Origin of the sequence: Paraburkholderia caffeinilytica (assembly GCF_046030355.1) — a bacterium.
Taxonomy (GTDB): Bacteria; Pseudomonadota; Gammaproteobacteria; order Burkholderiales; family Burkholderiaceae; genus Paraburkholderia; species Paraburkholderia caffeinilytica_B.
The window spans coordinates 1-115,343 of record NZ_JAQQCQ010000013.1 but is presented as its reverse complement, the minus strand read 5'-3'; the positions used below and the strand labels follow the sequence as shown (position 1 = coordinate 115,343).

General features: G+C 61.9%; 92 protein-coding genes and 1 pseudogene (1 of these 93 running past the window's edge). 45 read left to right on the top strand and 48 right to left on the bottom strand.

Annotated features, from left to right (window positions below):
- The 6 genes from mmsB to PQQ95_RS20275 all read left to right on the top strand — a co-directional run.
- Nucleotides 1-463, top strand: the 3' portion of a protein-coding gene (gene mmsB / locus PQQ95_RS20300) for a 3-hydroxyisobutyrate dehydrogenase (protein WP_408439805.1). Its footprint begins 452 nt before the window's first position; only the last 463 of its 915 coding nucleotides appear in the window; the start codon falls outside the window, past its left edge; it ends in the stop codon at nt 461-463.
- The gene (locus PQQ95_RS20295; RefSeq protein WP_408439802.1) at nt 460-1,278 is read left to right on the top strand and encodes an enoyl-CoA hydratase; all 819 of its coding nucleotides are present in this window, start codon (nt 460-462) and stop codon (nt 1,276-1,278) included. Before mmsB ends, PQQ95_RS20295 begins: the two co-directional genes overlap by 4 nt.
- Nucleotides 1,275-2,423, top strand: a complete 1,149-nt coding sequence (locus PQQ95_RS20290; protein ID WP_408439799.1) for an enoyl-CoA hydratase/isomerase family protein — start codon at nt 1,275-1,277, stop codon at nt 2,421-2,423. The genes PQQ95_RS20295 and PQQ95_RS20290 overlap by 4 nt, the downstream gene beginning before the upstream one ends.
- Nucleotides 2,424-2,722: 299 nt before the next feature.
- The gene (locus PQQ95_RS20285) at nt 2,723-4,291 is read left to right on the top strand and encodes a PAS domain S-box protein (protein WP_408439796.1); all 1,569 of its coding nucleotides are present in this window, start codon (nt 2,723-2,725) and stop codon (nt 4,289-4,291) included.
- Between the two features lie 295 nt (nt 4,292-4,586).
- A complete protein-coding gene (locus PQQ95_RS20280; protein WP_408439794.1) occupies nt 4,587-4,769 on the top strand; it encodes a CsbD family protein in 183 nt (60 codons plus the stop codon).
- A gap of 71 nt (nt 4,770-4,840) precedes the next feature.
- On the top strand, nt 4,841-5,926 hold the full coding sequence (locus PQQ95_RS20275; protein WP_408439792.1) for an AI-2E family transporter: 1,086 nt from the start codon (nt 4,841-4,843) through the stop codon (nt 5,924-5,926).
- 64 nt (nt 5,927-5,990) lie between these two features.
- On the opposite strand, the gene PQQ95_RS20270 is transcribed toward PQQ95_RS20275, so the two are convergent.
- From PQQ95_RS20270 to PQQ95_RS20245, 6 genes are all read right to left on the bottom strand, one after another.
- Nucleotides 5,991-7,247, bottom strand: coding sequence for an MFS transporter (locus tag PQQ95_RS20270; RefSeq protein ID WP_408439791.1), 1,257 nt, complete (start codon nt 7,245-7,247; stop codon nt 5,991-5,993).
- Nucleotides 7,248-7,422: 175 nt separating this feature from the next.
- Nucleotides 7,423-8,250, bottom strand: a complete 828-nt coding sequence (locus PQQ95_RS20265; RefSeq protein WP_408439789.1) for a siderophore-interacting protein — start codon at nt 8,248-8,250, stop codon at nt 7,423-7,425.
- An 81-nt stretch (nt 8,251-8,331) separates the two neighbouring features.
- Nucleotides 8,332-9,360 (bottom strand): PadR family transcriptional regulator, encoded by a 1,029-nt coding sequence (locus PQQ95_RS20260; protein ID WP_408439787.1) that lies wholly within the window; start codon nt 9,358-9,360, stop codon nt 8,332-8,334.
- A 769-nt stretch (nt 9,361-10,129) separates the two neighbouring features.
- Complete coding sequence (locus tag PQQ95_RS20255) at nt 10,130-10,774, bottom strand: Dabb family protein (RefSeq protein WP_408439785.1); 645 nt, start codon at nt 10,772-10,774, stop codon at nt 10,130-10,132.
- Nucleotides 10,764-11,108 (bottom strand): hypothetical protein, encoded by a 345-nt coding sequence (locus PQQ95_RS20250; protein WP_408439782.1) that lies wholly within the window; start codon nt 11,106-11,108, stop codon nt 10,764-10,766. Before PQQ95_RS20250 ends, PQQ95_RS20255 begins: the two co-directional genes overlap by 11 nt.
- Nucleotides 11,109-11,466: 358 nt before the next feature.
- Nucleotides 11,467-12,426 carry a helix-turn-helix domain-containing protein gene (locus tag PQQ95_RS20245; RefSeq protein ID WP_408439780.1) on the bottom strand — a complete coding sequence of 320 codons (960 nt, stop codon included), beginning with the start codon at nt 12,424-12,426 and terminating at the stop codon, nt 11,467-11,469.
- A 351-nt stretch (nt 12,427-12,777) separates the two neighbouring features.
- Here PQQ95_RS20245 and PQQ95_RS20240 point away from each other — a divergent pair, with 351 nt between their 5' ends.
- Complete coding sequence (locus PQQ95_RS20240; RefSeq protein ID WP_408440067.1) at nt 12,778-13,761, top strand: NADP-dependent oxidoreductase; 984 nt, start codon at nt 12,778-12,780, stop codon at nt 13,759-13,761.
- Nucleotides 13,762-13,885: 124 nt separating this feature from the next.
- Nucleotides 13,886-15,217, top strand: a complete 1,332-nt coding sequence (locus PQQ95_RS20235; protein WP_408440065.1) for a DUF1329 domain-containing protein — start codon at nt 13,886-13,888, stop codon at nt 15,215-15,217.
- 152 nt (nt 15,218-15,369) lie between these two features.
- Here PQQ95_RS20235 and PQQ95_RS20230 read toward each other — a convergent pair whose 3' ends face one another.
- Nucleotides 15,370-16,830, bottom strand: coding sequence for a DUF1254 domain-containing protein (locus PQQ95_RS20230; protein ID WP_408439777.1), 1,461 nt, complete (start codon nt 16,828-16,830; stop codon nt 15,370-15,372).
- Between the two features lie 318 nt (nt 16,831-17,148).
- The gene (locus PQQ95_RS20225) at nt 17,149-18,063 is read right to left on the bottom strand and encodes a DUF1254 domain-containing protein (RefSeq protein ID WP_408439774.1); all 915 of its coding nucleotides are present in this window, start codon (nt 18,061-18,063) and stop codon (nt 17,149-17,151) included.
- 455 nt (nt 18,064-18,518) lie between these two features.
- Between PQQ95_RS20225 and PQQ95_RS20220 the strand changes: the two genes are divergently transcribed.
- Together PQQ95_RS20220 and dmeF are read left to right on the top strand one after the other, a co-directional pair.
- The gene (locus PQQ95_RS20220; RefSeq protein ID WP_408439772.1) at nt 18,519-18,794 is read left to right on the top strand and encodes a metal/formaldehyde-sensitive transcriptional repressor; all 276 of its coding nucleotides are present in this window, start codon (nt 18,519-18,521) and stop codon (nt 18,792-18,794) included.
- A gap of 8 nt (nt 18,795-18,802) precedes the next feature.
- Nucleotides 18,803-20,086: a CDF family Co(II)/Ni(II) efflux transporter DmeF gene (gene dmeF / locus PQQ95_RS20215; protein WP_408439769.1), complete on the top strand. Its 1,284-nt coding sequence runs from the start codon at nt 18,803-18,805 to the stop codon at nt 20,084-20,086.
- Here the strand turns inward: dmeF and PQQ95_RS20210 are convergent.
- The 4 genes from PQQ95_RS20210 to PQQ95_RS20195 form a co-directional block, all read right to left on the bottom strand.
- On the bottom strand, nt 20,067-21,512 hold the full coding sequence (locus PQQ95_RS20210; RefSeq protein ID WP_408440062.1) for an MFS transporter: 1,446 nt from the start codon (nt 21,510-21,512) through the stop codon (nt 20,067-20,069). The genes dmeF and PQQ95_RS20210 overlap by 20 nt on opposite strands.
- Nucleotides 21,513-21,526: 14 nt before the next feature.
- A complete protein-coding gene (psrA, locus tag PQQ95_RS20205; protein WP_408439767.1) occupies nt 21,527-22,654 on the bottom strand; it encodes an iron-containing alcohol dehydrogenase PsrA in 1,128 nt (375 codons plus the stop codon).
- Nucleotides 22,651-23,526 (bottom strand): phosphonoacetaldehyde hydrolase, encoded by an 876-nt coding sequence (phnX, locus tag PQQ95_RS20200; protein ID WP_408439765.1) that lies wholly within the window; start codon nt 23,524-23,526, stop codon nt 22,651-22,653. The genes psrA and phnX overlap by 4 nt, the downstream gene beginning before the upstream one ends.
- A gap of 170 nt (nt 23,527-23,696) precedes the next feature.
- Nucleotides 23,697-24,572, bottom strand: coding sequence for a LysR substrate-binding domain-containing protein (locus tag PQQ95_RS20195; protein ID WP_408439763.1), 876 nt, complete (start codon nt 24,570-24,572; stop codon nt 23,697-23,699).
- A 328-nt stretch (nt 24,573-24,900) separates the two neighbouring features.
- Between PQQ95_RS20195 and PQQ95_RS20190 the strand changes: the two genes are divergently transcribed.
- The 3 genes from PQQ95_RS20190 to PQQ95_RS20180 are packed head-to-tail and all read left to right on the top strand — an operon-like array spanning nt 24,901 to nt 29,577.
- On the top strand, nt 24,901-27,030 hold the full coding sequence (locus PQQ95_RS20190; protein WP_408439762.1) for an alkaline phosphatase family protein: 2,130 nt from the start codon (nt 24,901-24,903) through the stop codon (nt 27,028-27,030).
- Between the two features lie 11 nt (nt 27,031-27,041).
- Complete coding sequence (locus PQQ95_RS20185; RefSeq protein WP_408439760.1) at nt 27,042-27,353, top strand: hypothetical protein; 312 nt, start codon at nt 27,042-27,044, stop codon at nt 27,351-27,353.
- A 52-nt stretch (nt 27,354-27,405) separates the two neighbouring features.
- The gene (locus tag PQQ95_RS20180; RefSeq protein ID WP_408439758.1) at nt 27,406-29,577 is read left to right on the top strand and encodes a phosphocholine-specific phospholipase C; all 2,172 of its coding nucleotides are present in this window, start codon (nt 27,406-27,408) and stop codon (nt 29,575-29,577) included.
- Between the two features lie 129 nt (nt 29,578-29,706).
- Here the strand turns inward: PQQ95_RS20180 and PQQ95_RS20175 are convergent, their stop codons facing one another.
- The 4 genes and pseudogenes from PQQ95_RS20175 to PQQ95_RS20160 all read right to left on the bottom strand — a co-directional run bounded on the left by PQQ95_RS20175 (nt 29,707) and on the right by PQQ95_RS20160 (nt 36,170).
- Nucleotides 29,707-31,053, bottom strand: a complete 1,347-nt coding sequence (locus PQQ95_RS20175; RefSeq protein WP_408439756.1) for an ABC transporter ATP-binding protein — start codon at nt 31,051-31,053, stop codon at nt 29,707-29,709.
- A gap of 19 nt (nt 31,054-31,072) precedes the next feature.
- Nucleotides 31,073-32,824, bottom strand: a complete 1,752-nt coding sequence (locus PQQ95_RS20170) for an ABC transporter permease (protein ID WP_408439753.1) — start codon at nt 32,822-32,824, stop codon at nt 31,073-31,075.
- A gap of 455 nt (nt 32,825-33,279) precedes the next feature.
- Entirely contained in the window at nt 33,280-34,866 is a 1,587-nt protein-coding gene (locus PQQ95_RS20165) for an inorganic phosphate transporter (RefSeq protein WP_408439751.1), read from the bottom strand.
- A gap of 397 nt (nt 34,867-35,263) precedes the next feature.
- Nucleotides 35,264-36,170: pseudogene (locus tag PQQ95_RS20160) on the bottom strand (LysR family transcriptional regulator).
- A 105-nt stretch (nt 36,171-36,275) separates the two neighbouring features.
- On the opposite strand from PQQ95_RS20160, the gene PQQ95_RS20155 reads away from it, so the two are divergent.
- Together PQQ95_RS20155 and PQQ95_RS20150 are read left to right on the top strand one after the other, a co-directional pair.
- The gene (locus PQQ95_RS20155; RefSeq protein WP_408439749.1) at nt 36,276-36,608 is read left to right on the top strand and encodes a carboxymuconolactone decarboxylase family protein; all 333 of its coding nucleotides are present in this window, start codon (nt 36,276-36,278) and stop codon (nt 36,606-36,608) included.
- Between the two features lie 9 nt (nt 36,609-36,617).
- A complete protein-coding gene (locus tag PQQ95_RS20150) occupies nt 36,618-37,031 on the top strand; it encodes a (R)-mandelonitrile lyase (protein ID WP_408439747.1) in 414 nt (137 codons plus the stop codon).
- Nucleotides 37,032-37,080: 49 nt separating this feature from the next.
- Here the strand turns inward: PQQ95_RS20150 and PQQ95_RS20145 are convergent, their stop codons facing one another.
- Nucleotides 37,081-38,088, bottom strand: a complete 1,008-nt coding sequence (locus PQQ95_RS20145) for an AraC family transcriptional regulator (RefSeq protein ID WP_408439744.1) — start codon at nt 38,086-38,088, stop codon at nt 37,081-37,083.
- Here PQQ95_RS20145 and PQQ95_RS20140 point away from each other — a divergent pair.
- Nucleotides 38,072-38,770, top strand: a complete 699-nt coding sequence (locus PQQ95_RS20140) for an O-methyltransferase (protein ID WP_408439741.1) — start codon at nt 38,072-38,074, stop codon at nt 38,768-38,770. The genes PQQ95_RS20145 and PQQ95_RS20140 overlap by 17 nt on opposite strands.
- 74 nt (nt 38,771-38,844) lie before the next feature.
- Here the strand turns inward: PQQ95_RS20140 and PQQ95_RS20135 are convergent, their stop codons facing one another.
- Nucleotides 38,845-39,318: an Lrp/AsnC family transcriptional regulator gene (locus PQQ95_RS20135; RefSeq protein ID WP_408439739.1), complete on the bottom strand. Its 474-nt coding sequence runs from the start codon at nt 39,316-39,318 to the stop codon at nt 38,845-38,847.
- 143 nt (nt 39,319-39,461) lie between these two features.
- Here PQQ95_RS20135 and PQQ95_RS20130 point away from each other — a divergent pair, with 143 nt between their 5' ends.
- Nucleotides 39,462-42,995: an indolepyruvate ferredoxin oxidoreductase family protein gene (locus PQQ95_RS20130; protein WP_408439736.1), complete on the top strand. Its 3,534-nt coding sequence runs from the start codon at nt 39,462-39,464 to the stop codon at nt 42,993-42,995.
- A gap of 162 nt (nt 42,996-43,157) precedes the next feature.
- Here PQQ95_RS20130 and mdeB read toward each other — a convergent pair whose 3' ends face one another.
- Genes mdeB through PQQ95_RS20115 form a run of 3 tightly spaced genes read right to left on the bottom strand, consistent with a single transcriptional unit; the run spans nt 43,158 to nt 49,920 of the window.
- Nucleotides 43,158-45,845 carry an alpha-ketoglutarate dehydrogenase gene (gene mdeB, locus PQQ95_RS20125; RefSeq protein ID WP_408439734.1) on the bottom strand — a complete coding sequence of 896 codons (2,688 nt, stop codon included), beginning with the start codon at nt 45,843-45,845 and terminating at the stop codon, nt 43,158-43,160.
- Nucleotides 45,846-45,888: 43 nt separating this feature from the next.
- Nucleotides 45,889-47,538: a serine hydrolase domain-containing protein gene (locus PQQ95_RS20120; protein ID WP_408439732.1), complete on the bottom strand. Its 1,650-nt coding sequence runs from the start codon at nt 47,536-47,538 to the stop codon at nt 45,889-45,891.
- Nucleotides 47,539-47,556: 18 nt separating this feature from the next.
- Nucleotides 47,557-49,920 carry a TonB-dependent receptor gene (locus PQQ95_RS20115; RefSeq protein WP_408439730.1) on the bottom strand — a complete coding sequence of 788 codons (2,364 nt, stop codon included), beginning with the start codon at nt 49,918-49,920 and terminating at the stop codon, nt 47,557-47,559.
- A gap of 272 nt (nt 49,921-50,192) precedes the next feature.
- Here PQQ95_RS20115 and PQQ95_RS20110 point away from each other — a divergent pair, with 272 nt between their 5' ends.
- Both PQQ95_RS20110 and PQQ95_RS20105 read left to right on the top strand, forming a co-directional pair.
- Nucleotides 50,193-51,185: an ATP-binding protein gene (locus PQQ95_RS20110; protein ID WP_408439727.1), complete on the top strand. Its 993-nt coding sequence runs from the start codon at nt 50,193-50,195 to the stop codon at nt 51,183-51,185.
- 126 nt (nt 51,186-51,311) lie between these two features.
- The gene (locus PQQ95_RS20105) at nt 51,312-52,778 is read left to right on the top strand and encodes a M81 family metallopeptidase (RefSeq protein ID WP_408439726.1); all 1,467 of its coding nucleotides are present in this window, start codon (nt 51,312-51,314) and stop codon (nt 52,776-52,778) included.
- Between the two features lie 34 nt (nt 52,779-52,812).
- Here PQQ95_RS20105 and PQQ95_RS20100 read toward each other — a convergent pair whose 3' ends face one another.
- The 7 genes from PQQ95_RS20100 to PQQ95_RS20070 are packed head-to-tail and all read right to left on the bottom strand — an operon-like array spanning nt 52,813 to nt 59,286.
- Entirely contained in the window at nt 52,813-54,474 is a 1,662-nt protein-coding gene (locus PQQ95_RS20100; RefSeq protein WP_408439723.1) for a serine hydrolase domain-containing protein, read from the bottom strand.
- 9 nt (nt 54,475-54,483) lie between these two features.
- Complete coding sequence (locus PQQ95_RS20095; protein WP_408439721.1) at nt 54,484-55,503, bottom strand: dipeptide epimerase; 1,020 nt, start codon at nt 55,501-55,503, stop codon at nt 54,484-54,486.
- A 22-nt stretch (nt 55,504-55,525) separates the two neighbouring features.
- Nucleotides 55,526-56,887: an MFS transporter gene (locus PQQ95_RS20090; protein WP_408439719.1), complete on the bottom strand. Its 1,362-nt coding sequence runs from the start codon at nt 56,885-56,887 to the stop codon at nt 55,526-55,528.
- A gap of 24 nt (nt 56,888-56,911) precedes the next feature.
- Nucleotides 56,912-57,340 carry an ExbD/TolR family protein gene (locus tag PQQ95_RS20085; RefSeq protein ID WP_408439716.1) on the bottom strand — a complete coding sequence of 143 codons (429 nt, stop codon included), beginning with the start codon at nt 57,338-57,340 and terminating at the stop codon, nt 56,912-56,914.
- Nucleotides 57,341-57,368: 28 nt separating this feature from the next.
- Entirely contained in the window at nt 57,369-57,800 is a 432-nt protein-coding gene (locus PQQ95_RS20080) for an ExbD/TolR family protein (RefSeq protein ID WP_408439714.1), read from the bottom strand.
- A 3-nt stretch (nt 57,801-57,803) separates the two neighbouring features.
- Complete coding sequence (locus PQQ95_RS20075; protein ID WP_408439711.1) at nt 57,804-58,592, bottom strand: MotA/TolQ/ExbB proton channel family protein; 789 nt, start codon at nt 58,590-58,592, stop codon at nt 57,804-57,806.
- 55 nt (nt 58,593-58,647) lie between these two features.
- On the bottom strand, nt 58,648-59,286 hold the full coding sequence (locus PQQ95_RS20070) for an energy transducer TonB (RefSeq protein ID WP_408439708.1): 639 nt from the start codon (nt 59,284-59,286) through the stop codon (nt 58,648-58,650).
- Between the two features lie 375 nt (nt 59,287-59,661).
- Between PQQ95_RS20070 and PQQ95_RS20065 the strand changes: the two genes are divergently transcribed.
- The gene (locus PQQ95_RS20065; protein WP_074289684.1) at nt 59,662-60,372 is read left to right on the top strand and encodes a response regulator; all 711 of its coding nucleotides are present in this window, start codon (nt 59,662-59,664) and stop codon (nt 60,370-60,372) included.
- Nucleotides 60,373-60,477: 105 nt separating this feature from the next.
- Here PQQ95_RS20065 and PQQ95_RS20060 read toward each other — a convergent pair whose 3' ends face one another.
- Both PQQ95_RS20060 and PQQ95_RS20055 read right to left on the bottom strand, forming a co-directional pair.
- The gene (locus PQQ95_RS20060; protein ID WP_408439706.1) at nt 60,478-61,719 is read right to left on the bottom strand and encodes an NAD(P)/FAD-dependent oxidoreductase; all 1,242 of its coding nucleotides are present in this window, start codon (nt 61,717-61,719) and stop codon (nt 60,478-60,480) included.
- Nucleotides 61,720-61,737: 18 nt separating this feature from the next.
- Nucleotides 61,738-62,094, bottom strand: coding sequence for a RidA family protein (locus PQQ95_RS20055; RefSeq protein WP_408440059.1), 357 nt, complete (start codon nt 62,092-62,094; stop codon nt 61,738-61,740).
- Nucleotides 62,095-62,232: 138 nt separating this feature from the next.
- On the opposite strand from PQQ95_RS20055, the gene PQQ95_RS20050 reads away from it, so the two are divergent.
- On the top strand, nt 62,233-62,880 hold the full coding sequence (locus PQQ95_RS20050; protein ID WP_408439703.1) for a helix-turn-helix domain-containing protein: 648 nt from the start codon (nt 62,233-62,235) through the stop codon (nt 62,878-62,880).
- A gap of 196 nt (nt 62,881-63,076) precedes the next feature.
- Nucleotides 63,077-63,319 carry a DUF6434 domain-containing protein gene (locus tag PQQ95_RS20045; protein WP_408439701.1) on the top strand — a complete coding sequence of 81 codons (243 nt, stop codon included), beginning with the start codon at nt 63,077-63,079 and terminating at the stop codon, nt 63,317-63,319.
- Between the two features lie 73 nt (nt 63,320-63,392).
- On the opposite strand, the gene PQQ95_RS20040 is transcribed toward PQQ95_RS20045, so the two are convergent.
- Nucleotides 63,393-64,391, bottom strand: coding sequence for a quinone oxidoreductase family protein (locus tag PQQ95_RS20040; RefSeq protein ID WP_408439699.1), 999 nt, complete (start codon nt 64,389-64,391; stop codon nt 63,393-63,395).
- A gap of 215 nt (nt 64,392-64,606) precedes the next feature.
- On the opposite strand from PQQ95_RS20040, the gene PQQ95_RS20035 reads away from it, so the two are divergent.
- A complete protein-coding gene (locus PQQ95_RS20035; RefSeq protein WP_408439696.1) occupies nt 64,607-65,194 on the top strand; it encodes a TetR family transcriptional regulator in 588 nt (195 codons plus the stop codon).
- A 286-nt stretch (nt 65,195-65,480) separates the two neighbouring features.
- Nucleotides 65,481-66,584 carry a DUF1571 domain-containing protein gene (locus PQQ95_RS20030; protein WP_408439693.1) on the top strand — a complete coding sequence of 368 codons (1,104 nt, stop codon included), beginning with the start codon at nt 65,481-65,483 and terminating at the stop codon, nt 66,582-66,584.
- Between the two features lie 79 nt (nt 66,585-66,663).
- Here PQQ95_RS20030 and PQQ95_RS20025 read toward each other — a convergent pair whose 3' ends face one another.
- Nucleotides 66,664-67,578 (bottom strand): glutaminase, encoded by a 915-nt coding sequence (locus PQQ95_RS20025; RefSeq protein WP_408439690.1) that lies wholly within the window; start codon nt 67,576-67,578, stop codon nt 66,664-66,666.
- Nucleotides 67,579-67,695: 117 nt separating this feature from the next.
- Nucleotides 67,696-69,276: a DHA2 family efflux MFS transporter permease subunit gene (locus PQQ95_RS20020; RefSeq protein WP_408439688.1), complete on the bottom strand. Its 1,581-nt coding sequence runs from the start codon at nt 69,274-69,276 to the stop codon at nt 67,696-67,698.
- A gap of 322 nt (nt 69,277-69,598) precedes the next feature.
- On the opposite strand from PQQ95_RS20020, the gene PQQ95_RS20015 reads away from it, so the two are divergent.
- Together PQQ95_RS20015 and PQQ95_RS20010 are read left to right on the top strand one after the other, a co-directional pair.
- Nucleotides 69,599-70,258: an alpha/beta hydrolase gene (locus PQQ95_RS20015; RefSeq protein WP_408439685.1), complete on the top strand. Its 660-nt coding sequence runs from the start codon at nt 69,599-69,601 to the stop codon at nt 70,256-70,258.
- Nucleotides 70,259-70,449: 191 nt separating this feature from the next.
- A complete protein-coding gene (locus PQQ95_RS20010) occupies nt 70,450-71,502 on the top strand; it encodes a rod shape-determining protein (protein WP_408439682.1) in 1,053 nt (350 codons plus the stop codon).
- A gap of 113 nt (nt 71,503-71,615) precedes the next feature.
- Here PQQ95_RS20010 and PQQ95_RS20005 read toward each other — a convergent pair whose 3' ends face one another.
- Nucleotides 71,616-72,017 carry a hypothetical protein gene (locus tag PQQ95_RS20005; RefSeq protein ID WP_408439681.1) on the bottom strand — a complete coding sequence of 134 codons (402 nt, stop codon included), beginning with the start codon at nt 72,015-72,017 and terminating at the stop codon, nt 71,616-71,618.
- A 431-nt stretch (nt 72,018-72,448) separates the two neighbouring features.
- Between PQQ95_RS20005 and gltA the strand changes: the two genes are divergently transcribed.
- From gltA to PQQ95_RS19965, 8 genes are all read left to right on the top strand, one after another.
- Nucleotides 72,449-73,747 carry a citrate synthase gene (gene gltA, locus PQQ95_RS20000; protein ID WP_408439678.1) on the top strand — a complete coding sequence of 433 codons (1,299 nt, stop codon included), beginning with the start codon at nt 72,449-72,451 and terminating at the stop codon, nt 73,745-73,747.
- Nucleotides 73,748-74,776: 1,029 nt separating this feature from the next.
- The gene (locus tag PQQ95_RS19995; protein WP_408439676.1) at nt 74,777-77,059 is read left to right on the top strand and encodes an amylo-alpha-1,6-glucosidase; all 2,283 of its coding nucleotides are present in this window, start codon (nt 74,777-74,779) and stop codon (nt 77,057-77,059) included.
- Between the two features lie 110 nt (nt 77,060-77,169).
- Nucleotides 77,170-78,024 (top strand): MurR/RpiR family transcriptional regulator, encoded by an 855-nt coding sequence (locus PQQ95_RS19990; protein ID WP_408439674.1) that lies wholly within the window; start codon nt 77,170-77,172, stop codon nt 78,022-78,024.
- Between the two features lie 150 nt (nt 78,025-78,174).
- A complete protein-coding gene (locus PQQ95_RS19985; protein WP_408439671.1) occupies nt 78,175-79,215 on the top strand; it encodes a C45 family autoproteolytic acyltransferase/hydrolase in 1,041 nt (346 codons plus the stop codon).
- Nucleotides 79,216-79,248: 33 nt separating this feature from the next.
- Nucleotides 79,249-80,577: an aspartate aminotransferase family protein gene (locus PQQ95_RS19980; RefSeq protein ID WP_408439668.1), complete on the top strand. Its 1,329-nt coding sequence runs from the start codon at nt 79,249-79,251 to the stop codon at nt 80,575-80,577.
- A gap of 28 nt (nt 80,578-80,605) precedes the next feature.
- Nucleotides 80,606-81,160 (top strand): carboxymuconolactone decarboxylase family protein, encoded by a 555-nt coding sequence (locus PQQ95_RS19975; RefSeq protein WP_408439665.1) that lies wholly within the window; start codon nt 80,606-80,608, stop codon nt 81,158-81,160.
- A gap of 377 nt (nt 81,161-81,537) precedes the next feature.
- Nucleotides 81,538-81,963, top strand: coding sequence for an OsmC family protein (locus PQQ95_RS19970; RefSeq protein ID WP_408439662.1), 426 nt, complete (start codon nt 81,538-81,540; stop codon nt 81,961-81,963).
- A gap of 177 nt (nt 81,964-82,140) precedes the next feature.
- Nucleotides 82,141-82,983: an isocitrate lyase/PEP mutase family protein gene (locus PQQ95_RS19965; RefSeq protein ID WP_408439659.1), complete on the top strand. Its 843-nt coding sequence runs from the start codon at nt 82,141-82,143 to the stop codon at nt 82,981-82,983.
- Nucleotides 82,984-83,026: 43 nt separating this feature from the next.
- Here the strand turns inward: PQQ95_RS19965 and arcC are convergent, their stop codons facing one another.
- From arcC to arcD, 4 genes are read right to left on the bottom strand one after another with little or no spacing between them, the layout of a single operon-like run.
- The gene (gene arcC / locus PQQ95_RS19960; RefSeq protein WP_408439656.1) at nt 83,027-83,938 is read right to left on the bottom strand and encodes a carbamate kinase; all 912 of its coding nucleotides are present in this window, start codon (nt 83,936-83,938) and stop codon (nt 83,027-83,029) included.
- Between the two features lie 9 nt (nt 83,939-83,947).
- The gene (gene argF / locus PQQ95_RS19955) at nt 83,948-84,946 is read right to left on the bottom strand and encodes an ornithine carbamoyltransferase (RefSeq protein ID WP_408439653.1); all 999 of its coding nucleotides are present in this window, start codon (nt 84,944-84,946) and stop codon (nt 83,948-83,950) included.
- A 39-nt stretch (nt 84,947-84,985) separates the two neighbouring features.
- A complete protein-coding gene (locus tag PQQ95_RS19950; protein ID WP_408439650.1) occupies nt 84,986-86,203 on the bottom strand; it encodes an arginine deiminase in 1,218 nt (405 codons plus the stop codon).
- A gap of 24 nt (nt 86,204-86,227) precedes the next feature.
- Entirely contained in the window at nt 86,228-87,709 is a 1,482-nt protein-coding gene (gene arcD / locus PQQ95_RS19945) for an arginine-ornithine antiporter (protein ID WP_408439647.1), read from the bottom strand.
- A gap of 310 nt (nt 87,710-88,019) precedes the next feature.
- Between arcD and PQQ95_RS19940 the strand changes: the two genes are divergently transcribed.
- The 5 genes from PQQ95_RS19940 (at nt 88,020) to PQQ95_RS19920 (ending at nt 93,090) form a co-directional block, all read left to right on the top strand.
- On the top strand, nt 88,020-88,853 hold the full coding sequence (locus PQQ95_RS19940) for a potassium channel family protein (RefSeq protein WP_408439644.1): 834 nt from the start codon (nt 88,020-88,022) through the stop codon (nt 88,851-88,853).
- A gap of 222 nt (nt 88,854-89,075) precedes the next feature.
- Nucleotides 89,076-89,726 (top strand): BON domain-containing protein, encoded by a 651-nt coding sequence (locus tag PQQ95_RS19935; protein WP_408439641.1) that lies wholly within the window; start codon nt 89,076-89,078, stop codon nt 89,724-89,726.
- Between the two features lie 384 nt (nt 89,727-90,110).
- Complete coding sequence (locus PQQ95_RS19930; protein WP_408439639.1) at nt 90,111-90,749, top strand: TetR/AcrR family transcriptional regulator; 639 nt, start codon at nt 90,111-90,113, stop codon at nt 90,747-90,749.
- Nucleotides 90,750-90,779: 30 nt separating this feature from the next.
- The gene (locus tag PQQ95_RS19925) at nt 90,780-92,330 is read left to right on the top strand and encodes an MFS transporter (protein ID WP_408439636.1); all 1,551 of its coding nucleotides are present in this window, start codon (nt 90,780-90,782) and stop codon (nt 92,328-92,330) included.
- A 487-nt stretch (nt 92,331-92,817) separates the two neighbouring features.
- Nucleotides 92,818-93,090, top strand: a complete 273-nt coding sequence (locus PQQ95_RS19920; protein ID WP_408439633.1) for a YodC family protein — start codon at nt 92,818-92,820, stop codon at nt 93,088-93,090.
- An 83-nt stretch (nt 93,091-93,173) separates the two neighbouring features.
- Here the strand turns inward: PQQ95_RS19920 and PQQ95_RS19915 are convergent, their stop codons facing one another.
- Nucleotides 93,174-93,485 (bottom strand): superinfection immunity protein, encoded by a 312-nt coding sequence (locus PQQ95_RS19915; protein ID WP_408439630.1) that lies wholly within the window; start codon nt 93,483-93,485, stop codon nt 93,174-93,176.
- Nucleotides 93,486-93,647: 162 nt separating this feature from the next.
- Here PQQ95_RS19915 and PQQ95_RS19910 point away from each other — a divergent pair, with 162 nt between their 5' ends.
- Nucleotides 93,648-95,111, top strand: coding sequence for a M20 family metallopeptidase (locus PQQ95_RS19910; RefSeq protein WP_408439627.1), 1,464 nt, complete (start codon nt 93,648-93,650; stop codon nt 95,109-95,111).
- A gap of 453 nt (nt 95,112-95,564) precedes the next feature.
- Entirely contained in the window at nt 95,565-96,452 is an 888-nt protein-coding gene (locus PQQ95_RS19905; RefSeq protein ID WP_408439624.1) for a crotonase/enoyl-CoA hydratase family protein, read from the top strand.
- Between the two features lie 137 nt (nt 96,453-96,589).
- On the opposite strand, the gene pdeR is transcribed toward PQQ95_RS19905, so the two are convergent.
- From pdeR to PQQ95_RS19885, 4 genes are all read right to left on the bottom strand, one after another.
- A complete protein-coding gene (gene pdeR / locus PQQ95_RS19900) occupies nt 96,590-98,593 on the bottom strand; it encodes a cyclic di-GMP phosphodiesterase (RefSeq protein WP_408439622.1) in 2,004 nt (667 codons plus the stop codon).
- 366 nt (nt 98,594-98,959) lie between these two features.
- Nucleotides 98,960-100,567: a hypothetical protein gene (locus PQQ95_RS19895; RefSeq protein ID WP_408439619.1), complete on the bottom strand. Its 1,608-nt coding sequence runs from the start codon at nt 100,565-100,567 to the stop codon at nt 98,960-98,962.
- Complete coding sequence (locus PQQ95_RS19890) at nt 100,564-105,141, bottom strand: DEAD/DEAH box helicase (RefSeq protein WP_408439617.1); 4,578 nt, start codon at nt 105,139-105,141, stop codon at nt 100,564-100,566. Before PQQ95_RS19890 ends, PQQ95_RS19895 begins: the two co-directional genes overlap by 4 nt.
- Before the next feature lie 171 nt (nt 105,142-105,312).
- Complete coding sequence (locus PQQ95_RS19885) at nt 105,313-108,327, bottom strand: autotransporter family protein (RefSeq protein WP_408439615.1); 3,015 nt, start codon at nt 108,325-108,327, stop codon at nt 105,313-105,315.
- Nucleotides 108,328-108,679: 352 nt separating this feature from the next.
- On the opposite strand from PQQ95_RS19885, the gene PQQ95_RS19880 reads away from it, so the two are divergent.
- Nucleotides 108,680-109,729: an aldo/keto reductase gene (locus PQQ95_RS19880; RefSeq protein ID WP_408439612.1), complete on the top strand. Its 1,050-nt coding sequence runs from the start codon at nt 108,680-108,682 to the stop codon at nt 109,727-109,729.
- A 101-nt stretch (nt 109,730-109,830) separates the two neighbouring features.
- Here the strand turns inward: PQQ95_RS19880 and PQQ95_RS19875 are convergent, their stop codons facing one another.
- On the bottom strand, nt 109,831-110,187 hold the full coding sequence (locus PQQ95_RS19875; protein ID WP_201072666.1) for a carboxymuconolactone decarboxylase family protein: 357 nt from the start codon (nt 110,185-110,187) through the stop codon (nt 109,831-109,833).
- Between the two features lie 117 nt (nt 110,188-110,304).
- On the opposite strand from PQQ95_RS19875, the gene PQQ95_RS19870 reads away from it, so the two are divergent.
- Entirely contained in the window at nt 110,305-111,246 is a 942-nt protein-coding gene (locus PQQ95_RS19870) for a cupin domain-containing protein (protein ID WP_408439609.1), read from the top strand.
- Here the strand turns inward: PQQ95_RS19870 and PQQ95_RS19865 are convergent.
- From PQQ95_RS19865 to PQQ95_RS19850, 4 genes are all read right to left on the bottom strand, one after another.
- A complete protein-coding gene (locus PQQ95_RS19865; protein WP_408439607.1) occupies nt 111,243-111,812 on the bottom strand; it encodes an FUSC family protein in 570 nt (189 codons plus the stop codon). The two genes, PQQ95_RS19870 and PQQ95_RS19865, sit on opposite strands and share 4 nt — an antisense overlap.
- A gap of 109 nt (nt 111,813-111,921) precedes the next feature.
- Entirely contained in the window at nt 111,922-113,241 is a 1,320-nt protein-coding gene (locus PQQ95_RS19860) for a cation:proton antiporter (protein WP_408439604.1), read from the bottom strand.
- A gap of 90 nt (nt 113,242-113,331) precedes the next feature.
- On the bottom strand, nt 113,332-113,754 hold the full coding sequence (locus PQQ95_RS19855) for a DUF3175 domain-containing protein (RefSeq protein ID WP_408439601.1): 423 nt from the start codon (nt 113,752-113,754) through the stop codon (nt 113,332-113,334).
- A 53-nt stretch (nt 113,755-113,807) separates the two neighbouring features.
- Nucleotides 113,808-114,335, bottom strand: coding sequence for a PRC-barrel domain-containing protein (locus PQQ95_RS19850; RefSeq protein WP_408439598.1), 528 nt, complete (start codon nt 114,333-114,335; stop codon nt 113,808-113,810).
- Between the two features lie 405 nt (nt 114,336-114,740).
- On the opposite strand from PQQ95_RS19850, the gene PQQ95_RS19845 reads away from it, so the two are divergent.
- Entirely contained in the window at nt 114,741-115,034 is a 294-nt protein-coding gene (locus PQQ95_RS19845) for a hypothetical protein (protein WP_408439596.1), read from the top strand.
- Nucleotides 115,035-115,122: 88 nt separating this feature from the next.
- Nucleotides 115,123-115,343 (top strand): hypothetical protein (locus tag PQQ95_RS19840; RefSeq protein ID WP_408439594.1); only part of this gene is annotated, 221 nt, incomplete at its 3' end.

The following is a 115,343-nucleotide window of genomic DNA, read 5'->3' as shown; positions in this document are numbered from 1 at the left end:
GGCGATGGGCAAGAACATCGTGCATTGCGGCGAGACCGGCACCGGCCAAGTCGCGAAGATCTGCAACAACCTCGTACTCGGCATCACAATGGCGGGCGTGGCCGAGGCGATGTCGTTGGGCGAGGCGCTCGGCATCGACTCGAAGGTGCTGGGCGGCATCATCAATACCTCGACGGGCCGCTGCTGGAGTTCGGATACGTATAACCCGATGCCCGGCGTGATCGAAACCGCGCCGTCCACGCGTGGCTATACCGGCGGCTTCGGCACCGATCTGATGTTGAAGGATCTGGGTCTTGCCACCGACGCCGCGAAATTCGCGCGTCAACCGGTCTATCTCGGCGCATTGGCTCAACAGCTTTATCAGACCATGAGCACGAAGGGCGCGGGACGTCTGGACTTTTCGGCGGTGATCAAGCTTTATCGTAAAGAAGGTAAGGAAGGCAAGGACGGAGACGCGTCATGATCGAACTCGACTATGCACATGACGGCGCCGTCGCGCTGTTGACGCTCAAGCGGCCGCCCGCGAACGCGTTTACGCCGGACGGCTTGCTGCAGTTGCAGCAGACTGTCGAGCGTCTGAACGGCGAAGCGCGCGTGCGGGCCATCGTCATCACGGGCGACGGCCCCAAGTTCTTCAGCGCGGGCGCCGACCTGAACACCTTCGCCGACGGCAATCGCGAAGTCGCGCGCACGGCGGCGACGCGTTTCGGCGCGGCGTTCGAAACGTTGCAGAACGCGCGGCCGGTGGTGATCGCCGCGATCAACGGCTACGCGATGGGCGGCGGGCTCGAATGCGCGCTGGCCTGCGACATCCGCATCGCCGAGCAACACGCGTCGATGGCGTTGCCCGAAACGGCCGTGGGCCTGCTGCCATGCGGCTGCGGCACGCAGACGCTGCCGTGGCTGGTCGGCGAAGGCTGGGCCAAACGGATGATCCTGACCGGCGAACGTGTCGACGCGGCGACCGCATTGCGCATCGGTCTCGTCGAAGAAGTGGTGGAAAAGGGCGCCGCGCGCGAGGCCGCGCTGACGATGGCGGCGCGTGTCGCGACCTTGAGCCCGCAAGCGGTCGGCTTCAGCAAGACGCTGATTCATCAGGGCCGTAATGGCGTGCCGCGTGCGGCGGCTTTGGCGGTGGAGCGGGAGCGCTTTGTCGATCTGTTCGATGGCGCAGACCAGCGCGAAGGCGTCAATGCATTCCTCGAGAAACGCGCGCCACGCTGGCAGGTGACGCAGACAGAGCAGGGCGCAAACGCCGGAGAGGAGAACCATCGATGAGCGCGGTGCAGAGCGCCGCGCTCGATACGAGCGTCGAAGCGGAGCGCGAGATCCTGTTTCGCGTCGTCAACCGGGTGGCGATCATCACGCTGAACCGGCCGGCCGCGCTTAATGCGCTATCGCACGCGATGGTGCGCGAGCTTGCCGTGCTGGTCGAACACTGCCGCACCGATGACGGCATCGTTGCCCTCGTGCTGAAAGGCGCGGGCGCCAGGGGCTTTTGCGCCGGCGGCGACGTGCGCGAGGTGCACCGGCTCGCAAAGAATGGCGACAGCCGGTGGCTGGCGTTCTTCGTCGACGAATACCGGCTGGACTATGCGCTGCACAAGTTTCCAAAGCCGGTGGTCGCCTTGCTCGACGGTATCTCGATGGGCGGCGGCATGGGGCTCGGCCAGGCGGCGCGGCTGCGCATCGTCACGGAGCGCAGCAAGATCGCGATGCCGGAGACGCGTATCGGCTTCCTGCCCGACGTCGGCGCGACGCGTTTTCTGAGCGTGATGCCGGCGGAGGTCGCGTTATATGTCGGGCTCACCGGCGTGACATTGTCCGGCGCCGACGCCTTGCGCCTGCAACTGGCGGATCTGTGCGTGCCCGCCGAGTGGCTTGGCACATTCGAAGAGCGCCTGCAGCGCATGTCGCACGCGGGGGACTTGATGGCGGCATTGCGCGGGGTGTTCGAGCCGCCTTGCAACATCGTGCCGCATGCCGCGTTGGGGCCGTTTACCCAGCTGATCCTGCGGCACTTCGACCGGCGTTCGAGCATCGAGCGGATCGTCGCGACGTTGCGCCATGATCTTGCGCGCGAGCCCGCGCGTGAGGTGAAGCAGTGGCTGCAGTCTGCTTATGACGCGATGGTCGGACATTCGCCCACCATGCTTTATGTCACGCGCGAGGCGCTGCTGCGCGGGCGGCAGATGACCTTGGCGGAGTGTTTCCGGATGGAACTGGGCATCGTCAAGCGGGTGATCGAGGAAGGCGATTTCTGCGAAGGCGTGAGGGCGCAGTTGATCGATAAGGATCGCAAAAGCCGGTGGGCGCCCGCGACGCTTGCGGAAGTGCGGCCGGAACGCGTCCGGCATTTTCTGGCGTCGCCGTGGAAGCGGGAAGCGCATCCGCTGGTTGCGTTGGGCGTTGAGGAAGGCTGATACTGCCAGCGCCAGCAGCGCCAGCAGCGCCAGCAGCGCCAGCAGCGCCAGCAGCGCCAGCAGCGCCAGCAGCGCCAGCAGCGCCAGCAGCGCCAGCAGCGCCAGCAGCGCCAGCAGCGCCAGCAGCGCCCGCAGCGTTGCCTGAAGCGGCGGCGGTCGCGCGTGACCGGCTGCTCGGCGGCACCTGGTGCAAGTGCACCAGACCGCCTGGTGCATAGGCTATTGGCACAGCGGCGCGATTTGGGCCATCCTGCGGTCTGGACAGGCTCTCTCGCGCGCTCCCCGCGCGCCAACAACAAATGACCGCAACACCCTCGCAGCCGGTTCAAAACAAGGATTCGGACGACACCCTGCCGCCAGCCGACGACAAAGTGCTGCGCACGCAGACCGACCGCCGCCAGTTGCAGCAGATCATCACGGGGCTGACCGAGGGCGTGATCCTCGTCGAGCCGGACCAGACCATCGTCTGGGCGAATCAGGCCGCGCTGGAAATGCACGGCATCGCCGACGTCGCGGAACTTGGCGCGGACGTCACCGAATATCGCGAGCGCTTCCGGCTGCGTTACCGCAATAACCATCCGTTGCCCGAGGGCAGCTATCCGATCGAACGCGTGGTGGCGGGCGAGTGCTTCAGCGACGTGGTGGTCGAGGTCTTTCCGGCCCACGACGACGAAGTGAACTGGGTGCATCGCGTGCGCAGCCTCGTGTTGACCAATGCCCGCGGCGAACCCGACTGTCTGGCGCTGATCCTGCACGACGCAAGCGAATGGGCGAGCGCCGAGCAGCGCTTCGAAAAGACCTTCAATGCCAACCCCGCGCCGGCGGTGATCTGCCGCCTCAGCGATCAACGCTACATCAAGGTCAATCAGGGCTTTCTGGAGATGACCGGTTATGTGCGCGAGGACGTGATCGGCCGCTCGGTGTACGAGCTCGACGTCTTCGAAGGCGCGGAGAAGCGCGAGCTCGCTATTGAACGGCTCAGCGAAGGATCGACCATTCCGCAGATGGAGGCGCTGCTGCGCTTGCCTGAAGGCGGCAACAAGTTCGTGGTGGTGGCCGGCCAGCCGATCGACATCGGCGACGAAGCGTGCATGCTGTTCACCTTCATGGACCTCGAGCCGCGCAAACGCGCCGAGAGCGCGCTGCGGCAGAGCGAGGAGCGCTTTGCCAAGTCGTTCCGGATGACGCCGGTGCCCACCGCACTGTTCGTCGCCGATGATTACATGACGCTCGATATCAACGACGCATTCACCGAAACCACCGGTTTTTCCTCCGAGGCGCTGCTGGGCAAGCCGCTCGACCAGAGCGGCCTATGGAACGGCGACGCCTGCGCGCGGATCAGCGAGGCGCTCGGCGGGTCGGGCAGCCTGCGCAACGTCGAATTCCAGGTGAACAACCACGCGGGCGACCTGCTGAACTGCCTCGTGTCGGCCGAAGCGGTCAGCATTCACGGCAAGGATTGCGTGCTGATGACCTTGCTCGACATCACCGAGCGCAAGCGCTCCGAAATGGAACTGGTGACGGCGATCGAGACCGTCATGCAGGACGCCTCCTGGTTCAGCCAGACGCTGATCGAGAAGCTCGTCAACGTGCGGCGCGCGAACGCGCCCGATGCAGGCGGCCATCTTGCCGATCTGACCGCGCGTGAGCGGGAAGTGTTCTCGTGTCTATGCGCCGGTCTCGCGGACAAGGAGATCGCCAGAGAACTGGGGCTCGCGCCCAACACGGTGCGCAACCATGTCGCCACGATCTACGCGAAGCTCGATGTCCATAGCCGGGGCGAGGCGATTGTGTGGGCGCAGAACCGCGGCCACTTTGGCCTTACGCCTGCCAAAGCGCCACGCCGTAAGGGCTCGAAGACCGCCTAGACGCATTTTTCCCTGCATTTCCTGTAGAAATGCGCGGTTGGGAACGAACCGTGCTACCGAGGTTCGCTTGAGCCGAGGCGGTGCGAGTGGGTTCGAGTCGAAACGAATGCCTCAGACGCGGTGACGCGCGGTTCAAATGCACCAGACGATCCAGTGCATTCGCGCCTGTCGGCGGATGCCTTGAATCTCGACAATGAGATCCTGCGTCGAGTGTAGGTGTGGATGCGCTCAGGCCATTCCGGCATGACGCGCTCGGTGCCGTTTGTGTGCAACTCAACCTTTCAAGGAAATCGTCATGGATAAGAATCGAGTCGAAGGTGCGGCGAAACAGGTCAAGGGCTCCGTGAAGGAAGCGATCGGCAAAGTCACCGGCAACCGCACCACCCAGGTTGAAGGCGAGGCTGAAAAGCTGGCCGGCAAGGTGCAGTCGAAAGTCGGAGAAGCGGCGGATGCGGTCCGCGATCGCGTGAAGAAGTAACCAGGCTGCAAGCGTCAGGCCATCGCCGGCTGCGGCCGGCGATGGCTTGCCACTCCGTTCAAGGAAAGTTCATGCTGGGATTCGACATCTGCACGGCCCGGAAAGTCTGGACCGCGTTTCTGATCGCGCTGCTGCTGTTCATTATCTATACCGCGTCGTCCACGTTGCTGGTGGTCGTATTCGCGGTGTTCTTCAGCTATCTGATCTATCCGATGGTCGATTTCGTCGACCGCTTCCGGCCGCGCCGCGTGCCGCGGGTTGCATCGATCGCATTGGTGTTCGTGGTGGCCGTCGCGGTGATCGCGGTGGCGAGTTCTTTATTCGGCGTGCAACTGCAGGATCAGGCCACGCGTCTGTTCGCGCAGTTGCCTGAATTGATGAAGTCCGACGTGCCCAATCGTTTTCCGTTGCCCCATTTTCTGGAGCCGTTGCGGGAAAGGATCGTGGAGTTCGTGCGCAGCCAGATCGAGACCGGTTCCGACAAGGCCGTGCCGATGGCGCGCAGTGTCGGCCTCGGCGTGGTGCATGCCGCCAGCAATCTGATTTATCTCGTGCTGGTGCCGATTTTGAGCTTCCTGCTGATCAAGGAAGGTCCGCAGATGCGCGATGCGTTTCTCGATTTACTGACGGATCGGCATCGCGTGTTGTGGTCCGGAATCGTCACGGATCTGAATGTGCTCTTGTCGAAGTATGTACGGGCGTTACTGTTTTTGTCGCTCGCGACGTTGATCTGTTACGGCGCGGTTTTCTCGTTGCTTGGCGTGCCGTATGCGTTTTTGCTGGCCGTGAGCGCGGGCTTGCTGGAGTTTGTGCCGTTCGCCGGGCCGCTAGGTGCGGTTGCCATTACGCTTGTGGTGGCCGTCTTTAGCGGTTATGCGCATTTGCTTTGGCTGGTGATTTTTATCGCGTTGTACCGGTTGTTTCAGGACTATGTGCTGAATCCGTATTTGATGAGCGAAGGGGTCGAAGTGAGTCCGTTTCTCGTCATTGTCGGCTTGCTGGCCGGCGATCAGCTCGGCGGCGTGGCGGGGATTTTTCTGGCGGTACCGGTGATTGCGATGTTGAAGATTGTGATTGGCCGAGCCCGGCGTTTTTATGCTTCTTCGCGCAATGAAGGGGCTGCCGCGCGGCGGGCTTTGATTGGGGACGTTGAGTAGGTGCAGGCCGTCGGCGCTGCGCGCGCCGACGTGGTGCTTCAAGTTGCGCCGGCGTGCTTGAACGTCAACCTTCTCCGACTGTGCTGCCGCTCAATACGCCTGTTGGCGGCAAGGCGCTCTGCGCGCCCTGAACGCGGGAAACCCAGAACACCCCGACTAGCGCGACGGCGACCGCCACCCATCCAACGGTTCCGTATCCTACGATCTGGCCCGTCGGTGAACTGCTCAGCATCAAGCCGCCGATCCACGCGCCACAGCCCGTACCCAATGCCTGCAGCGCGCTGTTGGCGCTGAGAAAGGCGCCCCGGCGGGCCGGCTCGGGCACGGTAGTCAGGAGTGCCTGCATCGGCACCATCCGCCCTGATAACAGCACCATGAAAAACGGGAAAAACATCACCAGTGCGTAGAACGGCAGATCCGGCAGATGCGTCACAAACAGGACGGGCAGAAACGATAGCACTGCTGCAATCCGGAATACGCGCCGCGTGCCAAACCGATCGGCGAGCCGGCCCACCCGGCGCGATGTGAAGAAGGTTGCCGCGCCACCCGCCATATACAGCCACGACAACTGCGCCGGGGCCACGCCATGATTGGCGACCAATACCGGAGAGATAAAGGGGATCACCAGCATATGCGCGACCATCATCATGAAAGTCAGCGCGAATGCATTCATATGCCGCGGGTTGGTCAAGAGCCGCCACAATTCGGGTAGCACCTCGCCAAGCGCAGGCTGCCGCCGGCTCAAATGTTCGGCAAGCGAAGGGACCAGTTGCCAACCGGCCATCCAGACGAGCAGCGACAGCGCCACCAGCAAATAGAACGGCGCGGCCCAGTTGAAGTGCGCCCCTAGCATGACGCCGGCCGGCACGCCGGCAATCGCTGCCAACGAAAAGGCCGTCATGATGGTGCCGGTCGCGGCGCCGCGGCGTTGCACCGGGATCACGTCGCCGACGATCGCCATGATCACCGAGCCCAATACGCCGCCCGTAATGCCCGCAAACGCGCGCGCGACAAGCAGAAGGGGAAAGCTGCTCGCCAGCGCGCACGCCAGGTTCGATAGCGCGAACAGCGCATAGACGGTCAGCAGCAGACGACGCCGGTCGAAGCGGTCGATATAGGTCGCCGCGAATAGCCCCGACAGACCTGAACACCACGAATACGCCGATACGGCTGTCGCGAACGCGGCCGGGGTGATACCGAACGAGTGCATGATCTGCGGGCCGAGCGGCATCATCACCATGAAGTCCATGATGATCGTGAACTGCGTTAGCGCAAGCAGCCACAGCAAACGGCGCTCGTGCTTTGTACTGATTGAATACATCGGTCAATTCCCTGGTTGTTGCTCAAAGCACGCCGCTCGTAGGGCGCGTGCATCTTGCAGGGCTCGTTGGTGGATGCGGTTCACGCCTCCTCGTAGCCTCTGCATTCCGCGCATCTCGCGCGGCTCAGACGCCCTACGCAACTCACGCAGTTCCTTGCGCGCTAGCAGCGGGCAGTCAATCGTCGAGCGATTCATGGACTGCTTCGGCGCCCTGTTTCCAGTAGCTCGCCGCGCGGATGCGCGACTTGTCGACGCCACGTTCCGTGCACAGGTGGTAGCGCACCGCGCGCATCGTCGCGGATTCGCCGGCGGCCCATACGTAGCCTTCACCGTCTTCGGGCAAGTAGATTTCGCGTACCGCTTGCAGCAAGGCCTCGCCGCGATAGCCCGATTCGCTGCGATGGCGCCACACCATGTGCAATTCGGCCTGCGTCGCGAATTCGATCTGTGCCGATGCATCGGCCACTTCGATCACTGCCGCGACGCGTGTGCCGGTGGGCAGTTCTTCGAGGCGGCGAGCAATGGCCGGCAGCGCCGTATCGTCGCCAATCAGCAGATGCCAGTCGAAGCCGGTCGGGATCACCAGCGAGCCGCGCGGGCCGCCTATGCCGAGATACTGGCCCACTTTGGCTTGCGCCGCCCACGTTGCAGCCGGGCCGGCCTCGTGCATGGCGAACTCGATGTCCAGTTCACGCGCCTCAGCGTCAAAGCGGCGCGGCGTGAAATCGCGGGCAATCGGCCGCGGCTGGCCGGCGGGAAACACGGGACCGTCGGGGCCGGCTTCGGGCAGGACGGGTTTGTCGGCGCCGGGTTCGGGGAAGAACACTTTGATGTGGTCGTCGAACGAAGCGGAGACGAAGTCATGCAGATCGTCGCCCGTGAAAGTCACGCGAATGAGATGCGGATTCAGCGCATGGACTTCTTTGACCTGCAACAGACGGAACTTCAGCGGATGCCGCACGCGATGGACTGCCAGATCGGCCCGGTTGTCATTTGTCAGCATAAGGTGCCACTCCTGTCGGTTTGATGAGTGCGCGAAGGCGCGCAAGGGCGCCTTCGAACGCGAGTGTCGGGTAGCGCGATCTCAAACGGCCGGTTCGCCGTCTTGATTGCCGCCGGGATTGCCTTCGCCTTCGATTTCATGGGCCGCGCGCATGAGGATCGCGGCAATGCGGCGCTGTTCTGCGGCCGGTGCGTTGTCACGGCGCAGGAGCGCATGCTTCAGCGCGCGGCGCGCCTCGGTCAGTTCCGGCAGCCAGCCGCCTTCGCTGATGTCGGCCGGCTCCTCGCCGGCAAACGCGCGGCGCACGGAATCCATCTTGCGGGCGATATGCGTCAGCCTGGCGAGCATCAATTCGACGCGGTCGCGGTTGGTGGCCAGGTACTCGCGGCCCGCTTCCGATAGTTCATAACGCTTGCGATTGCCTTCGAGTTGCACGGTCACGTAGCCGAGTTCCTCCAGATACGTGAGCGCCGGATAGACCATCCCCGGGCTCGGGCTATAGAAACCGTTCGAGCGCGTTTCGAGCGCCTTGATCAGCTCGTAGCCGTGGCTGGGTTGCGCATCGATCATCGAGAGCAGCAGCAATTGCAGATCGTCGGAGCTGAATTTGCGGCCGCGCGGAAAACCGTCGCCGTCGCCGCCGAATCCGCCCGGGCCACCGCCGCCGAAGCGTCCGCCACGACCGCCGCCGCGATGCTCAGGATGGCGGCCGATTGCGTGCCACAGGGCGTGCAGGGCGAAGCGGTCGTGCCCGCGTCGGTTTAAGCCGTGGCCGTGGCCGTGGCCGAAGTCGCCGCGGTCGCCGCGGTCGTTGCGATCGCCGCGTTCACCACCGCGTTCACCGCGGCCACCATGGTCGCGTTCGTCACGGTGGAATTCGTGTCGGCCGCCGTGGCGGCCTCGCTCGTCACCGTGAAACTCGCGCCAGCCGTCTCGCCAGCCGTGACGGCGTTCGAAGCCTTCACCGCGCGCCTCACCGCCATGCTCGTCGCGGAGGGCGTAGTGACGGGCGAACGCATGCCAAAGCGCATGCAAAGACGGGCGGTCATGCCCTGCGAAGAAACCTTCGTCCGCGCCACGCGAACGGGAAAAACGATGTTGATGACGCATCTTGGGTACTCCATTTGTGTCTTAAGATGTGTCGTAAGATATATATCTAAAGATAGTTTGTCAAACTCATTTTTTGCATCGGCGGAATTTTTGTTTGTCGTGGATGGGCTTTTTCGACTTGCAGGTTTGCGAAAAGATGGTTTTTTTGCAGCAGTCGACCTTCGCTCAATCTTCGATCTGATCGGCCTGTGAGCAAGATGCGTCCCCCGGCGATGGCCGCCGGCAAGCACGTCGAAGAGATCTGGTCAGATCTGCGCGGGCCGAGGGCGATCGAACAGTCGTGTACGGCACGCCGGACGCTCCTTGCTGAATTGCAAAGCAAGGGCGCCAGTGACGAAGGGTGAGGACTTGCCGTTGAGCCGCTCGCGAGCGTGATCGCCGGAGCGGATGACTGAGTGACTGGCGAGGAGGGGGCCGGAGACAACTGTGTTGGTCTCAATTCGACCATGAAGCGATATCTGCATGCCGCCACAAAATGGCCGCTCAACAGCCTATTGGGGACGGTTGTCACGGACCTGCGTCATTGGCGAGTATCGGCGGATGCAACAGCCCGCGTCCCTCCAGCGAGTTGCGTGCCCTCCGGCCTACGCAATTGACGCCACCGTCTCAGCCAATGTGCCTGGGAGGATGGCGGATTGCTCAAGGCTCCGCCCGCTGACGATTATCGTGGCGCCTTCCGCGGCGAAGCGTTAGGCGATGGCTTGGCCGATCCCGCGGTTTGCGCAGGTGATGGGCGCGATTTAGCCGATCAATTGCCGCGGCTTGCTGGTCATATCGATCCGTGCGTGATGGCGGGAAGGGTCAGGAGGCTCGATTCCAACGGACAAAAGGCATGGGAAATTGCCTCCACTGTCCATTCCGGAAACTCAGGGTCGAACCAGCGGTCTACCCAGCCCCAATGAAAAGGGTGTGTCAGATATTCGCCCTGAAGGTCCTCGACACAAACGAACTCCTGCTGCCAGACGTGAGTCCACTCGCTGCCCGACGTGACGCGGCTCAATTGCCAGTTGCGAATGGTCGGCATGTACGCGGGCATGCGCAACAGATCGCGCTCCAAGGCGGCGACGTGTTCGCTGCATGCCTCTGGCCTGACGCGAAACAACAGGGTGCGCCACACGCCATTTTGCAAACCGGCCGCCCGCTGACCACCGTTTATCGGCCGATACACGAGATGATCCGCTCGCGACACGCCCGGCAATTGCGTCAGATATGCAGTCGCTGCCCCATCGCGAGCATTGCCTTCGATGTGCAGATCAACCGTGTAGTCACCGGCCCCCCAGCAGCCTTCCATGTTTCGGCCGAAGACGATCCGGCGCAGACCTGGTAGCGAGTGAGCGCGTGCATCCAGTTCGCGCTCCAGCGTGTCCTGGGAAGCACCATCCTCGAGATAGAGCTGGGCTGTTTCAAACTGCATCGAGCGCCTCCATGGGTTCGGGGAGCGGCTGATCGGCGCCGGTCAGAACATGGCGGCGGCGACGATGAGCGAGTTGATCCACTGCAGACCAGAATTCGATCACCTCAGGACCGGTGGCAGCGCGCATGCCGTAATAAGCGAGCACGCCAGGCAACTGCCACAGCAACCACAATGTATTGGGCTCGCCGGGGATGGCAATCGGCGGCGACACCCAGCGATTGAGCAGGGTGAGCGCCCGTGCCGAACTGGTACCGAGATAGCGTTCCTGCAAAAGATCAAGCACGGCTGGAAGGTCCTTGGCGCTCACTACGATTTCGTCCAGTACATGGATCATGTGCCGTCTCCTGAGAGTACGGTGGTGCGCCGGCGAACGTTGAGACGCCGCAGCGGTGGTGCGCCAATCGTCATGGTCTATATGTTCCCTTTATGTAGGAGTGTTCACCTGGAAATCGGGGGCCAGCAGCGGAAAGCTGGGTCTGGCTGGGCCGGGCTAACTCAGGCTGCAATGGCAAAGACTCGATCGTTCGGTTTTGCGTGCAAGCGTGAGCAAGCGAATCCATTATGTGATGACGCGCCACGGGTGGCCCTTACCACGTCGGTCAGCAAACGCTACCGTGGCGATCAAAACGGGATCTGCGTGAAGACTATGCCGGAAGCCGTGTTCAACAAAGCGTCCAGAGTGTTCAGGCCTGCTATTGGCGACGGCGAAAATGGCTGGGCGCCACCCCGGTCCAGCGAACAAAAGCGCGACGAAACGAGGCTTCGTCGCTGAAGCCCAGGTGGCCTGCGATGCGGCTCATCGACCAGTTGGTGGCGCGCAGACAGCGCTCGGCGAATTCCCGCAGGCATTGTTCACGCAACGCCTGGTAGCCGGTATTCTGGGCTGCCAGGCGGCGCCGTAAAGTGGGTTCGCTAATGCCGAGGGCCGTGGCGATTTCGCTCAAGGTCGGAAGAGGAACTTCGCGCGCCAGCGCGGCTTCGAGAAAGCCGTATACCTGTTGGGCAAATGACAGCGCATCTGGAAACGTTCCGGTCAGTCGAAACGGCACGTCCACCAGAAACGGGGCAAGCTCTGCGGGCTGCCGCAACACGGGCTGCGTCAGCAACGCGGCGTCGAATGTGAGTCCATAGGTCGGCTCGCCCACTGCGACCGGGGCGCCGAACAGACCGAGGAAGGGCGAGGCGTCTTCGCGCACCGGATGGGCGAGAAAGACCCTGCCAGGTTTCAGCGGTTGCCGGATCAGCCAGCTGAAGAGCTGGAGATAGAACAGCAAGCCCGTCAGATCAACCAGGCACGCCGCAGAACTTTGCCGTTGGCGCAACGAGTCCATATAGAACGTTGCAGCAAGGTCGCTCGACTTCAGGCTCAACGCCCCAGCCCTGGGATGCAGCATTGCGCAGAAGTCGATCGCGCAGTGAATGGCTTCATCCAGAGAACGGCAACTGAGCAGGCACCGGCACATGAGGTCGACCTCGTTCTTGCGCATGGGGGGATGGCCGTCACCTTGAGCGACTTGTGCCTCCAGTTGCTCGATCGCCGCGCGATACATCGAAACGAAATGATCCGCCGAAAGAGAGTCGGTGGCATCCGGTAAAGCCGGCTGAGCACTTGGGGCGTTCGTGCCGTTATGGCGGTTCAGTTCGTCCAGCAAACGCGCGCCAAAACCTTGCGGCACGCGCGCAGTGTGCCGCTTGCGCGAAGTTGCCACGTAAATCTCCTTTTGAGCGAGGTCGTAACGGTTGATGATCGAAACGGTAAGCGTTGCTCGTCCGTCCCCATCGGATAATGACCTTACGCTGAAAGCCCGTCTGCCAGGTCATGCCCCCTGTTAGCAATCTTTACAGGCTGGCGGGAACGGCGATGATATTCCTCAGGCGTCGGCCTGTCACTTTTGAAACAGAATATGAGCATCCTCGCGAAGGGCATGCATGGGAAACCCTCCCATGCATGATTGCGAGCGATGGTCCACGGAGACGAAATGAAACCTGCAGAAGGCGCTGCAATGCGCGCGGTCGTGCTGGATCGAGTTGGCGGACCGGAGGTCATGAGGATAGCCAGCGTTCGGCGACCAGAAGCCGGTCCCGGAGAAATTCTGATCAAGGTCGCGTACGCGGGCGTGAATCCGGCGGACTGGAAGTGCCGGGAAGGGTATCTGAAGCCGTTCATCAACTATACGTTTCCCTTTGTCATCGGGTTTGACCTTTCCGGGACCGTGGTCGATATCGGGGCGGACGTGGTCGGCTTCGAGAAGGGTATGCGGGTTTTTGCACAGAGTGACGTTGGGGCTGGCAAATGGGGTGCCTACGCTGAATTCGCCGCGGTTTCGCAGGCGTCAGTGGTGCGTATGCCCGAGAATCTCAGTTTTGCGCAGGCCGCCGCGGTGCCGACTCCCGCTTTGGCCGCATGGACCGGCCTCTTTGAAGATGGAGAACTCCAGCCGGGCCAACGCGTGCTGATCCATGGCGGGGCGGGGGCGGTTGGTGCCTTCGCGACCCAGCTCGCGAGGCACGCCGGTGCGCATGTCGCGGTCACTTGCGGCGCCTGCAACTTCGACTATGTCACGGCTCTTGGGGCTGAATACAACATCGACTATCGAACGCAGGACATTCTGACTGCCGTTCATGACTGGTCGCCGGCAGGAGTCGATCTGATTCTGGACACGGTCGGCTGCGCGACGCTGCCGGCTGCGTTGGACATGCTACGGCCGGGTGGCACCCTGGTCAGCATCCTGACGTTGATGCAATCTGACACCGGACCGGATCATGAGGACGCAACGCGGCGCGGCCTTCGGACCCGGGTGGCTTTCAGCAAGATGCCAAGCGGCCGGCAACTGGGCCAGGTTGCAGATCTGCTTGCGCGCGGCCAGGTTCGTCCCCCGCGCATTGAATCGTTGCCCATCGAGCAAGTGGCGCACGCTCATGACATGGTTCAGAACGGCACGCACCGTGCGAAGCTTGTCTTACAGGTTTCAGACGACCTGACCTGAATGCGCGGAAGTTGATTTTCCGTTGCACCGGAAATCGGCAAAAAACTATTTAACAACACGGAGTGAGACAAAATTGAAACTTTCATCTGCAAGAATATTCGGATTACTTATCATCAATGCGGCGATGGTATTCTCGAGTACTTCCGCTGTGGCTGCAATGAGCGTGGAGGAACTCAACCAGCTGGGTAGCTCGCTCACGCCGATGGGAGCAGAGCGCGCGGGCAACAAGGACGGCACCATTCCCGCATGGAGCGGAAAGTGGTTGGGCACGCCGCCGGGCGTCGTATACAAGGAGGGAGATCGATATCCTGATCCGTACCCGGGCGAACAGCCGCGTTTCGTCATCACCGCGCAAAACATGTCCGAATACCAGTCCAATCTGACCGATGGGCAGAAGGCGCTTTTCAGACAATACCCGTCGACATTCAAGATGATCGTCTACCCGAGTCATCGTGATTTTCGCTACGACGAGGCAGCGTACAAAAATATCAAAAAGTATGCGCAGAATGTGCAGATGACTGCGGACGGTAACGGTCTTAAAGACTATCCGCCGCAGGCGCCTTTTCCGGTTCCGCAAAGCGGACAGGAGCTGATGTGGAACCTGCGTTTCTCATCAGCCGTTGCTACCGAGGCCGCCGTATACGATCAGGCGGTTGTCTATCCGACCGGCAGTATTGCCTGGGGGAAGTGGAAATATGACATCTGGTCGCCGATGAACGGCCCGAAGTTCGATCCTGGCCAACCGTTTATCGACAGGACGTTCGCTCGTGTGGGCACAGAGTTGCCACTCAGCGACCGCGGCAGTCTCATTGTTTCGCAAACCTATTGGGACCACGAAGGATCCGATCTCACCAAAACATGGGTTTATAACCCGGGTACCCGGCGAGTGCGCCAGTCTCCCGAATATGGCTTTGATCAGCCTCAGGGACCGGGCGGGTTCAGAACAGTAGATGACGATCGGCTATTCAACGGTTCCGGTGAGCGTTACAACTGGAAAATTCTCGGGAAGAAAGAGATCTATGTCCCATACGACAATTACAAACTCAACGATTCTTCGATCAAATACGCGTCGTTGTTGACGAAAGGACATCCCAATCCGGACTTTGTCCGCTACGAGTTGCACCGCGTCTGGATCCTGGAGGCGACCCTGAAATCAGGTTTCCGCCATCAATACGCCAAGCGGGTGATCTATCTTGACGAGGACACATGGATGGCATTGCTGGCCGACAATTATGATGCTCACGGCCAGTTGTGGCGCACCAACATGCAGACGACGTTCTATGCGTATGACGCCCAGCGGTTTTATGCGGCAACCGTCTTTTATCAGGATCTAATTTCTTCAGCATACATGGCTGATCGAATGACTAATGAGGGGAAAGTGGTGCGGCTCAATAGCGCCCCGGAATTCAACGAGGGATATTTCTCGCCGGATTCGATTCGGGCCTCGGGTCTCTGAGGCGCGTTTTCTACCGCTGAGGTGGCCTGACTCCATGCGGCGCGGGTGCCGGGCGACTGGTAACTACTGGTAATTGCTGGTCGGGGGCGGGCTAATGTTGGCGCTACTGCCCATAACCCCCGCCGCTCAACCTCGCAATTCGTCAAGATCGCCTATTCCACTCGCTTAACCGGTGGTGGTGACCACGAGCCGTCGAGAATCGCCCGTTTAGGCCAGTATGCGCGAATGTAAAGCGAGAATGCGTCCTTTGGTGCCGGCACCCAGTTCGTCTCCTTATCCGCGCCTGGTGACTCGTTCTGAAAGTAGAGCGTGAGCGATCCGTCCGGGTTGTATTGGAGAGTTTTGTTCTTGGTACCGAGCGAAAAACGATTCAACCGGTTGGGTTCGAAAAGATGCGCGCTGTTGTAGAGCGTCAGAGACCAGAACCCGTCCACGGGAGGGATCTGCCCTTTGGGGAAAGTCACGGTGTAGCGGTTCGCGCCGCTCAGACGCTGGCCGGCGGAATCGAAATCCGTATAGATGTATCGCGTTTCCTCGGGCGCGTTATCGTACATGTTCGACTTGGCGGTGGCCGTCCGCGAAAGATAATCCATTCCCCAGCGTGCGCCATTTGGAGGTGAAGTCCAGCCTTGGCCGACTGGCCGGCCGTTGTTGTGGAATTCGAAAAGCGGCGCGATGACGTCCGCCTCTGTCGCGACGGCAACTTGTACGAGCGATGCCTTCAACTGAGGGTCTTTCGACGCCGCGGTCAGTACCGAATCGATCATGTTGTAGAGGGCTTCTTCACCTGGCAGAGGCGGGATCATCTTCATCACCCCCGGCAACTCGTCGAAGAACTTATCGGGGACCACCCATTTGACTTCGCCTTTGCCGCCCGTATCGGGTCCGGGGAACGACGGTGTGTCCTTCCAGTTCGTGGTCTGCATTTTCCCTGTGAACTGATTCAACGGGTACACCATGATTTGCCTGAGCAAGGGCTGGATCGCAGCCTTGTCCTCGGGCGTATCGTCCTGGAAGACTCGCGGGAAGACAGTGATGAGATCGGTTGGCGACCGATAGACGGCATTGATGCCAGCGGGCTTCGTACCTTTCCAATGCGGTCCTACGAGCAGATAGAAGCCCGGTTTGGTGTGATGCTGTTTTCCGATACTCGCGAATGAATCGGTGCGCGCATCCGTCATCTGATAGGTATAGAAGCGGCTGCCAAAATCCGGTACCTGAACGACGACTGGCGTGACGTCTAGCCGCATAAAACCGGCGCCGTAGACCGTGTCCTGATTGGGACAGGTTACAAAGTTTTCGGCTGCGTCGATATAGTCCGTCAGCATCGAGATGTGATTGGGTGGCGAGGCTGGCACGACTCCGCCGACTCGCCCCGGCTCCGGCAAATCCTTCATCCCCAGCGACCGGTTGAAATTATTGACGAGCGGCCAACCCCAGATATACGCGATGCGCCCGACGGCGGCCGCGTATTCCTTCGTCATGACTGTTCCGGGCGGTGTACCCGGTACTTCCGACGCCGTCCGCGGTGCCGGAACCTGTTGCGCATGGACTATCGGATTGCCCGTGATTGCGAGGACAATCGACACAGTGATGCGGGCACGTTTCAGCATCGAATCCACTCCTTATTGCTGGCAATTTGCGGAAATGAATTACTTGAGCGTATCAATCTCCAACAGCTTCTATATTTCATCGAAAAATAGTTTTTCGATGCCGTAGCGATGATTAATACCAGATTTTTTGGAGTATGGCACCAAAGCGATTCTCAGCCCTTGAAATGAAATGGGCGCGAGGCAATTCGATTTGATGTGTCGCCGGTTCAATGAAGGCATGAATGACCGTTACTTCTTCGAAGCCGTCGTCGCGTTCGCGCGAACGCGAACGGCGGCAGTGGGTCGCGGCCCTGGCGATCACAAAAGCGGGGAGTTTCTTTACTGCGCTGCTTGAACAACTTCATGCGCTTCGGGGAACCTCCAGCGACCGTTCAGTACCTCTGCGTTCGGTCGGTACAGGCGAACCATGTAGTTCCAGTTGGGAGGCGTGACCAGACAGTTGGGCACGCTCCCGTCGCAACCGCCAAATTGCACCGTCACTGCGCCGTCAGCATCCCGTTTCGCTAAAAGGCTGCTGACCGTGTACGCACCCTGTGCGTTCGGCTCAAAAAAGCCCTTCTCGTTATAGACGCTGATCGACCAGAAACCCTTCACCGGCACATTCGCAACTTTCAGCCGATAAACCGTGTTGCCGTCGTTGCGCAGAGGCACGACGTTGAGGTAGACCGCGTCCTTTTCCGGGTTACCACCCCAAGCCATGGCCGCGCCTATCAGATGCCGTACGGGCGAGACCGTGCCAGGCATGCCGAACGCGCCATTCAGATCGCCGAGTGAGGCTCCCAGCTTGAGGAGCGCGTCATGCATGCTCTGCTGCGAGGCCCTGTCCCAGTCCGGAATCTCAAAGCTGCCCTTTGCCGTCTGCCGCCACGTGATACCGTCCTGCAACGCATGGGCAGCCTGCATATCAGCGGGGTCACGGACGTCGGCGAGCGTTCGTACGCCAATCAGCAGGTAGCGCGTGCCGACCGCCTTGCGCGTGAACGTGTAAGGCCCGTTCCCGTACGCCACCAGCGGAACATTCTCATCCTCGTTAATGGCGACAATCGAGCGAAGGCGCTTGCCTGCGTCCGGCAAGGTGATGGTTACAGCGCCAGCGTCGAGATCGAACACACCGGCGGAATACAGCGTATCGCGGTTCGGCCGTATAACGGCCTGCCGCTCGACGGGCATCAAGTCGCGATAGTGAAGGAGCGTACCGAAGCCGCCGTGTTTCGCGAGCGCCGAAAAGTACATGTCGGTTTCGGCACGCGCGAAGTTGTCTGCTGTTACCGGTACGCCGCCTGATCCAGCGGCTGTCTGCGCCACGGTCGGCAGCCCAGTCATTGCAACGGCTACCGCGAGCGAAAGCCTGAAATGGCCCAGCAAGCGAACCTTCGACTTCATGCCTCCTCCTATATTTTCTTCAATATCCGAGCCCAGATGGTCCGGTTGACGACTCTATAGGTGGGAATGTGGCGATGTCCCTCTCTTTTTGGGGTGGGTACCGGCGCAACTGCTGGAAGTCCGCTGGGACGAACGTTTAACCACCCGTTCATTCGCAGGTCGACAGCTATGAACACTAATCCTGTTTGGGAAGTGTTTGATAAGTCCACTGGCATCAAAAAACTGCGCCATCAACAAATACCCCCACCCCCTATGCTACCCTTGCGGGCACTATATACCCCATGGGGGTATTGGGAGAGCGCATAGTGAGTCACACGATCCAGGAAAAACAGAAGCTCCTCAATAGGGTTCGTCGCATCAAAGGACAGGTCGAAGCCATCGAGCGGGCGCTCGAGGAAGAGCACGGCTGTTCGGACGTGCTGCAACGAATCACGAGTTGTCGGGGAGCGATGAACGGTCTGCTTGCGGTTGTGCTGGAAGACCACATCAGGAACCACCTCGTCGACGCGGAAAACGGCGAGGAGGGCGGTGCCAGCGCGACAGAACAACTCATCGAAGTTGTTCACAGCTACTTCAAGTAGAGTTAAAAATGAGCGATTTCAAAGACGCTGCATTCGGTGCAGGACATCACCACATCTTTCTGGGTGTGGGGCACGAAAAGAACGAGCGCAAGACGTGGGCCGTGATTGCACTGTGCAGCGCAATGATGCTTGTTGAAATCGTCGGCGGCAGTATGTTCGGTTCGTTGGCGCTCGTCGCCGACGGTCTGCATATGTCGACGCATGCCGGCGCGATGCTGATAGCAGCGCTCGCGTATACCTACGCGCGCAAGCACGCTAGCGACTCCCGCTTCGTATTTGGTACCGGCAAACTGGGTGACCTCGCGGGGTTCACAAGCGCCATCGTGCTCGCGATGATCGCCGTGCTAATTGGCTACGAGGCGGTGTCGCGCTTTCTATCGCCGGTACCCATTCATTTCGGTGAAGCAATTCCCATCGCGGTGGTCGGCTTGCTTGTTAACCTGGCGAGCGTGTGGTTACTGAGCGGCGGCGATCATGGACACAGTCACGGTCATAGCCACGGGCACGGCCATGGCCATGATGATCACGCTCACGAAGAGGAAGTGCAGAAGATTTTCGCCCCGTCCGGCGTGTTTGCCGTTTCCATCTTCGAGGACGGCGTGCCACCCGTTTTCCGCATTACGCCGGCAACTGTAACTTCACGACTGGATGCTTCTGCGGTTTCCGTTACGACGGTGCGGCCCGATGGGACAGAACAGGTATTCGCACTGGCAGACCGTGGTGGCTATCTGGAATCGATAGAAGACATTCCTGAACCGCACGCCTTCAAGGCCATCGTGCGGATGCCGGACGGCGAGTATGAAGTCGAATTCGAAGAACATGAACACCACGACGACGCGCATGAGGCGGCGAGCCGCGACCATAACATCCGGTCCGCCTATATCCACGTCATGGCGGACGCGGCCGTCTCCGTGCTGGCTATCATCGGCCTCGTCCTGGCACGCGCGTTTGGCTGGCTATGGATGGACCCGCTCGCCGGAGTCATCGGCGCGCTGGTGATTGCAAACTGGTCGTACGGTTTGATGCGCGACACGGGCGCGATCCTGCTCGATATGAACTCTGACCGGCGCATGGCGGAGAACGTGCGTCACGCTATCGAGGACCACGGCGACAAAGTTGTCGACCTCCATGTATGGCGGGTCGGGCCCGGTCACATGAGCGCGGTCGTGTCCGTGGCAACAGATGAAACCCAGCGAGACTCGCGCTTCTATCATGCGGTGCTCGGGCGCTTCAAGGGACTGTCTCATGTCACCGTTGAGATCCAGCCGTCACTCACGCAGTCAGCGCGTTAGGCTCGACTGCGGAGTCCACACCTGTATCCGCGCTGCCTTCTTCAAGCGACACGTTACGCGTTTCGCGGCCTCGCAGACACCACAATCCTGCCGCAAGCGGCCCGGGCAGCGCCAGCACCAGCAAGCCGATTAAAGCGGACGAGGGCGTGCCGACCGCCGCATAGAGACTGGTGAGCATCATCGGCGCGATGACGGCGCCGAGACGGCCGACGGCGACCGAAACGCCCAGACCCGTTGCGCGGATTCGCGTCGGCAGAATTTCTGACGAAACCACATACCCGGAAATGTAAGCCCACGTCACACCAAACTGGATCAGGCAATAGCCCATCACCATGCCCGGCAACGTATGCATGGCATAGAGGAAGACGATCGCCATGACCGTGAACGTGTAGCTGACGAACAGCGAAGCCCTGCGTCCCCATGCTTCGACGAGCACGGAAGCGGTGAGCCCGCCGACCAGCGCGGCGGCATTGCCGTACATGTAGTAGAGCGGCATATCCGCTGACGGCACCTTCATATAAGGAAGAATGACGAGCGCCATCAACGAGAGCACGCCATACACAACCGCCGCCTGTGAGAAGTTCAGCGCGCCGGCCAACGCGGTACGCGAGCGGTAAGTCCCGAACAGCTCGCGCACGTTGTGCCAGAACGCCGGTACGGCATGGGTAAAGCGCGTCTTCGCATAACGGCGTTGCAGCGTCGCCTGATCGTGTTGGGACAGGTTCTCGTGCAGCGCGCTTGCCGCAATCCGCTCGACGATTGCTTCCGCTTCCGCGACGCGGCCTTGTTGCAGCAGCCAGCGCGGCGATTCCGGAATCACGCGTCGAATCCAGAAAAAGATCAGCGCCATCGTGGTGCCGAAGCCAAATCCCACACGCCATGAAATCTCCGCCGGCAGATGATTCAGCACAAGATATGAAATCGCTGCGGAGAGCAGTGCGCCAACCGGAAATCCGGAAAGGATCAGTGAGTCGGTCCGGCCGCGATGTCGCTTCGGAATGAACTCGCCCATCGTCGCGGTCACCGCGGAATATTCTCCGCCGACCGCCAATGCGGTCATCGCGCGAAAGAACAGGAACGATTCAAAGTTCCACGAGAACACCGTCGCGACGCTGAAGAACGCGTACCAGAGCAGCGTCGCGAGAAACAGGCGCTTGCGGCCGAAGCGGTCGGCCAGATAGCCGAATGCGATCGCGCCCACCAGCATGCCGAACACCCAGATGCTGATCGCCAGCGAGCCTTGCGCGCCGCTGAGATGCCACTGCGACTTGAGTACGCCGAAGACGCTGCCGATGATGTTCGTTTCGAACGAGTCCAATGCCCAGCCGACGCCGAGTGCGAACACCATCAACGAGTGAAAGCGTGTCCAGGGCAGGTTGTCGAGCCGGCTGAGCGCATCGGTTTCGACGATATGCGAGGTTTTCATCATGGATGTCTCCTTCATTGCAGTGCGGCTTCAGGTTGCCGCGGAGCGAAATCGAAATGCGGAAAGCGCGTGCGCTCGCCGATGAAATTACGGCCGCGCGCACCGGCGAACGCGTCGTCGACGATCCGTTGCCACTCGTCCGCGTCGATGCCATACGAAGCCGGATGGCTGCCGACACCGAGCAACTCGAGCAATGCGGCCAGTTGATCCGGCGCCGTGCCCGTGTCGCCGAAGATTTCGGCGAGTGCGGCGTCGCAGGCGGCGTCGACACCGAGTGCCGCTTGCATCACGGCGGGTAAGCAGAACGAGCAGGCGATACCGTGCGCTACACCACGCGACAATGTGATCGCGTAGGAGATGTTGTGCGCCAGCGCCGTGCGTGTGTTGGAGAACGCGAGTCCCGCTCGCAGTGCGCCTAGCGCCATGCCGCTGCGTGCATCGAGATCGGTGGGATTCGCGCTTACCTTGCGCAAGCCGGCAATCAACTCGCGGGCCGCATGAATCGCGAGACCTCGCGTGACCGGGTTCGCGTGCACGTTCCAGATGCTTTCGAGCGCGTGCGACAGCGCATCGAGCCCGCTGGCGATCGTCGGCTGCATGGGCAAACCGACCATCAGACGCGGATCGACGATGACGGCTTCCGGATACAGGTCGTCGCGCGACAGCGACAGCTTGCGATCGTTGGCGGGATCCCAAAGCGTGGCCCAGCTCGTGACCTCGCTGCCGGTGCCGGCGGTCGTCGGCACGGCGATGATCGGCAGTGCGCGCCGCGTGGCTACGCCGTCGTCGTCGAGATAGGCCAGCACACGGTCGAAGTCGCCGTGTTCGGCGGCCAGTACTTTGGTCGAGTCCATCACCGACCCGCCGCCCAGCGCGACCAGCACCTCCGGCTTGCGCGGCATCGCGGCAAGCTGCTCGCAAACACGGCGGAGCATGGACATTGAAGGGTTCGCTTCGATCGTATCGATGCACAACAATGCCGGGCCGGCGAGACTTTCGATACGCGCGGCGATCTCGCCGAACAGCGCGTCGGGGTATGTCACGAGTACGTAACTGCGACCCGCCAGTGCCTCGCCGATTTCGTTCAGCGAGTCGACACCGAAGCAGACGCGTACCGGGTTATGGAAATGCCAGTCGCTCACGCTGCCTCTCCCGCTGCAAGCAAGGCCTCGCTCCTGTCGATCACGGGTTCGAGATCGGCGATGCTATCGATGACAAAGTGAGCCCCTGTCTCCAGCAATCTGCCGCGGATCAGGCGCAGACGCGCGTCGCGCTCTGCCGGAGCCAGCGCCTGCCACTCGGCGAGCGAGAGACCCATTTCGTTGCCGGTCGCGACAATGCCCACGGTCCACATGCCGGCGGCGAGACCGGCTTCGAGACCCGTAGGACTATCGTCGACGACAACGCAACTTTGCACATGCGCCGCGCCGAGCGCGAGTGCGTTGGCAAGGCACATGTCCGGCCACGGACGGCCGCGCGCCACGTCGCTGACCGTGCAGCAGAAGTCCGGCTCATAGCCGTGACCGGCGGCGATCGGCAACAGGTTCTGCATCACCTCGCGCGGGTAGCCCGTGGTGCTGCCGATCGCAATGCCGCGAGCACGCAGCGCAGCCATCGTCTCGAATGCGCCGGGAATCAGCGCGCTGTGACGGGCCACGTTTTTTTCGTCGACGCGCAGAAATGCCGCGTACAACGTGTCGATGTCCTGCTGCGACGACGGCCGGCCGTGCTGGGTCGTCCAACGCGTCTGGACGGTCGGCATGGCGAGAATCATCTCGATGTGCTCGCGCTTTGCCGCGCCCATCGGGAGACGGGCCTCTGCGATCGAGATCGGCACCTGGGCGTCGGCGAAAACCTGGCGGAACGCCTCGACGGGCGCAATACAGCCGAAGTCGAGAACCGTGCCGGCCCAGTCGAAGATCGCGGTGGTGATCGGGCCGCGCCAGGCTCGGCGCGGTGCGATGTGGCGGGGGAACGCGGAGGCGTCGTGGGAAATATCGTCTGTGAAGTTCATGCTCGCACCTGAAGTCGGATAGTGTGAGCAGCAGGTTAGGTGCGGCGCGTGACACAGCAATGATCGAAATACCCGTTGTTAATCCATGGATTGAACGGAAAATTCGTTAGATAGGGAGGCTTGAATGGCCGGCGCGTGATGGGCGGCACGGGCCGAAACGCGCTTTCAGATCACTTCCTGAACGGCCGGCACCGCTCGACGGCCGTGAAAAACGACGACACCAGCCGGCTGTCGCGCCGTTCGCTCAGACAGCACACGTGAATGTGAGTCTCGACCGGTTCGCCTTCGATACGAAGCGGGCGCAGTCTCTCGTCGGGGATGTACTCCGCTTGCGATACCGTGCCGACACCCAAGCCCCGCGCCACCGCTTCGCGTAGCGCCTCGCGACTCCCGATGTCCATCGCCACGCGCGGTTTCAGCCCTGCCGCATCCATCGCGTCTTCGAGCGCGCGGCGGGTGGTCGAGCCCGGCTCGCGCATCAGCAGCGGTTGTGCGGCCAGATCTTCCAGTGTGACGCTCGTGCGCCGGGCAAACGCATGCGATGCCGCGACGAAGGCGATGACCGGAAACGTCGCATACGGCTGGGTGAAGTAGCGCGCATCTTCGAATGCACGCGCGACGACGCCGACATCGCAGGCGTATTGATCGAGATTACGCAACACCTCTTCCGAATTGCCGAGCGTGACGGATAGATGCATGCGCGGATGAATCGCGTGATAAGCCTCGATCATTTCGGTGACATGAAAAGGGCCGACCGCGCCGATCTTCAGCGTGCCGCGTTGCAGCGCGCCGCTGTCGTGCAACAGCGAGATGGCATCCGTCTCGCAGCCGCTGATGCGCCGCGCGATCGGCAAAAAGTCGATCCCTAGCGCAGTGAGTTCGACGCGACGTCCACGCCGGTGAAACAACTCCACGCCGTGGTCCTGTTCGAGCGTCTGGATTTGCGACGTGAGCGTGGTCTGGCTCATCGAAAGCGCTCGTGCCGCTGCGGTGAAACCACCGTGTTGCGCCACGGCGATAAAGCTTCGAATCTGGGTAAGTGTCATAGCATTCAGCGAAAAATCCGTGTCGAAAACCGGGAACGAGCGAATTTTTCAATGTACGTCAGTAATGTGACAAACCTGCTTCGCGCGACTTTTATGACGTCAGGTTTGCAATTCGCGCAAGTTGCTTGCCGCCAGAAATCCATGCGGCAGGCTGCAGGATTCGCACGAAAATTTCGGGGACTCGCGCGAATTCGACTGGTAAATCCGTCACTTCGACGTCGTGCGTCTTCCTTATTCTTTGCTCGCGTTTCCCCACTTCAGAAAAAAAGGCGCGAGCATGCGAGTAGATCAATCTGGTTTCACTCCCTCAAAAAGCTTGACCCGGCTGATGGGTTCCGCGGCGCTGGCGATCGCGACGGCGGCCACACTGGCTGCCTGCAGCGGCGGTCAGACGACGAGTTCCGCAGCCGGCAACACGCAAGTGAACGGTGCGCCGCCCTCGAGCAGCGATCAGAGCGCGGGAGCCGTCGTCAATCGCGCGCTCGTCATCGATCTCGATGGCGCGACGTACAACGCGTTGAAGGCCGGCATCGCGGCCGGCACATTGCCGAACCTCGCCAAACTGCAGATCCAGCTTGCGTACAGCGGCGGTGTGACGGGAACGCTCAGTCAGCAACCGACGTTCGATACGCCAGGCTGGGCCACGCTGCTGACCGGCACGTGGGCGGCGCGTCATCAGGTCTTGTCGGACGCCCCGCAGCAAACGCCGCATAGCGAAAGCATCTTTCAGTTGACCCGGGCATCGAGCACCGGCCTGAACGGCGTGGCGGCTGCCTCCAGCGGATTGGCCCAGTTGCTTTCGGTGGACCATAGCGCCGGATATCTGGACACACTCGCCGACTGCTCCGGAAGCGCGACGGCTTCTGATTGCGTGACAAGCCAGACAGTTCAGATGATCGATAAGGGCTACACCACGATATTCGCGCAGTATCACGCGGCGCAGGACGCTGCAGTCGATTACGGGCTCGCAGCCGCGCAATACGCAAACACATTGACGCAATTGGACCAGTCCGTCGGCACGCTGGTGGCCGAGACCGCGAAAGTTTCGAATAGTCAGTGGCTGATCGTGGTCACCGGAAATCACGGGCTGAGTGCGAACAGTCAGGACGACGGCTTGCCGCTGGTGCCGGAGTCGACCACCTTCATCGGTCTGAATCAGAGCGCCAACAATGGAGCGGGCTTCAATGGCGCGACAGCGCCCACGACCTTCAGCCAGCTCTATGCGTCGCCGAGCATTGCGGACGTGACGCCGACCTTGCTCGCTTACCTGAGCCAGGTGCCGGCATCCGCCGCTTACACGATGGATGGCGGGGAACTGCTCGGCGCACAGCCGGTGTCCCAACTGGTCGCCACGGTCAATAACAACAACTCGCCCACTGCGAACGTGGTCCTGCAATGGAGCGCTCCCGCAAGCGGCACGGTCGCCGTGTTGCGTGACGGCAAGGTGATCGCGTCGAATCTGCCCGCGGGAACGAGCACTTACACGGATACCCAGCTCGCGCAGGAATTGACGGCGCAGGGGAGCTACTTGCTGAATTACACGGTACAGGTGGGCGCGACGGCAAGTCCGGCTCTGCGCTCGACACTCGCGCAGGTGTCGTTCGTGCCGCCGATTCCGCTTGCAAGTACGCTGACCAACGGCCTGACCGTCTACTACCCGTTCGGCAGCGCATTGCCGCCGGTCGACAAGCTCGGCCACAGCACGCTGGGGCCGTACGCCGCCGATTTGCCCGCGGCAGCCGCTTCGATCGTATCCGGACCGCCGGGCAGCGACCATGGACTGCTGGTGGACACCAACTTTGTCGATAGCAACGGTTTTGAAGGCTACAAACTGACCCCGGCATCCGGCTTCGACGTTTCGCAAGGATCGGCGCCGCAATTCACTGTCGGTTTCTGGTTCAAGGTGCAGTCGTGTATCGCGACCAACGACGTACCGGTCTTCTCCAACAAGAACTATGTCAGCGGCGGCAATGCGGGTGTTGCGATTGGTCTGTTCGCCAGCAGCACCGCCAATCAATGCGGCATTGCGTTCAACATCGGTTCGGGTGCGGGCGTGCGCACCGACGGTCCGACAAGCCCGTACACGCAGGTCAGCGTGGGGCAGTGGATCTACATCGCCCTTTCGGTGGACGGCGTGGCGAAGACGATGAGCATGTATGCGCTGGACCCGTTGCTCGGTAAAGCCGAAATCCTCAACAAGCCGACCGGCTCGGTGGATCTGAGCAAGCTGTCGCCGTTCGGCCAATGGGGTGTCGGCGAAGACGGCACCGGCACCTATCTGATGAACAAATGCAACGGCAGTGTGACGTCGCCGTACACGGCCGGCAAATGTGCAACCGCGCCGACCTATCAGCAGATGTTCGGCGACCTGGCCATGTGGAATCGCGCACTGAGTCAGTCGGAAGTGGAGTCGATATTCCTGTCGCAAAAGCCGCTGTCGACATTGCTGCCCAATTGAAGGGAGTTGAAATGAACATGTTCATCCTGCTTGAACGGCACTGCGCGAGGGCGGCGCGCGGTGCGTTTGCAACCACTGCGGCGATTGCCAGTATTGCCGCGTGTCTGCTGGTATCCGGATGTGGCGATGGTGGCTCGTCCACGACTGCGAGCGGTCAGCCCGCGAGACAGGCGATGGATGGCAGCACGGCGCCATTGGGCGCCGGCGGCGCCGCCAGCGCGGTGCCTATCGTGCTGATGCCGGCATCCGGTCCGTGTGCGGCGTCGGGTACGACCGCGCTGCAATCGCCGCAACTGAATTCGCAGATCGACTGCGCGCCTTGAGGCAGGGCCGGAAGGCCTTCCCCTCGACGACTCACTTCACCTCGGATTCCTTATGATCAGAATGAATCGCCGCAATTTTCTGCATGCCGCCGCAGCGGGCGCCGCGCTCAGCGCATTTCCTCCGGCGATCCAGCGCGCGCTTGCCATTCCCGCAAACAATGCGACCGGCACGATCAACGACGTCGAACATGTGGTGATCTTCATGCAGGAAAACCGCTCGTTCGACCACTACTTCGGCACCTTGCCGGGCGTGCGTGGCTATAGCGACCGCTTCACGATTCCGATGGCTTCGGGCAATTCCGTCTGGATCCAGCAGGGCGCGTCGGGCAACGTTCAGCCCTATCACCTCGACCCCGCGTTAGGCAACGGTCTCTATGTGGGCGGCGTGCATTCGTGGAGCGATCAGCAGGCCGCATGGGACGGCGGGCGCATGTCCGCGTGGCCGAAAGCGAAGAGCATTGCCGCTTCGATGGGTTATCTGGAGCAAGCGGATCTATCGTTTCACTCGGCTCTCGCCAATGCCTTCACGATTTGCGACGGCTACCACACATCGACGCATACCGGCACTTTCCCGAACCGCATTTTTCTGTGGAGCGGGACGAACGGCGCCAATGTCGTCGGCCATGCGGTGACGAGCAATAACAGCTGGGGCTACACCGTGTCGGGCAATACGATCGGCTCGTCGAGCACGGGCCTGCCGTGGACCACCTATCCGGAGCGACTGCAGGCCGCGGGCGTGAGCTGGAAGGTCTATCAAAATCCGACCAACAACAGCAACAATAATCAGCTCGGCGCATTCGCGAGCTACCGTGCGGCCGTCGAGACGATGGTGACGAAGGGCTATACGGTCAACACGCCGTATTCGTCGTCGGTGATGGAGCCGATTTCGCCGCTGCTCAAGGGCGTCGGCAATACGATGCCGGATGGCGGCTATTTGCAGGCTTTCGCCGACGACATCGCCGCCGGCACACTGCCGCAGGTCAGCTGGATCGTCGCACCGGCGGCCTACAGCGAACATCCGATCTCATCGATTCCGAATCAGGGCGCGTGGTACATCCAGACGCTGCTCGATATGCTGACGGCCAATCCGGAAATCTGGAGCCGGACGGTCCTGCTGATTCCCTATGACGAGAACGATTGTTTCTTCGACCATGCGCCGCCGCCCGATCCGCCCTGGCGCAACAGCGACGGCAGCTATGCCGGCAAGTCGACCGTCGACATTTCGACCGAGCACTTCACGATGCCGCATCTGCCGTTCGACGCCGACTCGACTCTGCCGGACGGCCGCCCGTTCGGTGCGGCGGTTCGCGTGCCCATGCTGGTGGTTTCACCATGGAGCACCGGCGGCTGGGTCAATTCGCAGGTGTTCGACCATACGTCGACGTTGCGCTTTCTCGAACAGCGCTTCGGCGTGGTCGAACAAAACATTAGCCCGTGGCGCCGCGCGGTATTCGGCGATCTCACTTCATGCTTCAATTTCAGCAGCCCCAACAGCGCGACGCCGACGCTCGTCACCGCGCCGACCAAAGCGCAGGCCGACGCGACCTATTCGCAGCAGCAGGCGGCCGGGGGCGTACCTGTTCCCACGGTCGGATCGGTGCCGCTGCCCACGCAGCAATTGATGGCGCGACCGTCGCGCGCGCTGCCGTACCGTTTGCATACCAGCGCCAACGTCGACACGACGGACGGACTGGTGTGGTTGACGTTCAGCAACACCGGCACGCAGGGCGCGGTATTTCACGTCTACGACCGCTTGAATCTCGCGGCCTATCCGCGTCGCTATACCGTGGAAGCCGGTAAGGAGATATCCGATTCGTGGAGCGTCGCAGCCAACGCGCCGACGGGCCAGTACAGTCTCTGGGTACTGGGCCCCAATGGCTATCACCGGTTATTTGAAGGCAACGCCGCGACGGTCGCAAACGGGCCGAACCCGGAAGTTCGCGTTTGCTATGACCATGACAATAACGCCGTCTATCTGACGATCATGAATGCCGGCAACGCAACGGCGCAAGTGACGGTCACGTCGAACGCTTATCGCAGCGACGGTCCGTGGACGTACACCGTCGCCAGCGGCATGCAAGTGGAACCGTACTGGACCTTGTCGCAATCCGGCGGCTGGTACGACTTCACGGTCAGTGCTGCAAGTCAATTCGTGCGGCGATTTGCCGGGCGTCTTGAGACAGGACGGGATGGCACGAGCGATCCGGCGATGGGTGTCGGCTGATATAAAACGCAGGACGTTTGCCCCGTCGATGAAGACGGGGCCACCCTGATCCGCGTGCGCCTCGGAATTTCCAGCGCACGTGTAGCGCACTTTGCGCTCACACCTCAGCCGGGAGCCGAGGCTACGGGATCAGGATTCGACGTCTGCGAGACTGAAGATTTCAGTCTTATCGTTATACGAGAAGATCTCGCCATAACGGCCCCAGTTGATGACTGCGTCGAGCGTCTCTTCCGCGGCGCTGTCCGACAGAAAATCCTCCAGCTCCTGCTCGAAGCGCACGCGCGGTGCACGATGCCCCGGCCGTTCGTTCAACACCTTCTTGATCCGCGCAGCGAGCGGTACATGGCGCAGCAGATGTTCCGCGAACATCATCTTGCGTTCCTGCGTGCCGAATTCGGAGAATACGCGTGCCGGCGGCGTGAGGAAAATATCCCCTTCGCGCACATCGGCGAAACCGAGGTGCTGCAGCACTTCGGCGACCGGGAACAGTTCGTCGATCTCCAGGTGCAGTGAGCGGGCGATTTCCGGCATGTCCGCACGGCCGTGGTACGGCGCGGCGGCCAGCATTTCGATCAGACCCGCCATCAGGTTGGTCGACACATGCGGCAACCGACTGCCGAGTTCGAGTCCCTTCTTTGCTGCTTCGTCGGTCTGACGCGCGGTCATCTTCGCGTAGATTTCGTCGACCAGCGCGCGGAATGTGGGGTCCAGCCGGTTACGCGGGTGGCTGAACGGCACCTTGGTTTCAGCGATCACGCGCCCAGGATTGGACGACAGCACCAGGATCCGGTCGCACATGAACACCGCTTCCTCGATGTTGTGCGTGACGATCAGCACCGACTTGATCGGCATGCGGCCTTGCGTCCACAGGTCGAGCAGATCGGTACGCAGCGTTTCGGCGGTCAGCACGTCGAGCGCGGAGAAGGGCTCGTCCATCAGCAGCAGCGTGGGGTCGACCACCAGCGCGCGTGCAAAGCCGACGCGCTGACGCATGCCGCCCGACAACTCGCGTGGATACGCGTTTTCGAACCCGTCGAGACCGATCAGGTCGATTGCCGCCAGAGCGCGCGTACGGCGATCACTCGCACCGACGCCTTGTGCTTCGAGACCCGCTTCCACGTTTTGCAGCACAGTCAGCCACGGGAACAGCGCGAAGGTCTGGAACACCATCGCCACGCCCTTGGCCGGGCCGTCGAGCGGCTTGCCCATATAGGTGACTTCGCCGTCGGTCGGCTCGATCAGACCGGCGATGATGCGCAACAGCGTCGACTTGCCCGAGCCCGAACGGCCCAGCAACCCGACGATCTCGCCTTCGCGCAGCGACAGATTCGCGTCGTCGAGGACGAGCAGCTCGCCCTGCGACTTGTTGAACCCGCGGCACACGTCCTTGACGCACAGAATCTCTTCGCCGAGGCGCGGTGGCATCGGCGGGGTCTGGATCGGCGCGGCGGTCATAGCAGCTTTAGGATTTTGCATCGCGTTTAGCCTTTAATTCTCAATCTAGCCGGAGCTTCGCTTCAGCGTAGGCGAACATCGGACGCCACAACAGGCGGTTGAACAGGGTCACGAACAGGGACATCACGGCGATGCCCACAATGATCTTCGGATAGTCGCCTGCTGCGGTGGTCTGCGCGATGTAAGCGCCCAGGCCATGCGCGGCAACCTTGGTGTCGCCCCACTGGACGAATTCAGCAACGATGCTCGCGTTCCACGCGCCGCCCGACGCGGTGATTGCGCCCGTCACGTAATAAGGGAAAATGCCCGGCAGCATCGCCTGACGCCACCATTGCCAGCCGCGAATGTGGAAGTTCTTGGCCGCTTCCCGATAGTCGTTCGGATACGAACTTGCACCGGCAATCACGTTGAACAGGATGTACCACTGCGTGCCCAGCACGATCAGCGGCGAGAGCCAGATATCCGGGTTCAGATGAAAGCGCACGATGACGATAACGAACACCGGGAACAGCAGGTTCGCGGGGAACGCGGCGAGGAACTGCGCGAGCGGCTGGATCTTCTCGGCCAGCGCCGGGCGTAGCCCGATCAGCACACCGATCGGCACCCAGATCACCGAAGCGATCGCGATCAGTACTATCACCCGCAGCAGGGTGATAAGCCCCAGTACGAGCACGTGGCCAACTTCGTCGAGCGACACGCCGGTGCGCACGTAGGCAATCACGCGCCATACGACGTAGACCGTGGCGAGAATCACGAGGATGGCCCACACGATGTCACCGACGCGCGACGACTTCTGGCTCTGCGGCTTCTGGAAACGCACGCGATCGAACGACGGCAAGCGCATCGGTACCCGCGCGGCGTTCGCGAAGACCCAGCCCAGCGGCACCAGCAGACGGTGAATCAGGCGCGTGCGGCGAATCAGATCGAGCAGCCACGATTCAGGCGCGTCGCCCGAACTGGTGTTTTCCATACGGAATTTGTCGGCCCACGCGACGAGCGGGCGGAACAGGAACTGGTCATACGCAAGAATCACGACCGTCATGGCAAGAATCACCCAGCCGACCGCGTGCAGGTTCTTGTCCGAGATCGCCTGCGCCAGATACGCACCGACGCCCGGCAGCGTAATCGTGTTATTGCCGACCGTAATCGCTTCAGAAGCCACCACGAAGAACCAGCCGCCCGACATCGACATCATCATGTTCCAGATGAGGCCCGGCATCGAGAACGGCACTTCCAGTTTCCAGAAGCGCTGCCATGAAGTCAGATGAAAGCCGCGCGACACTTCATCGAGATCGCGCGGCACCGTGCGCAGCGACTGATAGAAGCTGAACGTCATGTTCCACGCCTGGCTCGTGAAGATCGCGAAGATCGCCGCGAGTTCCGCGCCGAGCACACGGCCCGGAAACAGCGCGAGAAAGAACGTGACCGTAAACGAAATGTAGCCCAGCACCGGCACCGACTGCAGGATGTCGAGAATCGGCACCAGCACCATGCCGGCGCGGCGGCTCTTGGCCGCCAGCGTGCCGTACACCAGCGTAAAGATCAGCGAAGCGACCATCGCCGCCAGCATGCGCAGCGTGGTGCGCATCGCGTATTCAGGCAGATTCGACGGGTCGAGCGAAATGATCTGGGTCTTCAACGTCGACATCGGCGCCAGCGTCTGGTGAAAGCCGATGGCCGCCATCGCGATTGCACAGATGATCAACGGAAAGGCGACGAAGTCCCAGCCGTTGGGTAGTATCCGCCATGCCGACGCATTGGCGGTTCGCTTCAGATCAAAGCTGAAATCCATCAGGCCTCTCCACGACGGCGGATTGTTAAAACAGGCAGGGTGACGTTCACGCGATATGCGACCGCGTGGTCAACCGCTCGCGGCGAAAAGCCGAATTGGCGCATGAGAAAAACCGGGGCAATTGAAGAACGGACATATCGCTGCTTCCGGCATCCAAAAGGATCCGCAGTGTCGCAGGTCATCGTGACATTTTTATGTGACAGAACGTTGATCGGTCACATTAATGAAATCAGGGTCTCAAGGCTGTACTCAGTGCGATGAAAGACGGCGCCGCTGGCAGATTTACACGCAAGCAGAAGAGGTGATGCTGCAACGCTCCCACATCGGAGCGGAGTACATTCGGCGCCCCGTGCTCGCTGAAATGATCGTGCCGGAAATCTATGGACGTGTTGGATGCAAACCGGCCGCTGGTGAAGCTGCGGCCGGCTGCTCACGCCGGGATTCCCGGGACCGGGTCAAAACATTTTGGAGAAAACCCAGTAGAGGCCGGCAGCCAGTGCGATCGAAGCGGGCAACGTGAGAACCCAGGCGAGTATCAGGTTGCGCACGGTTTCCCATTGCAGGCCGGAGCCGTTGGCCGCCATCGTGCCTGCCACGCCAGAAGCCAGCACGTGGGTTGTCGAAACCGGCAAGCCCCAGACGTCCGCCGCGCCGATCGTCAACATGGCGACCGCCTCAGCCGAGGCACCCTGGCCGTAGGTCAGATGCTGCTTGCCAATCTTCTCGCCGACCGTCACGACGATCCGTTTCCATCCGACCATCGTGCCGAGTCCCAGTGCCATGGCGACCGCCACTTTCACCCAGGTCGGGATGAACTTGGTCGCATGGTCCATCTGCTTTCTGAAGTTGTCGATGACACGCGCATCGTCCGCCGAGAAGGGGACGGCTTTCGTCTTTTCCATCTGTTGAATCGCGTCCGACGCCACATACATGTTATTGCGGACGTTATCGACAAGATCTTGCGGCACGCTGGAGATCGACCCCGACTGGTTGATCTCGTCAGCGATCCTGTCGGTGAGCTGCTTGAGGGCCGGCACGGTTGCCGGCGTCAGACGATGCGTCCGGATATACGCTTCGACATCCCCGCGAGAATCTGCGGACGACGCCACGCCGCCCGTGTACTTCGCAAGTACGGCAGATGCCTCATGTGCCACGGCGACGAAGGTCTGTGTTTCGGCGGGCGTGACCGCCTTGTTGAGCGCATAGGCAGTGGGCACCGTGCCGATCAGAATCAGCATGATGAGCCCCATACCCTTCTGGCCGTCGTTCGAGCCGTGCGCGAACGAAACGCCGGTACAGGTCAGGATCAGCAGCGCGCGAATCCAGAAAGGCGGCGGCGCGTTGCCCTTGGGCGCCTCATACAGGCTGGGTGCGCGTACGAGCACTTTCAACAGGAGGAGCACCAGTGCCGAGAGCACAAAGCCCACGAGCGGCGAGAACAACAGCGCCTTGCCAACGCCGAGCGCCTGATTCCAGTCGACGCCACTTGTGCCCGAAGGTCCCTGCATCAATTCGTTCGCCAGACCCACGCCGATGATCGAACCGATGAGCGTATGCGAACTCGACGACGGCAGACCGAAATACCATGTGCCCAGATTCCAGACAATGGCCGCGATGAGCAGGGCGAATACCATCGCAAAGCCGGCGCTCTTGCCGACCTGCAGGATCAGTTCGACGGGCAGCAGTTGCAGGATGCCGAACGCGACCGCACCTGTCGATACGAGCACGCCGAGAAAATTCCAGATTCCGGACCACACCACGGCCAGATTCGGGTCGAGCGAATTGGTGTAGATGACGGTTGCGACCGCGTTCGACGTGTCATGAAATCCGTTCACGAATTCGAATCCCAGCGCAATCAGCAACGCCGTGCCAAGCAGGATGTATGGAACGATCGAGCCTTCCTTGACAGGTCGAAGGTCGGTGGTCAGCTGTACGGCCACGAAGACGGCACCGAACGCGATGATGGCGAGGAAAACGGCCAGACTGATAATGCGGGTATGACGGCTTGGTGTACTCGTCTGAGGATAGGCGAGGTCTGGCATAGCAAACTCAATGATCTTGGAGGGTGATATCGTACAGCGCTGATGCGTAACAAATGATGACGGATTCGTGTTGTTAGGCTTTCGGTGTGTAATGTTTCGGGGCGTTTCAAGGTGCTGTTTGTGTGCGCAGCGGGTGCGGGCGATTTGCGGTGACTCCTCTTCAGTCAGTGCTAGAAATTTACAGGGCTGGTGGTCGTGTCTTATTCAGCGATCTTGTTATTCGAATGGTTAATTAATCTGGATTGCTGAGTTTTAATGATCGCGTGATGGAAAACAAAATCACCTTTGATTGTGCTCGTTGAGACAGGACACTCGAGGGCATTCCTTGTGAAGATATTGCGCAATACCGATGTCTCAATGCCGTGTGTTCCACCCCCTGACTGTTCCTACGGCCACTTCAACCGTTCTCACGACCGTCCACCCGCAACGCATCTACTACCACAGCGAGTGCTCGCGAGAATTCGCGGCGGGTCGCATAAAAAATGTGTGGACCAGGGAAGGTCGGGAACCAGTCTTCGAGTACATACTTGAGCCGGCCCGCTGCGATGTGAGGCGCAGCAAGATCCTCTGGCACGAACGCCAGGCCGGCGTCGTCGATCGCTGCGTTCAGCATCTGATACGTGCCGTTGAAAGTAAACTGTCCGTCTACCCGCACCTGAACCTCCTTCTTTCCCTTTTTCAGTTCCCACGCGTAGAGTCCGCCATGCGTCGGTAGTCGAAGCGTGATGCAATTGTGCTGTAGCAGGTCCTTCGGCTGTCTGGGAGCCGTGCGTTTGCTGAGATACCCCGGCGAGGCGACGATGACCAGACGCACGTCGGGGCCGATGCGGACCGCGATCATGTCCTTTGCAACCTGGTCACCCCAGCGCACACCGATATCGAATCGGTCAGCGACGATGTCGGATAGACCATAGTCCATCACGATTTTCGACCTTGATCTCGGGATAATCCGGCAGAGCTTTTGACAGGCGTGGCCAGAGAACCGAATCGACAGCGTAGTCGGTGGCTGTGATGCGGATGGTGCCAGCAGGCTTCTCACGCGTTTCGACAACCGCGGCGAGTTCGTCTTCGATCTCTGCGAAGCGGGGCGCAACGTTTCTCAGCAGCCGCTCCCCAGCGGCAGTTGGAGCCAGACTGCGAGTGGTGCGGTTGAGAAGCCGGACGCCCATGCGTGTTTCCAGTCCCCGCAACGTATGGCTCAGTGCACTTTGCGTTACGCCGAGTCGCGCTGCAGCGCGGGTAAAGCTGCCTTCCCTCGCAATGGTGATAAAGGCAAGCAGATCGGTGATATTTTCGCGCAGCATTAATGAGCCTCGTTCATAGGTCCTAGTTCATTTTAGCCCCTAGTCGACGGTATCACTCAGTTCCACAATGACATCTGTGCATCTACTGAACGAAGGAGAAGCAGAGTGTCCGAAAAACCTACCGCTGCGCGTCAATCATTCGGCGATCTGGCGCCGAAGCTGGCCGAACTCAGCGACGAGGTCCTGTTTGGCGACGTCTGGGAGCGTCCACAGTTGTCCAAACGCGATCGCAGCCTTGTGACTTGTGCCGCCCTTATTGCGCTCGGCAAGACGGAGCAGATGAATTTTCATGTTCCGCGCGCGATCGAGAACGGTGTTACCCGGGATGAACTAGTTGAGATCACCACTCATCTCGCTTTTTATGCGGGCTGGCCCAATGCGATGTCGACCGTGTCGAAGCTCAAGGCGCTTTTCGCGGTCAGGACGACAGACAATTAAGGGAGCAACATGGAACTGAAGAGACCTGGATCACAGCCGTCCGTCAAGGGACCCGCCGAATGGTTTACCGGTACCGTACGCATCGACCCGCTAAATGCTCCGCCGCCTCCTGCGCGTGTGTCGTGCGCGAGCGTGACTTTCGAACCCGGCGCGCGATCGAACTGGCACACGCATCCGCTCGGACAAACTCTGCTCGTGACGGCAGGCTGTGGATGGACACAGTGCGAGGGTGAAGCGATCGTTGCTATCCGCGCTGGGGATGTGATTTGGTGTCCTCCGGGCCACAAGCATTGGCATGGCGCGTCACCCACCACCTCCATGACACACATCGCGATTCAGGAATCGTTGGACGGGAAGAATGTCGAATGGCTTGAGCCGGTGACCGACGAGCAATACTTCGCTGGGCTGCCGCCGCAGTCCTGAAGCAATCACAACACGTCCGGCCCAAGTCATGTCGAATGTATCCGGCCAATCAATTGCGTCGCACGCGCCGTTCCGCCATATAGCGGCCCGGCGACGTGCCGAGCGCTTTGCGGAACATGCTCACGAAGCTGCCGCTGCTCTCATAACCCAGACCATCAGCGACCTGCTGGACTGACGACCCCGTTCCCAGCCATTTCACCGCAAGCATGAGGTGAAGTTGCTGACGCCAGCGGCCGAAGCTCATTCCTGTCTCCTCGGTGATCAGCCGTGCGAGCGTGCGTTCGCTCACTCCCACACGCCGCGCCCACGTCTGGATCGTTCCGCGGTCGGCCGGATCGTCCATGATCATTGCCACGATCTTGCGGAGCCGGACATCGGCCGGCATCGGTAGATGCAGATTTCCGGTCGGCGCGATAGCAACTTCATCCAGCAGCAGTGTGATCAGACGCGATTCCATGCCGTCCTCTGCATAGAGGACGGGAAGGCTGGCCGATCGGATCAGAAGCTCGCGCAGCAGCGGCGTCGTGGAAAGCGCGCAGCAGTTCGACGGGAGATTCGACGCGGCACTCGGGTCAATGAAGACGAGATAGCACTCGACCGTACCGGCAGCCTTGACTTTGTGCAGGACGCCGCCCGGCACCCAGATCGCGCTTTGAGGTGGAACGACCCAGAGGCCGCCTTCCACCTCGCAAGTCAGAATCCCGCGAAGCGTCAACAGAAGCTCACCCTTACGGTGGCGATGGAAATCCGTTTCCTGCTGATCGCGGTCGAGGTTGGCCACCACGATGTCAGCGGCGCCGATGGTCACCACCGGACGTGGCACGAGATCCGGGTCTATCCACTCGGCGGGAGGTGACAGTTCGGTGAGAAGAGGCATGGTAGTCGATCGGACCTGGCGAAACCGCAATGATGAAGATTGGCAAGAAATCAGTATAGCTTGGCAATGTTGGCCAATGCTGCCAAGGTCGCCAACGCCTACCATGCCCGGAAGGCGGCAATCGGAATCCTCCGTAGCCGTGTCATTCGGAGTAAATGAAACCATGAATTCATTGAACACGGGGCGCGTCGCCCAAACCTTGCAACGACTCTTCGAGGAGGCGGAGCAAGCGGATCGGACGTTGATGGAGCAGTTCACCCATGCTGAGGACCCCGGGCAGTTGATCGCCGAAAGCCTCGCTGAGCACTTCGCCGAGGAAAGCCGCGATGTCCGCGGCTTCTATCATGGTTACGTCGATAATTTTCTGAATGTGACACCGGAGTACGGCCGGTTTCTTTATCAGTGCGCCCGCATGCGAAAGGCGACGCGGATCGTCGAGTTCGGCACGTCGATGGGGGTCTCTACCCTTTATCTGGCAGCAGCGCTCCGCGACATGGGGGGCGGTCACTTGATCGGCACCGAACTTGAAGCGAGCAAGGCGGCACGCGCGCACGCCAACCTCGAGGCAGCGGGGCTCGCCGAACTGGTCGATATCCGGGTGGGCGATGCGCGGGAAACGCTCGCCGACGTCGGCGGCGACGTCGATCTGGTTTTGCTCGACGGCGCGTTCAGCCTGTATCTTCCGGTGCTGAAGTTGCTTGAGCCGCATCTGAAGACCGGCGCCCCCATTCTGGCGGAGAACGCCTTCGATCAAGATAACGAATACCTCGCCTATGTCCGCAATCCTGTGAACGGCTATCTCTCGCAGTCGATTCCCATTAGTGCGGGGCGAGGCAACGAGTTCAGCGTGCTAACGCGGTGATAGCCGCTCTTCATGCGAGAACCTGCAGTCATACCTGATAGGTAGTTAATCGCGCGCTTACGCAGCGCGCGCCCTCACTCGTCGCGAATGCGCAGGGGCAGCGCGGTCTTGTATTCAACCCGGCGCAACGCGACCGATGTGTGAATGTCACGTACGCCGTCAACCTTCGTGAGTTTGGTCATGACGAAGCGCTCGATTCCGGCGATGTCGGCCGCGACCACCCGGAGCATGTAGTCAAAAGCGCCGGTCATCAGATAACACTCCATCACCTCCTCGAAGTTGGCGATGGCGCGCTCGAATGCCGCGAGCCGTGTCTCGTTCTTCTTCTCGATCGCCACGGACACGTAGGCATTGACGGGAAAGCCCGCCTTTTCCTGGTCCAGCAGGGTCACGTATTGGGTGATGACACCCGCTTCTTCGAGCATCCGGATACGCCGGTAGAACGGCGACAGCGAAAGACCGAGCGACTCCGCGAGGTCGGCTGCTTTCGTATGGGCATCGCGCTGCAGTGCGCGCAGGATGGTCACATCGCTACGGTCGAACTTCATTAGCTCGTTTTCCCTGAAATGGGTTGAAAGCGGGCATTGATTGCCAAAACGGAGAAATTTTGGGGCTCAGTTTGGCACGAATTCCCTCCATCGGCTACCTAAAATGGCTCGCATGCCACCCCTACAGGCACAGGAGACAAACAATGAATATGCGAGCAGTGGAGCTGGGGCGCCAGGTCGATATGGAGTACGGTCTCGAGGACCGCTACCTCAAAGAGAACGGAACCGTTTTCCTGACGGGCACCCAGGCGCTGGTGCGAATTCTGATTGAACAGGCTCGCAGCGATCGCGCTGCCGGCATTCACACAGGCGGCCTGGTGTCGGGCTACCGGGGCTCACCGCTGGGTGGCTTCGACCAGGAACTGTGGCGCCAGAAGAAACTGCTCGCCGAGCACGCAATCCGCTTCGAACCCGGCCTGAATGAAGACCTGGGCGCCACCATGCTGTGGGGCGCGCAGCAGGTCGATGCATTTCCAGGCAAGCGTGTCGAAGGCGTTTTCTCGATGTGGTACGGGAAAGGGCCGGGTGTCGATCGAACCGGAGATGTCTTCCGTAATGCGAACATCATAGGCACGTCGAGGCAGGGCGGTGTGCTTGCCGTCGCGGGTGATGACCACGCGGCGCAATCGTCGATGTTTCCGCACCAGACGGACCACGTCTTCGAAGGCGCGATGATGCCGATCCTCTTTCCGGCATCGGTTGAGGAATATATCGATTTCGGCTTGACGGGTTACGCGATGTCGCGTTTTTCAGGCCTGTGGGTTGCTTTCAAGGCGATCACCGAAACCGTTGAAAGCGGACGGTCGATGATTGTGCAGGCGCAGGGCAACAATGGGGTGCCCCGTTTCAGGCGGCCTGTCGACATCCACGTGCCGGAAGTGCGCGGTTTCAACTACGACCCGAATCTTCGCTGGCCGGCCGAGCGCAGCGAACTCGAACGGCGCGTACTCGATGAGCGTTTGCCTGCCGCACTGGCCTTCATGCGCGCGAACCCGCTCGATCGCACTCTGGTTCGGCCGCGCGGCGCACGTGTCGGTATCGTTACGGTGGGCAAGGCGCACGGCGATGTACTGGCAGCGTTCCAGGCTCTTGGACTATCGTCGCAAGAGCTCGAACGCCTCGGTATCGGCGTCTACAAGGTCGGGATGATCTGGCCGCTCGAGGCCGAGGGTATGCGCGCATTTGCACGCGGTATGCAGGCGCTTGTTGTCGTCGAAGAGAAACGCTCTTTTGTCGAACGTCAGATCAAGGAAGCGCTGTTCAATTTGCACGCGGACGAACGTCCCGCGGTGTTCGGCAAGGACCTGGGCGAAGCAGGACCGCTGCTGCCCGCCGCAATGGAGTTCGCACCGGAACAGGTTGCAGCCGCACTCAAACTTTTCTTTGCGCATACCAAGGTCGAACTCGCGGCACTCACGCCGCTCATTGCGCCGGTTCAACGCAGTGGTTCGCGCGTCATTCCACTTGCGGCCAGCAAAGATGCACAGCCGCTGACCCGCAAACCATTCTTCTGCGCAGGTTGTCCGCACAATACGTCGACTAAGTTGCCGGACGGTTCTTACGCGGCAGCGGGCATTGGTTGTCACATCATGGCCCTGAGCGAAGCGGGCGATACTGCGACGTTCTGTCAGATGGGCGGTGAGGGTGTGCAATGGATCGGCATGTCCACGTTCATGGATATTCCGCACATGTTCGTCAACCTCGGGGACGGCACTTATCAGCATTCAGGGAGCCTTGCGATTCGCCAATCAGTTGCGGCGAAATCCAACGTCACTTACAAGATTCTCTTTAACGACGCCGTAGCGATGACCGGCGGCCAGCCCACCGAAGGCAGTCTGACCGTTCAGCGTGTGGTGTCTCAGGTGGTCGCGGAGGGCGTGGCTAAAGTGGTGGTCGTCTCCGACGAACCTGAAAAGTATTCGGGTTCACTGACGCTGCCCGCAAACGTGGAAATTCAACATCGGGACGACCTCGATGCGCTCCAGCGTGCACTGCGTGTCGCCAAAGGCGTGTCGGTCATCGTGTATGACCAGACTTGTGCGGCCGAGAAGCGTCGCCGCCGTAAGCGTGGCAAGCTGATCGATCCGCCCCGTCGTGTGGTGATCAATCCGGCCGTTTGTGAAGGCTGCGGCGACTGCTCGGTGCAATCGAATTGCATTGCGATCGAACCGCTCGAGACTGAGTTGGGTCGGAAGCGTGCCGTCAATCAGTCGAGTTGCAATAAGGACACGTCCTGCCTCAAAGGGTTTTGCCCCAGCTTCGTTATGGTGGAAGGACTGCAGCCTAAACAGCCGGATCAGAAGCGCATTGGCGCGATCGAAGCCGAATGGCGCGCGAAACTCCCCGCACCCGCGGTTGTGCCGGCGGATGTGGAGGCCCACGCTAACATCGTCGTCACCGGTATCGGCGGCACGGGCGTCGTCACGATCGGTGCGATCCTCGCGATGGCCGCTCACCTGGAGGGTAAAGGGGCATCCACTCTGGATTTCACGGGACTCGCGCAGAAGAACGGTGCGGTCATCAGCCATGTGCAGATTGCCGGTAGCCGCACACAAATCGTGACGTCACGCATCGGCGCGCATGCCGCGAATGTTCTGCTCGGTTGCGACGCGGTGGTCGCGGCGTCGGCGGGCGCGCTTTCGCGGGTCGCTGCGGGCGTGACGCGGGCCGTCGTGAATGAACGGATCACGCCGACGTCGGACTTCGTGCGCGATGGCGACCTGCCGGTGAGCAAAGCCATTCATCAGCGCGCGATCGAAGGTGCGATCGGCACGGCTTCATCCGTGTTCTGGGACGGCTCCGGCGCAGCGGAGATCCTGTTCGGCGATGCGATTGCATCGAACATGATGATGGTGGGCTACGCGTATCAACGAGGACTGATTCCGCTCTCGGAAGCGGCCATCGCGAGGGCTATCGAACTGAACGGCACGGCCGTGAAGATGAACGAGCGCGCCTTCTTCTGGGGGCGGCTGCTGGCTCACGATGCGACAGTGATCGAGCAGGTCACCGGCACGGCAGCCGCAGCGTCCGACGCGTTCGAACTGGAGCGTTTCGTCGCTGACCGCGTGCGCGATCTCGAGCGTTACCAGAACGCTGCATATGGCCGCCGCTATAGGGCGCTGGTCGATCGCGTGCGGCAGGCTGAACAGCGCGTATCGGGCAATGCCGGCGAACTCACGGAAGCGGTGGCGCGTAACTACTTCAAGGTGCTGGCGTACAAAGATGAGTATGAGGTCGCGCGTTTGCATACCGACGGCAGCTTTCATGCGTACTTGTCCGACACTTTTGAAGGTGGCGGCAAGAAGGTGTTTTACATGGCGCCGCCGCTTCTCACGCGTCGCGATCCTCGCACCGGCCGTAGAAACAAGATTGCGCTTCGCGGGGCGTGGCTTGATCCGCTGTTGCGCGTGATGAAGTATGGAAAGGTGTTGCGCGGAACGACCTTCGATCCGTTTGGCCGTCAGAAGGACCGGCTCATCGAACGTGCGTTGATCGGCGAATTCGAGGAAGACGTCGATCTTGCTCTTCAAAGACTCAAGCCGCAAACGATCGAATCGGCGCTGGCCTTATTGCGTGTGCCGTCATCGATTCGTGGCTTTGGCGTCGTCAAGGAACGCAATTACGAAAACGCCCGGCCGGTGCGTGAACGATATCGCGCGATGCTCGCAGGGGAGTGAGGGTAGAGGACCGGTTGCCTGAGGACGCGAAGGTCCGGTCCTCGAAGCAGGTGGACAATCAGATCGTTCAGGACCATCGAATCATCGGGTCCTGAACGGCCGTGATGCCCGGTTTCAAGCGGTTCGGAAGTGCCGCGTCCTGAGTGGCCGGGGTTCCACTGCCTAACGGGTCCACGGCGCGTCGAGGCCGGTTTCGATGTCGTAGCGCGCCAGCGCCTGCGCATGTTTGACGCGATCGATGCTCGAGAGTGCGGCGAGCGTGATGTGATACCGGTCGATCTCGAAGAAGCGTCGCAATGCGGGACGCGTATCGCTGCGCCCAAAGCCGTCGGTGCCGAGCGCGATATAAGGTGCGTTCACATACGACGCAATCAGTTGCGCATAGGCGCGCACGTAGTCGCTTGCGGCCACGATCGGCGTGTCGCCTTGAAGGCAGCACGCGACATGACTCTGCACCTCACATGTCGCACCGAACATGGCATTGCGTTCGACCTCGCGTGCGTCGCGTGCAAGCTCCGAGAAGCTCGTCACGCTCCAGAGTTCGGAGGCGATACCCCAGTCGTCGGCCAACAGCTCTGCGGCGGCGATCACTTCGCGGAAGATCGCGCCCGAGCCAAGCAGGCGGACGGCCGGTACCGCACCCTCGGCACCTTCCGCACCGCGCGCCCCGTAGCGGCGCATTCCCTTGATGACATCGGCGTGCGCGGTGGCTTCGAGAGGCATGTGCGCATAGTTCTCGTTGGTGACCGTCAAGTAATAGAACTCATCCTGCTGTTCCTCGAGCATGCGGCGGCTGCCGTGATCGACTATGACGGCCACTTCGCCGGAGAACGCCGGGTCGTACGCGCGGCAGTTCGGAACGGTTGACGCGATCACATGACTCGTACCGTCCTGGTGCTGCAAGCCTTCACCGGAGAGTGTGGTGCGCCCGGCTGTGGCGCCGATCAGGAAGCCGCGTGCGCGCTGGTCGGCGGCAGCCCAGATCAGGTCGCCTACGCGCTGGAAGCCGAACATCGAGTAGTAGATATAGAACGGCAACATCGCCACGCCGTTCACGCTATACGAGGTGGCTGCCGCGACCCAGGACGAGATCGCACCGGCCTCGGTAATGCCTTCCTCGAGTAGTTGACCGTCTTTCGATTCCTTGTAGTACAGCATCGATCCGGCGTCCTCGGGTTCGTACAACTGTCCGAGCGGCGAATAGATGCCGATTTGCCGGAACAGATTCGCCATACCGAACGTGCGTGCTTCATCCGCGACGATGGGCACGATACGCGGACCCAGCGCTTTGTCTTTCAGCAGATTGGTGAAGAGCCGGACCAGCACGGTTGTCGTCGAAATCTCGCGACCATCCGGTTCGAGTGCGAATCTTGCGTAACTTTCCAGCGACGGTACGGTGACGACGGGCGCATGCATTGTACGTTTGGGCAGGTAGCCGCCGAGTGCGTTACGACGTGCATGCAGATAATGTTGCTCGGCGCTGTCGTCGGCTGGTTTGAAGAAGCGCATTGCCTCCACCGCCGCGTCGTCGAGCGGCAGCGCGAAGCGATCGCGAAACGCCTTGAGCACATCGACGTCGACCTTCTTCTGTTGATGCGACGTGTTGCGCGACTCGCCGGCCTGGCCCATACCGAAGCCCTTTTTTGTCTTCGCGAGAATCACCGTTGGCCGTCCGCGATGTTTTACGGCGGCGTCGAATGCGGCGTACAACTTTCGGAAGTCGTGGCCGCCACGGCGTAAACCATCGATTTCCGCGGGCGACATATGCGCGACCAGCGTCTGCAATTCTGGATCGAGATCGAAAAAATGTGCGCGATTGTAAGCACCGTCGTTTGCGCCGAGCGTTTGATACTGGCCATCCACGGTGCCGGCGAAGCGGCGCAGCAGCACATGATTCCGGTCGCGCGCAAAGAGCGCGTCCCAATCCGATCCCCACACCACCTTGATGACGTTCCAACCTGCACCGCTAAACAGCGATTCCAGCTCCTGAATGATCTGGCCGTTGCCGCGCACTGGACCATCCAGCCGCTGCAGGTTGCAGTTGATGACGAAGGTCAGGTTGTCGAGCTTCTCGCGCGCCGCGAGCGAAAGTGCCGCAATCGATTCAGGCTCGTCCATCTCTCCGTCGCCGAACACCCCCCACACGCGGCGCTGACTCGTTTCTGCGATACCGCGATGTTCGAGGTAGCGCAGAAAGCGCGCCTGATAGATTGAGCTGATCGGCCCGATGCCCATCGAACCGGTGGGAAACTGCCAGAACTCCGGCATCAGCCACGGATGAGGATAGGAGCATAGGCCCCCGCCGTCGACTTCCTGACGATAGCGTTCGAGATGCGCCTCATCGAGACGTCCTTCGAGAAACGCGCGAGCGTAAACGCCTGGCGCCGAATGCGGCTGAAAATAGACCAGATCGCCTTTCGATTCCACGCGATCGGCCTTGAAGAAGTGATTGAAACCCACCTCGAAAATCTCGGCTGCCGACGCGTAGCTTGCAATGTGGCCGCCGAGCTCGCCGTAGGCCTTGTTGGCTTTGGCGACCATTGCGAGCGCGTTCCAGCGGATGATCGAGGTGATGCGTTCCTCCATGGCGAGATCGCCAGGATACGCAGGCTGGGCATCGACAGCAATCGTGTTCTGATACAGGGAGTATGGGTGAGAAGAGGGCGGCACGCCCAGATGATGGGCGTGTTCGGCAAGCCGTTGCAGCAGAAATATGACGCGGTCGATACCCTCAACGCGGGCAACGCCGTCCAGCGCGTCGAGCCATTCGGTGGTTTCCTGCTGGTCGGTATCGACGTTAGATTGCAGCGCGGCGCCACCGCGCAACAGATGGAGGGGTTCGGCTTTCATTCGGGTAGCTCGCTACGTTGACGATGCTCAGCTTGCGGGAGATTTACGCAGACCTTCCCGGGATCTCACGCGTGAAGTTCAGGTTGCGCGTGCGCGTCGTGTTGATGCGAAAGCCCGTCACCGCTTTACCCGAGCGTTCCACCTTCAACACGCCGCGCATGACAGCCAGTTGACCGGCGGGGTCGAACGTGAAAACGTCATGGCCTACCGGCTCCAGCCGGTAGGCGACACGGCCTGCTATGCCGTCCATCGTCATGGTGAGTTCGCCGTTCGCCACGGCGATCGTCGCACGTGCCGCGGCATCGTTACTGTGGTACGTGCCTGCCAGACCGGCTGACGCATCGGAAAGCGGCGGTGCGTGGTCGGGCAAACGCTCAAGCGTTTCGGCGTGACCGCAGTCCACCAACTCGATAGCAGTCACACGTCCCTCTGCCGTCTGCGTGCGGGGTTTGATCAGCAGCGCGCCGCCGGCCCCGTCATCCACCCGCAATCCGGCTGCCGTCTCGATGAGCGGCAGGGGCATCTGTTTGACGTTATGGAAGATCGCATTCACCTGACCGTCGTGATCGCCGATCACGCAATATGTTCCAGACTCGCGCGAGTGGTACTTGCCGAGCAAGGTTTCGTGCCCGGCAGTTTGCAGGGGGGCGGCAGGTTTTGCGCCCAGTATCGCGTCGCCTAGAACGATATCGACCACCTGCGTGGCCAGCTCAGCCGGATTGGCCGCCGCGCCGTTGGTGAGAATGATCACATCCAGCGCATGTTCCACCACGGTCAACATCTGGCAGGCGCCGCCGAACACGCCGCCGGCATGATGCAGCAACTCGACGTCGCGATGCGGCGTGCGCATCAGTCCCAGGGCGTAGACACCCTCCGCGCCGCTCGAATAACGCGGTTTGGTCAACATCTGGCGCCAGCTCGCTTCGCTGCCGAGCCGCTTGGGACCGCGCAAATGCGCGAGCCAGAGCAGCATGTCGTCGACCGTCGAGACGATCCCACCTTCGCCGAGCACTTCCCACGTGGGGAAAAGGCCGCGCATGAATCCGCCTTTTCCATCCGGCACGTGCTGGGTTGCCATGCGCGGGCGGATTTGCATGTCGTCGGCGACCGACTCCGTGTCGACCATGCCCATCACGTTGAAGATACGTTCCTTCAGAAAGGTCTCGAAGGGCATTCCGCTGACCCGTTCGATCGCGAGCGACAGCAGGTGATATCCGCCGTTGCAGTAGATCATCCGTTCGCCCGGCGGGAAATTGACGTCGCGCTGCCGGACTTCCGCAGCCAACACACCGCCACGCGGCAGCGTGGCCACGCCTTGCGCGAGCAGCGTGAGGTCGAGATAGCAGCGGTAGCCTCCCGTATGCGTCATCAATTGACGCAAGGTCGGGTCGCCTGCCAGCAGTGGGAGTTCCGGTATATACGTGCGAATTCCGGCGTCGATATCGAGCTTGCTGTCTTCGGCCAGCAGCAGTGCGGCGAGGCACGCGAAGTGCTTGCTCGTCGAGCCGATGCGCAAGCGGGTGGCCGGTGTGTTGGCTACGCCGTGTTCCAGGCTCGCCATGCCGAAGCCGCGCCGGAAGAGGACTTCGCCTCGATGTGCCACGGCCGCGACGAGACCGGGTTCATCGCCCTTGTTGAAACGTTCGAACAGGGCATCCAGTTGCTTGATGATGTCTTTTGAATCTTGCGTCATTATCAGTTATCCCTACGATTAGAACGGAACGTTCAGCGTCGCGCCGATCGTGCGGGGCTGAATCACGCTGACGAGAGCCGGGCCGCCCAGCGGCATGAGCGAGGTGCCGGCCGCGATCAAGGCGCGACGGTCGAACAGGTTGCGGACATAGAACGCGAGGTTGAATTTCCGGAAGTCCACGCCGGCCTGCAAATCCGTGATTGCATAGCCGGGCAATGGGTAATCCGGGCGCCCCGAATTTGCATCGAACCCGCTATGGCGCCGGCCGACAAATCGTTGGGTGACCCCCGCATAGGACGGGTACCCTTGCGCCGTGAACAGATAGGTGCCGGAGAACGTCGCGGCGACCTTGGCCGAGTTCGGCAATGGTTCGCCGGCTGTCGTACCAGCGCTGGCGTTGCCCGTCGTCAAACGCGCGTCGATGAGCGACAGGTTTGCGCCGAAGTTCCAATGCTGGCTGGGGCGCAGCGTGCCGGACAACTCCAGGCCCTTGATTCGTGCGTCGCCGGCGTTGACGACCTGGTTCACGCCGTCGACCGTGCCCAGCTGCTGGATGTTCTTCCATTCGATGTCGTAGACGGATGCCTCCAGCGATAACCGCTTGTCGAGCAGGTCGGCCTTGTAGCCGGCCTCGTAACTCCACAGCGTGTCGGGCTCGAAGGTCGGGCTGCCCGGCGCGCGCATGCCGGTGAGCGGATCGATCAGCAGTGCATTCGGGCCGCCGGGCCGGTATCCGCTGGCAACGCGGACATACGCATTGCTGTTGGGCGTCAACGCATAGCGCGCGGTGAACATGTAGGTCTTGCTGGTATCCGACGACGGCGCCGAGACGGTCTGCGTCGGGCCGGCGAGTGCACCGGATGTCGTCTGTTCATACGTCTGGGTGTTGTGGGCGACCCGGATGCCGCCGGTCAGCGAAAGGCGTGATGTGAGGTGATAAGTCAGGTCACCGTACGCGGCGTACTCGTCGTACGTGCTGGGCGCTTCGATCTCCGACAGGTTCGGGCCGGCTGTGCCATCGGGCAAAGTCGTCAGAAACCCTTCGCTCAAATTGCTGCGCTCATGCGTATAGAAAAGTCCGGCCAGCCACTCCAGTCGCTGATTGCCCGGCGAGGTCAGGCGAAACTCCTGCGTGAACTTGTTCGTGGTGGCCACATCTTTTGCCACCACCGAACCCAGATCGAGCCCCTGTGCGGCAAATAGCGGCCCATATACGCCGGTCAAGTCTTGCGGCGCGCTCGAGTTGACCCTTTGATACGACGTGATCGAGTTCAGGCGTGCCCAGCCGAGTTCATATTCGATCCCGGCCGAATAGAGCTGGATGTTCTGATGAAAGGGCTGCGGGGCGAACTGTTGCGTGGTCAGGTCGCCCCAGACCGGTTGCCCGTTGGGGCCATATTCAACGTAGTTCGGGTCGTTGCGATTGATATTCTGCGAGACGGCGGTCAAGCGTACCGTCAAGTCTTTGGTCGGGGTCAGCAGCAACGACGCGCGAGCACCGTAGGTATCGCCGCGATCGATGTGCGAATCCGCCTGGGGACCCACTGCGTCGACGTAGCCGCCGTCGTGCTGGCCGAACACGGAAACGCGCAACGCAGCAACGTCGGTTTTCAGGGGGATGTTCAACGCTGCATTGGCCGTGCCGCTCACTCCGCCATGCTCCGTTCCCGACACGCCGGTGCCGACCTGCCCGGAAAACTGCTCCGAATCGGGTTCGTTGGTGACGTATTTCAGCAAGCCGCCCATTGCGCCTGCGCCATATAGCGTGCCTTGTGGGCCGCGCAGGATTTCGACGTGGTTGAGGTCGAGCAGGCTCATGTCGAGCGCGAACGTCGCACTTTGGGAGAACAGCGTACTGCCGCCGAACGCGACGTCGTCGATATACATGCCGACCGTCGGCCCTGTCTGAACACCTGTCGTCACGCCACGGATACTGACCTGGCCGGACCCGCTGCCGCCGCTCGCGTTGAGGTCGACGCCCGGTTCCGAGGACAGGTAGTCGGACATCGTCTTTGCACCGCTCTTTTGCAGTTCGTCGGCGGAGAGTACGTTGACCTGCATCGGGACTTCACGAGCCGGTTCACGTCGGCGCGTCGCGGTAACCACGACGGTATTGAGCGTCGCACCGTCTTTGCCTTGCGCTTTCGATGTCTCAGCCGCGGGGGTACTTGGCGTCGCGCTGCCCTGCGTAGCGGCCGGCGCTGTGGCGGATGCCGCTTCAGGCGCAGCGATCTGCTGAGTCTGCGTTGGTGTCGGCGCCTGCGCATGCACGCCCAGCGATGCCAACCCGAACACCGGTCCGGCGAATAGCGTTGCATAACGTCCGCCGTGCCGCAGCGGCAACGCCGTCGCAATCGCTGTGTGCTTCATTCTATTTTTCATCTTCACCATTGTCTCCTCCTGACTTTGCAATCTACCGAAAGTGGTGCGGTGTAGCGCAACTCAAGGTGAACGGTAAGTGCCGGTTATTTCTGTTTCATGTGGCGTTTGTATCGCTGTTGATACAAACCACCGGCGGAGGTAGAAGGCGGACAGACCGGCAAGGGACGTAGGGCCGGTGCGGAAATTTGTTTCGGGTTTGCAATAATGGGCACACAAAGACCCTACATTCGCGGGCGATAATCGACCTCATCGTTCGTTGCCGGCCATGGACCATGCAAAAACCCCGCTTCGACTCCGCTTTTTACCGCCTGCTCTTCATGATGATCTCGATTGTTCTCGTGACGCAGATCAGTGCAGGCTTTCTGCTGTTCAAGCTCTACAGCACGGCTGTTTTCAAACCACCTCCCGGCATGAGCGCGCCGTTGCAGTGGTGCGCCGCGGTGATGATCCAGGTCATGCCGGCACTGATCTCGGCCTGGATCGGCGCGCGTATGCTGGCGGCTCCCTTCCGGTCGCTAGCCTTGGGGGCCGCTGAGTTGTCGAGGAATATCGATGCGCCGCCTATCAAGGAAGCAGGCCCCATCGAAGCGCGTCAGGCCGCCAGGGTGTTCAATACGATGCAGGCGTCGCTTCGGCGGCAAATGAGCGAGCGTAATCGCTTTCTCGCGGCGGTGTCGCACGATTTGCGCACACCGCTGACACGCATGAAACTGCGTCTCCGCTCCGCTGAGAATGTCGAATTGAGTGAGCGGCTCAGGGACGATATTGACGAAATGACGCAGCTGCTGGAGGCAACGCTATCGTTTCTACGCAATGAAGAAGTGGTTGAGCCGTTCAGTCCGGTCGATATCAATGCGCTGGTGGATGCAATCGCGGAAGACGCGGCCGAACACGGTCAACGGGTGACGATCAGCGGTGAGGTGCCGCCGATATCGGCTCAGCCGCTCGGCCTCAAACGCTGCCTGACGAATCTGGTTGCCAACGCGATTCGATACGGAGAAGACGCACATATCCGTCTGACCGACGCGCCGTCTTATGTGCGTATCGAGATTGTCGATCACGGTCCCGGCATTCCGGAGTCGCAACTTGAACGGGCGTTGGAGCCGTTCTACCGGGTGGAAAGTTCTCGCAATAAGAACACGGGAGGAACGGGGCTTGGTCTCGCCATCGCGAACGACGTCGTGAAGCGTCACGGCGGCGAGTTGGTGTTGCGCAATAGCACGGAAGGTGGATTGGTGGCACAGGTCACGCTGCCGCGTCGATAGAACGGGCGATCGGATCGACCGTAAGCGAAGCGCTATTTCACGCTTGATACAGAGTGCTCACAAAGCGGAAATAGCGCGTGCTTATAGTCGTTTCACACCCTTCAATCACATCTGGCAGACCTCACCATGAAGATATACACGGCTCAGCTTTCGACCGAAACGAATACGTTCGCCCCGTGCCCGACCGGTTGGGGCGGCTTCGAAGAGAGCACCATTTTTCACGGCGATGCGAGCTTGCGCGAGCCCGACGGCATGGGTCATGTGCTCGCGGAAGTGCGGCGTCTTGCGGAGGAAGACGGCCACGAAATCGTTGAGGGACTGTGTGCCGAAGCTCAGCCGTCCGGCCGCACGATTCGCGCGGTTTACGAGTCCTTGCGGGACGAAATTCTCGAGGGTGTAAAAACCGCCTTGCCGCTGGATGCGGTGATTCTGCTGCTGCACGGTGCGATGGTGGCGGAGGGTTACGACGATTGTGAAGGTGATCTGCTCGCCGGCGTTCGCGCCATTGTCGGGCCCGGCGTTCCGATCTCCGTCACGCTCGACCCGCACTGTCACTTCACGCAATTGATGAAGGCATCGGCAGACGTCCTGATTGCTTACAAGGAGTATCCGCATATCGACGCCATCGATCGGGCGCGCGAGGCCTATCAGTTGGCGCTTGATATGGCTGCCGGGCGCATCCGTCCGACGACCGGCGTATTCGACTGCCGGATGGTCGGTGCATGGCACACCACGAGCGAGCCGATGGCGGGGTTTGTCCGGCGCATGCAGTCGCTCGAAGGACACGACGGCGTGCTTTCGGTATCGCTCGGCCACGGCTTCCCGTGGGGTGACGTGCCCGAAGCCGGTGCGAAACTCTGGGTGGTGACGGACAACGATCTCGCCAGGGCCGAGGCGCTGGCGGCGCAACTGGCACGCGAATTCTGGGAGCTGCGCGACGCGACCCGCCCCGCATGGCTCGATATCGATTCCGGACTGGATCGGGCGCTGGCGGTCGAGGGCGGCCCGGTCGTACTGGCGGATGTCGCGGACAATCCCGGCGGTGGCGCGCCGTGCGACAGCACGTTCATTTTGCGTCGCGTGGTCGAGCGGCAGATTGCCGATGTGGCGATCGGGTGCTTCTGGGATCTCGGCGCCATTCAGATTTGCAAGGACGCCGGCGTGGGGGCGACGCTGGATCTGCGCATTGGCGGTAAATGCAGCGTGTACTCCGGAGACCCCGTGGACTTGCGCGTTACTGTGCGTGGGGTGGTTGAGCGGCACACACAAAGCATAATGGGCCTCGAACAGCCGCTTGGCCGGGCTGTCTGGGTCGAAGCAGCCAATGGGCTCGATATCGTGCTGATATCGGTTCGCACTCAGGTGCTGGGTGTAGACGCCTTCACCGGTCTTGGTATCGACTTCGCGTCAAAGAAGCTGGTGGTCGTGAAATCGACGCAGCATTTTCAGGCCGATCTCGCACCGCGCGCGAAGGCAGTTTTCCACATCGCGGCGCCAGGTGCGCTCACGACGGCGTTTGCCCAACTGGACTATCGCCATCGCGATCTCAACTATTGGCCGCGCGTGTCGAATCCTTTTACGTCAGCACCGTGAATGCTTGCCGGCGCGGTCCGCGCGCCGGCAAGCGTCAGGCGTCGGCCTGCACCCGCGTGAAGGCGAGATGCCGGGTACGCGGGGTATCGACACGAAAGGCTGTGATGTTTGCGCTTGCGGTGTCGCGCGTCAAGGTGACGATGCCGGTCATGATGTCCATCGGATCGACCGGCGTCAAACCGAAGACATCGCTGGCCAGCGGTGTGAGACGGTAGTCACAATGGCCTGCTGCACCGTGCATACGAAGGACGAGCGCGTCATTGTCGAGTCGAATGATTGCGCGGGCGTTGGCGTCGTGGCTTGCGAACGTGCCGGACATCGCGGTGGCGAGATGCGGTGTCATCGCGGGCGCTTCTCCGAGGCGTGCGAACGTTTCGGTATGGCCGCAATGCACGATGCGCAAACTTGAGAGGTCGTCAGGGGCGCACGCTGATCCCCAACGCAACGCCAACAGCCCGTCCGCGCTGGCTTCGATCCGCACGTCGTTCAGATCATCATCGCTGTCGTACAGCGGCATCGACGGCTTTGGGCAAAGCAGTCCCGTCAGCACCAATGCACCTTCATGATCTTCCAGCGCATACACAGCGCCAGTGCTGGACGACCGGTAGCTGCCGAGGCGCGCCGCATGATCGGCGGCGCGTGCCGCGGCAGGCGGGGCGCCGTCGCTAAGCTCGCCCGCGAGCACGATGTCGACGACACGCTTCGCAAGTTCAAACGGTGCATTGACCGCGCCGTTGCTGAGCAGTACGACGTCAAGCCCGTGCGCCGCGGACAGCAGCATCTGGCAGGTCCCGCCGACGACACCGCCCGAATGGTGTATCAATCCGACACCTCGATAGACGCTCTGCTTGAGACCGAGCGAGTATTGGCTGCGCTGGCCGCTGGAGAATACCGGCAATGCCAGCATCTGGGACCAGGTATCGGTGTTGCCGACGATCTTGTTGCTGCACTGCAGGTGCGCGGTCCATCGCAGCATGTCGTCGACGGTCGAGACGATCGAGCCTTCACCCAGCACTTCCCACGAGGGAAAGATGCCGCGCCGGAATCCGCCCTGGCCATCGGGAACATGCATCGTCGCGATGCCGCGCTCGATCGTCATGTCGTTGGGTACGCACGCGGTGTCGCGCATGCGCATGGGGTTGAAGATCTGCGTTGCCATGAACGTGTCGAACGGCATCCCGCTCGTGCGCTCGATGGCGAGCGAAAGCAGGTGGTAGCCGCCGTTCGAATACATCATGCGTTCTCCCGGCGGAAAGTTCTCATCACGTTGACGTTGCTGCGACGCCAGCAGGGCGCCATGCGGCGAGATCGCCAGACCCTGCGTCAGCAGCGCAAGGTCGAGCGCGCATCGCTGCCCGCCGCGATGCGACATCAACTGCCGCAACGTCGGTGCGCCTGCTGCCGGCGGTAGTTCCGGCAGATATGCGCCGATTGGGGCGTCGGCATCGAGAACACCTCTCTCGCACAGGAGCAGCACAGCGAGGCAAGTGAAATGCTTGCTGACGGAGCCGATGCGCATGCGTGTAGCCGGCGTGTTGGCGATACCGTGTTCGAGGCTGGCCATGCCAAGGCCGCGCCGATACAGCAGTTGTCCGCGATACACAATGCCGGCGACCAGCCCGGGTGCATCGGTGCGTTGATAAGGCGCGAACAGTGCGTCGAGCCGCGTGGTCGTGGCGGATGTATCGGGTGTCATGTCGATAGCTCAGCGAGAGGACACAGTGACGCCCGTGTGGCCCCAGATTTGGGGCGGGCAATGCAGCAAGCCGCAGGTGTACGCGACACCCGCCTCGCGATCGCGTGCGAGGAAGATCGGTGCGTCGAGATCGACGTAATCGCACTGTTGCCCCAGCAGAAAGGCGGGCGCGATCGCTAACGAGGTGCCTGCCATGCAACCGACCATCACCGACAAGCCGGCCTCACGTACCCTCGCGGCAAGGTCGAGCGCGCACGTCAGGCCGCCGCATTTATCGAGCTTGAGGTTGACGATATCGTAACGGCGCGCCACGGCGCACAGATCGCCGAGGTCCTGAAACGATTCGTCGGCCGCCAGTGGGATTGGACAATCGATATTCTCGAGACAGGCGTCCGCGCCGATCGCGAACGGCTGTTCGAGCATGCCGATGTCAAGCTGTTGCAGCACCGGGATCATCGCGTCGAAGTGCGCACGCGACCACCCCTGGTTCGCGTCGACGGCGAGCGGCACGTCCGGGCGTACCTCACGGATTGCCGCGAGGCGCGCGGCGTCGGCGGCGGTGCCGTCGAGCTTGACCTTCAGCGCCCTGGCGTGGGTCAGTATCCGCGCGGCCTCAGCCATCGCATGCGGCGTGTCCACGCCGATCGTCATCGTGGTCAGCAACGGGCGCGGAGCGGGCAGGCCCGCCACGCGCCAGACAGGCATGGCTCGCTGTTGTGATTCGAGGGCCCATAACGCCGCATCGATCGCGTTGCGTGCGCCGCCGGGCGGCAATGCATCGAGCAGCTGCGCGCGCGTGATGCCCGCTTCTATCGACGCGCGCACGCTCTCGATTTGCGCGGCGATCGATTCAGGCGTTTCGCCGAAGTAAAAGACCCCGGATGCTTCGCCGTTGCCAGCGTGGAGTCCGTCGTCGATGGTAACGCTCACGAGGCGAGCGGCGTCGATAACGTGACCGGTGATGTGGAACGGAACGGCCAACGGCCAGCGTTCGATACGCAGCGAGAGTGAGCGTGTGCGGGATGGCATAAGAGAGGATGGGAGGAGAGAATCATGCATAGCGTTCGATTGCCTCGCGTACACCGCGGCCGGCCGCGCGCATCAAAATGCAGGCGGCAAAGAAGCCGAACGCCGCCACGCAGACAATCGACCACAGCAGGCCCTGGCTGAGCGCGTGCAGACGATCCGACATGAAGCCGATAAACACCGGACTGCCGGATTGCACGACGATCGACGTCAGCGCGCCAATCGCCGCCACACGCGAGCGCAGATGCGCCGGGCAGATGTTCTGCATGATGGTGGGAAACAGCACCATGCCTGCGACCATGCAGGCGAGTTGCACACCGAAGAGCGCATAGACCGGAGTAAGCGAGTCCACTGCCAGATAGAGGAACGACAGGCCGCCGGCTACCAGTGCGCCGCATTCGCAGACACGCAGTGGCGCGAGCACGCCGAAGCGCGCTCTCATGCGGCCGGCAACGAGTCCGCTGAGCACGCAACCCGCGATGCCGCCGGCCATCGCCGCTACACCCATGCCGCCGCCGGCTTCAGCCGGCGTAGCGCCGAACGTTCGCACGGCCACGACCGGCATCCACGTCGCTACTCCGCCGAATGCCAGGTTGACCAGTCCGATTGCGCCGAAGAACTTGAGCATCATGATGGCTTCGCGCCGGAAGTAGACCGGAGCGGACGGCAGCGGCGCGGAAGACCGCTGACGCGCTGCGGATTCTTGCATGTCGCCGTGCTGTCCGGGCCGGACGAGTAAAACCAGCACGACCAGCAGAGGCGCCGGCAACGCAACGGCAAAGAACGCGAGCCGCCACGGGGCGAGATCGGCGAGTCCGGCGGGTAGTGCGCCGTGCACTGCTGCGATGCCGTGCATCAGCGCGCCGCCGAGCGCCATCCCCGCACCCGCGCCCAACAGGTTGGCGAGGGCGAAGATCGCATTGGCGAGCACGCGTTGACGCGCTGGGAAGAGATCGGGAATCAGGCCGTAGATCACCGGCACCAGCCCGGCTTCGCCGATCCCCAGGCCGACGGTGGCGATGAACAGCTGCCAGAAGTGGCTGGTCATGCCGCAGATCGCGGTGGCGGCGCTCCAGACGAGCACGCACGCCGCCAGCACCATGCGGCGATCCACGCGGTCGGCGACCCAGCCGATCGGCAGGGAAGCCACGCCGGCGAAGAGGGCGATGCCCGCGCCTTGCATCAGGCCGATTTGCGTGTCGGTCAGTCCGAAATCGTGGCGGATGGGCTCCGTCAGCAAGATCAGCATCTGACGGTCGACGAACGCGAAGAACGCCACGATCACGAGAATCGCGAGACCAAACCATGCGAGCGGTCCGGCGCGTGAATCCGATGGTGGGCTTTGGCCCGCTACGGGAGCGGGCAAATCGAGGTTGGAGTCGAACATGGGAGCTGTGTGATGAGAGGACGGTTACTGCATGAACTGCTCGTTGCCCACGAGCCCGATGTGCGTCGCGCCGAGTCGCTGCGCCGAGGCCATGACCATCGCGACGGCGCGATAGGGCGCGGCCTTGTCGGGCCGCAAATGCAGCTCCGTCGGCGCGGGATTGGCGGCTACGTCGCGCAACCGCGTTTCCAGTTGCGCGCGCGAACTCAGCGTCTCGCCGTTCCATGCGATGGTGCCGTCGGCCGCGATATCGATCTGCACCACGGGCGGCGTCTGCGGTTGCGAAGGCGGCGTGCCGGTCGGCATGTCGAGCTTGACCGCGTTCGTCTGGATGGGAATGGTGAGGATCAGCATGATGAGCAGGACGAGCATCACGTCGATCAACGGCGTGGTGTTGATCTCGACCATGACTTCGGCGTCGTCTGCGTCGCCGGTGGGCATCGTCATCGCCATCTTGGGTCTCCTTGTCGGTATGGATGGATCACTGGCGCGGCGGCGGTTCGGTGATGAAGTCGACCTTGGCGATGCCGGCCCGCTGGCAGGCGAACACCACCCGGCCGACGGCGGCGTAGCGCGCGTCGAGATCGCCACGGATGTGGACTTCGGGCTGCGGTGATTGCACCGCGACTGCCTTGAGCTTTTCGACGAGCGTGGCCGCGTCAGGGATGCGCCGTTCGTCCCAGAAGACGTCGCCTTCTTTCGTCACGGCGAGAATCACGTTCTGCGGCGTTGTCTGCAGCGGCTGCACGGCTTCCTTGGGCAGCGAGACCGGCACGGTATGCGACACCACCGGAATCGTGATGAGGAAGATAATCAGCAGCACCAGCATCACGTCGACCAGCGGCGTCGTGTTGATGGCCGCCATGACCTCGTTGTGATCGTCGCCGTCGCGGGTTCCCACGGTCATGGCCATGGCTTACCCCACGCGTGAGAGGGCGGCGGCCTTGGTCGCGGCCGCGGCGCCGGCGGTGGTCTTGCCGGTCAGGATCACAATGTGCAATTCCGCCGAGAAGCCGCGCACGCGTTCCATGACGGCCTTGTTGCGACGCACGAGCCAGTTATAGCCGAGCACGGCCGGCACGGCGACAGCAAGACCAATCGCGGTCATAATCAGCGCTTCGCCGACCGGGCCTGCGACCTTATCGATGGATGCCTGGCCCGCGATGCCGATCGCCGTCAGCGCGTGATAGATGCCCCACACCGTGCCGAACAGGCCGATGAACGGTGCGGTCGAGCCAACGGTGCCGAGAAACGCGAGGCCGTCCTGCAGGCGGCTCGAGACTGCGTTGGTTGCGCGTTCGATGGCCGCCGCGACCCAGTTGTTGAGGTCGACCTGTTCGAGCAACGCGCCTTCGTGATGGTCGTAGGCAGCGATGCCCCGCTCGGCGATGAAGCGGAACGGACTGCCGGCGTCGAGTTGGCGCGTGCCTTCGTTGAGATTGCCTGCTTTCCAGAAACCCGCCTCCGCCGCCTTCGCGCGGCGCAGCACACGCGCCTGTTCGAGCAGCTTCGCCACGATGATGTACCAGCTGCCCATAGACATGATGACCAGAATGAGCAGCGTGCCTCGCGCGATGAGATCGCCGCCCTTCCAGAGCGCATCGAGGCCGTAGGGATTCGCCACCGTATCGGTGGCGGCGTGGGCGGCGCTGGCCGCGAGGGACAGGGCCGTCAGTAAGGCGGCCGTGCGGGTACGGTTGATCATGAACGTCTCCTGAAATGCGTTGGCAAATAAAAAGGAACGGCTGTCGTGGGCAGCCTCAATCGAGCTTGAAAGAGAAGGGGACTTGCACGCGGACTTCCTCGCCCTGCGCGACGCAGTGGAACTGCCGCACGGCGTTTTCGGCCGCCCGGTCGAGAACCGGCGCGGCCGATTGGGTCACGCTCAGATCCTTGACGTTGCCGTCGGTGCCGACGGTGAACGTCACGACGACATCGCCGGTCAGGTTGTCCTTGAGCGCTTCACGCGGGTAGCGAATGGCGGCGCGTACTTGCGTCGAGTTCGGACAAACGACGCCGACGCTCCTCGCCACCGGTGCGGCGGGAGCGGCGGGTGTCGGCGGCGCGACCGGTGCTGACGGCACAGGCGTGGTCGACTGCGTGGTGATCGCGTTCGGCGCCGGCGGTGCCGCGACGTGCACTTCGGGTGGCGGCACGAACGGCGGTGGTGGCGCGACGTGTTTCGGCGGTGGCGGTGCGATCCGCTTCGGCGGTGGTGGAGGTGGGGGCGGCGGCTTGATCTCTTCGATAATGCGCGTCTCGATCGGCTGACGAATCACGTCCACGACTTTCGTCGCGAGACCGGTGAGCAATGCGTAGACGATCACGGCGTGCAATCCGACCACGAAGGCAATGCCGGCCATGCGCCGGGTGGGCGGTTTGGGTTGTGCGTAGTTCATTTCCCGTGTGTCTCCTGCCTTGATATGACTTGGGATCTACGTTAAAACCCGGGCATTTCTGGTTCATATCGGCTTTGTATCTGCGCTGACACAAACGCTTTCTGGTTTGGAAATGGTGCGGTACGAGGCGCAAAGCCAGGCGGGGCGGTGGGAGTGGATGATGCGCAGCGGTGTTGCCTCGGGAAAATCCGGATCGGGTTATCCATGACGCGCGCCTTCGCCAGACACGCTGATTTCTCCCGACCGCCTTGCAGGGCAAGGCGCAGGGCAATTATTTCAAGGCTGCAACAATTCGTGCAAAAAGCCCTTATATTGAGAGGCAATAATGAGCGCGAGGGCCACACCACACCGTCGCAACTTCGGAGAAGAGACGCCGTGAACAAAGCGATCCGTATTCTCGTCGTCGACGACGACTCGCAGATTCGCAGTCTGCTGTGCGACTGCCTTGCCGACTTCGGCATGACGACCGCGCAAGCCGCCACAGGTGCGGAAATGCATCTTGCGCTCGGGGAGGGGGGCTTCGACCTCGTCGTGCTCGACCTGATGCTGCCGGATGACGACGGCCTCAACCTGTGTCGCGAGATTCGTGCGACTTCGGAGATTCCACTGATCATCCTGACCGCGCGCGGCGAGATGACCGACCGGATCGTCGGGCTGGAACTGGGTGCCGACGACTATGTCGTCAAGCCGTTCGAGCCGCGTGAACTGGTCGCGCGCATCCAGACGATCCTGCGCCGCGTGCGCGCGCAAACGCAAGGCCGGACGAGAGCGCAGGAAGAGAGCCGCTTCGCCGGCTGGCGGCTTCACCAGACCGGCCGCCACCTGATCGCCGCCGACAATACGGTCATTCCATTGTCGAACGCGGAATTCCGTTTGCTCAACGCGTTCCTCGCCGCACCGGGACGTGTGCTGAGCCGCGAATATCTGATGGACACCGCGCGCGGCAAGTCGATCGATGCGTTCGACCGCAGCATCGACGTACAGATATCACGCTTGCGTCAAAAGTTGCGCGAGGATATCAAGGAGCCGAAGCTGCTCCGGACGATTCGCGGCGAGGGCTACATGCTCGATGTCAGTCACCGTTAGGCGTAGCGCGCTGCCGGGTGCCGTGATTGCACGCGTTCTCGATGCGGCGATCGATCCGCATGCAATCGTACGTGTGACCGGATCGAGCTCGCCGCCCAGACTGCTTTAGAACCGCTCCACCCTGAACGGACGCATATCCACGAGCGTCTCCTCGCGGGTCATCATCTCGGCGATCAACCGGCCCGTGACCGGGCCGAGTGTCAGCCCATGATGCGCGTGGCCAAATGCGAACCACAAGTCTTTGTGATGGGTTGCGGGCCCGATGATCGGCATCATGTCGGGCGTGCAGGGGCGCCGTCCCATCCAGGGTTCGTCGTCGAGACGCTTGCCCAATGGAAACAGCGTACGCGCAATCGGCTCGACCGCGGCGAGTTGCGTGGGCGTTTTGGGCGCGTCGCGGTGCGCGATTTCCGCTCCCGTGGTCAGCCGGATGCCTTTTGCCATGGGGGCCAGCAGGTAGCCATTCTCGACGTCCAGAACCGGATGATTCAGTTGGGCTGCAGCCTCAGGCGCATAGTGCATGTGGTACCCGCGTTTGACGGCGAGCGGCAAGCGGTAGCCGAGCCGCGAACTTAAGCGATCCGACCATGGCCCCAACGCGACTACGGCCGACGAAGCCGTAATCGTTCCGCCTCGCGTATCGACCGCCCAACCCTCACGAAGCGAGTCTGCATCACCAAGGAAAAACCGTCCGCCCAGCGCTTCGAAATACTTCGCGTAAGCGGTGACGAGTGCATTGGGATCGCTCACGGAATCGGACGCCGTGTAGCGCAAGCCGCCTGGCAGCGTTTTGTCGAGATCGGGTTCCTTCTGTTGCAGGCGGCCCGCATCCAGCGATTCGAACTCGACGCCATATTCCCGCTGCCATTGTTCAGCGAGCCGAATTTCCGCTTCCCAGACTTTTTCGGTGCGAAACACCTTGATCCAGCCGGTGTGGCGCAACAACGCGCTCGCGCCGGCTGCGGTAGCCAGCGCGCGGTGCTCGTCCACGCAATGCTCGATCAGTGTTGCGTATGACTTTGCGATAGCCGCATGTTTGACCGGGTGCGAATTGCGCCAGTATTGCCACAGGAACGGCGCGGTCTTGAGTATGGCATCGGCATGGTAACGAACGTCCGGCGACTGGTTGCGCGCGTAGCGCAGCAAGGTGCCGAGGTCGCGCGGAAAGGCATAGGGATACACACCTTCGCGCTGGATCAGGCCGGCGTTGCCGAACGACGTTTCGTTGCCAGGCTGCTTGCGGTCGACCAGCGCGACGCTGCGGCCGCGTTTCTGGAGATGCACGGCAGTGCACACGCCGACAATCCCCGCGCCGAGCACAACGGCATCGAATTTCCGTGTGGTCATGAACTCACCTGTTGCCGGTTACGCGAGGAGCGCCGTCACTGCGACTTCGACATCGCAACCCGGCTTCATCAGCAAGGCCTGCACACACGCGCGGGTGGGGGCGTGACCCGCCGGTACCCATGCGTCCCACACGGCGTTGAATTCCGCGAAGTGCTTAGGGTCGCTCAACCAGATGTTCGCCGACAGGAGTCGCGTACGGTCGACGCCGGCTGATTCAAGCAAGGTGTCGATGCGCGCGAGGACTTCGTTCGTCTGTTCGGTGACGGACACGTTCGCCGTGTCGGGCACCTGGCCGGCCAGATGAACAACGCCGTTGGCGATCACCACCTGGCTCATGCGCGCATTCGTTTGCAGACGTTTGATTTCGTTCGACATGGTTTTAGATAGTTGCAATGCCGGCGCCACTCAGGCCGGATTCGTTGAAAGAAATGGTCAATCGACGTGAGTTATCATATACGAGAAAATCCATAATTCTCGTATCCGATAAAAAAATTTCCACTGAAAGTGAGTGAGATGGTCAAGGCAGTCATGAAAAAAAAGCTTGCGGACACGCGTGAGGCGCCGCCTGCGCTCGACCACAAATTGGTGGGCGACCATTTGCGGCAGGCGCGCAAGGCGCGCGGGCTGACTCTGGCGGAGTTATCGGGGCGCTCGGGCATTGCGGTGTCGACGATCTCCAAGGCCGAGCGCGGCGATATCGCGCTGACCTACGACAAGTTTGCGGCGCTCGCGCACTCGCTGGAACTGGAGTTCGACGCGATCTTCGGGCGCATCCGCGAGCCGTCTGCCGGTGCAATGAAACCGTCGTTTACGGCCGCCGGCAAACAGCAGATCTACGACACGCCGAACTACGAGTACGGCATGCTCGCTCATAACCTGACCGGCAAGCGGATGGTGCCGATGCGCGCGCACATCCATGCGCGCGCCGCGTCGGACTTTCCCGAGTACATCCGGCATGCGGGCGAAGAGTTCGTTTTTTTGTTGAGCGGCAAGCTGGAATTGCGCTTCGAAAACGGCAAGGCATTCAAATTGACACCCGGCGATAGTCTGTACTTCGACAGCTCGATAGGGCATGTGTATTTGAGCCTCGGCAAGGAAGACGCAGAGGTGCTCGTGTGCTGTGTCGATATCGATGCACGCCGGCCGAATGGCGCCATTTGACTGACGAGGCGAAGTGATCAAGCGAATGTCTGCGTCCAACGTGAACAAGCATCATCGAGGTCGCCCCATGTCATGAATACATCGGCGCACCGCGTGCTACCGATCGCAAACAGGCGCAAGCCGGGTGGGAACACGTTCGAGGGTTTCTCCATCAGTAGCGCGTACATGCATCTCTCAACGACAAGGATAAATTCAGATGAATTTCGATTGGCACGGCGGCCATATAACGCGGAGCACACTGGTCGACAAGACCTACAAAAATACACAGAATGTGCGCCGCTTCCTGACCGTTGAATGCGGACCGGACTTCAAATTCGACCGGGATTTCATGGCATGGATTCGAAACGGAACGCGCAAGAATATGGGCGACGTTGCCGACGAATGGTCCCAGCGGCAGCAGAAACGGCTTAACCCACCACGAGGCCTGGCGCAAGGCTGAGAACGACTCCCGTATGGGAGCGGACAAACACAACCCGGCGCAGACCTCAATGGATGTCCAGCCGCATCGCCGCTCAGCGAGCAACCTGCATCAATACGCGCCCGAAAGGCCGCTCTTCGATCAGATAGCGAACTGCTTCCGCGGCATCCGACAGTGCGAAAATTTTCGCAATTGTGGGCTGAAGCGCACCCTCGTTGAGATATCCCCACAACGCCTGGCGAGCGGCCACGATCTGCTCGAGCTTGAACATGGAGAAGGTAAAACCGCGGATCGTTGCGCCTTTCCAGATGATGTCGGTGATGTCCACTTCGGCTTTCCGGCCACCCGCGTAGCCAACCACGACCACGGTGCCGCCGAAGGCGAGAGATCCCAACGCCTGCCCGGTCAGGTTCCCGCTTACGCCATCCACCATGACATCGACACCCTTTCCGTCAGTGATGCGCAGCACGCCGTCTTTCATGCTTTCGCGTGATAGATCGATGACATGTTCGTAACCGGCTGCGCGTGCCCGCTCGGCCTTCTCCGTCGTACTTGCGGTAGAAATCGTCATCGACGCGCCAAGGCGGCGGGCAACCTGAACGGTCTCCATCCCGACGGCGCTACCGATTGCCGGTGCGAGCACCTTCTGACCGGGTTTGAACTTTGCGAATTCCGTCAAGGCGAGATAGCCGCTCAGATATCCCGCGCCAGCAAGAAACGCAGCCGCGTCATCGTCATTGACCTGCTCCGGGATCGGCGACAGGGCTGCAGCCGGTGCAGCGATGTACTCGCGCCAGGTGCCATCAATCGCCAGACCGTATCCTGGCCAGGCGACGAATACGCGATCGCCCGCCTTGTAAGCCGGATTCCGCGACTCGACAACCACGCCAGCCCCAGTCTGCCCGCCGACGCGGGGTAATTTGTCTGGCGTGGCGAGATAGATGTGTCCGGAGCGAAACGTATTGTCGAGCGGGTTAATGCCGACGGTCCGCATCTGCACGAGCACGTCGCCATCCTTCACTTGCGGTCGTTCAAGCTCAACGAGACGGTTTTCCTGGTAGTCGCCGTAGGCCTGATATTGGATCGCCTGCATCTCACTTCTCCATCAACGGTTGTAAGCGTGTGGGGCGGCATGGCGCCGCACACGAGTTGGTTTCTGGTCGCCGGAGGCCCGCTCCATTCCATCTGATAGCGATGGAATTCGCAGACCAATAAGCATGATGACCGTCATGCTTCTATATGATGACTATCATGCAGAATGATGACAGCTATAATGCTGATGTCAAGTGAAAATCTTCAGGGGCGGAAATGGGTAACTCGCAGACGAACAAGGCGTTGAACCGGGAACGCATGCTGGTGGAGGCGGCGGGGCAGATTCGGGACGGAGGTTTGGACTCGCTGAGTGTCAACAAGCTTATGCAAAGCCTTGATCTCACCCACGGTGGGTTCTATGGTCACTTCAGCTCGCGCTCCGAGCTTCTGGCAAAGGCGCTGGAACGCGCTTTGATGGATGGGGAAGCACGCGCGGTAGGCGATGGCCGGTCACCAAGCTATGCCGGCATCGTGCGAAGCTATCTGAGCCGCAGGCATAGAGACGCGCGCAAAACAGGATGTGCGATCTCCGCGTTGGTCTCCGACGCCGGACGCTCGGAAGTCGAGGTGCGCGAAATCATGAGCCAGTACATCGAACGCTACATCGAAGAGCTTGAGCGCTCGCTTGGCGACGATGGCGATTCGCGGGCTATCGTGGCGCTTAGCGCGTTAATTGGTGCTGTCACGATTTCACGCGTGGTGACGGATGCCAAACGCGCGGATGCTATTGCTGGAGCCGTTCGCGAACATCTGCTCGGGTTTCTGAGCGACGAGGCGACATCAGAAAAGCCCGCTCCGGCGTAAGTTCGACGATTGGAACACGTTTAAACGATTTCCCGGGGGCATCTATTCCATCTTTCGCGCAGTTCCTGATGCTGCGAAGGCATGGCGAACTGCCTGACTCGAGCGAGGCGGCGGCATGTCGGAAGGTTTCCCGGCTCCGCCTCGGCAAACCTCTATTTCAGCCGATTGGAATAGAGCGGCTCCGCCATACGTTTATGGGAGGCGTCGACGCCATGGATGACGATGTGGCCCATGCGTGACGTTCCATCATCACGCGCATCCGGGCGGGGGAAGTCTGAAACGAGTCATGAACGATCATGGGGAGCGAACGAGGCGCGGCCTGGGCGATCTGGATTGGCGGCCGCAGCCGGCGTTTGCCGGCGATGCACTGTCCGCTACGGAGCGCGCGGCCACGCCCGGTCGGCTGGCAACCAACTTTCGGGTGGCCGGGCGCGTAGCGGACCATCGCGCGCAAAAAATCGTGCGGGCGCTGCTGTGCGCGTTCGCGTTGACGTGCCTGTTTATCTCAACAGGCGTTCGCGCCCAATCGACCAACCTGATTGTGCCGGCTTCGTTGAGTACATCGGCGGGATGCGCCAATGTCGCCACGTCGGATACCGTGCGTGTGGACGTCAACCGGTTCCGGTGCCTCGCGGCTCGCGAACAGGCGGCTTCGTTGCGAACGTGGATTGAAAGCCATGCGCTTCTGTCCCTCACCGACGCCCAGATCCTGTCCCTGATGAGCGCGATGAAGCCGGACGCCTTCGTCGAGTTTGCAAAGTCCGACATGGTTCCCGACGACGCCTATGAATACAGGATGTTCCGGCAGGAGCGTATAGCCGGAAGATGGTCCGACCGGCCCGATCACATGGTTATCCGCTACCAGGACGCCCCTCGAAAAGTCTATGCAAAGTGGCTGCCTGATGGCGCCCATGCGGGACAGGAAATTCTCTACGACGAAACAAGAGACCCTGATAGCGTCGTCGGTCATCTTGGCGGTGCGCTGCGTGCCGTGTCAGGCAAGGTCGCAATCGACGGCCCGTTCGCACACACCCAGTCGCGTCATAGTGTCCGCGATCTCGGCCTGCAATACATCGCGCGCACTGTCGAGCACGATGCCGACAGCTTTCGTGAAGAGGGGCTGACTGAAAAGCCGGCTCGCATCGAACTCATGAACGTGCACGGCGCGCGATTGCTGGCATGGACATGGACTGCTCCGTCAGGGCCGCCGGCGCACTATGCGCAGCGCGTGAGGCTGCTATTCGATCTTCAGCACCCGTGGCCGAGTGGCGAAGCCGCATGGAACGAGCGCGGCGACCTGGTGGAGATGATCCGTTTCGAAGACGTTGTGCCTCACCACTGGAGCAATTCGGTTTTCGATCGACGTAATCCTGAATACGGTTTCCATTGACGACGATGGACACGCTGGGTCGAGGCAGTGGTAAGGCGTCCCGGCATGCTAGTGAAGTCGTCACTGACCGTTCGAAGTTTCAAAAAATCGATTGCCCGGTCAGTGTGGTCAGCCATTCCAATGCCTTCACCCCCGCCAGCGAGTTGCCATTGCTGTCCAGCCCCGGCGACCACACGCACACGGCCATCTCTCCCGGCAGCACTGCAACGATCCCGCCGCCCACGCCGCTTTTAGCCGGCAACCCGACCCGGTAGACGAAATCGCCCGCTGCGTCATAGGTGCCGCAGGTCAGCATCAGTGCGGAAAGCCGCTTGGCGGAACTGGTGTCGAGAATCCGCTCGCCGGTGGCCGGCACCACCCCGTGATTGGTCAGAAACAGCGCTGCCTTCGCCAGTTCGACGCAGCTCATCGAAATCGCGCACTGCCGGCAATAAGCATCGACCACCACTTCAGGCGGCATCTCCATGTTGCCGAAGCTCGCCATGAAATGCGCCATCGCGCGGTTGCGGTGAGCGTGCTGCAACTCCGACACCGCGACGCGCGAATCGTAGTCGATGCTGATTTCGCCCGTCAGCCGCCGCATGAATTCGACCAGCGCCGTTTCGGCTTGCACGAAACGGCGGCACAGCACGTCGGTGACGACCAGCGCGCCCGCGTTGATGAACGGATTGCGCGGTTTGCCGTGTTCGGCTTCGAGTTGGACCAGCGAGTTGAAGGCGTTGCCGGATGGCTCGCGCCCCACGCGCTGCCAGAGTTCGTCGCCCAGCAGCCGGAACGCCATGGTGCAGGCGAACAGCTTGGAAATACTCTGGATGGAAAAGCGCGTGTCAGCGGCGCCGGTGCGGAAAACCTCGCCAGAGGCCGTGACGATCGCCATGCCGAAACTGTCGGCGGGAACATTCGCGAGTTCGGGAATGTAATCGGCGACCTTGCCGGTGCCCAGATAAGGCTGAAGATCGCGATGAATCTGTTCGAGGATGGGGGCGTAGTTCATTGGGCTCGGACCGTTGAAGCCGCGATTCTACTGGCATCCTGAGCCGAATTGTTCATCCGGCGAGGTGCCGGTCGAAGGGCGGCGGCGTGCCTGCTTGCACGCCGCCGCCAAACACAATCAGTGCGCGCCCGCCGCACCCGCTCCGCCACCCTTGGCCGGCTTCGTAATCCAGATCAGCGGAATGATCAGGATGAAAATGATCGCCGACACATAGAAGATGTCGTTCAGGCCCATCATTGCGGCCTGGGTGTTCACCGTGAAATCGAACATCGCATGCGCCGATTGCGGATTCAGATGCAATAGCGACTGGGTCGAATCGATCTGCTGGTTGAACAGCGGGTTGTTCACGGTAGCCTGCTCGGTGAGCCGTTCATGGTGCAACACCGTGCGGTTATTCCATTCGTTGCCGGCGATCGACGTGCCCACCGCGCCGCAAAATACCCGCGCGAAATTCGACAGCCCGGCGGCCGCCGGAATCTTGTTGGGCGGCTGGCCCGACAGAATGATCGCCGTCAGCGGCACGAAGAACAACGCCATCGGAATGCCTTGCAGCAGCGTGGGGAGCACGAGGTGCCACGTGTCGATTTCGATCACGTACTTCGAGCGCATATAAAACACGATCGCAAAGCCGATGAACGCGAGGGTCGCAATGATGCGCGCGTCCGAGCGCGGCAGCACGCGGCCCATCACCGGCGCGAGCAGTACGGCAAAGACGCCGAGCGGCGCGGTGACGAGACCGGCATCCACGGAGCGGTAGTTCAGATACTCCTGCATCCATTGCGGCAGCAGCACCAGGTTGCCGAAGAACACGCCGTACGCCACCGAAATCGCAATCGTGCCGCCAAGAAAATTGCGCTGCTGGAACAGCCGTAAATCGACGATCGGGTTTTCTTCGGTCAATTCCCACACGAGGAAGAACGCGAAGCTGATCAATGCGGTGATGCCGAGAATCACGATCACCGGCGACGCAAACCAGTCGAGATCCTTGCCCTTGTCGAGCATGATCTGCAGCGACGCGACCCACGTAATCAGCAGGCCGAGTCCAATCACGTCGATGGGCGGCTTGCGGGTTGCCGACTCGCGGGTGCGATAGATCATCCACGTTACGCCGGCCGCGAAAATGCCGACCGGAATGTTGATGTAGAAGATCCACGACCAGCTGTAGCTATCCGTGATCCAGCCGCCGAGCGCGGGGCCGGCAATCGGGCCGACAGTGGCCGTCATCGCCCAGAGGGCGAGCGCGGTCGACGATTTCTCCTTGGGATACGAGCCGAGCAGAATCGCCTGCGAGAGCGGAATCAGCGGGCCGGCCACCGCGCCCTGAAACACCCGTGCGACCAGCAGGATCGGCAGCGTGGGCGCAATGCCGCACAACCACGAAGCCAGTACGAACATCAGAATCGCGCCGACGAAGAGCTTGACCTGGCCAATGCGCTGCGTGAGCCAGCCGGTCAGCGGGATCGAGACGGCATTGGCCGCGGCGAACACGGTGATGACCCACGTGCCTTCGTCGACCGAGACGCCCAGGTTGCCGGAAATGGTTGGAATCGCAACGTTTGCGATCGACGTGTCCAAAACGTTCATGAACGTGGCGAGCGCAACGGCGATGGTCGCCAGAACCAGTTTGCCGCCCTGCAGGGGCGGCGGTGGTGCGGGCGCCGGTGGTGCGGCGGCGGGCGCGGAAGAGGGCTGGCTCAAGCGATTCTCCGGATTGCAATGCGATGGACGTTCTACACGGTCTTCCTGTCACCACCCGGGCAATGAGCCGGGCGGCCGATCGAATGGTCGCAAAAAAGCATACCTGCATTCCCGTTTTGGCGTCGTCGATCCATGCAGGTCCTACGGCGGAAACCAGGCGGGCAGCGTATGCTCCCGGCTGAGGCTGCAGGGAGCGGCACGAAGCGTAGCGAGGCGATGTCAGGCCCGGGGGGCCAGGTCGGGCGCCACGTTGCCGCGCGGCTGACCCCGCGTGCTGAAACACGATCCGAAAGTACAGCGAGTACAGAGAGAGGAGTTGAATATGGCCTGGGAGCAATTCGAACACGGCTGGCGGCGCGCGCCGGCGACAACGCCGGCCAAGGCATTGGTGGTGCTGATGCACGGCGTTGGCAGCAATGCCCGCGATCTGATGCCGCTGGCGGACATCTGGAGCGAAAGTCTGCCGGACGTCGCGTTTACCTCGCTCGACGGCACCGACGCCTTCGACGGCGGCTTCGGCGGACGCCAGTGGTTCAGCCTGCGCGACGTCAACGAGGGCAATCGCGAGGCGCGTGTCGCCGCCGCTTATCCGGCGTTGCGGCGCATGCTCGAGGCGGAACTGGCGCATTGGCATCTTTCTTTCGATCGCCTTGCATTGGTCGGTTTCTCTCAGGGCTCGATCATGGCGATGCACCACGTGGCGACCAGCGCGGAAGGCGCAGCCGCCGTCGTCGCGTATTCAGGGCGGCTCGCCTCGGTGATCGTCGCGCAGAACGGGACGCCGCTCACGCTCGTGCACGGCGAGGAAGACGAGGTGATCCCGGTCCAGGAGCTGGAATATGCCGCGGATGCTTTCAGCAGCGCAGGCTACACGGTCGACGCCTACGCGTTGCCCGGCATCGGCCACACAATCAACGCGGACGGTGTGGAGCTCGGCAAGCAGGTCCTGGAGCATGCGCTCGGCACTTTGTCGCGCGACTGACACGGTCCTAATTGAAAAGTGGCCCTAAAGATTCTGATCTGCTTGCCGTTAACTGCTCATTAGCATGAAAATCACTCCCGCCGCGCGGATCGCGCAACGCCCTGCTGGGCGTGCCAAGCGGTTCGGGTGACCGGGGGCGCATTTTCCAGACTGCCCGGAAAGGGCGGATAACGACACATCAGAGCCTTCCTATGGCCAGACCGACGCCGTATTACCCGCTGTTCGATCGACTATTCCGTCATTCCGTGGCGGTGGACCTCGGTACGGCCAATACCCTCATTTACACCGACAACGGCGGCATCGTGCTGAACGAGCCGTCCGTCGTGGCGTTCCAGAAAGCGTCCACTGCCGGGCAAAAACGCGTGGCGGCGGTGGGCACCGAAGCGCGCCAGCTGCTCGGCCGCGCACCGGGCAACGTCGAAGCCATACGGCCCATGCGGCACGGCGTGATCGCCAATTTTTCCGCTGCCGAACAGATGATCCGGCAATTCGTCGACATGGCCCGCCCGCGGCCGCTGTTCAGCCGGCGCGCCGCGTTCACCGTGTGCGTGCCGGCGGGCGCCACCCAGGTCGAGCGCCGCGCGATCAAGGAAGCCGCAGTGGCCGCCGGCGCGTGGAAAGTCAATTTGATCGGCGAATCGCTGGCTTCCGCGGTCGGTGCGGGTCTGCCGGTTTCGGAGGCGACGGGCTCGATGGTGGTCGACATCGGCGGCGGCACGACCGAAGTCGGTGTGATTTCTCTCGGCGGCCTCGCGTACAGCGGCTCGATCCGCGTGGGCGGCGACAGTTTCGATATGGCGATCGTCAGTTACGTGCGCAACCTGTATGGCGTGTTGCTTGGCGAGCAAACCGCCGAACACGTCAAGAAGGGCATCGGTTCGGCCGTGCGCGACGTGCCGGTCGAACATATGAATGCGACCGGGCGGAGCGTCGACGACGGTCTGCCGCGCACGGTCCAGTTGAGCAACCACGATATCGCCGATGCGATCGAGGGCCCGCTGCGTCAGGTGATCGGCGCCGTGAAACGTGCGCTTGAAACAGCGCCGGCCGAACTGGTGACGGATATTGCGCACAGCGGCATTGTGCTAACGGGTGGCGGCGCGCTGCTCGGCAATCTGGGCCGCCGCCTGACCAACGAACTCGGGCTCGAGGTCCGCGTCGCCGATGAACCGCTGACTTGCGCGGTGCGTGGCGCAGGCGCGGCAGCGGCGGCGGGTTTGCTCGACGACAGCGCCTACGAATGAATTGACGTGGGACGTCCCGCTTCGCACGGGATAAATCTCGCGCATCCGGCGACGTTCAATCGCTACGTCGACGGGTTCATTCGCTCAGTGGGCGTTTGAATGACCGATGCCGTTCAGGCCTTGCGATGCGCGTCCTTATCGAGCGCGAGTTCCGCAGCTTCGCCGACGAGGCCGTGATAGTACAGATGCACGCCGATCGCGAGCGAGTCATTGCGAATTTCGTGGAAGGCTTTCCATGCCTTCACGGGGTCCTTGAACAGCAGATAGTGCGCTTCCTTCGCGATCAGATCCGCGACTTCATGCAGGCCATGGCCGTGCAAAACATCCACTAGTGTGTCGAGACTGCGATGGGTGCGCGCGTCAGTCCGCGGGTAAAGCATATGCAGCACCGCCACGTCTTGTGTCTTCAGCGCCGCCGACAACGCCACGACGATATCCTGATGATTCAGTGCGGTGACGATGTTGTCCTGGTTGTGGACGTGATCCGGAAACAGTGTTTCGAGTGATGCGTTCATCGGGTCCTTCCTGTTCTTCTGGCTGATGAAAAAGGCCCGCCGTAGGACGGCGGGCCAAAGACAGCGATGTGTTCGCAGGGGAAGCAAAACACGGATTCAGTATCGCAGAGCAACCGTGATTGCGCAGCTTGCCTGCCGCAAAACATTGTTGCAGTAAGCGTGCTAACTTTCATTTGGCTGGCAAGGCCAAATCGCGAATACGGCGCGTTTCCGCGCTGCGTACTCCCGCTCATTTCCGCGTATTTCCGGCGATTCTGCCTATTTTTTGGGCGGCGAATGTTGCGCTAGCCGAGATGGATTGTTGCGATCAATCGCCGCAATCAAAGCCTCTTCCAAACGTAGAATGCGGAGCGGAGCTGGGCATGCCACGCGGCAATCCGACGATCGAGCATGCCGGCACGGTGCGATGTGAAAGTAAAAGGAACGTGTAGATGAACTCGAAGACACACGCAACGCTGAGCTTTTCCGACAGCGATCAGACGATTGATTTGCCCATTTATCAGGGCACGCTCGGACCGGACGTTATCGATATTCGCAAGCTGTACGGTCAGACTGGCAAGTTCACGTATGACCCGGGTTTCATGTCCACGGCGGCCTGCAATTCGGAAATCACGTATATCGACGGTGACAAAGGCGAACTGCTGTATCGCGGTTATCCGATCGACAATCTGGCGCAAAACGCCGACTTCCTCGAAACCTGCTACCTGTTGCTGAAGGGCGAACTGCCGAATGTGCAGCAGAAGGAAGAATTCGTCACCACCGTCACGCAGCACACGATGGTGCACGAGCAGATGCAATTCTTTTTCCGTGGTTTTCGTCGCGACGCGCACCCGATGGCGATTCTGGTCGCCGCAGTCGGCGCGCTGTCGGCGTTCTATCACGACTCGCTCGATATCAACAATCCGCAGCACCGCGATGTGTCCGCGATCCGTATGATCGCGAAACTGCCGACGCTGGTGGCGATGGCGTACAAGTACACCGTGGGCCAGCCCTTCGTTTATCCGAAGAACGACCTGTCGTACAGTGCGAATTTCATGCGCATGATGTTCGCCAATCCGGCGGAGAAATACGAGGTCAACGACGTGCTGGTGCGTGCGCTCGATCGCATTCTGATTCTGCATGCGGATCACGAGCAGAATGCGTCGACGTCGACGGTGCGTCTCGCGGGTTCGTCGGGCGCCAATCCGTTCGCGTGTATCGCGGCCGGCATCGCGTGCTTGTGGGGTCCGGCGCATGGTGGCGCAAATGAAGCCGCATTGAACATGCTGGAGGAGATCGGCTCGGTCGACAATATTCCCGAGTTCATTGCGAAGGTGAAGGACAAGGACTCCGGCGTGAAACTGATGGGGTTCGGTCATCGCGTCTACAAGAATTACGATCCGCGCGCGAAGCTGATGCGCGAGACCTGTCACGAAGTGCTGGAAGAGTTGGGCCTGCACGACGACCCGCTGTTCAAGCTCGCGATGGCGCTCGAGAAGATCGCGCTTGAGGATGAATACTTCGTTTCGCGGAAGCTTTATCCGAATGTCGATTTTTATTCGGGGATCGTGCAGCGTGCGTTGGGTATTCCGACGGCGATGTTTACGTGTATCTTCGCGATGGCGCGGACGGTGGGGTGGATTGCGCAGTGGAACGAAATGATTGCAGATCCGGAGCAGAAGATTGGGCGGCCGCGGCAGTTGTTTGTCGGGGAGGGGCAGCGGGAGGCTTTGCCGCTTGATAAGCGGTGAAGGTTTTTTTGGTTTTTTTGCCTGCGCGGCGCTTGGTGGTTGTGGGGTCGTGGTGTTGGCCTTTCCTTGAATTGTTAGTGGTTTATTAGCGTCGCCCCTGTGCGGGGCAGGCACCTACTTTTCTTTGCCTGCTGCAAAGAAAAGTAGGCAAAAGAAAGCAGCTCACACCGCTAATTCTTAAGCGGGTCCGCCGCGCAGTGATGGTAGTGGTGCATCTGGAATCCGTGTTCTCGCACATTCGACGTCCGTGACAAAGGCGTCATACTTCCGGCGGCGCTGCGCGCGCCGAAGAGCCGTTCATAAAACCACTCGCTACGTTTCTGCTTTTGCGTTCACCCCGCGCCGGGGACTCGTTGCCGCATCATAGTTGCGATTGCGATTGCGATTGCGATTGCGATTGCAACTGCAACTGCAACTGCAACTGCGATTATCATTGTCATTACGCATGGCGAAATTTGCATCGAGACGGGGATGATGCGTGAGTGCCGCTGCGCACTGCCGAGGCGAAGCCGATGGCTCTAACTGACTTGAACCGAAGCCCCCGGTTTTCCACGCAGACCCGTCCGCGACGCACGCAGTGCGGAGTGGGAGCTGATGACACCTTTGTCACTAACGCCGAATGTGCGGGAGCACGGATTCCAGATGCACCACTACCGTAACTGCGCGATGGGCCCGCTTAAGAATTAGCGGTGTGAGCTGCTTTCTTTTGCCTACTTTTCTTTGCAGCAGGCAAAGAAAAGTAGGTGCCTGCCCCGCACAGGGGCGACGCTAATAAACCACTAACAATTCAAGGAAAGGCCAACACCACAAACCCCCAGCCAATAAGCGCCGCACAGGCAATCCCCTCGCCCTTGGTGCAAAAAACCTCCCTGCACATCCCGTGCCCAAAACAAAAATCGAAACTCTCCTGTGATAAGTTCGTCTGACGCGGACAGACCCTCTACAATCGGAAACGACCAGTCACCCCCCCTCGGCGACAATCGAATCTGAAAGTCACCGCGAAAAGCGAACCCCATAGGAGCGACCCTGATGCAGCAGCCAGAAGCCCTCGGCGGCCTGTCCCACTCGGGTGGAATCGACCACCGCGAACCCGAGCCGGACGGCGCATTCATCCCGACGGAAAACCTCAACGTCGCGAGCGCCACCCAGCACGTGCTGAAGTCTGGCGACACCTTTATCGTCAACGACCCCCTCGGCGATATCACGGGACATGACGACGGCCTGTTCGTCAACGACACGCGTGTCCTGTCCAGCCTGCGCCTGACCTTCGGCGGCCGCGCCCCCTCGCTGCTGTCAGGCAGCGTCAGCAGCGACAACACCTCGTTCACCGCGCATCTGACCAACCGCCCGCTTCCGCCGCTCGGCGGCGACAGCACGCCGGAAGGCGTGATTCACGTCGAACGCGTACGTGTGCTCTCGGGCACCGTGCTCAACGAAGCCATCGAGCTCACCAACTACGGCACGAGCGAAGCCGTCGTGCCGCTGTCCATCTCCTTCGCCAGCGACTTCCGCGACATGTTCGAAGTGCGCGGCCTCAAGCGTGACAAACAGGGCCGTGTCGAAGCGGCGCGCGTCGAGAACGGTGAAGTGCTGCTCGGCTATATCGGTCTCGACGACGTGGCGCGCAATGTGCAGATCGCCTTCTCGCCGGAGCCGGACAAGCTCTTCGCCGATCGCGCGGACTACACCGTCAAGCTGCCCGCGCAAGCGTGCGTGTCGATCTATCTGTCGGTCTCGGTGCAAGTCGTCGCGCAAGCCGACAAGCCCTCGGCGGATGTCGCCCAACCCACGCACGCGTTGAGCGAAGCCCATCTATCGCAAATCGATGCGGAGCGTCCGCGAGTGGGTCGCGCGGCAGTGCGCGCCGCGCTGGTCGACGCTCACCTGGTGATGCGTGAACGGCGACGCGTCACCGCGCGCGTGCGTTCGAGCAATCCGCTCTTCAACGCATGGATCGACCGCTCGCTTGCCGACCTCGGTTTGCTGACCACCGATCTCACTACCGGCCCGTATCCCTACGCCGGCATCCCATGGTTTTCGACGCCGTTCGGCCGCGACGCGATCATCACGTCGTTGCAGACACTGTGGTTGCAACCGAATCTGGCCGCGGGCGTGCTGCGCTTTCTCGCCGAACATCAGGCACGCGAGAATTCGCCGTTTCGTGACGCCGCGCCTGGCAAGATCATGCACGAGATGCGCAAGGGCGAAATGGCCGCCACCGGCGAGGTGCCGTTCGCTCTCTACTACGGTGGCGTCGACAGCACGCCGCTCTTCATCGTGCTGGCCGGTGCCTATGCGGCACGCACAGGTGATCTCGCGCTGGTCGACGAATTGTGGCCGGCGTTGGAGCGCGCCGCACAGTGGGTCGCGGGCGTGTGCGACAAGAATCGCTATGGTCTGCTGGACTATCAGCGTGAGTCCGATGGCGGTCTCGCCAATCAAGGCTGGAAGGACAGCCACGATTCGGTCTTCCACGCCGACGGCCGGTTCCCGGACGGCCCCATTGCGCTCGTCGAAGTGCAGGCGTATGCGAGTGCCGCCTTCGATACGATGGCTCATTTTGCCAAGCTGCGCGGCCTGCGCGATCAGGCAAAGCAATACAGCGAACGCGCCGGAAAAATCCGCCAATGCGTCGAAGAAAAGTACTGGATGGAAGAGTCCGGTTTCTATGGCATCGCGCTCGATGGCCACGGCGAATTGTGCCGCGTGATGGCGTCGAATGCGGGCCATTTGCTGGCCTTCGGGCTGCCTTCGCGCGAGCGTGGCGAAGCGGTGGTGCACGCGCTCGACTCCACGCTGTTCCATACCGGCTGGGGCGTGCGTACGCTGGCCGCAAGCCAGGCGCGCTTCAACCCGATGGCATACCACAACGGCTCGGTCTGGCCGCATGACAACGCGCTCTGTGCACGCGGCTTGTCACGCTACGGCGGCAAGGCCGCGGCCGTGCGGCTGTTGCAGGCGTTGTTCCAGGCAGCGGTCAATTTCGACATGCGCCTGCCCGAGCTGTTCTGCGGTTTCCCGCGGCGGCGGGGCGAGCCGCCTACCGCTTACCCGGTGGCCTGTCTGCCGCAAGCCTGGGCAGCGGGCTCGCCGTTCATGATGCTCGAAGCCTGTCTGGGCATCACGATCGACGCGGAGCGGCGCGAAGTCGTGATCGAGCAGCCTATGCTGCCCGAGGGCATCGACTGGCTCGAAGTCGGCGATCTGAAGGTCGGCGATTCGTCGGTGTCGATCACGTTCCGGCGAATCGGCGACAAGGTGGTCGCGTCGGCGGCCGAGCAGGGCGACGTGCGGGTGGTCGCGCTTCTGTAGAACCTCGCCTTCGTACTGCACGAAGCCCCCACTGGCAGTTCCGTTGGACGCGATGCACCGGGTGGTAACATTTGTTGTCATCCTTATCGACCGCTCGCCCGGTATATCGCATGCCAGACAGTTTTGACCAGCTTGCCGCCCTGATCCGGGCGCGCTTCTCCGAACTGAGTCCGCAGTTCCAGATGGGAGCCGCGTTCCTGCTCGATCATCCCGACGAAGTTGCGGTCTCGTCGATGCGCAAGGTGGCCGAGCGGGCGCAAGTGCAGCCGGCCTCGCTGGTGCGTCTGTCGCAGCAACTGGGTTTTCCCGGCTGGAACGAATTACGCAATCTGTTCGTCGCGCGCGTGCGCACGCGGCCCGAGCCGCTCACCAGCCGCGCCCGTTCGCTCGTCAAATCGAAAGATGCGCTGGCCAACGACCTGCTGGTCGCACAACAGCACAACCTCGAGGTCACCGCCGCGCATAATGGTCGCGTGATCGTCGAGGCTGCGCGTCTGTTGCGGCGTGCGCCGCATGTTCATGTCGCGGGTTTTCGCTCGTGTTATGCGGTGGCGTTCGGTCTTGTCTACGGCTACCGGCTGTTCCGTTCGTCGGTGTCGCTGCTCAACGGCGAAGCCGGCACGCTCGAGATGCAACTGCGCACGGTTCAGCGCGACAGCGCCACCATCGTCATCAGCTTCGCGCCTTATTCAGTCGAAGCGGCACGCGTGGCCGAAGCTGCGCTGGAAAAAGGCAGCAGGCTGATCGCGATCACCGACAGCGCGGTTTCGCCGATCGCGTTGAATGCCGACAAAGTGCTGATTTTTTCGCACGAAAGCCCATCCTTCTTTCCTTCGCTGGTGGCGGCCACGGCGATTTCCGAATCGCTGGTCGCGCATCTGCTCGCACTGGAAGGGGCGGGCGCTGTCGAACAACTCGCCATCGCCGAGCAATCGCTGCATGAGAAGGGCGCGTACGTGCCTTGATGGTCTCCCTCTGAGTCGCGCGGATATCTGCCGCGGAGCATTGGCGCTCCACCTGCTTCATCAACGTGATGTTTGACAACAAATGTTGTTTGGAAGTATAAATGCGTACCGATCGTTGAATGGGTGCGAGCCGTGGCGTCGAAGCAGGATTTGAGTCTTTTTCAGGTGAGCGGTGAACCGTATGACATCGGTTACCGGCTGGGTGAACTCGCCAGGCCGGTGTTCGCCGAATACATGGGGCAAAGCAGTGCGTGGCAGGCGGTTCGGCGCTGGCGCGGTCACCCGTTCGTGCAGCAACTGCGCGATGCAACCCAAGCCCATTTTCCGGCGCTGCTGGTCGAACTCGACGGCATGGCGGCAGGACTGGGTTGGTCGGCGGAAGATATCTTTCTGTGGAATTGCCGCGGCGAGTTGATTCACAACGCGCCGGACGGCTGCACGACTCTGGCCGCCGTCGCAGACCATGCACGTTTCATTGCGCACAATGAAGACGGGGACCCTTTCCTGCGTGAGCGTTGCTCGCTCGTCGAGGTTCAACCTGCCGGCAAGCCCGGTTTCGTGAGCTTCTATTACCCTGGGTCGCTGCCTGGGCATACCTTTGCCGCTAACCGTGCCGGTCTCGTACAAGCCATCAACAATCTACGCATCCGCGTACCGGTAGCCGGCGTGCCGCGGATGATTCTCGCGCGTGCGGTGCTCGATGCGGCTTCGCTGGACGAGGCGCTGCGCATCCTGCGCGACACACCAGTTTCGAGCGGCTTTCACCACACGCTCGGTTGTGCGGGGGACGAGCGTCTCCTGAGCGTCGAAGCCAGTGCACAGCGATGTTCCGTGCAAACGGTGTCGACTATCGCCGGCCATGCAAACCATCTGATCCATCCTGGCTGCGAAGCCGAGGCGCAAATCGTCACCGATTCTTCGCGTGACCGGCAAGCGCGCGTCGACTATTTGCTGAGCACGCCGGCCAGTCCCATCAACCCTGCTGTCTTGCTCGACGTGTTGCAGGATCGCGCGCCCTCAGGCCTGCCGATCTACCGCGACGATCCGCACGATCCCGACGACGAAAACACGCTCGCCACAGCGCTCTTCGAGATCGGCGGCGCCGGTGTCTCGATGAAAGTGTATCGACAGGGGCAATGCGCGTTCGACACCGTCATCACATGCATGCCGCCCGCGCCGACGGGCGTCTGAGCAGCAGGTGCAAACAGAAAGGAACGTGAAGCCATGTCCACCGTATTTCATCGCTCGCCGAAGCAGTCACTGCCGGTGGCCGTCGCCGGCGACGGCATCGAAATCATCGACTCCACCGGCAAGCGCTATATCGATGCCTCGGGCGGCGCCGCCGTCTCGTGCCTGGGCCACAGCAATCAGCGCGTGATCGACGCGATCAAGCGGCAGGCGCAGCAATTGCCGTACGCGCACACATCGTTCTTCACGACTCAGGTCGCGGAGGAGCTGGCCGATCGTCTGGTGGCGAGCGCACCGCAAGGGCTCGAATACGTGTACTTCGTGTCGGGCGGCTCGGAAGCGATCGAGGCGGCGCTGAAACTGGCGCGGCAGTACTTCGTGGAGAAGGGCGAATTGCAGCGCCGTCATTTCATCGCGCGGCGCCAGAGCTATCACGGCAACACGCTGGGAGCGCTGGCGATCGGCGGCAATGCGTGGCGGCGCGAGCCGTTTCTGCCGATCCTGATCGAAGCGCATCACGTGAGCCCGTGTTACGCGTATCGCGAGCAGCGCGCCGACGAAACCGAAGCGCAGTTCGCGCAGCGTCTCGCCGACGAACTCGAACAGAAGATTCTTGAACTCGGCGCCGACACGGTGGCCGCATTTGTTGCGGAAACGGTGGTGGGCGCGACGGCCGGCGCCGTGCCGCCGGTGCGCGAATACTTTCGCAAGATCCGCGCGGTGTGCGATCGCTACGGCGTGCTGCTGATCCTCGACGAGATCATGTCGGGCATGGGCCGCACGGGCTACCTGTATGCGTGCGAGGAGGACGGCATTGCGCCGGACATCCTGACCATCGCCAAGGGGCTCGGCGCCGGCTATCAGCCGATCGGCGCGACGCTGGTCAGCGACCGGCTTTACCTGGCGATCGTTGGCGGTTCGGGCTTCTTTCAGCACGGGCATACCTATATCGGGCACGCCACCGCCTGCGCCGCGGCGCTCGAAGTGCAACGCGTGATTGCCGACGACAACCTGTTGCCGAACGTTCAGGCGCGCGGCGAGCAGTTGCGTGGCCGGCTGCGCGAGCATTATGCGCAGCATCCGCATGTCGGCGACGTTCGTGGACGAGGACTGTTTGTCGGTGTCGAACTGGTGCAGGACCGCGCGACCCGGGCGCCGTTCGACGCGACGCTGAAACTGCACGCGGCGATCCGGCGCGAAGCGTTCGCGCGCGGTTTGATGGTGTATCCGATGGGCGGCACGGTCGACGGCAAAATCGGCGATCATGTGCTGCTGGCGCCGCCGTTCATCTGCACCGCGCGCGACATCGACGAGATCGTCAGCCGCTTGACGGATGCGATTGAAGGCGCGCTGACCGCCATCTGACACCCTTTCCCTTCCTGCGAGATTGACGATGACCGCGCGTTTGCCTCATTTCGAACTGTCCGATGCCACGCCCGAACAAAAGGCCGTACTCGACGAGATTGTGTCCGGCCCACGCGGCAATCTGAACGGGCCGTTTCTGGGCTGGATCCATAGCCCTGAACTGGCGCAACAGGCGCAGCGGCTCGGTGCGTTCTGCCGCTATCGCACCGGCTTGCCGCTGCGGCTGTCGGAGCTGGCGATACTGGTAACCGCGGCGCGCTGGCAGGCGCAGGCTGAGTGGTACATCCACTATCCGATCGCGCTGGAAGGGGGCGTGGCCGAAGCCGATGCCGAGGCGATTCGCCAGGGGCATCGCCCGTCTTTTGCCGATGCGGATGACGCCTTGATCCATGACTTCGCGAGCGAACTGTACGACACCAAACGGGTCTCGGACGCCACCTATGCGAAGGCGGTCGGGCGCTTCGGCCACCAGGTGGTGATCAATCTGGTCGGCCTGCTCGGCTACTACGCCCTGGTGGCGATGACGCTGAACGTGTTCGATATGCGCGCGGTAGGGCAGGAGAGCCTGCCGTTCGCCGAGTAGCGTCCGTGCTGCCCGGTTTCAATCCGTACCGGCGGTTTTTACATCGCCTCGGCTAACGCTACTTCCTATAAAAAAACGTGTGGTCGGGAACGGCCAACCCGGCCGCTGCGACGTCTGCTCCCGCTTCACCCGGCCTTGCGCAACACGCATCGGCAAACTGTATCCGGCGTCGTCATGACACTGGCACACGGAAGCGCCTATGATGAAGTTCGGTCCACGCCTGCACCTCTCGCGCCACGCGGCATACCCCGAAGGAAATCCCTTTCGGGTACTCGCGACCGATGCCGATACTACGAATACCCGGGCTGGACCGTTGTGGGCGGCATCACGTAGGGTTGAGGAGCGGCGCGAAGCAGGGCACACAACAGGAGAGAGCGATGAAGCGCAAGGCATCAGCAGTCTGGCAAGGCGGCCTGCAAGACGGCAAAGGCTCGATTTCCACCGACAGCGGTGTCCTCAAGGACACGCAATATTCGTTTTCCACACGTTTCGCGGACGGCATCGGCACGAATCCGGAAGAGCTGATTGCGGCGGCGCACGCGGGTTGTTTCTCGATGGCGCTTTCGGCCGAACTGGGCAAGGCCGGCATCAAGCCGGAACGTATCGGCACCACGGCCACGGTCACGCTCGACAAGGACGGCGGCGGTTTTTCAATCACCGCGGTGCATCTCGATGTGGCCGTGAAAATCCCCGGTGGCGACCAGGCCGCGTTCGAGAAGGCTACCGCGGACGCCAAGGCCGGCTGCCCGGTTTCCAAGGTGCTGAACGCCACGATCACAATGGACGCGAAGCTCGAAACCTGAGCGCGCGGTTTGTTTATTGCAGACACGTGAAGGGCTGGTGGCGGTGGGCGCCGAGCCGCCAGCTGCTACTTTCCGTTCATCCCTCATTTGCTGCTCACTTGTTGTTTAACGAACATGACGACGATCCGGCAGCGTGTGGATTCCAAACGCCGGTCGCCGTCTTCAATGGGACCGTCGATGACAACGCAAACTGAAAAAGCACGGCAATTCCAGTCCTATCACGCGGCGGGCGAGGCCTTCATCATCCCGAATCCCTGGGACATCGGCACCGCACGTCTGTTGGCGCTGGCAGGTTTCAAGGCGCTTGCCACTAGTAGCGCAGGCTACGCGTTTTCGCGTGGCTTGCCGGATAACGCCATCGGCCGCGAGCAGATGATGGTGCACCTCGCTGAAATCGCGGGTGCGACCGATCTGCCGGTCAGCGCCGATCTGGAGAACGGTTTCGGCGACAAGCCGGAAGATTGCGCCGAAACGATCATGCAGGCCGCAGCGGCTGGCGTGGTCGGCGGTTCGATCGAGGACGCCACCGGCCGTGCCGATGAGCCGATCTACCCGTTCGAAGCCGCCGTGGAGCGTGTGCGCGCGGCAGTCGTTGCGGCGCGGGCTCTGCCGTTTCCATTCACGCTAACGGCGCGCGCCGAGAACTATCTGGTGGGCCGGCCCGATCTCGACGATACGATCCGGCGTCTGCAGGCTTACCAGGAGGCCGGGGCCGACGTGCTTTACGCGCCCGGCCTGAAGACGCGCGAGGAGATCGCCGCCGTGGTCGGCTCGCTCGACCGGCCAGTCAATGTGTTGATGGGGCTGCAGGGCGTCCTGCTCAGTTTCGAGGACCTCAAGGCGCTGGGCGTGCGACGCGTCAGCGTGGGTGGCTCACTGGCGCGCGCGGCGTTGGGCGCGTTTCTCCGCGCGGCGCACGAAATGCGCGATCACGGCACCTTCAACTACACGAAAGAAGCGGCCAGCGGCAACGAGATCAACCAGCTCTTCACGAGCGCCGCGCAGAAGTGGGGTAAATAGACGTTGGGTCAACCGTGGACCGGTCCTATCAGCCACGGTCAGCTTACGCGCACGTGACACGCGTGCCTGCCGTGCCGCGTGCCATCTCTTCGATGCGGTCGAGCGAGCCGATGACTGCCGGGCGGCCGGTGCGCGAGACGAACTCGCATGCGGCTTCCACTTTCGGTCCCATCGAGCCGGCCGGGAAAGACATTGACCGAAGTCCCGCCACAGACATCTCGCTCAGCACGCGTTCGCACGGCGTGTGCCAGTCGGCGTAGACCGCGTCCACATCGGTCGCGATCAACAGCAGGTCGGCGCCTACATCAGAGGCAAGCAGCGCGCTGCACAGGTCCTTGTCGATCACCGCCTCCACACCGAAGCGGGTCTGGCCATCGGTTGCGACCGTGACCGGTATGCCCCCGCCGCCGGCGGCAATAACGACCACGTCGCGCTCGAGCAGCCATTCGATGGGCTTAAGGGCCATGACGCGTTGCGGTTTCGGCGACGCAACGACGCGCCGGAAACCGTTTCCGTCCGGTCCAAAGTTCCAGCCGTTGCGGATCGTGAGACGTTCTGCCTCCGCTTCCGTATAAACCGGGCCGATCGGTTTGGTGGGATGCTGAAAGGCGGAATCACGGGCGTCGACTTCGACGCGTGTAAGCAGGGTCGCGACCTGCTTCTGGGGAGGCAATGCGTTGGCCAGTTCCTGCTCGAGCAAATAGCCGATCATGCCTTCCGACTCGGCGTCGAGCACATCGAGGGGCGCCGCACAAGCCGCGCCAGCGGCGGCGGCCTGCAACGCCAGCAGGCCGACCTGAGGGCCGTTGCCATGCGCGATAACCAGCTGGTTGCCGTCGGCCAGCCGCGCGATCTGCTGTGCGGCGCGGCGGATATTGGCGAGCTGATGTGACATCGTCATCGGTTCGCCGCGGCGAAGCAGTGCGTTGCCGCCCAGTGCGATCAGGATACGCATGATGGTTCCTTAAGCGAGCGTCGCCACGAGGACTGCCTTGATCGTATGCATGCGGTTTTCAGCTTGCGAAAACACAATCGACGCATTCGATTCGAAGACTTCGTCGCTGACTTCGAGTTCGGACAGACCGAAATGCTCATGAATCTGCCGCCCGGTTTCGGTCTCCAGATTGTGATAAGCGGGTAGGCAATGCATGAAGCGGGTACGCTGCTTGCCTGTCGCTTTCATCAACGCGGCATTGACCTGGTAGGGCCGCAGGAGATCGATGCGTGGCCCCCAGGCCTCCACCGGCTCACCCATCGAAACCCATACGTCGGTATAGACGAAGTCGGCGCCGCTCACTGCCTCATGGGGATCCTCGACAATCGACACGCGCGCACCGGTCCGTTCCGCAAGGTGCCGCATCTGTTCCACGAGATCGTCATGGGGCCACAGTTCGCGCGGCGCGGCGATGCGCACATCCATGCCCATCTGCACGCCACCGATCAGCAGTGAATTGCCCATGTTGAAGCGGGCGTCGCCGAGATAGCAGAATGACAGTTCATGCAGCGGCTTTTCACCGAATTCCTGCATCGTCAGCAGGTCCGCGAGCACCTGGGTCGGATGGAATTCGTCGGTCAGACCGTTCCATACTGGAACATGCGAATACAGCGCGAGATCTTCCACCACGCTCTGATGAAAGCCGCGATATTCGATTCCGTCATAGAGCCGCCCGAGCACGCGGGCGGTGTCTTTGAGCGACTCCTTGCGGCCAAGCTGCGAACTCGCCGAATCGATGTAGGTGACATGACCGCCCTGGTCGTGCACGGCAACCTCGAATGCGCAGCGCGTACGGGTCGAGGTTTTTTCGAAAATCAGCGCGATATTCTTGCCGTTGAGCCGTGCGACTTCGTTGCCGGCGTACTTCGCGCGCTTCAGTTCGGCGGCGAGGTCAAGGAGAAAGCGGATGTCGCGTGGGGTGAAGTCCTGCATGTTCAGCAGGCTACGGTTACGCAGGTTGAATGCCATGGCGGGCGATTCCTTGAAGTAGGGGAGATGGGTGTGGCGTCAGACGGGATCGCGTTCGATCGGGCACGTCATGCAATGGCCGCCGCCGCGTCCGCGTCCCAGTTCCCCGCTGGGGATGGTGATGACTTCGACGCCAGCCTTGCGCAGGAGCGTGTTCGTGTAGACGTTGCGGTTGTAGGCGACCACCACGCCTGGCGCGAGCGCGATCACGTTGTTGCCGTCGTCCCACTGTTCGCGTTCGGCCTCCCATGTATCGCCGCCGGTGGCGACGGTGCGAAGTTCTTTAAGACCGAGCGCCTGGGCGACGACATCGAGAAACGATGCGGTCTCGGGCCGGACATCGAGCGCGCCGGGCTTTTGCGACGGGCGCAGACTGGTGCAGCGAATACCGTCGACGACGTCCGGAAAGATCGTGACCAGATCCCGGTCGCAGAAGGTCAGGACCGTGTCGAGATGCATGGCGCCGCGCGAACGCGGCAACTGTGCGGCGATCACCTGTTTCACCGATTCATTGGCGAAAAGGGATCGGGCGAGTTGTGCGACGCCCTGCGGCGAAGTGCGCTCACCCATGCCGATCAGTACCACGTCGCGCGATAAAGGCATGACGTCACCGCCCTCCAGCGTAGCGCCGCCGTGGTCGACGTCAGGCCCGCCCCACCAGATGCGTGTGCCGCCGCTGAAAAGCGGGTGAAAGCGGTAGATGGCCGCGCTCAGCATGGTTTCCTGGCGGCGCGCCGGCCAGTACATCGAGCCGAGTACAGCGCCGTCGTTGATCCAGCAACTGTTGTCGCGGGTAAAGAGCGCATTGGGCAACGGCGGAAGGAGAAACCCCGCAGGCTCTGTACATTGCGACAGCAGACCCGCGGGCTCGAATGGCAGCTCGGCCCGCACGATTCCGCCGATCAGCCGGGTGGCGAGTTCGTCGGCTTTCATCTCGTTGAGCCAGGGCAGCAGTTGCGCGGATAGTTCCAGGTCGACGGTACCCGGCGACAGTTTGCGTTCGAGTACCCAGTCGCGTGCTTCGCGGCCCTGCAGAATGTCCGCGAGCAGGTCATGCATATCAAGCACTTCAATGCCATGATCCTGCATCGCGCTGACGAAAGCGTAGTGGTCGGTTTTGGCCTGAGAGACCCACAGGACATCGTCGAACAGCAGTTCGCGGCAATTGGCCGGGGTCAGGCGCGCCTGGGCGAGCCCAGGCCTGCAGACCATGACCTTGCGCAAGGTGCCGACCTCGGAAAAGACGCCGGTTGCCATAGAGGTTCTCCTTTTTATGGACGTTTACAGGCCTAGCGCGCCGCTCGACAGCAGCCAGGCGGCGATGGCGGCGAGCACGACCAGTGCGATCAGAATGACGGCTTCGAAAGGCTTGAAAAGACGTGCGCCACGTTCGCGTTTCGCCCAGCCATACAGCAGGACGCCGGGTGCGTAGAGCAGGGCGGAAAGCAGCAGATACTTCGGACCGGCCGCATACAGCAGCCAGCAGCAATAGACGCTCGCGGCCGCGCCGATCAGCATGTCGCGTCCGCGGACGGTATCGGTTACGGCGTAGCCTTCGCCGCGTACGGCAATGCGGGTCGCGTACAAAGCCGAGAAAAGATAAGGAATCAGGATCATCGAGGTCGCGAGCGAGATCAACGCCTGATAGGTCGCGTTCGACACCAGCGTGATGATCAGGAACAGCTGTACGAGCCCGTTCGTCACCCACAGTGCATTGGCAGGTACGCCGTGGTTGTTTTCACGGGCGAGGAACGACGGCATGACGCCGCCGTTCGCTGGCGTGAACAGCGTTTCCGCAGCCAGCAACGTCCATGCGAGCAGCGCACCGCCTACCGAGACCAGCAGCCCGATGCTGATCAGTACTGCTCCCCAGGTGCCGACGGCCTTGGCGAGCACGCCTGCCATCGATGGGTTCTTCATTGCGGCCAGATCGCCCTGCGGGACGATGCCGAGCGACAGCAGCGAAACTGCCATCAGCAGAAGCAACACCGCAGCGAAACCGAGCATCGTTGCGCGTCCCACATCCTCGCGGCGTTGCGCGCGGGCCGAAAACACATTGGCGCCCTCGATACCGATGAACACCCAGACGGTGATCAGCATCGTACTTTTGACCTGGGTGAATACGCTGCCGAGCTTCGGGCTGCCCCAGAAGTCCTGCGTGAAAATGTGGCTGCGGAATGCCGCCAGGGCGAGAAGAATGAATAGCAGCAGAGGAACGACTTTGGCCACCGTGGTGATCGCATTGAGAATGGCTGCGCTGCGCACGCCGCGCAGAATCACCGCATGCATGATCCACAGCACGATCGATGCACCCAGAATTGCGGCGCGCGTGTTGCCGTCGCCGAACACCGGAAAGAAATAGCCGAGCGTGCCGAAGACGATCACGAGGTAGCCGACATTGCCGATCCACGCGCTGACCCAGTACCCCCACGCCGAGTTGAAACCGACGAATTCGCCGGCGCTTGCGCGTGCATACGCGTAGATGCCGTTGTCGAGATCGGGTTTTCGCGTCGTCAGGGTTTGATAGACGAAAGCGAGCATCAACATGCCCGCACCGGTAATCAACCAGCCAATCAACACCGCAGCAGCGCCGGCGCCCGAGGCCATGTTCTGCGGCAACGAAAACACCCCGCTGCCGATCATCGACCCGATCACCAACGCTGTTAGCAGGCCGAGCCGCAGGGGCTTCGCCGCTGAAGCCTTCGTCTGGGCGGTCGCTCCGGATACCGACGGCCCCGACAATGAATCCGCTAGATTCTTCATGACACCCCCTTGTTCATTTTCGAGATGCTGTGATTAGGTCACTTCGGGATGGCTGGGCGATTGAGGTAGATCAAGCAGCGGTCATCAGGGCGTCCCGATTGCCCTACATCGCGCGATCTGGGGCGTGTGCAGGCGTTGTTCCGGCACATCTAGCAACGTTATGATCCGCATCAAAGCTTGCCGAGGCCGCGCTCATACGCTGGAGCATCAAGTGGCGTTATCCCGCTTACCGAAGCCTCGATGTCATGAACGGGTGCTGGACGGGATTGGCGTCGCAATTGAGCGTCGTAACCTCGGAGGCGGTGGCGAAATGAACGATGGTTTTCGCATTGCCGGCTTGGGCGGTGTCGATCCGCATGACAACGCGCAGGCGGTGCGCACATGGCGGTGGTTGCAGTGGATCCTGTTTGGATCCTGTCTGCTCGCCATTCCCGCCTTTTATCTCGAACTCGCCGTAGACTCGCCCATGCTTCATCAGATGGGCCGGCTGCTATACGTGTGCATGGCGACAGGCTTCGCCACCCCGCTGGCCTGGATGGCGCATCTGAGCCGCAAACCCAGGCGGTTCCTCATGCGGAACCGCTACGACGTCCTGATCGCGGCTGGAGCGGGGGCCAGCGTCGCGTGGGGCGTCATGCCCTGGTCGTCACTCGAGTGGGTTCTGCGCATTCTGTTCATGGGACTGGTGGCGGCGCGAGTAGTGGTGTCGCTGCGCGGATTCTTCTCGCCCAACCGATTGTTTCTATTGCTGGCAACTGCCGCGGCTCTGCTTGCCTCGGCGGGAGCCGGCTTTTACTGGCTCGAACCGGGCGTGCACACTTACGCCGAGGGTGTCTGGCTCGCATTCGAAAGCAGTGCAACAGTCGGGTATGGCGACATGGCGCCGACTACCCCGGCGTCGCGCGTCTTTGCCGCTTTCGTCGTGCTGCTCGGCTACGGTCTGCTATCGCTGGTGTTCGCCAGCATTGCCGCCATCTTCGTCGAACAGGAGGAGCGACTGCTGCGCCGCGAAATGCATCGTGACATCAAGACTTTGCAAGCGGAAATCGCCTCATTGCGCAGAGAGGTAGGCAGCCTGGGCGCCAAAGCGCATGTCGATGACAGTTTCACCCAGCAAGATCCAACTTCCGCCGCACGCGACTGACCCATGTGGATCCGCCGAGGTGCGGATCGCGCAGGAAGGACGTGTGCCGTTCGTGGCGTCTGTTTCGTTTCTTTGTTCGGACGTTGCGTGTCGCTTGATACATATCAATCGTCGCGGCATCCACCCTCCTAAAGTCTGTCATGGAGCATGCTCGTTCCGATCAACGGAGCGGCTGCACCTCTAGGCGCAGCTGCATTTTCACAAGTCATCCAGGAGCACGCAATGAAGTCGGACACGGAATTGAAGCGGCAGGTCGAGGAGGAACTGGCCTGGGATCCGGCAGTCGATATCGCGGATATCGGCGTTGAAGTGCACGACCGTGTGGTGACCCTGTCAGGGCACCCAACCAGCTATGCCGAGAAACGCACGGCGGAAAAGGCTGCGCAACGGGTGAGTGGCGTAAAGGCGGTCGTCGTGGAAATGAACATCCGTCTGTTGCATACAGACGTACGGACCGATGAGGACATCGCCAACGTCGTTCGCACCATCTTGCGTTGGACCGTCGGCCTGTATGAAGACGCTGTTAAGGTTCAGGTCGAAAAGGGCTGGGTGACTTTGAGCGGCGAGGTGGATTGTGCGTACCACAGCTACGTGGCCACGCGGACCGTTTCGCAAATGCGCGGTGTGACGGGCGTGTCGAACACGATGCGTATAGGCGGTGCCGCCGCCGCGCAGGATATCGGCAATCAGATTGGCGAGGCACTTCGGCGCCATGCCGACCGCGAAGCGAAACACATCGCGATCAAGGTACATGAAGGGACGGTTACGCTAACGGGTAAGGTCGGGTCCTTTGCCGAGCGATCGGCCGCGCGCGGGGCGGCATGGTCCGCGCCGGGCGTGCATGCGGTCATCGACGATCTGACGGTTGGCTAACCTGCTGCGAAGGGCCGGGCTCGCCGCCCTGCGCGCGAGGCCGCCAAAATGCGCGGGCTGCCATCCGGATGATCGCGAGCGCATAGACAGCCAGCGCGAGGACCGGCGTGGCAAGCTCTGCAAGCGTGCTGCCTTTCATGAACACTGCGCGCAGGATGGTGATGAGTAGCGTGCATAGACCAGCCGCGTCGCGGCCCGGATCGGCGCGGGCATCTGGTCGATCGCGAGGGTATAGCCGGATACCATGCTGGTGGGCAGGGTTAGCGCCAAACCAGGTTTGTTTGAATCAGATCAGATTTCGATTGAGCGTCACCCGTTGCCGGAGACAGCGTCAATATTCACTCCACCTTGCTTTATTGAACGGTTAGTCATAATATCCGTCACATGAAGCAATCTGGCCATTCGAAGCAATTTGCGAAAAAAGACGGTGAGGCCTGCCCTCGGGGGCGGCCGCGCGAGTTCGACACGGACACCGTTTTAGCGAGTGCGAGCCAGGTTTTCTGGAATCACGGCTATCACGCCACCTCGATCGACGACCTCTGCAAGGCCACCGGCCTGTTGCGGGGCAGTTTGTACGGGGTGTTCGGCGACAAGCACGGCATCATGCTCGCCGCGCTCGATCACTACGCGGAAGGCTCGGTCGCCCGGCTGGCCGAACGGCTGAACGCGCCCGTGCCGGCGGAAGAGGCGCTGCGCAACGCTTTACTGCATTACGCCCGGGTCGCTTGCGCGCTGACCGGCGAGCGCAGCTGCTTCATCACCAATACCACGCTGGAGATGCAACCCGGGGACGAGGAATTGCGCACCCGCGTCGCGGCCATTCAACGCCGCATGGCGACGTTGCTGGCGGCGTCGGTGATTCGCGGCCAGGCGAGCGGCGCCTTCAATTCCACGCTCGACGAAAAAGCCGTGGGCGATTTCCTCCTGTGCGTGATGCAAGGGCTGCGCGTGTTGGGGCGAGTCGCCCACAAGGAAGATGCGCTGATCGGAATCGTGGACGTCGCCATGCGCGCGCTCGTCTAATTTTTTTACCTAATTTTTGAACGAACGGTCATGAATAGAGACACCGTCAAGTCCGCTCCGGCGGCATTTGCTGGAGCGGCCGGTGCACCCGCCGCCGTTTGCCCAGGTGCGGGTGCAGTGGCCGCCGGTGCAGCAACAGCCGCCAGCGCCGGGAAGGCTGCGTCCGGCTTCGAGCGCCAGGGGCTCGCGCTCGCTGTGCTGTTCGTCGGCGCTTTCCTTGCGCCGCTCGACTATTTCATCGTCAACCTCGCGCTGCCGTCCATTCACTCCGGCCTGAACGCCACCAACGCGCAATTGCAGCTCGTGGTGTCCGCCTACGCCTCGGCTTACGCCGTGCTGCTGATCACGGGCGGCCGTCTCGGTGATCTGTTCGGCCGGCGTCGCATGTTCATGACGGGGATGGCGGCCTTCGTGGTTGCGTCGGCGCTGTGCGGCTTTGCCACCAGCGGCCATATGCTGGTGATCTCGCGGATCGTGCAGGGCATCGCCGCCGCGGTCATGGCGCCGCAGGTGCTCGCAACCATCCGCGCGGTCGTGCCGCTGCATCGGCAGACCAAGGTGATGAGCCTCTACGGTTTCGTGTTCGGGCTTTCGTCGATCGTCGGGCAGTTGGGCGGCGGCGCGCTGATTACCTATCATCCGTTCGGGCTCGACTGGCGCATCATCTTTCTCATCAACATTCCGATTGGCATCGTGGCCTTCATCGGCACCTGGAAGTTTGTGCCGGAAAATCAGCCGGCCACGCGTACCGGCATCGATCTGAAGGGCGTCGCGCTGCTCTCGATGGTGCTGCTGCTGGTTATCTATCCGATGACGCATGGCCGTGAAGCCGGTTGGCCCGCGTGGACCTTCGTGATGTTCGCGCTAGCCGTGCCCGCGTTTGCACTATTCGTGGCAACCGAGCGGCGCGTCGAGCGCGGCGGCGGCCATCCTCTGGTGGATCTGCAATTGTTTCGCAACCCGGCCTTCGCACTGGGTCTTGTGCTGGCGTTCCTGTTCTACTGCAATAGCGCGTTTTTCCTGACCTACGGGATCTTCCTGCAAACCGGTCTGCACTGGACACCGCTCGCCTCGGGCATGGCCATCATGCCGTTCGCGATCGGTTTCGTGGTCGGGCCGCTGACGTCGCCCGCGGTGGTCAAACGCATTGGCGGCCATGTGCTGGCGCTCGGCTTCTCAATGATGACAGTCGGCTTCACGGTGACCGGCTGGTCCGCGACGCATGCCGCTACGCCTGATCTGCTGTTCTATTGCGGACTGGTGTGCGCGGGCGTTGGGCACGGGTTGCTGCTGCCGTCGATCATGCGCATCGTGCTGCTGGAAGTGACGCCGGAGAAGGCGGGGCTTGCGTCGGGCGTGGTGTCGTCGACTTTGCAGATCGGCTCGGCGTTCGGCACGGCGGCCATTAGCGGCGCGTTTTTCGGCGTGATCGGCGGTCGCGAGACGCCGGCTGCCTATGCGCACGCGTTCCAGTTCAGCCTTGCGATCAACGCGTGTCTGATGTTCGTCTGCATCGGTTTGAGCGTGTTGCTGGTGCGGCATCAACAGCTTGCATTGCGCCGGGCCGCACAACCGGTTTGAAAATCGCGCGCGGGAAATCGTTTTCAACGGTGGCCGCTAAAAATTATTATGCACTTTAAACAAAAGCCAGTTTTTTGAGTGGGTGCATTTACCGATGAGTTTTTCGTTCATAGGTAACACTGTGCGTGGGTGATTGGAATAAACCCGAATGGGGTTTGTCAGCGCGGTTTAGATATGACAAATCCAGTCCGCATTTTCTACTTGTGGAGCGGGTTTGCCGCCGTAAGTTTTGCTATCGTGCAATGCCGCACGGGTGGCGGCCTCGCAGCGTTATAAAGGGTTTTCCCGGCTTTGTCCGTCGATTTCCGGAGTGGGGAAAGCTATTCCCGTCCCAATGAAAACGGTATCAATAAAAAGCACTTGCCGAGGTTAATTTCGATTGTTAATCTTGGCCAACTTTTTAGAGTTTTCCTTCGGCAGGGCTCAATGTTGCAAAGCACGATGCGATGACTTAATTCCACTCAACGGGTTCCGTAGGGGATTGAATATGCTGACCGCTACCATTGACGTATTCGAAACACCGCCAGCCGCGCGCTTCAATGTCGGCGATGTGGTCACACTGAAGGAAGGCGGTCCGCGCATGACCGTGACGTATGCAGGACCGGTGGCGCTCAATCCTGGCGACTGGCTGATTTGCGAATGGTTCGACGAACATGGCGAACTGCGCCGCGAGATGTTCGCGCACGAGAGCGTGCGGGCTGAGCCGCGGTCGATTCCCGCCGGTTCGGTGACGTGGGGCAGGATGGGACGGGCGGCCTGATCGGCCGTCCTCGTATTTGCTGCGTCCGGTTACTTGCCTTTGCCTTTCTGCGCCGGCTCATTGCGCCTGATTTCCCCGCCTGATTATTTCTCTCCCCGCTCACGCTCCGTGGCGCGTCGTTGCACGCGCACCAGAAGCGCTGTTGAAAACGCCCGCATCCGCACGATCTTCCGCGTCTCGACCACTTCACCGGCCACGTTCTTCGGTGGGTTGGGTTGCAGCGACCAGTAGAGCGCGAGCAGCCAGCCGAAGCCGGTCCAACCGAGGCACGCATTGAAGAGCGCCAGCGTCAGCACGTCATAACGCTTGCGCCGGTCCGCGAGAATGCTCGGCAGAAAATACAGCGCCAGCGCGAGCACCGCGGCGACAGCCTGAACCGCGACGTTGCCACCCATAGACCGGCTCCTCAGGACGCGACGTATGCTCCGATTGTCGCGCGATTGTCTGCTTTGCGCAGCGTCGCGGCGAACCTGCATGGATGGCGAGGGGTTCAGCGTATCGCGCATCAGGACTATCATGGACGTTTCGACTGAATAGAACCGCTACGGACCCCCGCCATGATCTCCGACGATACGACCCAGCAGACCCAGCGCATCAACCAGGACACGCTACGCGAATTCGTAGATCGCAAATGGAACGACGAGATTGTTCCCGCGCTCACGGACTACATCGCCGTGCCGGCCAAGAGTCCGGCGTTCGATCCCGAGTGGGTCAAGCATGGCTATCTGGAGCGCGTGATTACCGACGCCGCGCAATGGGCTGAACAGCAACCCGTGCGCGGCCTGAAGCTCGAAGTGATCCGCTTGCCCGGCCGCACGCCGGTGATTTTTTTCGAAACGGCCGCGACCCGATCGGGTAGCGAAGAAACCATCGTCCTGTACGGTCACCTCGACAAACAGCCTGAATTCGATGGCTGGCGCAACGACCTCGGCCCGTGGACGCCGAAACTCGAAAACGACAAGCTGTACGGCCGCGGCGGCGCCGACGACGGCTACGCAATCTACGCGAGCCTCACGGCACTGGCCGCGCTGGACGCGCAAGGCATCGAGCGTCCGCGCTGTGTCGGCCTGATCGAAACCTGCGAGGAATCGGGCAGCTACGATCTGCTGCCGTACGTCGACGCATTGCGCGAACGGCTTGGCAAAGTCGGGCTTGTAGTGTGTCTCGACTCGGGCGCGGGCAACTACGATCAACTGTGGCTCACCACGTCGTTGCGCGGGCTGGTCGCCGGCGACCTCGAAGTCCAGGTGCTCGACGAAGGCATTCACTCGGGCGGTTACGGCGGCATCGCGCCGTCGAGCTTCCGCATCATGCGGCAACTGTTCGACCGTCTCGAAGACTCCGCCAACGGCACCTTGCTGCCGAAGGGCTTTCACGTCACGATTCCGGCCGACCGTCTGCGCGAAGCTGAAGCCACGGCCCGGATTCTCGGCGACGATGTCTGGAAGAAGCTGCCGTGGGCTTGTGGTCAGGATGGCCGTCAGGTGCTGCCCACCACCACTAATCCGCAGGAAGCCTTGCTCAACTCGACCTGGCGTCCGTCGCTGTCGGTGACCGGCGCGGCCGGCATGCCCGCGCTTGCGGACGCCGGCAACGTGCTGCGTCCGCGCACGGCGTTCAAGCTGTCGCTGCGCCTGCCGCCGCTGATCGAAGCGGAAAAGGCGGTGGCCGAACTGAAGGCGCTGCTCGAATTCGATCCGCCGTATAACGCCAAGGTCACCTTCAAGCCGGACGCCGGCGCGGCGAGCGGGTGGAGCGCGCCCGATCTCGCGCCGTGGCTCGCCACCGCGCTTAACGACGCGTCGCGCACGCACTACGGCGCGGACGTTGCCTATATGGGGCAGGGCGGCACGATCCCGTTGATGAACGTGCTGAAGTCGGGCTTCCCGAAGTCGCAATTCATGGTGTGCGGCGTGCTCGGGCCGAAGTCGAACGCACACGGACCGAACGAGTTCTTGCACGTGCCGTACGGCAAGAAGCTGACGGCAGCCGTTGCACAGGTGATCGCCGCCGCGCCTTGATGCGCGTTCAGCCTTGACCCTTCCTGCAACGAGGTTGCAGACGAATCAGCGGGCGCCTTGGAGCGCCCGCGTTTGAGCATGCGAATTGAATAGTCCGTCTGTTAGCCCGCAAATAAAAAAACAAACATCTACAAGCTATATTTTCGATTGCATTACCTAATCGAAGACTATTTCCTTTTCTTTCAAATCCGGCAGGAAATTCAAGCTGGGTCCGTTCACTAATTCATCACGGCCAGCTGTTCATTTGCGGGCGAATTTTGCCCTTCTTCGGTGCGCAAGCGTTTGCGTGCGCGGCATCTTTTACTCATCGGCTGCCCGCCCCGCAAGCGCCGTCTGGCATGGTTTCACGCGCGTGTTGCATTCATCTGTTGGTTACCCCGCTCCCATCCGATTCCGGTCTGCTTTAGGCTCGCATTGCAATACCAGTGTTTAACCCTAAAAGGACCGTTCAAAATGAATCTGCATAATCACCACGCCTGCCGTCCGTTCCTCGAAGCCGGCAATTTGTCGCAAGTCTCCGCTTACTATGAAGAAGGCCGCAACATCATGTGGATGATGTTGCGGGCGCAGCCGCGCCCCTGTTTCAATCTCGATCTGGTGCATGACATTCTGGGCCTCGCGCAGGCAGCACGAGAATCCGGCTTGCCGATCGACTTCTGGGTGACCGGCTCGCTGATTCCGACCATGTTCAACGTTGGGGGCGACCTCGATTTCTTTGCCGACACGATCCGTTCCGGCAAGCGTCAGGCGCTGACGGCGTACGCACGCGCCTGCGTCGATTGTGTGCATGCAGCGTCGCGCGGCTTCGACACGGGAGCGATTTCGATTGCGATGGTGGAGGGCACGGCGCTTGGCGGCGGATTCGAGGCGGCGCTCGCGCATCATTTCCTGCTCGCGCAGAACGACGCGCGCATGGGTTTTCCGGAGATCGCGTTCAATCTGTTCCCGGGTATGGGCGGTTATTCCCTCGTCGCGCGCAAGGCGGGAATGCGTTTGGCCGAGGAGCTGATCGGCATGGGCGAATCGCACACGGCTGAGTGGCACTTCGGCAAGGGACTGGTCGATCAGTTGTTCGAGCCCGGCGACGCCTATATGGCAACGCGTACCTTCATCGACACGCTCCGGCCGAAGATGAACGGGATTCGGGCGATGCTGCGCGCGCGCCAGCGGGTGCTGCAACTCTCGCGCGCCGAGCTGATGGAAATTACCGAGGACTGGGTGGACGCCGCGTTCACGATCGAGGAGAAGGACCTCGTCTTTATGGAGCGGCTGGTGATGCTGCAAAACCGCCGTACTTCGAACCTGCGTCAGATGGCCTCCAGCGCGGCCAATTTCGCCTGAATCGCTCCGCATCTTGACGATATTGCGCCGCAGCGGGCGGTCCCTCAATGCCCCAAAGCCGCCAGGGAGAGTTCCTTTTTGGGGCGGGGATTTCCCGCATATCGCCCAGCAAGACTTCTTTCGGGGCGTGCAGAAGCTCAGGCAATCAGTCTGAGCTTCTGTCTATCCTGCAGCCATCGTTCGAATTCCGCGGCCGGCATGGCCTGACCGTACAGAAAGCCCTGCACGTAGTCGACGCCTAGCCCCTTCATGAACATCTCTTCCGATTCGGTTTCGATACCTTCGGCGACCACCTTGAAATTCAGCTCCTGGGCGACGACCACCATGGAGCGCACGAGTGCTTGCGCTTTGGTGTCGGCGTTGATCGAGCGGACGAAACTGCGGTCGAGCTTGATGACGTCGAGCGGAATGCGGCCCAACTGCGAGAGCGACGAGTAGCCGGTGCCGAAGTCGTCCAGGTGAACCTGTGCGCCGAGCTGGCGGAACTGCTTGATCAGATCGATCGCAGCGGCTTCGTCCTCGATCAGGCAGCTCTCGGTGAGTTCCAGGTCGATCAGGCACGGATCGAGACTGGCGCGCTGCAACGCTTCGCTGAAATGCCGGACCACGGCGGTATCCACCAGTTGCCGTGCCGACACGTTGATCGCGATGCGCAGGTTGTAGCCGTCTGCCTTCCATTTGGCCGCTTGCCTCGCGGCCGTTTCCATGACCCAGCGGCCGAGCACGCCGATCAGCCCGGATTCTTCCGCATAACGGATGAACTCGGCCGGCATGATCTGCCCGCGCTCCGGCGAGTTCCAGCGGACCAGCGCCTCCGCACCCTGCACCGCGCCGGTGGCGAGCACGAGCTTGGGTTGATAGTGCAGCGTCAGTTGGCCCTCGTCGAGACCGCGCCGCAGGTTGGTGTCGAGCCACATGTACTCGGCGACCTTGCGGTTCATCTCGGGGGAGAACACGCGATAGGTGCGCTTGCCTTCATCTTTGGCAACGTACATCGCCGTATCCGCCGAACGGATCAGCGATTCGAGGCCGTCGCCGTGTTCCGGATATCGCGCGATGCCGATCGAGCAGCCGGTGTAGACCTCGACCAGCCCCAGGCTGAACGGCGTGCGCATGCGTTCGAGAATGCGCTGCGCGGTGGCTTCGAGGTCGTGGGCGGTCCCTTGGGCGGCGAGCACGATGAACTCGTCGCCGCCGAGGCGCGCGAGCGCATCGCCTTCGTTCAGGCAGGTGCTGATGGTGGCCGACACGTCGCGGATCAGCCGGTCGCCGAAGACGTGGCCGTAGTGGTCGTTGACCTTCTTGAAGTTGTCGAGATCGAGGAACAGCACGCCGACCGATTCGCCTGGGGCGGCCGCCTCGATCGCGGCACGGATCTTGTCCTGGATCGCGTTGCGATTGGCGAGGCCGGTGAGCGAATCGGTGTTCGCCAGTTCGGTGAGCCGTTCCTGCGCCAGCCGTTCTTCGGTGATGTCGGTGCCCGAGCAGATCAGAAACTGTTCTTCGACGCCGCTGCCGCTCTGAACAAACTTGTTGCGAAACAGGAATAGCCGTTCGCCGCGGAGGGTCTTCACGCGCCGCTCGACTTCGTACGAGACCCCGCGATTGAAGAAACCCGTGATGTTCTGGCTCGACGCCGCGCCGGATTCGGTGCTCATGAACAGCGCCCACACATTGCGGCCGACGATGTCTTCCTCCTTGACGCCGGTGAGCTCTTCGGCAAGACGGTTGAAGCGCTGAATACGTCCGTGCCGGTCGACGATGACCACGACCGAATTGACTTCGGAAACGACCTGTTCGGCGAACGAGAGACCATGCACCAGGTCGCGCGCGACGGATTCCGTGTCGTCATAGGCCGAGGCGGTGCCGGCCCATGTATTACTGGCGAGCTTTTTGCCGACGAGGTGCAGGCGCAGCGGTTCGCCGAACAACCGCACGTCGAGAACGAGGTGCGAGGTAATGCCGGTGAGGCAGCGGATTTGCGACGCCTGTTGGGGATTCAGCGGAATGGCGACATTAGCTGGCACGTCGCCGGTGACGGGCGTGAGCTCCAGCGCGTTGCTGTCGTTCGACAGCCGCCAGCAAGGACTGCTTGTGCCGAACTGGGCAAAAAGCACCTGGTCGTGTTGGTCGTCGTTCATGAGATTCCCGGGCGGTGTGCCGATGAGCCCAACCATGCAGGCGGCGTGCGGCAAACAGTCTTCATCATACTTAAGACTGGCCCCATTGTAGCGAAGCGGCTGCCGTTCAGGCCCATAAACATTAACGGTAATGTAAGCCGTATCTTTAGGGGTTTTGGCGGAATCGGCGCTGGCGCATTGTATGCAAGTTGCTTCGCGTTGCCGGTAGACGGCTCAAGGTGTCGTCCGATATAGGCACAAGCGTGCTTTTTTGCTTGAGCCTGCGGGGAGAGATGTGCTTCATCCGTATTTTCAAGGCCGATATGGGACCCGGCATAGCGGGGCGCTCTGTCTGCGATGCTGGCGCCTCCACCTGCCGGTGCGTCGTTACGTCTGATGTAACGATGCGATGCCGAGCGTGCCGTCCGGGTTGATGTTCTGCGCTCGCACCGAGTTGTCGTCGCTCGTCCATGCAAAGGCGGCATAGTCTGTTGTGCTGAGCGCTCCAACAGGGTCGGTGGTCGTGGTGGTGGCAGCCGTTTTGACGTCCACAACGGGCTCTTGCCAGACTGGCGCGCCGTTCAGGTCCAGCATGGAAACGCGCAGTGGTTGCGGCAAATTGGCTCCTTGCGGTGGTGGCTGTATCCACGCGGCCATTACGCCACCCGGCACGGGCAACATGGCTACCGGCGACGTGAGGGCAAGTGGCTCGTACGCCATCAGCGCAATGCCGGCGTCATCCCATAGCAGCGTGCCGGCATTGTCGACGCATTGCGCTCGCACGCTCGACATCTCGAGGACGTTGGCATTCCACATGATGTAAAGCCTGCCGGTGCGTGGATCGAACCCGAAGCGCGCAGCCGAAGCCTCGATCTGATCCCCCGTTACCGGCACGCCGTTCGGGGCGTACGATGTCTGACCGGTCGATGTCACGCGCTGTACGTAAATTCGCAAAGCCGTGTCGGCGAGCGGATAACCCAACACGGCCCCGCCGGCATCGTCCGGGATCAGCGTGGGCATTTCGCCCATCGGTAACGTTATGGCGGTGGCAACACTGCTGTCGACCACCGTGACCGGCGCGTCGCCCCAAAGATTGGCGCCGTCTGCGGCAGCAAGCTTCTGTGCGAGCACGCTGTGGTAGGTACCGCTCATTTTGTCGATGGCCTGAACAAACGCGTAGATGACCGAGCCGTTGTCGGACGCAACGATGCTCGCCGGCGTGAGATTTGCATCTGGCGTGTCGCGCGCCACGCTCGCGGTCCACAACGGATTGCCGGCGGAATCGAGTTTCGTCACGCGGATCAGGTCTTCCTGTTCCGTTTTTCCCCAGATAAACGCAGCCCCTCCATCGCTTGTCCCGCAACAGAGCACACTGGAGACGGACTCGTCCGGCGGCGATAACGTGATACCCGTTGGGCCCCACAACAATTCACCCGCAGGTGAAACCTTGAATGCGAGCACCTGACCACCGGGCACGTGAAGTGCCGCAATGCCTGAGTCGATACCGATAAGTGCGTTGCCGTCCGAATCGATGCTCAAGCCATACTTGATGGTGCTGTAGACGTTGCGCTGATAGATGAGCTTGCCGTTGGTTTCCCACATTGCGTTGCCCCTTACATCGAGGCGCTGAAGATATAACGAGTACCCATTGGCGTTGTCGAACCAACTGACATAGAAGCCGCCGTCGGGGGTAGGGCAGATCGATGTCGCGGCGACATCGCTGGTTGATTGCGACACGATGAGATTTTCAGATGCGTCATTGGACCACATTGTTGCTCCTTCGAATGCGCTGGCGCGTCGCATCCTCGCCAGCCATATGGACTGCGATAAAAGATCTGTTATCGGTTTGGCGAGCAGCAAATCGAAGCGGACAGTGACGTTGTTCCGGACGTCGCGTTCACTTTTCTGCTCGCAGGCGAGTTTCCCAGAAAAGGGAAATGATTGGGTATCCAGAACAGATTTGCGAGGCGCGACGAATCCGCGCGCACGCGTCAATAGCGCCGTGCGAGCAGCAGTCGGGCCTGTGTTTTCGCTTCAGCGTCGGTATCGGCGCCGAGCGCCGGCAGAAAATTGAATTCGCCCGCCACCAGTGAGGCGACCAGGATGCCGTCGCGAAACAGCAGGCGGTTACCCGCCACCGCCGGTATCTTGTCGCCGGTGAGCAAAGTGCCGGCGAGATTGAGCGGATCGGTTGCCGATACGCACACCCAGGCACCCTCGTTCGCATGCCGGCGCACGTCGCGCAGCACCGGAATCGCCTCGGGCAGCGCAAACTGTTCTCCCGCGAGTCCGGTGACGAAGCGCCCGCCGCGGACCTGGCCGCGCGCCTCGAGCCGCTGGAAGACCCGCAACAGATCGCGCCACGGCGGCAGCCATTCGGCTTCGCGTTCGAGCAGGCGCCAGAACACTACGCCATAGCGGCGCAGCAGGGTCATCGCAATGTGTTCGAGTATCTCGGGTGCGAGCGTTGCGCGCCGTCCATTGGCTGCGACCGCGGGTTTGCCGTTGTTTTCGCTACTCTCTTCATCGTCGTTGCCGGCGTTCGTTTTTGCCGGCCGTCTGATGAGCGCCCAACGGCCGGCGTCGTCCATTCCTCCGATCAATGCGCTCGACCTGACACGGCGGCTGCTCGAATAAGCACTGCGCCTGGCGACGGGTTTCAACAACGCCCGCAAGCCGGCGAAACTGTCCGAATTCACGAGACCCGCTGCGACCAGTTCGCCCAGCGCGCTCTCCAGTTCCATGCGCAAACCGCTTACTTCGGCCAGCAATTCGTCGAAGAACATCGCGCCATGTTGCGATAAGGTATCGTGGACGTGCTGTGCGCGAGCCGATAGCGCTGGTTGTTTCGACGGGTCGATCAGTGCGCTCCATACGCGCACCTGAGCGCGCGGCAAAAGCACGATCGGCGTGCTGCGCACCGGCCCCACGGCACTCCGTGCCCGTTCGGTCAGGCGGGTCCACACGATCTTGCCGGCACGGCATAGTTCGTCGAGCGAAGTGTTCGCGTACGCCTTCACGCGTGCTGGCAGAATATCTTCTTCCCATGCGCCCGCCGCGGCCTGAAAACCCTCCATCTGGTCGAGTACGGCGGCTAACGCGTCGCGTCCCTCGCCGCGGGTGTCCGGCGTCAAATGCTGCCATTCGAACAGAAAGCGCATGAAGTCGTGCCGTTCCACCGGCTCGATTTCGCGTCGCAAGCGTTTCACCGTGTAGCGGTGTATCCGCGCAAGCAAATGACGCTCGCACCATTCTTCTTCGGTTGCGCCCGGCGAGAAGCGGCCGCGCATCACATAGCCTTCCGCTTCGAGACGCGTCAGCGTGTGTTTGACCGATGCCGCTGGCAACTTCAACGCCTGCGCGATGGCGTGCACCGGCAACGGGCCGAAGCCGGTCAGCCGGGCGCGCAGCACGTCGAGCAGTGCGTCGTCCGCGCTCCAGGTGTCGGTGTAGCCCTTCGGTGCGGTGAGCGGCGGTTCAAACGGGGCGTCAGGATAGAGCGCCTGGAAACAGGTCAGGCGCTCGGCGGGCAGCCACAGCGTGTCGTTAGCGGTGATCCGCAGGCGGGTCGCGCGGCCGGATTCGGCAAGCGAGGCAAGCCATGCCGCCCAGCCTTCGGTGTGGCTCGCTTCGGCCTCGGTGATACAGGCGAGGCCTGTCAGCGCTTCGTGCATCTCGTCGGCGGTGCGCGCCTGTGGCCATGCTTCATCACGCACGCTGTCGATTGCGTCGGCGTCGAGTGCGCCGAGGTCGTCGGCGCTGGACGGATCCGTCCAGCGGCGGTTCTGCACGGCCTGCGTGCGGCGCTCCTCGATGGGTGCGTCGTCGAGATAGGCGTAGGGCTTGGCGTTGAGGATTTCTGCGGCAAGCGGCGAGGGCGCCGGCAAATCGCGGGCGACCAGTTGCACGTCGCCCTGTTCGATGCGGCGCAGCAACGCTATCCAGCGTTCGCTGTCCATCGCGTCGTGCAGGCAGTCGTCGACGGTTTGGTCCACTAATGGATGATGCGGCAGTTCGCGCTCGCCGACGATGTTCTCCAGACATGCGGCCTGCTCCGGAAACACGCTCGCCAGCAGATCTTCGCTACGCATGCGCTGCAATTGCGGCGGGGTTTTGCGCCCGCCGGTATAACGCGGCAAGCCGAGCGAGGTGGTCGCGTTCCAGCGCCAGCGCACGCCGAAGAGCGGTGCGTCGAGCAGCGCCTGGATCAGCAGATGCTCGGCGCTGTTCGAATGGAGGTATCGCCAGACTTCGTCGAGGACGAAGGAGTGGCTGCCGGTCAGCGAGAGCACGATCGCGTCTTCGGTGGCGGCGGCTTGCAGTTCGAAGTTGAAGGTCCGGCAAAAACGCTTGCGTAGCGCGAGGCCCCACGCGCGGTTCACGCGGCTGCCGAACGGCGCATGGATCACGAGCTGCGTGCCGCCGGATTCGTCGAAGAAACGCTCCATGACGAGCGTGTTTTGCGTCGGCAGCACGCTGAGCGCGGCGCGTGCGCGCGCGAGATAGTCGACGATCTGGCGCGCGGCGGCTTCGTCGAGACCGAGAACGGCGATGAGCCAGTCGATTGCGCGTTGCAGCCGCGTGGTCATGACTTCGGTGTTGGACTCGGCTTCGCTCCCATCGAGCAGCCGCCCGATCTGCTCACGCAAGCGCGCGACGCCGAACGACAGTTCATCGCTGCGCCCTGGCGCCTCGCCGAGCCAGAATGGAATATTCGGCGGTTGCCCTTGCGCGTCCTCGACCCGCACGCGGCCGCTTTCGATCCGCAGAATCCGGTACGACGCATTGCCGAGTTGAAACACATCGCCGGCAAGACTTTCGACGGCGAAATCTTCATTGACGGTGCCGATATTGATCGCCTGCGGTTCGAGTACGACTGCGTAGTCGGCATTCTCGGGAATCGTGCCGCCCGACGTGACGGCGACCAGTTTGCCGCCGCGCCGGCCGCGCAAGGTGCCGCTCACCACGTCGCGATGAATATAGGCGCCACGCGGGCCGTTGCGGCTCGTATAGCCAACGGCCAGCATGTGCAGCACGGCGTCGTATTGCTCGCGTTCCAGGCCGGCGTAAGGGGCCGCGCGCCGCATCATTTCGAACAGCGCGTCTTCGCTCCATTCGGCGCTCGATACCTCGGCGACGATCTGTTGTGCCAGCACATCCAGCGGCGCGCGCGGAATCCGCAGGGCGTCGAGTTCGCCACGCCGCACGCAATCGAGCAGCGCCGCGCATTCGATCAGATCGTCGCGCGAAGCCGGAAAGAGCCGGCCCTTCGGCATGCCGCCGACATGGTGGCCCGAGCGCCCCACGCGTTGCAGGAACGGCGCGATCGCGCGTGGCGAACCCATCTGGCAGACCAGATCGACGTCGCCGATATCGATGCCAAGTTCCAGCGAAGCGGTCGCGATCAGCACCCGCAATTCGCCGCGTTTCAGGCGCTGTTCGGCATCGAAGCGATATTCCTTGGCGAGACTGCCGTGATGCGCGGCGACCGCGTCTTTGCCGAGTCGCTCGGTCAGATGACGCGCGGCGCGCTCGACCATGCGGCGCGTGTTGACGAAAACCAGCGTGGTGCGATGCATCGCCACGAGTTCGGCGAGGCGGTCGTAGACGCGTTCCCACACTTCGTTTGGCATCACCGCTTCGAGCGGCACAGGTGGAATCTCCAGCGCGAGATCGCGCTCGCGGATGTGACCCACGTCGACAATCGCGCAGTCCGCGGGAATCTCGCTGTCGATGCCCGCGCCGCCCACTAGGAAGCGCGCCACCGCGCTAACCGGTTTTTGCGTCGCCGACAGGCCGATCCGCGGCAGGCGCCGCTGACACAACGCGTCGAGCCGTTCGAGGCTGAGCGCCAGATGACTGCCGCGCTTGCTGCCGGCAAGCGCATGAATTTCATCGACGATCACCGTCCGCACCGTCGACAGCATGCGTCGGCCGGAATCCGAGCCAAGCAGGACGTACAGCGATTCCGGCGTGGTCACGAGAATATGCGGCGCGCGTTTTCTCAGCGCGTTGCGCTCCTGTTGCGTGGTGTCGCCGGTACGCACGGCGGTGCGGATGTCGAGCGGCGGCAGGCCGCGCGCGTCGAGTTCCGCGGCGATGCCTTGCAACGGCACTTGCAGATTGATGCGGATGTCGTTGGAGAGCGCTTTCAGTGGCGAGACGTAGACCACGAGCGTTTCATCGGGCAAGGCGCCGCCGTTGGCAAGGCCTTGCTGGACGAGTTCGTCGAGCGCGGACAGGAACGCTGTGAGGGTCTTGCCCGAGCCGGTGGGGGCGGCGACCAGGGTCGAGCGCCCGCTGCGAATCTGTGGCCAGGCGGCAGCCTGGGCGTCGGTGGGGGCGGGGAAGGTCTTCAGGAACCAGCCGGCGACCGCGGGATGAAAGTCATCCAGCGCGCTGGACCTGGCGGGGCCTGAAGCGGGGTTCCGGGCGCGGCCGGAAGACGCTGCGCCAGATGCCGAGCGCACTACCGGATCGAAGTCCGAAGAATCAGCGGGCGCACCTGAGGCGGTGGCGGATGTCGAGGCCGAAGTCATGCTGGCATAGATGGGGACGCGGCGTGCCATATCCAGAGGGCGGCAGGGGCCGGCCTGTTTTTTGACGATCAGCGACCAGTCTGGCAGGTTTTTAGTGGCCTTGCCGATGTCTGGGCGGCGGTTGTCGCGTGGAATACGGCGGCAATCGCTGCAGGTGCCGACGCACCGCACCCGCGCCGCGCCGCACAGCACGGCGCAAAACTACCAGACCCAGCGTACGCCTGCGTCGCCCGTCACTGTTCTCTGGTGCGCGCCACCAAGATTCGTCACCCAGCCGAGCGTCGCGAACACGCTGCCTGACGTGCTGAATTTACCGACCACGCCCGCGCCGAGTTGCGCCGCAGTTTGCCCGACGGTGCCCGGGATGACGGTCCCGCCGCCGAAGGTGACTTTGTCGTCAGAGCCGAATTCGCGTAGGAAACTAACGCGCAGATACGGCTGCCAGGCGATCGCGGAGACATCGAACTGGCCTTGCAGGCGCGCTCCGATTCGTCCGACAAAAGTATTGCCGCTGTTGAAGCCGACGCTCGATACGCCATCGTTGAAATCGGACAGCGCGAGGTGCTGCCACACGAGTTGCGCTTGCGGTTCGAGCGTGAGTCCGGCGCCGAGCGGAATCGGCAGACCGCCTTCGAGCGAGCCGGTCGCCGCGTTGCCGTGCGTCGTCGTGGTGAGCCCGTCGCGCGAGACCGGATCGACGGTTAATGAACTTCCCATCAGCACGGCGTCCGTGTACCAGCCGCTCGGCCCGATATGCGTCCAGTAGCCGCCGAGGCTGTATGCATTGATCGCCAGATGGCCTGCCGCGAGATTGGGCATGCCGAGCGCGAAGCCGTCGACGTCGCCGGTGGCCCGCGCGAAACCGACGAATAAACCGTAGTGATTGCGCTGGCCGCTCGCGCTGCGATCCGCGTAAAGATCCTGCCCTGCCTGAATGCCGTACACGGAGCCGTCGAATTGCGGACTTGCTGCGCCGTTCTGGCTCAGCACGCTATGGCCGCCCCACACACGCCCCCAGGCGGCAGGCAGGCTGCCGCTTTCGTTCAACAAGGCCTGATCGCCTTGACGGTCATGAAACGTATCGATCTGCATCAGGCCGAGTTCACGCGCGACGCCGGCCGCCGCGGCGTAGACCGGCACCTCGACGCGATATAGCGGCGTGTCGGTCGAGCCGGCAGGCGGCAAGGGCGGCGTGTCCTCGGCCGCAACCGGCACGCCGGTCTCGACAATGGGCGGCTCGCCAGGGGCGCCCGGCGTTGTTGCGGGCGGCAGCGGCGCAACCGTATTGCGCAAGTACCAGTTGTCGGTCGTGCCGCTGCTCACACCGCCTTTGGCGAGATAGTAGGAATACGCACCGGCCTTCACGGGTTCGGCCAGCGTAAAGGCGCTCAAGGCGGTGGTGGCGCCATTGGTCGCCTGAATCACCTGAATGCCGTCCGCTACCGTTTCTGCGCCCTGACCGCCAACGTTCGTGACCTGCAGGTGTGTCGAACCAATGGCTGTTCCGCCGTTCAGCACGAGGCGGTCGGACGCCGCGCCGTCACCGGCGACGACAGTGTTCAGGCCGATGGTGCCATTCTGGCCGGTGTAGTTGCCCGTCACGTTCAGGCGGTTGCCCACACCGCCGGCGGCAGGGCCGCCGATCTGCACGAGTCCGGCATTCACCAGCGAGCCGTTGATCGAGAACGCGCCGTTGCCTTCGCCGGCAAACGGCGGCAATGCATTCGCCACTGCGAGCGTGCCGTTGTTCGTGACCGCGCCCGTCACGCTGCCATAGCCGCCGAGCGTCGCGCCTGAGGCCACCGTGGTGGCGCCGCCGCCCGTCAATGCAGCATTGGCATGGGCGGCATCGCCGATCGCGAGGGCGCCCGCCGCGACCGTGGTTGCGCCACGATAGGTGCTCACGCCGGTCATCAGCAAGCTGCCGTTGCCGGCTTTCGTCAACGCGCCGGTGCCGCTAATCGATCCCGTGTAGGTGCCCGCGTTGTCCTGGGCAAACAGCACGAGTCCATTGTCGGTGACGTTGGCGGGCAGGTTCTGCGCGTTCGCCTGCAAGGTCGCGCCGCTATCGACGAGCGCCGTTGCGCTCGTGCCTAATGTGCCGGTGAGATCGAGCGTGCCGGTCTGCACATGCGCGAGCGTGAAGGTCCCACTGCCGGTCCAATTCCACAACGTGCCTTGCATCAGCAAGGTCTGAAAGTTGGTAAACGCATTCGACGCCGTACCCGAGCCTTGCAGGGTCACCGTATTCGATCCTGCGCCGCCATCGGCCGCGCCGTTGATTACCGAACCAGTTTGCAGAATCAGGGAATTGTTGCCGTTGCCCATCGTGATGGCCGTGCCGATGCCGCTCTGCACGAGCCCGGCATTGATGATGGTGCTGTTGCCGTTGAGCGTGCGGATGCCGGAGCCGTTCTGACTGATGATGCTGCCGCCCGCGAGGTTCTGGATCGTCGCCACGAAGCTTGATCCCGCCGTGTTGGAAAACACCGCATCCGAACTGCTGCCGCTCGCGCTGATCGTGCCGCTGTTGATCAGCTGGTCGTTATTGCCCTGCATATAAGCGGTTGGACTGGCCGAACCCGTGGTGGTCAACGTGCCGCTGTTGTTGATGGTGCCGCTGCCGCCGAGGATCGATGCCGCGCGCGCGTTGCTGCCCGAGGTCGTCACGCTGCCGCTGTTGATCAACGTGTTGTTCAACTGGCCGACGTTTGTTTGTCCCCACGCGGCCGTCATGCCGTAAGCGGTGGGGCCGCTGGTGGTGATCGAGCCGCGATTGATCAGCGTGTTGCCGCTGCCGTTGGCGGCCATGCCGTCGTTGAAGGCGCCGCTCGTGGTGATGACCGCGCCGCTCGCGTTGATGATCTGATTGCCGTTGCCCACGCCGAGCAACACCGCGCCGCGCACGGTGCCCGTACCGCCACCGCCCGTCAGTGACAAGTTGGCGCTGCTATTGATCGTGCTATTGGTGTCGACGCTGAAGACAACGGCATTGGCGCTGCGCACGAAGCTGCCCGAGGCGGAGCTGTCGGCATTGATCGTCACACCGGTGCTGCCGGTTTGCGCAACGACGGCGGCGAGGCCGCTGCCCGTGCAGGTGACGGTGGTATTGCTCGGCGGCGCGGTATTGCTGCACGCGGCCATCGCGGAAGGAGTGAATGCTTTTGAGAGCAGCACGACGCCGCCGAGGCCGATTCCAAAAGTTTTCTTCTTCATATGCACGGTCCTTGGTAAAGGCACTGCACCATACGAGCGGAATGGTCTGACTTATACACGCCTTACTTGAACTTTCCAAATGGCCCCGGCATGACATTACGAATATGTCGCGCATCGACGGCGCCTGGCGGAGACCCGGATAGCGTCTCGCTTCTGCTTGGCGATGGCGTTTTTTCCGGACCTGTATGGGCCGAAAAAAGAGCTGTGGTAACGACTGCACGAACCGTAAGTGATTTGAAACATCCGTCCGCCGGATGGCTGCCCACGACTCGCGCCGGGTTCTGCCGAAATTTGCCAGGTGCAGTACTCTGTATGGCTCACCGACCCACGAATCCACGATGGAGTTTCGACGATGCGATACAACCAGTTAGGCCGTACCGGTGTGTTTGTTTCAGAGCTATGCCTGGGCACGATGACCTTCGGCGGTGGCGACGGTATCTGGAAGCAGATCGGCGATCTGCAGCAAGGCGACGCGGAGCGGCTGGTCGGCCGGGCGCTCGATGCGGGCATCAATTTCATCGATACGGCCGACGTCTATGCCGACGGCCTGTCCGAGCAGATTACGGGCCAGGCGTTGAAGAACCTGCAGGTGCCGCGCGACAAGATCGTGGTCGCGACCAAGGTATTCGGCCAGACGGCAGCGTATCCGAACGCGCGTGGGGCCTCGCGTTATCACATCATCGACGGGGTCAAGGCGAGCCTGAAGCGCCTGCAACTCGATCACATCGATCTGTATCAGATCCACGGTTTCGATCCGGCCACGCCCATCGAAGAAACCGTGCGCGCGCTCGATACGCTGGTTCAGCATGGTCACGTGCGCTATGTCGGCGTGTCGAACTGGGCCGCGTGGCAGATCGTGAAGGCGCTGGGTATTGCGGAGCGCCTCGGCCTCGCGCGCTTTGAAACGCTGCAGGCCTATTACACGCTGGCGGGCCGCGACCTCGAACGCGAACTCGTGCCGATGCTGCACAGCGAAGGGCTTGGACTGATGGTGTGGAGTCCGCTCGCCGGCGGCTTGCTGAGCGGCAAATATGGGCGCGAGCAGCAGGGCGAAGCGGGCAGCCGTCGCACGACGTTCGATTTTCCGCCGGTCAATCGCGAGCGCGCCTATGACTGTATCGACGTGATGCGAGATATCGCGGAGACGAAGAAAGTGTCGGTGGCGCAGATCGCGCTCGCGTGGTTGCTGCATCAACGCGTGGTGACCTCCGTGATCGTCGGGGCGAAGAAAGTCGAGCAACTCGACGACAACGTCGCCGCCACCGGCGTCACGCTGACCGCCGACGAGCTTGCGAAGCTCGATCAGGTCAGCACGCTGCCGGCCGAGTATCCAGGCTGGATGCTGGAACGCCAGGGTGAAGTGCGCCGCAAACAGCTTGAAGAGGCGCGTCACCCGGCGTAAGGCCAAGTGCAAGGCGCGGCATGCGCCGCTCCGGTTGCACGCCGGAGGAGCCGTGGGTGCAGGGTGTAGCGGCGTGCCTTCACCTCGCTACACCGCGCGCCTCACGCTGCCGGCTTGCTGTCCGCCTGATACGCGGCAACGGCGTCCATTGTGCGTGCCGAGTACACCATGGCGGCGCCCGCGTTCACGGCGACCGCCACGCCGAGCGCTTCAGCAATCTCTTCACGTGTCGCGCCGTGTTTCAGCGCTTCGGCCGTGTGCACGGTGATACAGCCGTCGCATCGCACGGTCACCGCGACCGCGAGCGAAATCAGCTCGCGCGTTTTCGCGCCGAGAAGATCGGCCTTCTGGCCCGCGCTCGACATCGTTTGATAGGCCTTCACGGTATCCGGCGACAGTTTGGCGATCTCGCCGATGCGGCCGAACAGTTCCTTGCGGTAATCGATCCAGTTCAACATGACAGGGCTCCTTTGTTTGCGACGCACCAGCGGGTGCCGGTGTCGTTAGACAAAGTATTGCGCTGTGCCGCGATATCCTGAATACTCGATTCGCTCAATTTTTAGCGCAATCGTCTCATGGATACGCTCAGCCGACTGATCGACCTCGCCCGGCCCCAAGCTAGCCTGGATCTGCGTTGCCTGCTCACGGGCGGCTTCGACATCGATCACGCGCCAATGGAGGCGGGCATCGCACCGTTCCATCTGGTGCTCGACGGGGCATGCGTGGTCGAGACGGCGGGTGGCGCGCAGGTGGCGCTTCAGGCGGGGGATTTCGTGCTGTTCCCGCGTGGCGCCGCGCATCGGGTGCGCGACATCGGGCGGACGGCTGCCACCGCATCGATGACATTGACTCATGACGGCATGCTGCCGTTACGCCGCAATGATGGTCGCGACGCCGGCGCCGATCTCGATCTTCTCTGCGGCCGGTTCATCTACGCGCCCGGATCTTCCGCGTTGCTGCTCGACGCGCTGCCGGACCCGTTTCATGTGTCGCTCGCTGGTGTGCAGACGCTCGGCGCGTTGCAGACGGTGATTGCACTCATGCGAGCCGAAGCCGAGCGGCGTCAGCCCGGCGCGCTCGCGATCGTCACCGCATTGAGTCACGCACTCTTTGCGATGGCCTTGCGCGTGCATGGCGAACAGAATGCATCGGGTTCCGGCGTGCTGGCGCTGCTCGCCGATGCGCGTCTGGGTGCGTCCGTACAGTGCATGCTGAGCGCCCCCGAACGGCCGTGGACGATCGCTGAGCTCGGTGATCGCGCGGCGATGTCCCGCGCGACTTACACGCGCCACTTCAACGAACGCGCGGGCATGACGGTGATGGACTTCCTCACGCGGATCCGCATGACGATCGCGTGCGATTTGCTGCGGCGCACGCAGCGCAGCGCCGCGGAGATCGGCGAGGCAGTGGGGTATCAATCGGAAGCCGCCTTCGGCAAGGCGTTTCAGCAGAGCGTCGGTGTGACGCCGGGACGTTACCGGCGTCAGCCGCAAGAGAACGGTCGGCGATCCGGCTAGGCTTTGTCGGGTCTGCCGAACCAGCGCTTCTCGATCTTCGACATGATCAAGGTCACCAGCAGGGCGCAGACCGTGCCGAGCGTCACTTCGCCGAGGCGCAGCAGGGCCCGGTCCCAGGGCGAACCCATGCCCGGCACCAGCAGCATGATGGTCGCGGTAATGCCGCCCAGGCGAGCCGCGCTGCCGACGTTCACCACCCAGCAAATCACGATGGCCACGGCCACCGTGGCCGCGTAAGCCGCGAGATTGTCGCCGCCGGACATGGCGCCGGCGAGGCCGCAAATGGCGCCGACCATCGCGCCGATGAACTGATCGCGCGAGAGATTGCGGGTGTCGATATAACTGTGCTGGCTGACCGCGATCGCCGTAATCGCGGCCCAGAAGGCTTGCTCGGTATGCAACCAGCGGCCGATCACGAAAGCGAGGCTTGCGCCGGCCACCGCCTGCGCGGCCATCACGCAGCCTTCGGCCAGCCGGTCGCCGAGCGGCAGCGCTTTGAGAAAAGCGAACAGGGCGTTGGCGGCGCTCGTTCGCGCTGCGCGTCTTGATTCGTCGGGAATGGTCATCGAAGGGGCGGAGCCTGTTGCGGCATGAGGGAGTCGTATTCTAGCGACTCCAATTTACGATCGACCAGATCCGCACTGGCCTGCACGAACGGACACCGGCCCGGGCCGCTTACTTTTCGCTGCTGCGCAGCCGGTGATACCAGTTCATCAGCGGCGTGGCCGACACACCGTGAATCACGACCGAGGCCGCGACGACCGCTAGCGCGAGCGGCACCAATGGCACGACATCGGATGCCGCGCCGTGTTCGAGCGCGTACGCCAGGTAGTAAAACGAACCGATACCGCGAATGCCGAACCAGCTCATCAAACGCCGCTGCGCGGGCGTCGCGCTCGACCCCAGCAGTGACAACTCCACCGACGCCGGCCGCACGAGCACGAACAGGGCAACCGTGAGCGCAACTGTCTGCCAGGTGAAGAGCGGAACTTGCAGCGTGGCAAGTACATTGCCCACCATCGCCATCACTGCCACTTCGGCGATGCGTTCGAGTTCGATCGTGAAACCCATCACCGATTCGGTCATATATGCGTGCGCTTTATCCGGGTTTGCCGCGGTCGCGTCGACATCCTCGGAGTCAACCGTGCCGATTGCTTTGCGAGCCGACATGCCGCCGCTTGCGCGATGCTCGACGCGGCGCATCGCGACGCCCGCGGCGAAGACCGCCAGAAAGCCATACGTGTGCAGGAGTTGCGCGGCGCCGAACGAGAGTTCGATCAGGCCCAACGCGAAAAAACCTTCGAGACCGAGCGCCTGCGCATGGCGCGTACGCAACCAGGCGACCGCATGCGTCGTGGCCCAGCCGAGCAGGCCGCCGATCGCGATTGCGCCGGCTACGCCCCATACGATGCTGCCCGCGAGCCCGACAGTCAGCACGTCGCCGACTCGAGCGGCGGGGGCCGCGCATATCGCAAGGCCGAGCATGGCGAACGGGAGCGCAATGCCGTCGTTCAGGCCGCCTTCGCCGGAGAGCGCGAAGCGCAGCAGGTCGTGGTCGCCGGGATTGTGCACCTGGACGTCGTGGGCCAGCACCGGATCGGTGGGCGCGAGGATCGCCGCCAGCAGCAGGGACGGCCCCCAGCCAAGGTGCAGGACGTAGACGCCGAACAGCGCGAGCAGCGGGATGGTCGCCAGCATGGCGAGGAAGCCGAGGCGCAACGGCACGGTCCAGAGTTTCTCGAGTACGCCGAGCCGCAAGCGCAGGCCGATAGCGAACAGCGAGACGAGCAACGCGACTTCCGTGATGATTCGCAGCAGATGCGCGTCGGCGACCATATCGAGCCGCAACAGGTCCATGCCGGGTGGTCCGAGCGCATAGCCGATGACGAGGTAGAACATGGCGGCGCTAACGGGCAGCCGCCGCAGTGTCGTGGCTGCCACGCCCATGAAAACGAGCACGGCGCCGACGATCAGAAACCACAGTGTTTCGTGCATGGGCATCGCGTTAGAGGCGGCATGCGAACGATGCATGCGCAGCCGGATGAGGGCGCTTCGCGCCGACGCGCGTCAACGAACCCATCCCCCTCACGGCGCGCGCCCGAACGCTTCACGCAACTTGCGTTTGGCCTGCTGCAAGGTGTCGCGGCGTGCCTTCGGCAAATTCCTGCCGGCGCGATTGATATAGAAGTTCAGCATCGACATCGCCGATTGGAATGGTGTGCCCTTGCGGCGACGGCTATGTGTGGACGATTGCTTCAGCGATTTCGCAATCGCCTCAGCGCTGCCGGTTTTGAAAATATCGTGTTCGATGTCCATCGCATCGCTGGTTTCCATCACATGATGCGACCACTTTTTTGGACCCTTCGCGCTGCTTTGGCCGGCCGCTTTCGCGCGATGCGCGGCATGGGCCTGAGCGTGCCGCTGACGCGGCGGACGTCCCGACTTGCCGCGTGCGACCGGGCGTTTCGGCGAGGATTTCGGTTTACTGGCGGTTTTTCTGGTGGCCATGCCTTTTCTCCTTATCGCCTCATGCTCGCGATTCGCCGAAACGGTGGGGCGAATTACAGTTTCAGACCGCCGGCTTCGGGTGCATCCGACGACCCTGCCGGAATGTCGCCGACGCCCAGGTCGTCGCGCCGATCATAGGGATCGCGTCCCCAGTAAGGCTCGCTGCCGTAGTACTGGTGTACCGACGTGGCCCATGTCTGGTCCGCCATCGCAGGCCAGTGGTCCTTGTCGAATCCCGGTGCGTTTTTGACGCGCTCGGCGGTCATATCGAGCACGAAGCACTTCTGTTGTGTATCGAGCGTGAGGGCGCTCCACGGAATCGCCAGCAGTTTGTCGCCGATGCCGAGAAAGCCGCCGCTCGACAGCACCGCGTAGGCGATGCGGCCCGAGCCGACGTCGAGCATGATGTCCTTCACCTTGCCGATATCCTCGCCATCGTTGCTGACCACCTTGTTGCCGTCGAGCGTGGCCGCAGCCATGACGTCCGGGCCTGGACCGTCCGCTGTCGCGCTTCCTTTGCCGACAATGCGTGCGCCTTGGCCCTGCCGCGTGCCGCCTTGGGTCTGTGTCTGGTTGAGCATGGTGTTTCTCCTTACCGGTTTGATGTACGGAGAACTGAGCAACCGGCGTTCCTTCGTTTTTCAGCACCGCTGCGTATGCGATAGCGGGCTGGCGCGGACTTCGTTCGACGCATGAGGCCCACGGTGCGGCTAAACAGCACGTAAAGGATGCTGAGGCGTTTGAAATAATTTCGTCTGCATTGAACGAGACGAACTGAGAACGTGCAACGAAGCAGGCTGGAACGCTTTGCCGGTCATAAAGAGCGAATGTCTCGCGAGGTATAGCCCTTGCTGCGCCTTTCGCTAACAGCATGAGGACTTATGCGCGGTTCGAGCGGCAACGTCGAAGCCTGTACGGGGCGGCGCGGATTGAACAGCCTCGCGCTGCAAGCGGCGGACGCCGTCAATTTACTTAGGGAGTTTTCGATGAAACATTCAAAGGCATTGATCGTGTCGGCGCTCGTCGCGATGTCGGGTGTCGCTTTCGCGCAAGCGGGCGGCGGCAACGGTAATGGCGGCGCAGGCGGTGGCTCGGGCGACGCGCACGGCGCAGCCACTGCGGGGCCGACCGCGGGTGGCGAGCCGGCGTCGGGGGCAATGAGTGCAGGCGGCTCGAAAATGCACCATACGTCGAAGTCGAAAGCGAAGACAAAAAAGCCGATGAGCGATTCGACCAATACGCCGGGTGCGGATGCGAGCAGTGATACGAAAGGCCAGTGACGCAGGCGATGAATACCAACGATGGCAGATGAATTCGCGTTCGCATGATGCGGGCGTGGATTCACCTGACCGATAGGGAGAAAGTGCGATGAAACAGCTATCCAGACAAAGCGCAGGCAAACAGGTGTTGATGGTGGCGGTGGTGGTGTTATTGACCGCAGCGGCCGGCTGCAAACGTTCCGACAGCGACAGCGCGAATACATCTGGCGCCGCCAGTTCCGCTCTGGCCAGCAGCGGCGTAATGAACGGCAACGCCGCTACGGGCAGTACGGCGGATACGAGCAGCGGCGCGGCGGCGGCCGCCGCCGC

Coding starts and splice junctions, on each gene's coding strand:
- PQQ95_RS20135 (WP_408439739.1), bottom strand. CDS start 39,318: ATGAAGTTCGACCGTAGCGATGTGACCATCCTGCGCGCACTGCAGCGC.
- PQQ95_RS19885 (WP_408439615.1), bottom strand. CDS start 108,327: ATGAAGAAGAAAACTTTTGGAATCGGCCTCGGCGGCGTCGTGCTGCTC.
- PQQ95_RS19925 (WP_408439636.1), top strand. CDS start 90,780: ATGAATAGAGACACCGTCAAGTCCGCTCCGGCGGCATTTGCTGGAGCG.
- PQQ95_RS20230 (WP_408439777.1), bottom strand. CDS start 16,830: ATGCTGAAACGTGCCCGCATCACTGTGTCGATTGTCCTCGCAATCACG.
- PQQ95_RS20250 (WP_408439782.1), bottom strand. CDS start 11,108: ATGATCCATGTACTGGACGAAATCGTAGTGAGCGCCAAGGACCTTCCA.
- PQQ95_RS20040 (WP_408439699.1), bottom strand. CDS start 64,391: ATGCAGGCGATCCAATATCAGGCCTACGGCGACTACCAGGAAAACCGT.
- PQQ95_RS19940 (WP_408439644.1), top strand. CDS start 88,020: ATGAACGATGGTTTTCGCATTGCCGGCTTGGGCGGTGTCGATCCGCAT.
- PQQ95_RS20030 (WP_408439693.1), top strand. CDS start 65,481: ATGAACGATCATGGGGAGCGAACGAGGCGCGGCCTGGGCGATCTGGAT.
- PQQ95_RS20255 (WP_408439785.1), bottom strand. CDS start 10,774: ATGCAGTTTGAAACAGCCCAGCTCTATCTCGAGGATGGTGCTTCCCAG.
- PQQ95_RS20190 (WP_408439762.1), top strand. CDS start 24,901: ATGGGTTCCGCGGCGCTGGCGATCGCGACGGCGGCCACACTGGCTGCC.
- PQQ95_RS19920 (WP_408439633.1), top strand. CDS start 92,818: ATGCTGACCGCTACCATTGACGTATTCGAAACACCGCCAGCCGCGCGC.
- PQQ95_RS19930 (WP_408439639.1), top strand. CDS start 90,111: ATGAAGCAATCTGGCCATTCGAAGCAATTTGCGAAAAAAGACGGTGAG.
- PQQ95_RS20185 (WP_408439760.1), top strand. CDS start 27,042: ATGAACATGTTCATCCTGCTTGAACGGCACTGCGCGAGGGCGGCGCGC.
- PQQ95_RS19980 (WP_408439668.1), top strand. CDS start 79,249: ATGTCCACCGTATTTCATCGCTCGCCGAAGCAGTCACTGCCGGTGGCC.
- PQQ95_RS20060 (WP_408439706.1), bottom strand. CDS start 61,719: ATGACCACACGGAAATTCGATGCCGTTGTGCTCGGCGCGGGGATTGTC.
- PQQ95_RS20110 (WP_408439727.1), top strand. CDS start 50,193: ATGCAAAAACCCCGCTTCGACTCCGCTTTTTACCGCCTGCTCTTCATG.
- PQQ95_RS20195 (WP_408439763.1), bottom strand. CDS start 24,572: ATGACACTTACCCAGATTCGAAGCTTTATCGCCGTGGCGCAACACGGT.
- PQQ95_RS20010 (WP_408439682.1), top strand. CDS start 70,450: ATGGCCAGACCGACGCCGTATTACCCGCTGTTCGATCGACTATTCCGT.
- PQQ95_RS20115 (WP_408439730.1), bottom strand. CDS start 49,920: ATGAAAAATAGAATGAAGCACACAGCGATTGCGACGGCGTTGCCGCTG.
- PQQ95_RS19975 (WP_408439665.1), top strand. CDS start 80,606: ATGACCGCGCGTTTGCCTCATTTCGAACTGTCCGATGCCACGCCCGAA.
- PQQ95_RS20140 (WP_408439741.1), top strand. CDS start 38,072: ATGAATTCATTGAACACGGGGCGCGTCGCCCAAACCTTGCAACGACTC.
- PQQ95_RS20165 (WP_408439751.1), bottom strand. CDS start 34,866: ATGCCAGACCTCGCCTATCCTCAGACGAGTACACCAAGCCGTCATACC.
- PQQ95_RS19865 (WP_408439607.1), bottom strand. CDS start 111,812: ATGACCATTCCCGACGAATCAAGACGCGCAGCGCGAACGAGCGCCGCC.
- PQQ95_RS19910 (WP_408439627.1), top strand. CDS start 93,648: ATGATCTCCGACGATACGACCCAGCAGACCCAGCGCATCAACCAGGAC.
- PQQ95_RS20050 (WP_408439703.1), top strand. CDS start 62,233: ATGGTCAAGGCAGTCATGAAAAAAAAGCTTGCGGACACGCGTGAGGCG.
- PQQ95_RS19905 (WP_408439624.1), top strand. CDS start 95,565: ATGAATCTGCATAATCACCACGCCTGCCGTCCGTTCCTCGAAGCCGGC.
- PQQ95_RS20070 (WP_408439708.1), bottom strand. CDS start 59,286: ATGAACTACGCACAACCCAAACCGCCCACCCGGCGCATGGCCGGCATT.
- gltA (WP_408439678.1), top strand. CDS start 72,449: ATGAACTCGAAGACACACGCAACGCTGAGCTTTTCCGACAGCGATCAG.
- PQQ95_RS20105 (WP_408439726.1), top strand. CDS start 51,312: ATGAAGATATACACGGCTCAGCTTTCGACCGAAACGAATACGTTCGCC.
- PQQ95_RS19855 (WP_408439601.1), bottom strand. CDS start 113,754: ATGGCCACCAGAAAAACCGCCAGTAAACCGAAATCCTCGCCGAAACGC.
- PQQ95_RS20295 (WP_408439802.1), top strand. CDS start 460: ATGATCGAACTCGACTATGCACATGACGGCGCCGTCGCGCTGTTGACG.
- PQQ95_RS20075 (WP_408439711.1), bottom strand. CDS start 58,592: ATGATCAACCGTACCCGCACGGCCGCCTTACTGACGGCCCTGTCCCTC.
- PQQ95_RS20275 (WP_408439792.1), top strand. CDS start 4,841: ATGCTGGGATTCGACATCTGCACGGCCCGGAAAGTCTGGACCGCGTTT.
- PQQ95_RS19875 (WP_201072666.1), bottom strand. CDS start 110,187: ATGTTGAACTGGATCGATTACCGCAAGGAACTGTTCGGCCGCATCGGC.
- PQQ95_RS20055 (WP_408440059.1), bottom strand. CDS start 62,094: ATGTCGAACGAAATCAAACGTCTGCAAACGAATGCGCGCATGAGCCAG.
- PQQ95_RS20005 (WP_408439681.1), bottom strand. CDS start 72,017: ATGAACGCATCACTCGAAACACTGTTTCCGGATCACGTCCACAACCAG.
- PQQ95_RS20035 (WP_408439696.1), top strand. CDS start 64,607: ATGGGTAACTCGCAGACGAACAAGGCGTTGAACCGGGAACGCATGCTG.
- PQQ95_RS19845 (WP_408439596.1), top strand. CDS start 114,741: ATGAAACATTCAAAGGCATTGATCGTGTCGGCGCTCGTCGCGATGTCG.
- PQQ95_RS20015 (WP_408439685.1), top strand. CDS start 69,599: ATGGCCTGGGAGCAATTCGAACACGGCTGGCGGCGCGCGCCGGCGACA.
- PQQ95_RS20170 (WP_408439753.1), bottom strand. CDS start 32,824: ATGGATTTCAGCTTTGATCTGAAGCGAACCGCCAATGCGTCGGCATGG.
- dmeF (WP_408439769.1), top strand. CDS start 18,803: ATGAGCGATTTCAAAGACGCTGCATTCGGTGCAGGACATCACCACATC.
- PQQ95_RS19935 (WP_408439641.1), top strand. CDS start 89,076: ATGAAGTCGGACACGGAATTGAAGCGGCAGGTCGAGGAGGAACTGGCC.
- PQQ95_RS20210 (WP_408440062.1), bottom strand. CDS start 21,512: ATGAAAACCTCGCATATCGTCGAAACCGATGCGCTCAGCCGGCTCGAC.
- PQQ95_RS20280 (WP_408439794.1), top strand. CDS start 4,587: ATGGATAAGAATCGAGTCGAAGGTGCGGCGAAACAGGTCAAGGGCTCC.
- argF (WP_408439653.1), bottom strand. CDS start 84,946: ATGGCATTCAACCTGCGTAACCGTAGCCTGCTGAACATGCAGGACTTC.
- PQQ95_RS19950 (WP_408439650.1), bottom strand. CDS start 86,203: ATGGCAACCGGCGTCTTTTCCGAGGTCGGCACCTTGCGCAAGGTCATG.
- PQQ95_RS20265 (WP_408439789.1), bottom strand. CDS start 8,250: ATGCTGACAAATGACAACCGGGCCGATCTGGCAGTCCATCGCGTGCGG.
- PQQ95_RS20080 (WP_408439714.1), bottom strand. CDS start 57,800: ATGGCCATGACCGTGGGAACCCGCGACGGCGACGATCACAACGAGGTC.
- PQQ95_RS19990 (WP_408439674.1), top strand. CDS start 77,170: ATGCCAGACAGTTTTGACCAGCTTGCCGCCCTGATCCGGGCGCGCTTC.
- arcD (WP_408439647.1), bottom strand. CDS start 87,709: ATGAAGAATCTAGCGGATTCATTGTCGGGGCCGTCGGTATCCGGAGCG.
- PQQ95_RS20045 (WP_408439701.1), top strand. CDS start 63,077: ATGAATTTCGATTGGCACGGCGGCCATATAACGCGGAGCACACTGGTC.
- arcC (WP_408439656.1), bottom strand. CDS start 83,938: ATGCGTATCCTGATCGCACTGGGCGGCAACGCACTGCTTCGCCGCGGC.
- PQQ95_RS20290 (WP_408439799.1), top strand. CDS start 1,275: ATGAGCGCGGTGCAGAGCGCCGCGCTCGATACGAGCGTCGAAGCGGAG.
- PQQ95_RS20235 (WP_408440065.1), top strand. CDS start 13,886: ATGGTATTCTCGAGTACTTCCGCTGTGGCTGCAATGAGCGTGGAGGAA.
- PQQ95_RS20260 (WP_408439787.1), bottom strand. CDS start 9,360: ATGCGTCATCAACATCGTTTTTCCCGTTCGCGTGGCGCGGACGAAGGT.
- PQQ95_RS20225 (WP_408439774.1), bottom strand. CDS start 18,063: ATGTACTTTTCGGCGCTCGCGAAACACGGCGGCTTCGGTACGCTCCTT.
- PQQ95_RS20095 (WP_408439721.1), bottom strand. CDS start 55,503: ATGCCATCCCGCACACGCTCACTCTCGCTGCGTATCGAACGCTGGCCG.
- PQQ95_RS20120 (WP_408439732.1), bottom strand. CDS start 47,538: ATGACGCAAGATTCAAAAGACATCATCAAGCAACTGGATGCCCTGTTC.
- PQQ95_RS19995 (WP_408439676.1), top strand. CDS start 74,777: ATGCAGCAGCCAGAAGCCCTCGGCGGCCTGTCCCACTCGGGTGGAATC.
- mdeB (WP_408439734.1), bottom strand. CDS start 45,845: ATGAAAGCCGAACCCCTCCATCTGTTGCGCGGTGGCGCCGCGCTGCAA.
- PQQ95_RS20100 (WP_408439723.1), bottom strand. CDS start 54,474: ATGACACCCGATACATCCGCCACGACCACGCGGCTCGACGCACTGTTC.
- PQQ95_RS20025 (WP_408439690.1), bottom strand. CDS start 67,578: ATGAACTACGCCCCCATCCTCGAACAGATTCATCGCGATCTTCAGCCT.
- PQQ95_RS19880 (WP_408439612.1), top strand. CDS start 108,680: ATGCGATACAACCAGTTAGGCCGTACCGGTGTGTTTGTTTCAGAGCTA.
- PQQ95_RS19890 (WP_408439617.1), bottom strand. CDS start 105,141: ATGGCACGCCGCGTCCCCATCTATGCCAGCATGACTTCGGCCTCGACA.
- PQQ95_RS20285 (WP_408439796.1), top strand. CDS start 2,723: ATGACCGCAACACCCTCGCAGCCGGTTCAAAACAAGGATTCGGACGAC.
- PQQ95_RS19850 (WP_408439598.1), bottom strand. CDS start 114,335: ATGCTCAACCAGACACAGACCCAAGGCGGCACGCGGCAGGGCCAAGGC.
- phnX (WP_408439765.1), bottom strand. CDS start 23,526: ATGAACTTCACAGACGATATTTCCCACGACGCCTCCGCGTTCCCCCGC.
- PQQ95_RS19970 (WP_408439662.1), top strand. CDS start 81,538: ATGAAGCGCAAGGCATCAGCAGTCTGGCAAGGCGGCCTGCAAGACGGC.
- PQQ95_RS19915 (WP_408439630.1), bottom strand. CDS start 93,485: ATGGGTGGCAACGTCGCGGTTCAGGCTGTCGCCGCGGTGCTCGCGCTG.
- PQQ95_RS20240 (WP_408440067.1), top strand. CDS start 12,778: ATGCGCGCGGTCGTGCTGGATCGAGTTGGCGGACCGGAGGTCATGAGG.
- PQQ95_RS20130 (WP_408439736.1), top strand. CDS start 39,462: ATGAATATGCGAGCAGTGGAGCTGGGGCGCCAGGTCGATATGGAGTAC.
- PQQ95_RS19860 (WP_408439604.1), bottom strand. CDS start 113,241: ATGCACGAAACACTGTGGTTTCTGATCGTCGGCGCCGTGCTCGTTTTC.
- PQQ95_RS20175 (WP_408439756.1), bottom strand. CDS start 31,053: ATGCAAAATCCTAAAGCTGCTATGACCGCCGCGCCGATCCAGACCCCG.
- PQQ95_RS20180 (WP_408439758.1), top strand. CDS start 27,406: ATGATCAGAATGAATCGCCGCAATTTTCTGCATGCCGCCGCAGCGGGC.
- PQQ95_RS20090 (WP_408439719.1), bottom strand. CDS start 56,887: ATGTTCGACTCCAACCTCGATTTGCCCGCTCCCGTAGCGGGCCAAAGC.
- PQQ95_RS19965 (WP_408439659.1), top strand. CDS start 82,141: ATGACAACGCAAACTGAAAAAGCACGGCAATTCCAGTCCTATCACGCG.
- PQQ95_RS20085 (WP_408439716.1), bottom strand. CDS start 57,340: ATGGCGATGACGATGCCCACCGGCGACGCAGACGACGCCGAAGTCATG.
- PQQ95_RS20270 (WP_408439791.1), bottom strand. CDS start 7,247: ATGTATTCAATCAGTACAAAGCACGAGCGCCGTTTGCTGTGGCTGCTT.
- pdeR (WP_408439622.1), bottom strand. CDS start 98,593: ATGAACGACGACCAACACGACCAGGTGCTTTTTGCCCAGTTCGGCACA.
- PQQ95_RS20150 (WP_408439747.1), top strand. CDS start 36,618: ATGGAACTGAAGAGACCTGGATCACAGCCGTCCGTCAAGGGACCCGCC.
- PQQ95_RS19870 (WP_408439609.1), top strand. CDS start 110,305: ATGGATACGCTCAGCCGACTGATCGACCTCGCCCGGCCCCAAGCTAGC.